Source organism: Glycomyces luteolus, from assembly GCF_027622875.1.
Lineage (GTDB): Bacteria > Actinomycetota > Actinomycetes > Mycobacteriales > Micromonosporaceae > Glycomyces > Glycomyces luteolus.
In genome coordinates this window covers 235,006-337,988 of the sequence record NZ_JAPZVP010000002.1, presented here as the reverse complement: position 1 = coordinate 337,988, position 102,983 = coordinate 235,006, and the positions used below count along the sequence as shown (strand labels likewise).

General features: G+C 68.8%; 104 protein-coding genes and 3 pseudogenes. 50 read left to right on the top strand and 57 right to left on the bottom strand.

All coding sequences use genetic code 11. The annotated features are described in order from the left end of the window. Window positions 1-115: 115 nt before the first annotated feature. From O1R50_RS03545 to O1R50_RS03535, 3 genes are all read right to left on the bottom strand, one after another. A complete protein-coding gene (locus O1R50_RS03545; protein WP_270108486.1) occupies window positions 116-1,066 on the bottom strand; it encodes a PLP-dependent cysteine synthase family protein in 951 nt (316 codons plus the stop codon). A gap of 19 nt (window positions 1,067-1,085) precedes the next feature. Next, on the bottom strand, window positions 1,086-1,364 hold the full coding sequence (locus O1R50_RS03540; protein ID WP_205327806.1) for a MoaD/ThiS family protein: 279 nt from the start codon (window positions 1,362-1,364) through the stop codon (window positions 1,086-1,088). A gap of 104 nt (window positions 1,365-1,468) precedes the next feature. Next, complete coding sequence (locus O1R50_RS03535; protein ID WP_270108485.1) at window positions 1,469-1,951, bottom strand: M67 family metallopeptidase; 483 nt, start codon at window positions 1,949-1,951, stop codon at window positions 1,469-1,471. 189 nt (window positions 1,952-2,140) lie between these two features. Between O1R50_RS03535 and O1R50_RS03530 the strand changes: the two genes are divergently transcribed. The 9 genes from O1R50_RS03530 to O1R50_RS03490 all read left to right on the top strand — a co-directional run bounded on the left by O1R50_RS03530 (window position 2,141) and on the right by O1R50_RS03490 (window position 10,687). Further along, window positions 2,141-3,436, top strand: coding sequence for a nicotinate phosphoribosyltransferase (locus O1R50_RS03530; protein WP_270108484.1), 1,296 nt, complete (start codon window positions 2,141-2,143; stop codon window positions 3,434-3,436). A 99-nt stretch (window positions 3,437-3,535) separates the two neighbouring features. Beyond that, complete coding sequence (locus O1R50_RS03525) at window positions 3,536-4,312, top strand: sporulation protein (protein WP_270108483.1); 777 nt, start codon at window positions 3,536-3,538, stop codon at window positions 4,310-4,312. Between the two features lie 163 nt (window positions 4,313-4,475). Continuing rightward, window positions 4,476-4,994, top strand: a complete 519-nt coding sequence (locus O1R50_RS03520) for an EXLDI protein (RefSeq protein WP_270108482.1) — start codon at window positions 4,476-4,478, stop codon at window positions 4,992-4,994. A gap of 342 nt (window positions 4,995-5,336) precedes the next feature. Beyond that, the gene (locus O1R50_RS03515; RefSeq protein ID WP_270108481.1) at window positions 5,337-6,299 is read left to right on the top strand and encodes an ATP-binding cassette domain-containing protein; all 963 of its coding nucleotides are present in this window, start codon (window positions 5,337-5,339) and stop codon (window positions 6,297-6,299) included. Between the two features lie 41 nt (window positions 6,300-6,340). Further along, window positions 6,341-7,198: an ABC transporter permease gene (locus O1R50_RS03510; RefSeq protein ID WP_270108480.1), complete on the top strand. Its 858-nt coding sequence runs from the start codon at window positions 6,341-6,343 to the stop codon at window positions 7,196-7,198. 75 nt (window positions 7,199-7,273) lie between these two features. Continuing rightward, entirely contained in the window at window positions 7,274-7,501 is a 228-nt protein-coding gene (locus O1R50_RS03505) for a DUF4287 domain-containing protein (protein WP_270108479.1), read from the top strand. Window positions 7,502-7,539: 38 nt separating this feature from the next. Further along, window positions 7,540-8,808, top strand: a complete 1,269-nt coding sequence (locus O1R50_RS03500) for an FAD-dependent oxidoreductase (RefSeq protein ID WP_270108478.1) — start codon at window positions 7,540-7,542, stop codon at window positions 8,806-8,808. Beyond that, window positions 8,805-9,257 (top strand): MarR family winged helix-turn-helix transcriptional regulator, encoded by a 453-nt coding sequence (locus O1R50_RS03495; protein WP_270108477.1) that lies wholly within the window; start codon window positions 8,805-8,807, stop codon window positions 9,255-9,257. The genes O1R50_RS03500 and O1R50_RS03495 overlap by 4 nt, the downstream gene beginning before the upstream one ends. 377 nt (window positions 9,258-9,634) lie before the next feature. Next, window positions 9,635-10,687 (top strand): DUF222 domain-containing protein, encoded by a 1,053-nt coding sequence (locus O1R50_RS03490; protein WP_270108476.1) that lies wholly within the window; start codon window positions 9,635-9,637, stop codon window positions 10,685-10,687. Between the two features lie 123 nt (window positions 10,688-10,810). On the opposite strand, the gene O1R50_RS03485 is transcribed toward O1R50_RS03490, so the two are convergent. From O1R50_RS03485 to O1R50_RS03475, 3 genes are read right to left on the bottom strand one after another with little or no spacing between them, the layout of a single operon-like run. Then, window positions 10,811-11,677 (bottom strand): hypothetical protein, encoded by an 867-nt coding sequence (locus O1R50_RS03485; protein WP_270108475.1) that lies wholly within the window; start codon window positions 11,675-11,677, stop codon window positions 10,811-10,813. A 60-nt stretch (window positions 11,678-11,737) separates the two neighbouring features. Further along, window positions 11,738-12,286 (bottom strand): hypothetical protein, encoded by a 549-nt coding sequence (locus O1R50_RS03480; protein ID WP_270108474.1) that lies wholly within the window; start codon window positions 12,284-12,286, stop codon window positions 11,738-11,740. 47 nt (window positions 12,287-12,333) lie between these two features. Then, window positions 12,334-12,618: a hypothetical protein gene (locus O1R50_RS03475; protein ID WP_270108473.1), complete on the bottom strand. Its 285-nt coding sequence runs from the start codon at window positions 12,616-12,618 to the stop codon at window positions 12,334-12,336. 364 nt (window positions 12,619-12,982) lie between these two features. Between O1R50_RS03475 and O1R50_RS03470 the strand changes: the two genes are divergently transcribed. Further along, the gene (locus O1R50_RS03470; RefSeq protein WP_270108472.1) at window positions 12,983-13,810 is read left to right on the top strand and encodes a tetratricopeptide repeat protein; all 828 of its coding nucleotides are present in this window, start codon (window positions 12,983-12,985) and stop codon (window positions 13,808-13,810) included. Further along, window positions 13,803-14,348, top strand: a complete 546-nt coding sequence (locus O1R50_RS03465) for an NUDIX domain-containing protein (protein ID WP_270108471.1) — start codon at window positions 13,803-13,805, stop codon at window positions 14,346-14,348. The genes O1R50_RS03470 and O1R50_RS03465 overlap by 8 nt, the downstream gene beginning before the upstream one ends. A gap of 79 nt (window positions 14,349-14,427) precedes the next feature. On the opposite strand, the gene O1R50_RS03460 is transcribed toward O1R50_RS03465, so the two are convergent. From O1R50_RS03460 to O1R50_RS03395, 14 genes are all read right to left on the bottom strand, one after another. Continuing rightward, window positions 14,428-14,664 carry a hypothetical protein gene (locus O1R50_RS03460; protein WP_270108470.1) on the bottom strand — a complete coding sequence of 79 codons (237 nt, stop codon included), beginning with the start codon at window positions 14,662-14,664 and terminating at the stop codon, window positions 14,428-14,430. After that, on the bottom strand, window positions 14,661-15,305 hold the full coding sequence (locus O1R50_RS03455) for a TNT domain-containing protein (protein ID WP_270108469.1): 645 nt from the start codon (window positions 15,303-15,305) through the stop codon (window positions 14,661-14,663). Before O1R50_RS03455 ends, O1R50_RS03460 begins: the two co-directional genes overlap by 4 nt. 211 nt (window positions 15,306-15,516) lie before the next feature. Beyond that, window positions 15,517-16,242: a WXG100 family type VII secretion target gene (locus O1R50_RS03450; protein WP_270108468.1), complete on the bottom strand. Its 726-nt coding sequence runs from the start codon at window positions 16,240-16,242 to the stop codon at window positions 15,517-15,519. Further along, complete coding sequence (locus O1R50_RS03445) at window positions 16,242-16,607, bottom strand: hypothetical protein (RefSeq protein ID WP_270108467.1); 366 nt, start codon at window positions 16,605-16,607, stop codon at window positions 16,242-16,244. Before O1R50_RS03445 ends, O1R50_RS03450 begins: the two co-directional genes overlap by 1 nt. Further along, window positions 16,604-17,044 (bottom strand): YbaB/EbfC family nucleoid-associated protein, encoded by a 441-nt coding sequence (locus tag O1R50_RS03440; RefSeq protein WP_270108466.1) that lies wholly within the window; start codon window positions 17,042-17,044, stop codon window positions 16,604-16,606. Before O1R50_RS03440 ends, O1R50_RS03445 begins: the two co-directional genes overlap by 4 nt. A gap of 290 nt (window positions 17,045-17,334) precedes the next feature. Beyond that, window positions 17,335-18,645 carry a hypothetical protein gene (locus tag O1R50_RS03435; protein ID WP_270108465.1) on the bottom strand — a complete coding sequence of 437 codons (1,311 nt, stop codon included), beginning with the start codon at window positions 18,643-18,645 and terminating at the stop codon, window positions 17,335-17,337. 3 nt (window positions 18,646-18,648) lie between these two features. Next, a complete protein-coding gene (locus O1R50_RS03430; protein WP_270108464.1) occupies window positions 18,649-19,428 on the bottom strand; it encodes a hypothetical protein in 780 nt (259 codons plus the stop codon). Window positions 19,429-19,432: 4 nt separating this feature from the next. Further along, window positions 19,433-19,924 carry a hypothetical protein gene (locus tag O1R50_RS03425; protein WP_270108463.1) on the bottom strand — a complete coding sequence of 164 codons (492 nt, stop codon included), beginning with the start codon at window positions 19,922-19,924 and terminating at the stop codon, window positions 19,433-19,435. Between the two features lie 2 nt (window positions 19,925-19,926). Continuing rightward, entirely contained in the window at window positions 19,927-20,241 is a 315-nt protein-coding gene (locus O1R50_RS03420) for a YbaB/EbfC family nucleoid-associated protein (RefSeq protein ID WP_270108462.1), read from the bottom strand. After that, window positions 20,238-20,531, bottom strand: coding sequence for a hypothetical protein (locus O1R50_RS03415; RefSeq protein ID WP_270108461.1), 294 nt, complete (start codon window positions 20,529-20,531; stop codon window positions 20,238-20,240). Before O1R50_RS03415 ends, O1R50_RS03420 begins: the two co-directional genes overlap by 4 nt. A 152-nt stretch (window positions 20,532-20,683) precedes the next feature. After that, window positions 20,684-22,210, bottom strand: a complete 1,527-nt coding sequence (locus tag O1R50_RS03410; RefSeq protein WP_270108460.1) for a hypothetical protein — start codon at window positions 22,208-22,210, stop codon at window positions 20,684-20,686. 167 nt (window positions 22,211-22,377) lie between these two features. After that, window positions 22,378-23,121: a hypothetical protein gene (locus O1R50_RS03405; protein WP_270108459.1), complete on the bottom strand. Its 744-nt coding sequence runs from the start codon at window positions 23,119-23,121 to the stop codon at window positions 22,378-22,380. A 14-nt stretch (window positions 23,122-23,135) separates the two neighbouring features. Further along, a complete protein-coding gene (locus O1R50_RS03400) occupies window positions 23,136-23,480 on the bottom strand; it encodes a hypothetical protein (RefSeq protein WP_270108457.1) in 345 nt (114 codons plus the stop codon). A gap of 90 nt (window positions 23,481-23,570) precedes the next feature. Further along, window positions 23,571-23,915 (bottom strand): hypothetical protein, encoded by a 345-nt coding sequence (locus O1R50_RS03395; RefSeq protein WP_270108456.1) that lies wholly within the window; start codon window positions 23,913-23,915, stop codon window positions 23,571-23,573. Between O1R50_RS03395 and O1R50_RS03390 the strand changes: the two genes are divergently transcribed. The 3 genes from O1R50_RS03390 to O1R50_RS03380 all read left to right on the top strand — a co-directional run bounded on the left by O1R50_RS03390 (window position 23,899) and on the right by O1R50_RS03380 (window position 26,715). Beyond that, on the top strand, window positions 23,899-24,534 hold the full coding sequence (locus O1R50_RS03390) for a hypothetical protein (RefSeq protein WP_270108455.1): 636 nt from the start codon (window positions 23,899-23,901) through the stop codon (window positions 24,532-24,534). The genes O1R50_RS03395 and O1R50_RS03390 overlap by 17 nt on opposite strands. A gap of 371 nt (window positions 24,535-24,905) precedes the next feature. Further along, window positions 24,906-26,087 (top strand): serine hydrolase domain-containing protein, encoded by a 1,182-nt coding sequence (locus O1R50_RS03385; RefSeq protein ID WP_270108454.1) that lies wholly within the window; start codon window positions 24,906-24,908, stop codon window positions 26,085-26,087. Window positions 26,088-26,232: 145 nt separating this feature from the next. Then, window positions 26,233-26,715 carry a hypothetical protein gene (locus O1R50_RS03380; RefSeq protein ID WP_270108453.1) on the top strand — a complete coding sequence of 161 codons (483 nt, stop codon included), beginning with the start codon at window positions 26,233-26,235 and terminating at the stop codon, window positions 26,713-26,715. A gap of 243 nt (window positions 26,716-26,958) precedes the next feature. Here the strand turns inward: O1R50_RS03380 and O1R50_RS03375 are convergent, their stop codons facing one another. Both O1R50_RS03375 and O1R50_RS03370 read right to left on the bottom strand, forming a co-directional pair. Further along, window positions 26,959-27,426, bottom strand: a complete 468-nt coding sequence (locus O1R50_RS03375) for a hypothetical protein (protein ID WP_270108452.1) — start codon at window positions 27,424-27,426, stop codon at window positions 26,959-26,961. Between the two features lie 87 nt (window positions 27,427-27,513). Beyond that, window positions 27,514-28,020 carry a GNAT family N-acetyltransferase gene (locus tag O1R50_RS03370; protein ID WP_270108451.1) on the bottom strand — a complete coding sequence of 169 codons (507 nt, stop codon included), beginning with the start codon at window positions 28,018-28,020 and terminating at the stop codon, window positions 27,514-27,516. 131 nt (window positions 28,021-28,151) lie between these two features. Between O1R50_RS03370 and O1R50_RS03365 the strand changes: the two genes are divergently transcribed. From O1R50_RS03365 to O1R50_RS03355, 3 genes are all read left to right on the top strand, one after another. Then, complete coding sequence (locus tag O1R50_RS03365; RefSeq protein ID WP_270108450.1) at window positions 28,152-28,661, top strand: SigE family RNA polymerase sigma factor; 510 nt, start codon at window positions 28,152-28,154, stop codon at window positions 28,659-28,661. After that, window positions 28,658-30,004 (top strand): hypothetical protein, encoded by a 1,347-nt coding sequence (locus tag O1R50_RS03360; RefSeq protein ID WP_270108449.1) that lies wholly within the window; start codon window positions 28,658-28,660, stop codon window positions 30,002-30,004. Before O1R50_RS03365 ends, O1R50_RS03360 begins: the two co-directional genes overlap by 4 nt. Before the next feature lie 123 nt (window positions 30,005-30,127). Next, on the top strand, window positions 30,128-31,357 hold the full coding sequence (locus tag O1R50_RS03355) for a M20/M25/M40 family metallo-hydrolase (protein WP_270108448.1): 1,230 nt from the start codon (window positions 30,128-30,130) through the stop codon (window positions 31,355-31,357). A 171-nt stretch (window positions 31,358-31,528) separates the two neighbouring features. Here the strand turns inward: O1R50_RS03355 and O1R50_RS03350 are convergent, their stop codons facing one another. The 3 genes from O1R50_RS03350 to O1R50_RS03340 all read right to left on the bottom strand — a co-directional run bounded on the left by O1R50_RS03350 (window position 31,529) and on the right by O1R50_RS03340 (window position 33,673). Beyond that, window positions 31,529-32,452: a phosphotransferase family protein gene (locus tag O1R50_RS03350; RefSeq protein ID WP_270108447.1), complete on the bottom strand. Its 924-nt coding sequence runs from the start codon at window positions 32,450-32,452 to the stop codon at window positions 31,529-31,531. Window positions 32,453-32,619: 167 nt separating this feature from the next. Continuing rightward, window positions 32,620-32,871, bottom strand: a complete 252-nt coding sequence (locus O1R50_RS03345; protein ID WP_270108446.1) for a DUF397 domain-containing protein — start codon at window positions 32,869-32,871, stop codon at window positions 32,620-32,622. Further along, window positions 32,846-33,673 carry a Scr1 family TA system antitoxin-like transcriptional regulator gene (locus tag O1R50_RS03340; protein WP_270108445.1) on the bottom strand — a complete coding sequence of 276 codons (828 nt, stop codon included), beginning with the start codon at window positions 33,671-33,673 and terminating at the stop codon, window positions 32,846-32,848. Before O1R50_RS03340 ends, O1R50_RS03345 begins: the two co-directional genes overlap by 26 nt. Before the next feature lie 285 nt (window positions 33,674-33,958). Between O1R50_RS03340 and O1R50_RS03335 the strand changes: the two genes are divergently transcribed. The 4 genes from O1R50_RS03335 to O1R50_RS03320 all read left to right on the top strand — a co-directional run bounded on the left by O1R50_RS03335 (window position 33,959) and on the right by O1R50_RS03320 (window position 35,995). Beyond that, window positions 33,959-34,276 carry a hypothetical protein gene (locus O1R50_RS03335; protein ID WP_270108444.1) on the top strand — a complete coding sequence of 106 codons (318 nt, stop codon included), beginning with the start codon at window positions 33,959-33,961 and terminating at the stop codon, window positions 34,274-34,276. Next, window positions 34,269-34,604, top strand: a complete 336-nt coding sequence (locus O1R50_RS03330; RefSeq protein WP_270108443.1) for a hypothetical protein — start codon at window positions 34,269-34,271, stop codon at window positions 34,602-34,604. Before O1R50_RS03335 ends, O1R50_RS03330 begins: the two co-directional genes overlap by 8 nt. A 150-nt stretch (window positions 34,605-34,754) precedes the next feature. Continuing rightward, window positions 34,755-35,537, top strand: coding sequence for a hypothetical protein (locus tag O1R50_RS03325; RefSeq protein WP_270108442.1), 783 nt, complete (start codon window positions 34,755-34,757; stop codon window positions 35,535-35,537). Further along, entirely contained in the window at window positions 35,537-35,995 is a 459-nt protein-coding gene (locus tag O1R50_RS03320) for a hypothetical protein (protein ID WP_270108441.1), read from the top strand. The genes O1R50_RS03325 and O1R50_RS03320 overlap by 1 nt, the downstream gene beginning before the upstream one ends. A 53-nt stretch (window positions 35,996-36,048) precedes the next feature. Here O1R50_RS03320 and O1R50_RS03315 read toward each other — a convergent pair whose 3' ends face one another. Then, window positions 36,049-37,182, bottom strand: a complete 1,134-nt coding sequence (locus O1R50_RS03315) for a hypothetical protein (protein ID WP_270108440.1) — start codon at window positions 37,180-37,182, stop codon at window positions 36,049-36,051. 111 nt (window positions 37,183-37,293) lie between these two features. Here O1R50_RS03315 and O1R50_RS03310 point away from each other — a divergent pair, with 111 nt between their 5' ends. From O1R50_RS03310 to O1R50_RS03295, 4 genes are read left to right on the top strand one after another with little or no spacing between them, the layout of a single operon-like run. After that, complete coding sequence (locus O1R50_RS03310; protein ID WP_270108439.1) at window positions 37,294-38,199, top strand: MBL fold metallo-hydrolase; 906 nt, start codon at window positions 37,294-37,296, stop codon at window positions 38,197-38,199. Between the two features lie 15 nt (window positions 38,200-38,214). Next, the gene (locus O1R50_RS03305; protein WP_270108438.1) at window positions 38,215-38,859 is read left to right on the top strand and encodes an HAD family hydrolase; all 645 of its coding nucleotides are present in this window, start codon (window positions 38,215-38,217) and stop codon (window positions 38,857-38,859) included. Next, window positions 38,846-39,757 carry a DUF6891 domain-containing protein gene (locus tag O1R50_RS03300; RefSeq protein ID WP_270108437.1) on the top strand — a complete coding sequence of 304 codons (912 nt, stop codon included), beginning with the start codon at window positions 38,846-38,848 and terminating at the stop codon, window positions 39,755-39,757. The genes O1R50_RS03305 and O1R50_RS03300 overlap by 14 nt, the downstream gene beginning before the upstream one ends. A 41-nt stretch (window positions 39,758-39,798) precedes the next feature. Then, window positions 39,799-41,025 (top strand): hypothetical protein, encoded by a 1,227-nt coding sequence (locus tag O1R50_RS03295; protein ID WP_270108436.1) that lies wholly within the window; start codon window positions 39,799-39,801, stop codon window positions 41,023-41,025. A gap of 48 nt (window positions 41,026-41,073) precedes the next feature. Here the strand turns inward: O1R50_RS03295 and O1R50_RS03290 are convergent, their stop codons facing one another. Together O1R50_RS03290 and O1R50_RS03285 are read right to left on the bottom strand one after the other, a co-directional pair. Next, window positions 41,074-41,928, bottom strand: coding sequence for an NAD-dependent epimerase/dehydratase family protein (locus tag O1R50_RS03290; protein WP_270108435.1), 855 nt, complete (start codon window positions 41,926-41,928; stop codon window positions 41,074-41,076). A 163-nt stretch (window positions 41,929-42,091) separates the two neighbouring features. Continuing rightward, entirely contained in the window at window positions 42,092-42,406 is a 315-nt protein-coding gene (locus tag O1R50_RS03285; RefSeq protein WP_270108434.1) for an ArsR/SmtB family transcription factor, read from the bottom strand. A 62-nt stretch (window positions 42,407-42,468) separates the two neighbouring features. Between O1R50_RS03285 and O1R50_RS03280 the strand changes: the two genes are divergently transcribed. The 3 genes from O1R50_RS03280 to O1R50_RS03270 are packed head-to-tail and all read left to right on the top strand — an operon-like array spanning window position 42,469 to window position 45,689. Beyond that, window positions 42,469-43,539 carry a flavin-containing monooxygenase gene (locus O1R50_RS03280; protein WP_270108433.1) on the top strand — a complete coding sequence of 357 codons (1,071 nt, stop codon included), beginning with the start codon at window positions 42,469-42,471 and terminating at the stop codon, window positions 43,537-43,539. Between the two features lie 10 nt (window positions 43,540-43,549). Next, window positions 43,550-44,800, top strand: coding sequence for an MFS transporter (locus O1R50_RS03275; RefSeq protein WP_270108432.1), 1,251 nt, complete (start codon window positions 43,550-43,552; stop codon window positions 44,798-44,800). Window positions 44,801-44,840: 40 nt separating this feature from the next. After that, window positions 44,841-45,689 (top strand): MBL fold metallo-hydrolase, encoded by an 849-nt coding sequence (locus tag O1R50_RS03270; protein WP_270108431.1) that lies wholly within the window; start codon window positions 44,841-44,843, stop codon window positions 45,687-45,689. 9 nt (window positions 45,690-45,698) lie between these two features. On the opposite strand, the gene O1R50_RS03265 is transcribed toward O1R50_RS03270, so the two are convergent. Beyond that, entirely contained in the window at window positions 45,699-46,586 is an 888-nt protein-coding gene (locus O1R50_RS03265; RefSeq protein ID WP_270108430.1) for a helix-turn-helix transcriptional regulator, read from the bottom strand. A gap of 109 nt (window positions 46,587-46,695) precedes the next feature. Here O1R50_RS03265 and O1R50_RS03260 point away from each other — a divergent pair, with 109 nt between their 5' ends. The 4 genes from O1R50_RS03260 to O1R50_RS03245 all read left to right on the top strand — a co-directional run bounded on the left by O1R50_RS03260 (window position 46,696) and on the right by O1R50_RS03245 (window position 50,949). Then, a complete protein-coding gene (locus O1R50_RS03260) occupies window positions 46,696-48,123 on the top strand; it encodes an MFS transporter (RefSeq protein WP_270108429.1) in 1,428 nt (475 codons plus the stop codon). A gap of 149 nt (window positions 48,124-48,272) precedes the next feature. Further along, the gene (locus O1R50_RS03255; protein ID WP_270108428.1) at window positions 48,273-48,935 is read left to right on the top strand and encodes a nucleoside/nucleotide kinase family protein; all 663 of its coding nucleotides are present in this window, start codon (window positions 48,273-48,275) and stop codon (window positions 48,933-48,935) included. A 285-nt stretch (window positions 48,936-49,220) separates the two neighbouring features. Next, window positions 49,221-49,589, top strand: coding sequence for a PadR family transcriptional regulator (locus O1R50_RS03250; protein WP_270108427.1), 369 nt, complete (start codon window positions 49,221-49,223; stop codon window positions 49,587-49,589). A 1-nt stretch (window position 49,590) separates the two neighbouring features. Continuing rightward, window positions 49,591-50,949 carry a permease prefix domain 1-containing protein gene (locus O1R50_RS03245; RefSeq protein WP_270108426.1) on the top strand — a complete coding sequence of 453 codons (1,359 nt, stop codon included), beginning with the start codon at window positions 49,591-49,593 and terminating at the stop codon, window positions 50,947-50,949. 130 nt (window positions 50,950-51,079) lie between these two features. On the opposite strand, the gene O1R50_RS03240 is transcribed toward O1R50_RS03245, so the two are convergent. The 3 genes and pseudogenes from O1R50_RS03240 to O1R50_RS26230 all read right to left on the bottom strand — a co-directional run. Beyond that, on the bottom strand, window positions 51,080-52,081 hold the full coding sequence (locus tag O1R50_RS03240) for a sugar phosphate isomerase/epimerase family protein (RefSeq protein WP_270108425.1): 1,002 nt from the start codon (window positions 52,079-52,081) through the stop codon (window positions 51,080-51,082). Continuing rightward, window positions 52,074-52,919, bottom strand: a complete 846-nt coding sequence (locus tag O1R50_RS03235) for a sugar phosphate isomerase/epimerase family protein (protein WP_270108424.1) — start codon at window positions 52,917-52,919, stop codon at window positions 52,074-52,076. The genes O1R50_RS03240 and O1R50_RS03235 overlap by 8 nt, the downstream gene beginning before the upstream one ends. Then, a pseudogene (locus tag O1R50_RS26230) lies at window positions 52,916-53,062 on the bottom strand (ABC transporter substrate-binding protein); the annotation flags it as partial. The gene O1R50_RS03235 and the pseudogene O1R50_RS26230, both read right to left, overlap by 4 nt. 74 nt (window positions 53,063-53,136) lie before the next feature. Here O1R50_RS26230 and O1R50_RS03230 point away from each other — a divergent pair. Continuing rightward, window positions 53,137-54,369 (top strand): ROK family transcriptional regulator, encoded by a 1,233-nt coding sequence (locus O1R50_RS03230; protein WP_408612592.1) that lies wholly within the window; start codon window positions 53,137-53,139, stop codon window positions 54,367-54,369. Continuing rightward, window positions 54,366-55,301: an aldo/keto reductase gene (locus O1R50_RS26225; RefSeq protein ID WP_408612591.1), complete on the top strand. Its 936-nt coding sequence runs from the start codon at window positions 54,366-54,368 to the stop codon at window positions 55,299-55,301. Before O1R50_RS03230 ends, O1R50_RS26225 begins: the two co-directional genes overlap by 4 nt. 252 nt (window positions 55,302-55,553) lie before the next feature. On the opposite strand, the pseudogene O1R50_RS03225 reads toward O1R50_RS26225, so the two are convergent. Further along, window positions 55,554-56,447: pseudogene (locus O1R50_RS03225) on the bottom strand (DUF4132 domain-containing protein); the annotation flags it as partial. 2,171 nt (window positions 56,448-58,618) lie between these two features. Next, on the bottom strand, window positions 58,619-59,179 hold the full coding sequence (locus O1R50_RS03220; RefSeq protein WP_270108422.1) for a TetR/AcrR family transcriptional regulator: 561 nt from the start codon (window positions 59,177-59,179) through the stop codon (window positions 58,619-58,621). A gap of 91 nt (window positions 59,180-59,270) precedes the next feature. Here O1R50_RS03220 and O1R50_RS03215 point away from each other — a divergent pair, with 91 nt between their 5' ends. Further along, entirely contained in the window at window positions 59,271-60,113 is an 843-nt protein-coding gene (locus O1R50_RS03215; RefSeq protein ID WP_270108420.1) for an alpha/beta fold hydrolase, read from the top strand. 52 nt (window positions 60,114-60,165) lie between these two features. On the opposite strand, the gene O1R50_RS03210 is transcribed toward O1R50_RS03215, so the two are convergent. Continuing rightward, a complete protein-coding gene (locus tag O1R50_RS03210) occupies window positions 60,166-61,704 on the bottom strand; it encodes an Hsp70 family protein (protein WP_270108419.1) in 1,539 nt (512 codons plus the stop codon). A 177-nt stretch (window positions 61,705-61,881) separates the two neighbouring features. Here O1R50_RS03210 and O1R50_RS03205 point away from each other — a divergent pair, with 177 nt between their 5' ends. Continuing rightward, window positions 61,882-62,646, top strand: coding sequence for an NAD(P)H-dependent oxidoreductase (locus O1R50_RS03205; protein WP_270108418.1), 765 nt, complete (start codon window positions 61,882-61,884; stop codon window positions 62,644-62,646). Here O1R50_RS03205 and O1R50_RS03200 read toward each other — a convergent pair. Continuing rightward, complete coding sequence (locus O1R50_RS03200) at window positions 62,624-63,850, bottom strand: MFS transporter (protein WP_270108417.1); 1,227 nt, start codon at window positions 63,848-63,850, stop codon at window positions 62,624-62,626. The two genes, O1R50_RS03205 and O1R50_RS03200, sit on opposite strands and share 23 nt — an antisense overlap. 99 nt (window positions 63,851-63,949) lie before the next feature. Between O1R50_RS03200 and O1R50_RS03195 the strand changes: the two genes are divergently transcribed. Together O1R50_RS03195 and O1R50_RS03190 are read left to right on the top strand one after the other, a co-directional pair. After that, entirely contained in the window at window positions 63,950-65,035 is a 1,086-nt protein-coding gene (locus O1R50_RS03195; RefSeq protein WP_270108416.1) for a DUF5937 family protein, read from the top strand. A gap of 89 nt (window positions 65,036-65,124) precedes the next feature. Beyond that, window positions 65,125-65,247 carry an endonuclease NucS domain-containing protein gene (locus tag O1R50_RS03190; RefSeq protein WP_270108415.1) on the top strand — a complete coding sequence of 41 codons (123 nt, stop codon included), beginning with the start codon at window positions 65,125-65,127 and terminating at the stop codon, window positions 65,245-65,247. A gap of 352 nt (window positions 65,248-65,599) precedes the next feature. On the opposite strand, the gene O1R50_RS03185 is transcribed toward O1R50_RS03190, so the two are convergent. Both O1R50_RS03185 and O1R50_RS03180 read right to left on the bottom strand, forming a co-directional pair. Next, window positions 65,600-66,247, bottom strand: coding sequence for a hypothetical protein (locus tag O1R50_RS03185; protein ID WP_270108414.1), 648 nt, complete (start codon window positions 66,245-66,247; stop codon window positions 65,600-65,602). A gap of 36 nt (window positions 66,248-66,283) precedes the next feature. Further along, on the bottom strand, window positions 66,284-69,592 hold the full coding sequence (locus O1R50_RS03180; RefSeq protein ID WP_270108413.1) for a DUF4132 domain-containing protein: 3,309 nt from the start codon (window positions 69,590-69,592) through the stop codon (window positions 66,284-66,286). Window positions 69,593-69,707: 115 nt separating this feature from the next. On the opposite strand from O1R50_RS03180, the gene nucS reads away from it, so the two are divergent. Then, window positions 69,708-70,373: an endonuclease NucS gene (gene nucS, locus O1R50_RS03175; protein ID WP_270108412.1), complete on the top strand. Its 666-nt coding sequence runs from the start codon at window positions 69,708-69,710 to the stop codon at window positions 70,371-70,373. A gap of 55 nt (window positions 70,374-70,428) precedes the next feature. Here the strand turns inward: nucS and O1R50_RS03170 are convergent, their stop codons facing one another. Together O1R50_RS03170 and O1R50_RS03165 are read right to left on the bottom strand one after the other, a co-directional pair. Further along, window positions 70,429-70,857 (bottom strand): hypothetical protein, encoded by a 429-nt coding sequence (locus tag O1R50_RS03170; protein WP_270108411.1) that lies wholly within the window; start codon window positions 70,855-70,857, stop codon window positions 70,429-70,431. A gap of 187 nt (window positions 70,858-71,044) precedes the next feature. Further along, window positions 71,045-73,135: an alpha-galactosidase gene (locus tag O1R50_RS03165; protein WP_270108410.1), complete on the bottom strand. Its 2,091-nt coding sequence runs from the start codon at window positions 73,133-73,135 to the stop codon at window positions 71,045-71,047. A gap of 221 nt (window positions 73,136-73,356) precedes the next feature. On the opposite strand from O1R50_RS03165, the gene O1R50_RS03160 reads away from it, so the two are divergent. The 3 genes and pseudogenes from O1R50_RS03160 to O1R50_RS26155 all read left to right on the top strand — a co-directional run. Continuing rightward, window positions 73,357-74,445 carry a mannose-1-phosphate guanylyltransferase gene (locus tag O1R50_RS03160; protein ID WP_270108409.1) on the top strand — a complete coding sequence of 363 codons (1,089 nt, stop codon included), beginning with the start codon at window positions 73,357-73,359 and terminating at the stop codon, window positions 74,443-74,445. 8 nt (window positions 74,446-74,453) lie between these two features. Beyond that, window positions 74,454-74,975 (top strand): hypothetical protein, encoded by a 522-nt coding sequence (locus tag O1R50_RS03155; protein WP_270108408.1) that lies wholly within the window; start codon window positions 74,454-74,456, stop codon window positions 74,973-74,975. A 329-nt stretch (window positions 74,976-75,304) separates the two neighbouring features. Then, a pseudogene (locus tag O1R50_RS26155) lies at window positions 75,305-75,556 on the top strand (WhiB family transcriptional regulator); the annotation flags it as partial. Between the two features lie 447 nt (window positions 75,557-76,003). Here O1R50_RS26155 and O1R50_RS03145 read toward each other — a convergent pair. Further along, window positions 76,004-76,435 (bottom strand): metallopeptidase family protein, encoded by a 432-nt coding sequence (locus tag O1R50_RS03145; RefSeq protein ID WP_270108406.1) that lies wholly within the window; start codon window positions 76,433-76,435, stop codon window positions 76,004-76,006. A 121-nt stretch (window positions 76,436-76,556) separates the two neighbouring features. On the opposite strand from O1R50_RS03145, the gene O1R50_RS03140 reads away from it, so the two are divergent. The 5 genes from O1R50_RS03140 (at window position 76,557) to manA (ending at window position 81,365) form a co-directional block, all read left to right on the top strand. Then, complete coding sequence (locus tag O1R50_RS03140) at window positions 76,557-76,991, top strand: DUF3499 domain-containing protein (RefSeq protein ID WP_270108405.1); 435 nt, start codon at window positions 76,557-76,559, stop codon at window positions 76,989-76,991. Between the two features lie 79 nt (window positions 76,992-77,070). Beyond that, window positions 77,071-78,450 carry a phosphomannomutase/phosphoglucomutase gene (locus O1R50_RS03135; protein WP_270108404.1) on the top strand — a complete coding sequence of 460 codons (1,380 nt, stop codon included), beginning with the start codon at window positions 77,071-77,073 and terminating at the stop codon, window positions 78,448-78,450. 3 nt (window positions 78,451-78,453) lie between these two features. Then, window positions 78,454-78,627, top strand: coding sequence for a Trm112 family protein (locus tag O1R50_RS03130; RefSeq protein WP_205326859.1), 174 nt, complete (start codon window positions 78,454-78,456; stop codon window positions 78,625-78,627). A gap of 243 nt (window positions 78,628-78,870) precedes the next feature. Further along, window positions 78,871-80,064 (top strand): SIS domain-containing protein, encoded by a 1,194-nt coding sequence (locus O1R50_RS03125; protein ID WP_270108403.1) that lies wholly within the window; start codon window positions 78,871-78,873, stop codon window positions 80,062-80,064. A 152-nt stretch (window positions 80,065-80,216) separates the two neighbouring features. Then, entirely contained in the window at window positions 80,217-81,365 is a 1,149-nt protein-coding gene (gene manA, locus O1R50_RS03120; protein WP_270108402.1) for a mannose-6-phosphate isomerase, class I, read from the top strand. Between the two features lie 75 nt (window positions 81,366-81,440). On the opposite strand, the gene O1R50_RS03115 is transcribed toward manA, so the two are convergent. Continuing rightward, window positions 81,441-82,469: a GNAT family N-acetyltransferase gene (locus O1R50_RS03115; RefSeq protein WP_270108401.1), complete on the bottom strand. Its 1,029-nt coding sequence runs from the start codon at window positions 82,467-82,469 to the stop codon at window positions 81,441-81,443. A 339-nt stretch (window positions 82,470-82,808) separates the two neighbouring features. On the opposite strand from O1R50_RS03115, the gene ahcY reads away from it, so the two are divergent. After that, window positions 82,809-84,257 carry an adenosylhomocysteinase gene (gene ahcY / locus O1R50_RS03110; protein WP_270108400.1) on the top strand — a complete coding sequence of 483 codons (1,449 nt, stop codon included), beginning with the start codon at window positions 82,809-82,811 and terminating at the stop codon, window positions 84,255-84,257. A gap of 89 nt (window positions 84,258-84,346) precedes the next feature. On the opposite strand, the gene O1R50_RS03105 is transcribed toward ahcY, so the two are convergent. From O1R50_RS03105 to O1R50_RS03080, 6 genes are all read right to left on the bottom strand, one after another. After that, window positions 84,347-85,222 (bottom strand): hypothetical protein, encoded by an 876-nt coding sequence (locus tag O1R50_RS03105; protein ID WP_270108398.1) that lies wholly within the window; start codon window positions 85,220-85,222, stop codon window positions 84,347-84,349. A gap of 135 nt (window positions 85,223-85,357) precedes the next feature. Continuing rightward, a complete protein-coding gene (locus tag O1R50_RS03100) occupies window positions 85,358-86,251 on the bottom strand; it encodes a serine hydrolase (RefSeq protein WP_270108397.1) in 894 nt (297 codons plus the stop codon). A 241-nt stretch (window positions 86,252-86,492) separates the two neighbouring features. After that, window positions 86,493-87,671, bottom strand: a complete 1,179-nt coding sequence (moeZ, locus tag O1R50_RS03095; RefSeq protein WP_270108396.1) for an adenylyltransferase/sulfurtransferase MoeZ — start codon at window positions 87,669-87,671, stop codon at window positions 86,493-86,495. Between the two features lie 111 nt (window positions 87,672-87,782). After that, a complete protein-coding gene (locus O1R50_RS03090; RefSeq protein WP_270108395.1) occupies window positions 87,783-88,628 on the bottom strand; it encodes a DUF3152 domain-containing protein in 846 nt (281 codons plus the stop codon). A 67-nt stretch (window positions 88,629-88,695) separates the two neighbouring features. After that, a complete protein-coding gene (locus O1R50_RS03085; protein WP_270108394.1) occupies window positions 88,696-89,682 on the bottom strand; it encodes an alpha/beta fold hydrolase in 987 nt (328 codons plus the stop codon). 5 nt (window positions 89,683-89,687) lie between these two features. Beyond that, window positions 89,688-91,655, bottom strand: coding sequence for a hypothetical protein (locus O1R50_RS03080; RefSeq protein ID WP_270108393.1), 1,968 nt, complete (start codon window positions 91,653-91,655; stop codon window positions 89,688-89,690). 177 nt (window positions 91,656-91,832) lie between these two features. On the opposite strand from O1R50_RS03080, the gene O1R50_RS03075 reads away from it, so the two are divergent. Continuing rightward, window positions 91,833-92,459, top strand: a complete 627-nt coding sequence (locus O1R50_RS03075) for a TetR/AcrR family transcriptional regulator (RefSeq protein WP_270108392.1) — start codon at window positions 91,833-91,835, stop codon at window positions 92,457-92,459. A 155-nt stretch (window positions 92,460-92,614) separates the two neighbouring features. Continuing rightward, complete coding sequence (locus O1R50_RS03070) at window positions 92,615-92,842, top strand: DUF3107 domain-containing protein (protein ID WP_205326848.1); 228 nt, start codon at window positions 92,615-92,617, stop codon at window positions 92,840-92,842. Between the two features lie 84 nt (window positions 92,843-92,926). Here O1R50_RS03070 and O1R50_RS03065 read toward each other — a convergent pair whose 3' ends face one another. The 9 genes from O1R50_RS03065 to O1R50_RS03025 form a co-directional block, all read right to left on the bottom strand. Next, complete coding sequence (locus O1R50_RS03065; RefSeq protein WP_270108391.1) at window positions 92,927-94,657, bottom strand: LpqB family beta-propeller domain-containing protein; 1,731 nt, start codon at window positions 94,655-94,657, stop codon at window positions 92,927-92,929. Then, window positions 94,641-96,269, bottom strand: a complete 1,629-nt coding sequence (gene mtrB / locus O1R50_RS03060; protein ID WP_270108389.1) for an MtrAB system histidine kinase MtrB — start codon at window positions 96,267-96,269, stop codon at window positions 94,641-94,643. Before mtrB ends, O1R50_RS03065 begins: the two co-directional genes overlap by 17 nt. Then, complete coding sequence (gene mtrA / locus O1R50_RS03055; RefSeq protein WP_030155693.1) at window positions 96,269-96,958, bottom strand: MtrAB system response regulator MtrA; 690 nt, start codon at window positions 96,956-96,958, stop codon at window positions 96,269-96,271. The genes mtrB and mtrA overlap by 1 nt, the downstream gene beginning before the upstream one ends. 74 nt (window positions 96,959-97,032) lie before the next feature. Further along, window positions 97,033-98,409, bottom strand: a complete 1,377-nt coding sequence (locus tag O1R50_RS03050; RefSeq protein WP_408612584.1) for an NAD(P)/FAD-dependent oxidoreductase — start codon at window positions 98,407-98,409, stop codon at window positions 97,033-97,035. A gap of 20 nt (window positions 98,410-98,429) precedes the next feature. After that, window positions 98,430-99,044 carry a hypothetical protein gene (locus O1R50_RS03045; protein ID WP_270108387.1) on the bottom strand — a complete coding sequence of 205 codons (615 nt, stop codon included), beginning with the start codon at window positions 99,042-99,044 and terminating at the stop codon, window positions 98,430-98,432. A 60-nt stretch (window positions 99,045-99,104) separates the two neighbouring features. Continuing rightward, a complete protein-coding gene (locus tag O1R50_RS03040; protein ID WP_270108386.1) occupies window positions 99,105-100,463 on the bottom strand; it encodes a DUF58 domain-containing protein in 1,359 nt (452 codons plus the stop codon). Next, window positions 100,460-101,455 (bottom strand): AAA family ATPase, encoded by a 996-nt coding sequence (locus O1R50_RS03035; protein WP_270108385.1) that lies wholly within the window; start codon window positions 101,453-101,455, stop codon window positions 100,460-100,462. Before O1R50_RS03035 ends, O1R50_RS03040 begins: the two co-directional genes overlap by 4 nt. Continuing rightward, complete coding sequence (locus O1R50_RS03030; RefSeq protein WP_270108384.1) at window positions 101,455-101,964, bottom strand: hypothetical protein; 510 nt, start codon at window positions 101,962-101,964, stop codon at window positions 101,455-101,457. The genes O1R50_RS03035 and O1R50_RS03030 overlap by 1 nt, the downstream gene beginning before the upstream one ends. Beyond that, the gene (locus O1R50_RS03025) at window positions 101,961-102,686 is read right to left on the bottom strand and encodes a DUF4129 domain-containing protein (RefSeq protein ID WP_270108382.1); all 726 of its coding nucleotides are present in this window, start codon (window positions 102,684-102,686) and stop codon (window positions 101,961-101,963) included. The genes O1R50_RS03030 and O1R50_RS03025 overlap by 4 nt, the downstream gene beginning before the upstream one ends. Between the last annotated feature and the right edge of the window lie 297 nt (window positions 102,687-102,983).

The following is a 102,983-nucleotide window of genomic DNA, read 5'->3' as shown; positions in this document are numbered from 1 at the left end:
CGGGGGGCCGTCACCCCCCCCCCCCCCGCCCCGGGGGGGGGCCCCCGCCCCACCAACGCGGCCGGGCCGCGCTCTCGCGCGGCCCGGCCGTTCGCTGTTCCGTCCGGGCGCGGCCCTACGCCCAGACCTGGCCGTCGAGGGCGTTCGCCGCGTCGTCCAGGCCGTCCGAGTACGCGCCCGTCGACAGGTACTTCCAGCCGCCGTCGGCGACCAGCATCGCGATGTCCGCGGGCCGCCCCGCCTTCGCGGCCTCGCGCGCCAGCGCGAGCCCCGCGTGCAGCACCGCGCCCGTGGAAAGCCCCACGAACAGGCCCTCCTCGCTCAAGATCTCCCGGGTGCGACGCAGCGCGTCCTCGGTGCCGACCGACAACCGCCGGTCGAGGACCTTCTCGTCGTACAGCTCCGGCACGAACCCCTCGTCCAGGTTCCGCAGCCCGTAGACCAGCTCGCCGTACCGCGGCTCGGCCGCCACGATCTGCACGCCCGGCGCCTGCTCGCGCAGGTACCGGCCGACGCCCATGAGCGTCGCCGTCGTCCCGAGCCCGGCCACGAAGTGCGTGATCTCCGGGAGGTCGCGCAGCAGCTCAGGGCCGGTGCCCTCGTAGTGCGCTGCCGCGTTCGCCGGGTTCGCGTACTGGTTGAGCATCACCAGGTCGGGACGCTCGGCGGCCATGAGCCGGGCCTTCGCGACGGCCGCGTTCGAGCCGCCCGCCGCCGGTGAGAACACGATCTCGGCGCCGAACGCGGTCAGCAGCTGCCGCCGCTCCAGCGAGGTGTTCTCGGGCATGACCGCGATGAGCTTGTAGCCCTTGCGGCGCGCCAGCATCGCCACGGCGATGCCGGTGTTGCCCGAGGTCGGTTCGAGGATCGTCGCGCCCGGTTTCAGGAGCCCGTCGTCCTCGGCGGCCTCGATCATCTTGGCGGCCACCCGGTCCTTGACCGAGCCGGTCGGGTTCGCGCCCTCGAGCTTCACCCAGAGCCGGATGTCGGGCGAGGGCGAGAGCCGCGGGAGTCCGACGAGCGGCGTGTCGCCGAGCGTCGCGGTGATGTCCGTGAAGCGTGCCACGGCCAGTCCCTTCTCCGAACTACATGCCGCCCGCGACGGCGGGGAGGATGGTCACCTGGTCGCCGTCGGCGAGCGCCGCGTCGAGGCCGCCGATGAAGCGGACGTCCTCGTCGTTGATGTACACGTTCACGAAGCGGTGCAGGGTGCCCTCGTCGGTCACGACGCGGCCCTTGAGGCCGGCGTGCTGGGCGTCGAGGCTGTCGAACAGCTTCGCGAGGGTGTCGCCCTCGCCCGTGACGAGCTTCTGGCCGCCGGTGTGGGTGCGGAGGATGGTGGGGACGCGGACTTCAACGGACATGATGGATTTCCTTCGATTCTCGGAACAGCCCGGCAGGGGCCGTCGATGTGTCTGACTCGCAGCGGGTACTGCATGACGAACGCCGGGCCGGGCCCGGCGGGAACTCAGGAACAGTCGTAGACCGTCGAGTCGGGGGTGTGCGCGAACTTGTAGCTCTGCACCGCCTCCGGCGCACCGGTCACCTCGATGGGCTCCTCGGTGATCACCTCGTCGGCGATGCGGAACGATCGGACCTCGGCCACGTCCGGGTCCTTGGTCGTCACCAGCACGTAGTGCGCGCCCGGCAGACCCAGCTGCGAGGCGATCCCCGCGTCGGAGCGCGAAGGGTAGGCCTCGGTGTGGGTGTGCGAGTGGTAGGCCACGACGACTTCCTCGTCGTTGTCCCACATCTGGTCGTAGACCTGCTTCCACTCCTCCGAGTCGAACTCGTAGAAGGTGGTGGAGCGGGCAGCGTTGATCATCGGGATGTGCCTCTTCGGCGCTCCCGTGCCCTCGGGGCCCGCGATGAGACCGCACGCCTCGTCGGGGTGGTCAGCCCGGGCGTGCGCGACCATCGCCTCGACCAGTTCATGCGCGATCCGCAACACGCAAGCAAGCGTACACGCGGCGCGAGGAGCCCAGAAGCCCTCGCTCAGAGCGTGAGACATGCCCGGCAAAGCTTGCGTGCCGCCCATTGGCACGGCCGCGACCTGCGCCGGGAGGGAATAAACGGGCGGGTGTGAACACCGCTCGCGCGCGGGGTCCGTTCGTCCGCCAGGTGCATTAGGCTCGCCGGTATGTCCGTCACGTTGCCGCGCACACCCCTGTACACCGACCACTACGAGTACACGATGCTCGAAGCGGCCCTCCGCGACGGCACCGCGGAGCTGCCGTGCGTCTTCGAGGTCTTCGGCCGCCGCCTGCCCACCGGCCGCCGCTACGGCGTCGTCGCCGGGATCGGCCGCCTCTCCGAGGCCATCGAGCGCTTCCGCTTCGAGGACAGCGACCTCGACGACCTCACCTCCCGCGGGGTCATCAAGCAGTCGACGGCCGAATGGCTCGCCGACTACCGCTTCAAAGGCGACATCGACGTCTACGCCGAGGGGGAGCTCTACTTCCCCGGCTCCCCCATCGTCACCGTCTCCGGGACGTTCGCCGAGTGCGTGCTCCTCGAGACGCTGACCCTCTCGATCCTCAACCACGACAGCGCGATCGCCAGCGCCGCCGCCCGCATGGTCACGGCCGCGCGCGGCCGCCCGATCCTGGAGATGGGCTCGCGCCGCACGCATGAGGCCGCCGCGATCGCCGCGTCCCGGGCCGCGTATCTGGCCGGGTTCGTCGCGACCTCCAACCTCGAGGCGGGGCGCCGCTACAAGGTGCCGACCTCGGGCACGAGCGCGCACGCGTTCACGCTGCTCCACAAGTCCGAGATCGAGGCGTTCCAGGCGCAGATCGACGCGTTCGGGACCGACACGACGCTGCTGGTGGACACGTACGACATCACGCAGGGCATCCGCAACGCGATCGAGGCGGCCGGGCCGCGGCTGCGCGCCATCCGCATCGACTCGGGCGATCTCGACGTGATGGCCACTGGCGCTCGGGAGCTCCTCGACGAGCTGGGTGCGCACGACACGAAGATCGTGGTCTCGGGCGACCTCGACGAGTTCTCGATCGCGGCGCTGGCGGCGGCCCCTGTGGACATTTACGGGGCGGGTACGGCGGTCGTGGTGGGCTCGGGTGCGCCGACGGCGCAGCTGGTCTACAAACTGGTCGAAGTGGAGGGTCGCCCGGTAGCGAAGCGCTCGGAGCACAAGGGCACCAACGGGGGTCGCAAGATCGCGGTGCGCCGTCACAAGCCGACGGGCACGGCGACGGAGGAAGTGGTGGTCTCCCAGGGGGAGCCCGAGGCGCAGCCGGGCGACAAGCGGCTTCAGGTGCCGCTGTTCCAGGGCGGCGAGCTCGCGCCGCAGCCGACGTTGGAGGAGTCGCGGGAGCTGCTGCGTCAGCGGCTCATCTCGATCCCTTGGGAGGGGCTGAAACTCTCCCCGGGCGATCCCGCCATCCCGGTGGTGCAGCTGCACGGGGGCGCGTAGCCGCAGGGCTTTCGGGATACGATGCGAATGCCCCTGTCCGCGTTCCCACCCCCCGCGCCTTCGTAGTACCTGCGATCCTCCCCGAAAGGAACCGCCCCAATGGTGTTCAGCAAGCTCAAGGCCATTCTCGGTAGTGGCATCCAAGTCGACACGCTCCTGCATGAGAAGCACGTCGTCCCCGGCGGTGTCCTCAAGGGCGAGGTGCGGATCTCCGGCGCCGAAGTGGATGCCGCGGTGGAGAGCGTCGAGATCGAGTTCACCGCCCTGGTCGAGGACGACAGCAAGGGCGAGGACGCGGCCGGCGTCGTGCACGACTACTTCAAGACCGAGATCTCGGGCAAGTTCGACCTCGCGAAGGGCACTGCCCACCCGATCGCGTTCGAGGTGCAGGTGCCTTGGGAGACGCCGTTCAACAACGTCGAGCAGCGTCCGCTGGTGGGCGGCATGAAGCTCGGGGTCTCGACGCACCTGTCGCTGGACCAGGCGCTGGACAAGGGCGACCTGGACTGGCTGACGGTCGAGGCGCTGCCGGTGCACAAGGCGGTCTGGGAGGCGCTGGAGGCCTTGGGCTTCGCGTTCCAGGAGACCGACTTGGAGCTGGGCACGATCCAGGGTGCGACGGTGCCGTTCTACCAGGAGGTCGAGTTCTGGGCGACCGAGGGCGAGTTCCACGGCCGGGTCCGGGAGCTGGAGGTCGTGTTCGTGGTCGGCGAGGCGAACACGGATGTGGTGTTCGCGGCGGACAACTCGGCGGAGCTGCTGGCTCCGGACTTGAACTCGACGATCCGCTTCTCGCTGCCGACGGCCGAGCCGGGCGATGTGACGGAGACCGTGAAGGCGCAGTTGACCCAGCTGCTGGCCCAGAAGGGCGCGTAAGACCAGCTAGAGGCCTTGGAGGGCGGTTCCGCGATGCGTCGCGGGGCCGCCCTTCGGCGTTGCCGCTGAAGAATTCCGGGCCCGGACTTGCACATGTTCTACGTATACGTATAGTCTCTACGTATACCAAGGACAGCCCCTGGAAGGAGGTTAAGATGCCGTCATGCCCAACAAGACGATCTACGTCGCCGACAAGGACCTGCCCCTCTACACCCGAGCGCAGGAACTCGCGGGAGGCAACCTCTCCAAGGCGATCTCGACGGCGCTCAAGCGCTACGTCGACGCCGAGGAGGGTCGCCTGGAGGGCTACGAGGAGATCACCGTCCCCGTCGGCCCGGGCACCGGCCGCAAGCGGCAGCGCCAGCGCTTCACCGGCGTCAAGCTCGGCGAATGGGTCCGCTCGAACGAGAAGAAGGCGGAGATCTACCGGGTCTACCGCTCGCGTTCGGGCAAGTTCGTGATCCACGTCGAGAAGACGCCCGACTTCGTGCACGAGACGAACGAGACGGGCTGGCGCAAGCTCCTCGGCTTCGGCGAGCAGAGCTACGCCATGAACTACGGGGACGCCACGCTCGAAGTGGTCGAGACGCTCGACGAGCTCAAAGCGAAGATCCCTGAAGAGCTGTACCAGATGGTCGCCGCCACCGCGGAGGCGCCGCCGGTGCAGGACCTCGACATCTAGACCCGCTGCGCCGCAAGCGCACTCGAAGACATCACCAGCGGTCCCGGGCACGTCCCGGTAGTCGGCCGCACCCTCTGCACCGCACACCCGCCGGGGCGGAGCCCTGCCTACTGACAGTCCACATTGTACTGTCACCGTCCCTGAACATCGAGGTGAAACCGTGTTCGACCTTGGAATGGTGCTCACGCTCTACCCACCGCCGCACCGGCTTTCACCGGACCTGTCACCACGTCAGGTCGATGTCAGCGCCATGTCAGCGGCCCCGGCCAAAGTACTCACATGCCCGGCGAGGGAAACCGAACCGGAACCACCGCAGCCCGCGAAGACACGAAACGAGGAACGATGAACACCCAGCAGCCCATCGCCATCGAAGCCCGGAACCTCACCAAGTCCTACGGCGAGAAGTCCGTCCTCGGCGGCATCGACATCTCCGTCCCCGAAGGCACCATCTTCTCCCTGCTCGGCCCCAACGGCGCCGGCAAGACCACCACGGTCAACATCCTCACCACCCTGATCCCCGCCAGCGGCGGCGACGCGTTCATCCACGGCAACCACGTGGTCGGCGACGCCGACGCGGTGCGCAAGAGCATCGGCGTCACCGGCCAGTTCGCGGCCGTCGACGGCCTGCTCACCGGCCGCGAGAACCTTCACCTCATGGGCCGGCTCCACCACCTGGGCAAGGCGGAGACCAAGCGCCGCACCGAGGACCTGCTCGAGCGGTTCGACCTGCTGGACGCCGCCAGGCGCGTCCCGTCGACCTACTCCGGCGGCATGAAGCGCCGCCTCGACATCGCCATGTGCCTCATGGGCGACCCGAAGGTGATCTTCCTGGACGAGCCGACCACCGGCCTCGACCCGGCCGGCCGCCGCGTCGTCTGGTCGATCATCCGCGAGCTCGTCAAGGGCGGCACCACGATCTTCCTCACCACGCAGTACCTCGAGGAGGCCGACGAGCTGGCCGACAAGATCGCGGTCCTCGACGGCGGCAAGATCGTCGCCGAAGGCACGCCCGAGGAGCTCAAGCGGCTCGTCCCCGGCGGCCACGTCAAGCTCCGCCTCCGCCGCGGCGACCAGGTCGAGCAGGCCGTGCGGATCCTCGCCGCCACCGTCTCGGACACGGACCCGCTCGGCGTCCAGGTCGCCTCGGACGGCTCGGTCGACTCGCTGCGCAGGATCCTCGACACCATCGACCGCGAGGGCATCGAGGTCGACGAGCTCACGGTGCACACGCCGGACCTCGACGACGTCTTCCTGACGCTCACCGGCCACACCGCGAACCTCGAAGCCGCGGCCGCCGCCGCGTAACCCACCTGAACCTTTTCGCAACGCCCACAAGGAGAACTCCGATGAGCACCCTCGCCTATTCCGTTTCCGACACCTCCACGATGCTGCGCCGCCAGTTCAAGCACATGCTCCGCTACCCGTCGCTGACCCTCATGCTCGTCGGCATGCCGGTGGTCTTCCTGCTCCTGTTCGTCTACGTCTTCGGCGGGACGATCGGCGACGGCCTCGGCGGCCCGACCGGCGGCCGCGAGGCGTACCTGACCTACCTGACGCCCGGCATGCTCCTGATGGCGATCGTCGCCGCCGTGCAGGGCACCGCGATCAGCGTCGCGATGGACATGACCGAAGGCATCATCGACCGCTTCCGCACCATGTCGATCGCCCGGGTCTCCGTCCTCACCGGACACGTGATCGCCTCGGTCATCCAGTCGTTCCTGTGCATCGCCGTCACGCTCGGCGTCGCCGTGGCGATCGGCTTCCGCCCCGAGACCGATGCGCTCGGCTGGCTCGGCCTCGCCGGTGTGCTGCTGCTGATCTCGTTCGGCCTGACCTGGCTCACCGTCGGACTCGGCATGGCCGCCAAGACGGTCGAAGAGGCGTCGAACACCCCGATGCCGCTGATGCTGCTGCCGTTCTTCGGCTCCGCCTTCGTCCCCACCGACTCGATGCCCACCGTGGTCCAGTACTTCGCCGAGTACCAGCCCTTCACCCCGTTCATCGAGGTCGTCCGGGCGCTCCTGTTCGCCAACGCGGTCGACGGCGTGGACCTGGTCCTGACGATCGCCTGGTCGCTGGCCTTCGCGCTGCTGGGCTACGTGATCTCGAAGAAGAAGTTCAACAACCCCTCCCCGCCCCCCACACCCCCCCCCCCCCCCCCCGGGCGGCCCGCGCCCGCGCCCCGCCCTTCGGGGTTCCCGTGACAGATGCCACCGCGCGATGAATCCTGAAGGGCGCCGTCGTCTACACGGGCGACACCGACCGCAGGAGGAACCGCCATGACCACCCAGCCCAAAGGCCCCGCCGCGTACTTCCCCTCCATCGAGAAGACGTACGGCCGCCCGATCGCGGACTGGCTCGCCGACCTCGCCGCGTGCGGCATCGACGGCCACAAGCCGCAGGTCGAATGGCTCAAGACCGAGCACGGCATGGGCCATGGCCACGCCACCGCCCTGGTCACCTACTACCGCAACCCGGGCAAGTGGCCGGCGTACGAAGGCGCCTAGCACTTGCATGAGATTATCTTAATGAGTAAGATAATCTCATGACGAGGACGAACCTGAACCACACCGGCACCTCCGTGGCGATCGTCGGCGCGGGCCTTTCGGGCCTGTGCCTGGCGCAGTACCTGCGCCGCAATGGCATCGACGCGCAGGTCTACGAGCGCGACGCCGCTCCGTTCGCCCGCCCCCAGGGCTACCGCATCACCGTCGACGCGGACGGCCTCGGCGCGCTCCGCGAGAGCCTCCCGGCGCACCTCTACGACCTCGCCGTGGCCGTCGCGGGCCGCTCCGGCGGGTACTTCCGCTTCACGAACCAGCACCTCCGCGAGGCCTTCAAGCTCACCTTCGAGGAGACCGAGGACGGCGAGCGCCAGATGGACCGCCAGGTCCTGCGTTCGATCCTCCTCGTCGGCCTCGAGGATCGAGTCCACTACGGCCGCAAAGCGGCCGCGATCGAAACCGGTTCGGGTGCCACCCGGCTGCGTTTCGAGGACGGCGCCTCGGTGACCGCCCGGGTCGTGATCGCCGCCGACGGCATCGGCTCCGCGCTGCGTGACCAGATCCTGCCCGGCGGCGGCCCCGCCGACAGCGGCGTCGCCGGGATCTACGGCCGCACTCCCCTGGTGCAGGGCGGCAGCCGCGTCCTCCCGGCCGAACTCGACCGCAGCGGCGTCCTCTCCCTCGGCGGCCGCAGCGGCCGCGCCGTGTTCTTCACCGCCATGGAGTTCTCGCAGGACCCGAAGGCCGCCTTCGCCGAACGCGTCCCGGGCGCGCCGGTCGTCGACGTCGGGGACTACGTCATGTGGGGCGTCGTGATGCCCCAGTCCGACATCCCCGCGGGCACCGCCTGGAACGACGCGCCCGCCCTGCACCGCCTCGCCGAGGCCATCGCCGCCGACTACCACCCGGCCGTCCGCCGCCTCATCAGCGCGGCCGACCCTGAGGCGACCATCCTCAGCCACTTCGCGGTCGGCCGACGCCCCGAACCGTGGGCGATCCCGAACGCCGCCGTGATGGGCGACGCGGTCCACGCCATGCCTCCATTCGGCGCCCACGGCGGCAACACCGCTTTGCGGGACGCGTCGCTGCTCGGCGCTAAGCTGGTGGCCGCGTACGAGACCGGGGGGTCGCCGAGCGCGATCGACGACGCGCTCGCCGCGTACCGCGACGAGATGATCCCCTACGCGTTCAAGGCCGTCGACATGGCCGAGGGCATGATGCGCCGATTGACCGGAAGCAAGGGGGTGCAGAAATGGGTGATGCTCAAGCTGCTGCCGAGCCTGCACCGACCGCTGGTGCCGACGGGGTGAGTCCTCGCGAGGCGGCCGTGGGCGGGTACTTGGCGAGCGGACGGCAGGAGTCGCGGCTGTCGCTGATGTTCCGCACCGCGGTCGCGGCCGAGCTGGGACTCACTGTGACGGACATGGAATGCCTCGACTTCCTGATTGAGAGCGGATCGGCGACCGCAGGGCAGCTGGCCGAGCAGACCGGACTCACTACGGGTGCGATCACGAGCATGATCCGGCGCCTCCAGAACGCGGGCTACCTCCGCGCCGAACGCGACCCGGACGACCGCCGCCGGGTCATCGTGACTCCCGAACCCGAAGCGCTGCAACAGGGAGCGGAGTTGTACGCGCCGTTCGGCGAGCAGGTGGCCGAACTGGTCGGCGCGTACAGCGAGGAGGAGCTCGCCTTCCTGACGAGGCATCAGCAGGCCATGGGCGAGATCTACACGGCCCAGCTCGAGCGGCTGCGGTAGCCACCGTTCGGCGCGGAGGACCGGCTGCCCGGCCTGATCGGTCCGGCGTTCAAGCTGGCAGCGACGAAGCGGTGGTTGGTTGGGCGGGGCTTCTGTTCGGCTGTGGGGTCTGATTCGTGCGCGGTTCAAGCGGGCAGCGACAAAGGGTGTGTGCCATGCGGCAGCCTGGCAGCGCGGAGATAGCGCGGCGGAGGTCCGAGCTTCTCCCGGCTTGTCCTGCGCCCCAGGCGGTCTGGAGGCCTCCGTGAATGTCCCTCATGGAATGTTCACCCCATTGGGTGATGGCGCCAAGCAGCCGACCTGTCACTATTGAACTACGAACACGAAAGCGAAAACCGGCAGGACATTCGAGAACAGGAAGGGAGGCGAAAGGACCCATGAGCCACTGCACCACCACCCCGAACCCCGTCCCTCCCCTGGCCTCCGACCGGCCCTCCCAGGCAGCGGCTATCCGCTCCACCCTCGACGCAGCCGCCGCCGCCATCAACACCCAGCACGCCCAAGTGCTCTCGGCAGTGATCGCGATGAAAGAGCAGGGCCTGCACCGCTCCGAGTTCGGCTTCTCCGCCCTCCGCGACCTCCTGGTCTCCCAGTTCGACTTCACGTTCAACACCGCAGGCGCCATCGCGGCCATCGCCCGCCTTTCAGGGAAGTTCCGTGTGCTCGCTGAGGCGGCGACGACCGGGAAAGCCAGAATCGACCAGGTCGCCTTCGCGGTCCGCCAGCTCGACCAGACCACGGCCATGCGCCACTTCGCCCGCACCCCCTTCAAGAACCCAGTCCCCTCCCCCTTCGACCCCCAGACTCTGTGCACCACCCCCGAAGCGATGGTCACCGAGTACTGCGCGCATGCCACCTTCAAGGACCTGCGCCGCCACCTCGACGAACTGTGGGCCTCCATCGCCGAAGCGACCGAACTGCTCGACGAACTCGGGCAGCAGTCCATGCAGCGCCTCGACCTGACCCCGCAGCACAACGGCATGTGGGCCTTGGAAGGCCAACTCTCGGACGCGACCGGGCGGCTGCTGGAGAAGTACCTCAAGACCGCCTGCCCCCCGCCCCGCCAAGACGAGACCGACACCGACGGCATCCTGCCCCCGCAAGCCAACCGCCACGCCGAAGCCCTGCACCAGCTCCTCGCCGGCTACGGCGCCTCCCCGCAGGCATCGACCCGGCACGGGCACACCGCCACCCTCAACCTGGTGGTGGACATCGAGACGCTGCAGGGCCGCGACACCGGCCGCACCCCGCTCCTGGAAGGCCAGCCGATCAGTCCCGCCCGCGCCCGGCTCCTCGCCTGCGAAGCCGCCATCATCCCCGCCGTCTTCAACTACCGCACCGGCGAAGCAGTCGAACTGGGCCGCGCCGAGCGCCTCCCCAACACCGCCCTCCGCCGCAAACTCGAACTCGAGCAACCCGACGGCCCGTAGGCGACAGTTTCACTAACCGCGTTTCCGCAGGTAAACAACCTTATCATGGGCATTTTGCACTGAATACCGCGGCTGGCACGGGCCTCCCCATGGCTCCGGCACGAAGCCAACAGAGTTCGATGATCAAGTCTTCCGTGAAGCTCGGATGAGATCCAAGGGGACGCCGAGCTCGGCCTCGAGATGTCTGGCCGTTCTTCGGCTGCCTGCTTTGTCGAGCTCGGTGATGGCTTCCTCCACCAGTCCCGAAAGGCGGGCTACCTCACCCCGGAGCTCGGCCAGCCCACTCCGTCGCTCTTGAATCTCTGCGCCACACCAGGTTCGCAGCATCTCCCATTGCGGGGCGTACTCGCGGTCAGTCTCGATGCAGATTTCAGGGTCGATGTATAGGCCTCCTGAGCGCGACGGGTAGCGCTGGCCGTATATGGCTCGGCGTGGCCGGTCCCGTTCTTCTTGGTCGGCGAGATCAAGGAGCTTCTCGGCGTTCGCGCGCGCCAGTGCTTGGGCGGCGACCCTCAGCGCGGGCCAGGGGGCCACGATCTGGCCATCCTCGCTGAACGCCGCCGGATATGACAGGAAATCCTCGCGCTTGAGACCAGTCTCAGCCTCGAAGGTGTCGAGATCATCCGTCCACAGCACCGCTCTGCGGTCGGCTGACCGCCAATCAATGTAGTGAAGGGCCTTGAGGTGATCGAAGATCAGGGTGCACGTCTTGGCCTCGATGGTGTCGACGGCTTCGGCGGACGCGTCTTCGACCGCGTGCCAGCGCCGCTCTGCCTCGAAGAAGCCCGCTCGATCCTCCCAACGTACTTTCAGCCGCGACGGCGGTACCCAGTCCTCGCGCCCCTCATGTTCATCTTCTAGGAACTTGATTTTGAGTCGGGCCGGACGCTTGGTGCCGACCTTCAGCACCTTCACGCACGCCAGCTCGTCGCGTGACCGAGCGCGGTACCCCCAGAGCTCACCGGGTTCGAACTCGACGTTCTGTTGCATTCAGCAATCGTGAACGATGCCTGCGATGATCTCAACCCCCAGACACTTGCTGGTGCGGACTCAGAGTTCGCTGTAGTACTTGGCGGACGCCGAAATGATCCGTGCGATGCGGTCGCCTTCCTTGGCCCAGGCGTGATGCTCGGGTTGGGAGATGAACGCTGGTTCCTCGCGGCCATGTATGAGGACGGTGCCGATACGACGGGGTTCGGTGTCGGCGAAGTCGACGAGGATCGTGTCGGCCACGGTCGCCCAAACGAAGTTGACGCGTTGGTCGTCGATGGTGGCCTGGCCCAGGGGGACGAGGGTCGTGTTCACCGGGCGCGGCTCGATGGCCGCGGAGGCGACGGCCGCGTTCCAAATCGCGTGAACTTCGTCTTTGGCTGCGGCACGGAGCTCGGGCGACCATTCAGCTCGATACAGATGCAGGCGCGGGACGTCGGTATGCAGTTCGACCAGGTACCCGAGCTCGTGGACCGGGGTCGGTTCGATTCGCGTCAACCATGCGGTCGCGCCGAGCACTTCGGCTTCGACGGTGACCTCGATGATTCTGTGCTGCAAGCGGAAGCGCCCGATGGCGATCCTGCCGCGGGCATGTTCAACACCGTCCATAACGAGCTCCTTCGCTTCCAGTCGCCGCGCCGAACGCGTGCCCGGGTTCATGAGCCCGTCCTCCAGCGCCTGGACCAAAGCCCGATGAGGTTCACGAGCAGTGCATCCAGATGCTGTTGGTCGTGCAGATCCTCGTAGCGGGGTTGGGGATCGAGCCGTGCGGCGCCGTCGAGGCGGTAGGCGGCCGCGTATCGGTGGCCGTTGTCGAGGAAGTCGATGGCGACCGCGTCCCCGCGCCCGGGCCAGAGCACGGCTGCCGGGCGCGCAGCGATCGTGACTTCGCCGAGCCGCTGGAACAGGTCCGTGGTGTGTTCCTGGCTGCTTCTCCTCATGAGCTCCCCCTTTCGCATGGTGCGGTGGACGGAAACCCGGAGCCCACCAGTGCTCCCTAGCTACCGGGCTCCGCCCACCGCCGCGCCGTGCACAGCGCGTACGTTCATAGAACCGTGAAAACCCATGGGACACGAGAGCATCGGGTAGGCATCCTGTATGCATCACGGTTGCACCACCGGCCCCCACCTGGGGTAACATCGGGCTCCCTACCAAGCGCGGAGGCGTACACATGGGACGGAAACGCGACGGTCTCGCGCGAAGGCGATCAGCGGTCGGCTACTCGCAAGAACGCCTCGCCCACGAACTCGGCGTTGAAAAGTCAACGGGCGATGGGAAGCGGGGAAGTCCGACCCGCAACCGTGCATGCGACCAGACCTCGCGGCAGCACTGAAGATCACCGAGGAAGCCCTGCAGGACCTGCTCTTCTCCGCCGCAGCGGGGCTCACCGAGATGGCCGGATGGATGGCCCACGACGCCGGCGACGACACCACCGCCGAACAGCACTTCCGCCGCGCTCTCGAACTCGCCTCAGTCAGCGGCGACCATCAACTGACCGCCCACATCTACGCCAGCCTCGCCCACCTGTCACTCAGCCGGGGCGATAGCCGCCGAGCCGCCGCGTACGGACAAGCCGGAGGCAAGACCATCACGAAGTGGCACTCGCACACCGCGATACGAGCCCGACTCCACGCCATGCTCGCCCGCAGCGCCGCCATGGCGGGCAACCGTACCGCCTGCTGGGAACACCTACGCGCCGCAGAGACCCTGGTAGCCGCGTCCGGTGGTATCGGTGAACCACTTTCGCCGTGGACCAGCGACTTCGACCACGGCTCCCTCGCCTCCGAAGCCGCCCGCTGCTTCCGCCAGCTCGGCGACCTCACCGAAGCCGAACGCCAAGCCCGACGCGTCATCGAGCACCGCCCGCCCTCCCGGGCGCGCAGCCGCGCCTTCGGGCAACTCGCCCTCGCCGACATCCATCTCGCCAGACGCGAACCCGAACCAGCCAGCCAACTCGCCACCGCCGTCCTGGCGGCTACGGGACAGCTCTCCTCCGCACTGGTGGCCGGGCAGCTCCACCGCATCGCCGACAAGCTTGCTCGGTTCCATGCAGCGCCCGATGTCGCTGACTTCCTCCAGCAACACCAGAGCGCGCTCGCCCGCACCTTGGAGCCCGGGAGTGCACATGACTGACTCAGCACCGCTGTGGGAACGGGACCCAGCCGCCTGGGAAGCCCACCTCGCCGAAGGCAACGCCACCCAAGCCCGCAAACGTGTCAGCGCCGACGTCCTCATCCGCGACCCCGCAGGCCGCATCCTCCTGGTCAAACCCACCTACAAACCCGGCTGGGACCTCCCCGGCGGCATGTGCGAAGCGAACGAATCCCCCGCCGACGCCGCCCGGCGCGAGATCAACGAAGAGCTCGGTATCGGCATCGAGATCGGCAGGCTCCTGTGCGTGGAATGGGTGCCCCCGCACGGCCCCTGGGACGACCTCCTCGCCTTTATCTTCGACGGCGGCCGGATTTCAACCGATGCCATCATTCACCTTGATGGCAAGGAAGTCGACCAATATTCGTTCTGCACTCTCACCGATGCGCAGCAACGACTCCGACCACGTGCACGCCCTCGACTCGCCTCCTCGCTCCAGGCCGCAGAACGATCACCGACTGCCGCGATCTATCTGCAGAACGGCAAGAACCCCGAACCCGCGCAGGCGTCGGATAGGTAGGGTTGTCTCGCGACTCCGCGTACCGAACCGGCATCGAGGCCGAGATCGCGCTGCAGCGCTTGCCCCGAATTTAAGAGGCTCAGTGAGTAGTTGGGTCGCTCATGATTCTCTCAAAAAATGCGTTGCACGCCTCTTCTTCCGAAGCGAACACTTCTTCATAAGCTCGTTCACCTCGTTGAGCATAGTAGATTGCCCAACCCTCCGGCCTCTCTTCGAGAGTGTATCTTTCCGATGGCAGACCGCCATCAAGCCAGTAAGTAGTCTCATTTACACCTGCTTCTTGAAGCTTATGCGCGAGTTGTTCTTTCTTCATCATTCATCCCTATTCGTTGCCGTTATGATGGAGTTTCCGTCTGCATCCTTCTGAAGAAGTTCGAATGCTCGAGCCGGAAGCTGGTATTGCACTCCCATTCCTTCTGCGCCGAACCAGGGCGCAATAACCGATACCTTTACTCCGGGTAGATCCTCATTCAAAGTGAATGTGGTGTAGTTACTCTGTGCATTTGCCGGTGGCAATGCACGTTGTTCGTATGGCACGCCTACAGGAGAAACATAGTCGCCACCATCAGAACCATACCGGTCGAATGTAGTTCCTTTAGGCAGTGTAACAGTTGCAATTGGGCCGAGGGCTCCCGCTGGATGTGGCCAGTTTATCTGCGATGGATCGCCGCCTTCAATAGGTGGCGTGTCTCGATCTCCTCCTCCCTCATACGATGTCTGACTCCTCAGTTCATTTGTACTCATCCACTCTGCATGTAGCTCACCGATGTTTGAAAGATCCAAAGCCGAGACGACAACATCGGGAACGCCGTTGAGGTTCACCAGTCCGGAAGTCTCCCCGGTACTTGGAGTGGTTGGAAGGTTGCCACTGGGGTCGGAGGGCGCGCTCCCCGGCGTCGTGCCGTGTGGTTGGGCGGTGATGGCCAGCCTGGGTTTGGCTGCCTCGATGGCTTTCATGGTTGAGGCGTGGAGGCTCGTGATGCCCATCGGTGGGGGGCCGCTGCCGCCGATGGGGCGGTTAGAGCCGCTTGGCGGGTCGGCGGAGGTTCCGCCGGGGGTTCTTCGGAAGAGGCCGGTGGCGGCGATGAGGGCGGCGAAAAGGAGTAGTCGGCGCATGAGTGGGGTGGGTCCTGTCCGTCTCGGAGGTCGGGAGGGCTCGGGCTCGGGGTTATTCGGCGAGGAGCGCTTGGAGGCTGGTGAAGCTGGCGACGAGGGCGGAGCCAACGTTGAAGGCGAGGCTGGTGATGGCGAAGATCCGCCCGCCGGCTTCGGCAGCGCAGATCGGGATGCCGATCCCGGCGCTGGCGGCGATGATCGCGAGCCAGATCGGGGTCTTGAAGAAGATCCAGGTCAGCAGCTCGGCGATCAGGTCGCGGACGAGTTCGTAGGCGAGCTGCACGATGGTCGCCGCGCCGTTGGTCGCCGAGGCCATCGCGTCGAACATGAACCCGGTGGCGTCGATCGCGTTGATGTAGGCGGTGTGGAGCATCCGGTAAGACTCGGCGGCCTGGCCTTGCCATTCGGCGGTCGCGTCCTCCATGAGCGTCCACATTTCCCCGGCCATCGCGTGCGACTCGACGGCCATGTTCGTCCAGGTCTCGGCATGCGCCAGCAGGATGTCAGGCTCGCCGGTGAGCTCTTGGAGGAGGTCGCGGATCGGCCCGCACTGCTCCATGAGGAACGAGAGGCCCGAGGACACGAGCGACCCGAAGGGGTCGAATCCCCAGGAGGCGACTTCGAAGCCCGCGCCGACTCCAGCGAGGGTCGCGGCGACCCAGGACTTGGATTCGATGGCGGCCGCGATGTCGGCTCCGGCGTCGGCGGGACCGAAGCCGGACCAGGGCTGGTGCGTCGAGTTGGTGGGGGTGGTGGCGATGAGGCTGTTGTCGGACATCAGAACTCGCCTTCCAAAGCGCTGAGCTCGCTTGCGGCGTCCGCGTCGGCGGCGTCGTATTCGTCGGCGCAGCCGTTGAGGGCCTGGATGTAGCTTTCGAGGACTTCGACGTTGAGCGGAGTGAGCTGAGAGGCCAGATCGTATTTCTCGTCGAGGAGCGGTTCCATCCAGGAGGTCAGCAGCCCGAACGCCCCTTCGGTGGAGGTGGTGGACTGGGCGGCCTGCGCGAGCGCGGCGAACCGATCTCGGAACGCCGCGAGACGATCGGCGTAGGCGCGCAGGGCTTCAGGGTCGACGTCGTAGCCGCCGAACCCGCCCCGGGTGAGGTGGACGCTCTCGTAGGCGTAGGCTCCCTCGTCACTCATGGCCGGGTCTCCTCGTCGTTGTCGAGGCCCAGGCGCCTGTCGATGCCGTCCAGGACTGCTTTGCCAGCTTCGGAGTCCGATCCGATGGTGTCGGCGATGACCTCGCGGGTGCGTTCTGCCAGGAGGGTCTTCGCGGCGTCGACCGCGGCGAGGATCGCCAGGGACGAGTCCGCAGGGTGCAGGGATTGCACTTTTCCCGACAGGCGCAGGTCGATGAGGGCACCTGAGGAGTTGACCGTGGCTTCGGCGACGCCGTTCTCGTCTTGGGCGGTGGCTTGGAGGGCGCCGAGCTGTTCGGCCATCTCCTTGGTCTTGGACGTGGTCTGCTCAAGGCGCGACTGGAGCTCAGCGAGCCGGGCGTGGGCGGCCTCGGCGCTGAACTGGCGCTGCGGATTCGAGGGGTCGCCAAAGGCTGCGAGCGGGGAGGGATCTGACATTGCTATTCCGTTCTGACCGTGGGGCTTCGGTTATGAGGAGACTACTGTGCCGCCGCAAGTTTGGGGGTACATGTCTTGCATGACGAGATGCGAGAGGGTTTGGGAGCATTGCGGGTCGTGCCCGCCCGCGTGAGTTTGCGACGGAGCGGACGGGCACGCGTTCCGGGGAGATGGTGCGGCTTACGCATAGGGGTCTTCGTGCTCGTTCTTGGGCGAAGCGCCCTCGGCTCGCCCATTTGGGCGCGGTGCGCCGGGACCCCGTTCAGCCGCACAAGGATCCCGCGGAGGACTCATCCTTGCGAGACTGCGAGCCGCTCAATGACCTTGGTGAGCAGCTGGCTCTGAGTACCGATGGTCCAGCTAGGGTGCGATCCCACATGCCCAGCAGAGTCCCAGGTGTAGGACCAGATGCGGACCAAGGAGGCGTCGCCGAGTGTAAAGACGACCGCCGACTCCTCGTCGCGAACCGCGCATCGCTGCGCTTCTTCCAGCGCAGCTGCGATCTCGGGCGGCCAGGACGGGTCCATCTCGATTTCGCCGAGGTCGAGCGGAGCACAGTCGGCAAGCCCGTTGAGATAGCCTGAGCCCTCTTGGAGCGCATCGGGTCCCCAAGGCCACGGGGTAACACTCAAACCCGTGGCCAGGCCTTCCATCGTTCTTGGTTGCTCGGGAACGTCATCATTCTGGACTTCGACGGCCCATGATGTCGAACAGTGCAGCTCATCGATGTCCCCTGTTGTCCACCGCGAAGTGTCTGCGCTGACTGGCGGCGAAGGCGCATAGCGGATCCAGTCGACTTCGCCTTCCATGAATCCCGGCAGATCTACTGTGGCAGCATCCGAGCACCAGGCATCGTCGGTTTCATCCGTCCATTTCGATGGGGTGTTCACACTGCCGATCTGCTCTATCAGCTGCGTGTTAGCGGCCCCGGTGGGGTCCAGCTGCGTGGCGTATACCGCCGCCGCCCGGTGTTCGAGGTATGCACGTTCAGACCCCGGCACCGTGCGATCCGCAGCGACGTACTCGGCCTCCGGATCGAGCCGGATCTCGATGTCGATCTCCACTTGCTCGCCGAACCTGGCCAGCAGCACCTTCGACTTGACCGCCTTCGATATCCGAAATTCCGGAAACGTCTCCGGAATGACGCAGAATCCGCCGTTGTCAGAGAGGTATCGCGAGTCGCCGAGGAAACCCCTGTCGAACAGGGCGCACTCGCCGCCGGTCCAGGGGCTGTCGAGTTCCTGGTAAGGACCGAAGTCGGTGTCGAACTCACTGCGGGACACGCGAACCTCGTATGTCCAAGCACCGACCGCCCCGCCCGTTCCCGGTTTGAAGGATGTCGAGCAGCCTCGGCTGGATTCGCTCACCTCGGCCTCGACATCGATGCCATCGAGAAGCTCCACCAGACCATCGGCGCAAGCAAAAGAACCAGGAGCAGTGGAGAACACCGGTGAGTAGGCCCGCAGGTCGATCCGGGCGTCACGCCATGCTGTAAGCGCGGTGGCGATCAGGACCAGTATGATCGCGCCCGCGGCAATGAGCGCCCACCGCTTCCGACTGCGCGACGACGGTGCTGGGCTCGCCCCGGTCGTTCGGCTCACGGTTCAGTTCCCGCCTTCATAGTTCTCGCCACCGGGGATCTCGTCCTCGCTGCGTGCACTCTCCCCGGTGAGCGAGTACGGGTCTGTTGCGGCGAACTGGTGGTCTTCCCAGTCGACGTCATCGTCGTTGTCCGGGCCGCGCGAGTCGCCGGTGTACGCCGTGTCCCCAACTGTGGGAACCCAATCTGGGCCCATCATGTCGGAGTACTGACCGAGGCTGGTGACATGACCTTCAAATTCGTCAGCCGCACGAACCACAGCCTCAAGGAAATACTCCAGCGTCTCGGCGGGATCGGTGATAGCGAAGAATGCCTTGAGCCCGAGCCAGCCCAGCTCCTCCTTGAAGTCACCGAGGTGGTCATCGCAAGCGGCGCGGACACCCGTGAGGAGGCTGTCGATCGAACTGCAATAGTCCTTGGTCGCCGCGGCATGGGCGGCTGCCGTCGTCTGGAGCTCCGCAAGGTACTTCCTCAACCCCGAGCTAGCCCCATCGCCCACATAGGTGCTGAAGGCCGTTGCATCACCGGTCGTCCAAGAGCTCAGCAGGTCCTCGTATGGCGAGCTTGCTCCAAAGACATGGGTGAACGGCGTCCCGGAAGCCCCCAACTGTTCGATGGTCTTGGCGCGTTCTGTGAGGACATTGGTGTCCATCACAGCGAACCATTGAACGATGGCTCCTGGGTACTGATCTTCCTCGTATCCCAGTTCCGACGCCCAGCCGTCGGCTTCGGAGAGGTCGTCTTCGTGCCCGTCCTGGAAGTCCTTCACCACGTTGTCGGCCATAGGGTCACCATTCCCGATCGTTGTAGTCGATCTCGCTGTTCTGTGCCGCGATCTCGGAGGCGGAGGCGTCGTCCGCGTCGCGCCAACTCTGCGCCACCGCTTTCAGATCATCGGCGAGGCGTTCAAGCTCGTCGTAAGCGCGCTCCAGATCCATGACACGGCCGCGAACGCCCATGTTCCACTCCTGGGCCATCGCATGCGCCCACGGAGAGATACCTGAATCCCCAGGAGAGGCACCGAGGTCGACGCCAGGCGGCGGCCCGGCCTCTGCTGACCAGCTGACTTGGCCGAGATCAAGGAGTTCCCCGGCGAACTCGGTGCCGTCTGAGACCGCAGGGATCGTTCCGACCGGAGCTGCGGGATAGTCGCCACCAGCGAGGCCGCCCGACGTCATCGGTTCACCATCAAAGTTCGAGCGGTATTCGCGCAGTACAAGTGCCATATTGGCGCACCAGTCCGCGAAGGCATCGATCTTGTCGGGGTCGACGTCTGCCATGGTCAGCCTCCGTTTCGTCGTGCTGCGGCCAGGTCCCGCATTGCTTCAGCCTTCTGCACCTGAGCCGCAGTGAATGCCGAGTTGTATGCGGTGAGGAACTCCCGCTCGAGCACATCCCGGATGTCGTAACCGGCTGGATGGATCTCGCACGAGCGCAGTTCAAGGTTCGGCCCGATGTCGATGGCTATGGCACCGCTGCCCGACTCGAATCGGAACCCAGGAAAGGCTTCGGCGCGCGCGGCGCGGCTCTCCGCGACCTTCGCTCGGGCGCGGCTTGCCCATGCTCCGATGGCGGCAGCCAGATCAGGGGCGGTCATCGGGCCGCCCTCTGTTCTCTGATGAGCCGGAGGGTGGTGCGCTGCGCGGTCTGTCGCATCTGTTCCAGCAAGGTCGCCGCTTTCTCGGCGATCTCCTGCTCTTGCTCGAAGACCGCTTCCGGCAGGCTGAAACGAGTGAGTCTGCCGGTCAACGACATTGTGGCGGAAACCGTCGGCGGCTGCGTGCTGCCGCGGAACTCGACAGTTTCCAGGTATGTGGCGAGATCAGCGATCTCGTGGGCTGGAGCGGTGTCAGGGTCGGTGACGCTGACGATGCGGGTGGAGGTCATTCTGTCTTCTCTGTTCAGGGGTTTCACAGCGTTCGACTGGGCGCTGCCGATGAGAAGGGTTCCATGCCCGCCCGGCGTGAGTTTGCGACGGAGCCGGGCGGGCACAGCTTGGATGCCGGGGGGTATGGCTGCGCCCCACGAGCAGGTATTCGCTACGCGTAGGGGTCGTTGTCCTCGTCGGGAGCTCGGCCCCACACGTCTTCGTCCTCAGTGAGCCAGGTACCGGTGTTCTGTTCCTCGTCTTCGAGGTTGCCACCAGCGCCGCGGCCGCCCATCATGCCGCCGCCCGCGCCGCGACCGCCGAGGCCCTTCGCGCCGGGTCCACCGGGTCGGGCGCCTGCGCCTCGGCCACCGGTCGCTCCAGCTCCTCGGCCGCCTGCACCGCCGCCCGTCATGCCGCTCATGCCGCCGCCCATGCGGCCGCCGCCGGGGCGGCGTCCGGCTCCGGCGCCTCGGGCTCCGCCGATACCGCCGGCGCCGATCATGCCGCCGCCCGCACCGAGGCCGGTCGCACCGCCGCCGCCGAGACCGGAGCCGCCGCCGAGGCCGCCTCCTGCTCCCGGGGTGAGCGTCGAGGCGCCCAGGCCGCCGCCTCCGGAGGCGAGACCGCCGGAGACGTCGTCGGGGTCGTCGCCCGCGGTGTCCCAGGGGTTGGGCTCGTCCAGGCCGCTGTCGCCGCCCGTGTAGTCGCCGCCAGTGCCGAAATCCGATCCGGAGCCGCCGCTGGGCGAGAGCGGCTGGAGTTCAGCGGGCGGGGTCATGTTCGAACTGCCGCCACTCCCCGAGATGTCGGGCGCGCCGCCGTAGGAGCCGGAGTCGAGCCCGCCTGAGGGGTTGAGGTCGGTGTCGTTGTTGTTGAACGTCGTCTGTTCAGCGGGTTCGTAGTCGGGTTGGATGGACGAGACTTCGGTGCTGGCGTTGTATTGGCGGTCGATGATCTCGCCGTTGACTTCGGCCGCTCGGCCCTGGTAGTCGGCTTGGCCGTCGGTGCCGAGCGCGCTGGCTTCGTTGTCGGCGTCTTCCTGGGCGCGGGTGGTCGCGTTCTCGACCGCCTCGGCCTCGGTCATCCCGGCGGCGATGTTCTCCTCGTAGTACATGTTGTAGTTCTGCTCTTGGTGTTCGCGGACATCGTCGATGACCGAGGGGTCGAACCCGGCCGCTTCGAGCGCGTTCGCGGTCTCGTCGTCGGCGTGGACTTCGCAGGAGGGGAAGAACGGCGGCCGGATGTGGATCTTGTGCGAGCAGCCGGCGGCGTCCTCGAGCCAGAACTTCGGGGCTGGGTAGACGATCGCCTGCTCGCCCTGCTGGGAATAGATCGCATCCGACTTCGTCTTGAGCACCCCGATGATCCCATCGGCATCGGACTCGCCGATATCGGTGATCAGGGTCTTGACGTTGAGGAGGACGGTCGAGACTTCTTCCTCGAACGCGTCGTAGTCCGTACCGGTCCAGTCGTTGGCAAGATCAGCGAGGCCGGTTTCGAGCGCGCTGCCGACCTCTCGGAGCGGGTCGACCAAGTTCTTCCAGCGATCGGCGATGGTGTCCAGGGCGTATTCCCTGGCATCTGCTGGGCGGATAGATTCGACGATCGAGTTAATGTCCTGGTCGTTCGGCAGTAGGACGTCATCGCGTGCCGTGGTCATCGATCCGATCTGCTCAGCCTTGGGCACAGCGGACATGAGGTTGACCCAGGCAGGTTCGGCGGGGTCCTGTTCGTGGTTCGGGCAGTCCCCGTGCCCGCAGGAAGCATTCACCAGTAGCTGCTGGCCGCCTTGGTCAGCGATTGAACCTGCGCTGGTTTCGCCGTAGGGAGTCGCGGTGAACCCGGTTTCCTCGCCTGCCATGGCTACTGCTCGCTTTCGATCTTCGAGAGGATTTCCGCTTGAACCTGCGGCATGTATTCATTCGCGACCCATTCGACCAACGCCGCGTCGGTGAACGGGTAGGCCGCATCCTGGTCGTTGCTCAAACCAGGGTCGGGGGTGTAGTACATCGAGATGTAGAGAATCCAGTCGCCCGAGCGGCCGAACGTATCCACGTAGACATACGGGTCGTGATCACCCGCTTCGTAGAAGCTCTCATCCCAGCTGCCACCGAGCTCGCCAGTGGCGATATTCGACAGTTCGGTGCCCTCGCTAGCCATGCTGTCTTCACGGCGTTTAAGGCGTTCGGCATAGTTCTCGGCGGCGATGTCAGCGCTTTCCCATGGGACCACACCCATCTGCACCGTCGCGCTTCCCGAGTGCTCGCCAGCAAAGCTGCCGGAGCCGACTGTGGCAGCAGGAAGCGTGAAGCTCCCCGAGCAGGTGAGTGCTTCGCCGTCGAGGCCCTCGCCCATGGCGGCGTCGATGAGGCCGTCGCCGCCGATGGCGGTGACGCCGAGGTAGTCCTGGAGCGGTTGCAGGTCGTCGAGGGCCCAGCAGCCCTTCCAGTCCTCCATCACCGCGACCGTTCCAGTCCCGGTCTCCGGCTCGCTGCCTTCACTGGAGTTCGAGCCGCCGGGGCTCTCGCTGCCCGCGCAGCCGGTGAGCAGCAGCGCGACGGCTCCGGCAGCGGCCGTTGCCTGGATCAGGGTCGACTTGCGAATCATGGTGTGGCCCTTCACTATGGCAGCAGCTGCGCGGGTTCGATGTTGTTGTTCACGGTGCTCATGTCGGTGACGGCGAGTTCGTCGGACTCGTCGGAGAGGTCGCCGGAGGTGTTGAGGGTGTCGATGATCCCGATCAGGGCACCGCGAAGCGCCTGGAGGTTGTTCCAGGCGCCTTCGTGGAAGGCGGTGTAGTTCTCGCGGGCAGTGTCGGCGCCGTCCATCGTGCCGAAAGCGGGGAGCCTGCCAAGTTCGTTGCCGTTCTCGAGCTTGGGGATGACCTCGGTTTCGAGGCGTTCGAGCTGCGCTTGGACGATGTCTCGATAGGCGCGCAGAGCGTCCGAATCCAGCTGTCGTGCCACGGGTGGGGTTCCTCCGGGTATGGACAGAATTAGGGAGCGAGGCTTATAGTAATCGCTCGCCACCAATCCGTGTGTCCCAAGGGTTCCGCTTCAGTCACCGGTTCGCTGCGATCGGCGTTCCTCGACGGCGCGGAGGGCGGCGTCCAGGCGCGGGTGCGCTTTGCGGTAGTGGTGCATGGTCTCGGAGCCCAGGTGGAGCTGCTTCGCGGCGGTGAGGATCGGCGTCCCGGATTCGAGCAGTTCGGCGGCCTGGTCGAGCAGCTCAGGGTTCCAGCCGCGGTTTCGGTAACGCTGCGCGGCCTCGCGCATAGCCGCGTCGAGCCCGGGTTGGGTCTTGCGGGCGCGGTCGAGGCGGGACTTGGGCACGCTCAGTGTCGCGGCGGTGGCTTTCACGCTCTGGCCTTCCCCGATGAGGCGGATGGCTTCCTCGATCATGTCGGGGGTCTCGGTACGTCGCCTGGGCCTTTCGGCGGCGGCTTCGAGGGCCGCATCGAGCCCGGGGATGCTCGCCCCGGTAGCGGCGGATCGTCTCGATGACGACGCCGGTCTGCTTGGCGGCCTGGCGGATCGAAGCGCCATCCTCGATCAGGCGGGCGACCTCGTCGAGCCGGGTGAAATCGAACTTGCGCGGGTAGGAGCGTCGCAGCGCTGCGGTGATCGCCTGGTCCAGACGCGGGTGGTCGAGGCGGTAGCGGAAGAGGGTCTCGTAGGAGATTCCCAGCGCCCGCGCGGTCGGGCGAATCTTCCCGCCTTCCTCGATCTTGACCGCGGCCCGGTCGAACAGCTCGGCGTCGAAACTGCGGCGTCGATGGCGCTGGGCCGCCGCTTTCAGGGCGGCCTGCAGCCGGGGATGCTCGGCACCGAAGCGGCGAAGCGTCTGCGGGTTCAGCCCGGTCTGCTTGGCCGCTTCGTTGATGGTCGATCCCTCCTCGAGCAGGCCGGCGGCGTGGTCGAGCACGTCCGTGCCCGGCACCGGAGCGGCGCGGCGCTGGCCGGCTGCGGCCATCGCCGCGTCGAGGCCGGGGTGGTCGGCTCGGGCGCGTTCCAGGGCTGATGGGGTGATGTTGTATCGGGCGCAGGTGGTCTTGATGGGTGTGCCCGCGTCCAGGGACTCGATCACGCGGGCGATCAGGAGCGGGGAGGGCCGGTAGCGCGGCACGATAGGACGGTGTCAACACCAAAGGGGAAAGCCCCCGCACCGGGAATTCACAGAGCCCCGCCTGACCTGCTCAGTCCTCACTGTCGTTGCCCGCCTGAACCGCAACGCAATCGAACGTGCCAACCGCAAGGCGACCGCCCGCTACATCGAGATCTTCATCGACGGCCTAGCCGCCCGAAAGCAGGCTGGAGGTACGGCAGGGGGTACCGCGATTCGTGCAGCCTGTTGCATCGCCGGGAATCGTTGCAGCTCATACAGTTCCGGGCATGAGAAAGCACAAGATCCCCGCCGCGGTCGCGGCCCTCGGCCTCGTCGGCGTCCTCGGTGCGGCGGAGGCCGCCGCGGCTCACCCGAGCCGATCCGAGGCCGGCGACATCGACACGGCGCTCCTCGAAGCGAAGTTCGCCGACTTCGCCGCACTCGCGGGCGGCTCCGTGCTCGCCGAAGTGCGCGACGGCGACGACACCTGGACCGGAGCGGCCGGGTTGCGGAGCCTCGACGAGGGCGCGGACCCCGCCGAGCCGGATGACCGCGTCCGCATCGGCAGCACCACCAAGTCCATGACCGCCGCGATCGTCCTCCAGCTCGCGGGCGAAGGCGAGCTCGACCTCGACGACCCCATCGGCGGCCATCTGCCCGGCCTCCTCCCCTACGAGGAAGATCCGACGATCCGCCAGCTCCTCCAGCACACCAGCGGCGTTCCCGACCTCCTGCCCGCCCTCTACCCGGGCCTCGGCCACGGCGACTTCACCGACCTCTACGCCGGATACCGGACCCATTACGAGCCTGAGGAACTCATCGCCATCGGCACCGAGCAGCCGCTGCAGTTCAAGCCGGGCACGGACTGGGCCTACTCCAACACCGGCTACATGGTCCTCGGCCTGCTCATCGAGGAGCGCACCGGCGACAGCCTCCGGCACGCGTTCGAGGAGCGCATCTTCGAGCCCGCCGGACTCGACGACACGTACTTCCCCCGCGACGACACCTCCGGCATCCGCGGCCCTCATGCGGTCCCGTACGTCACCACCGGCGATCCCGACCGGCCGTACTTCGACACGACCAAGCTGTCCAACACGCAGCTGTGGGCCGGAGGCGGCGTGATCTCCACAGTGGGTGACCTGAATGCGTTCTACGACGCGCTGGCCGACGGCACCCTGCTCGCCCCTGCGCTGTTCGCGGACGCCACCGATTTCATCGGGACCGGCGGCAGCATGGACTACGGGCTCGGCATGTTCGCGCTCAAGCCCGGATGCGCCGAGGACCCCGGCGCGGTCTTCTTCGGCCACGAAGGCGACGGCCTCGGCCACCAGACCCAATCGTTCCACTCCCTCGACGGCGAACGCCGGATCACGCTGGCCTGGAGCATCGACGACAAGGCCGGTTACGGCGACGAGGACGCATTCGACGCCGCCCTGACCGACCTCATGCAGGCCGGACTCTGCGGCTGACTTGCCAAACCATCGTGAAGCGCCGGATTCATTGCCGTCCTGGATGATCCGTGATGAACCGCACAATAGGCAACATCCCGATCGCCATCGGGGGTCTTCGACGACGGGCGCCGTCGGCGCCCGTCGAACGAAGGGAGCCCAGCTCTTGAAAACGATGATGTCCGCCCGAGGCCGCGTCCGATCCGCGCTGCGCGGAGCGCTCTACGCCATGGCCGCCACGGCGGTCGCCGTGTTGGGCCTGCAGTCGCCGAGCATGGCCGACGAGAGCTGGTTCGGCAACTGCTCCGAGGCGTCGGTGAGCTGCCAGACCGGTGTCGCGGTCTCCGGGCCGCAGGGCGAGTGCGTCACGGCCAGCGACTATCGCCACAGCACGGTCGCATGCGTCGTCTACGAAGGCGACTACGTCTATGTCAAGGACGCCAGCGCCGACACGTACGCCGCGATCGCGTCGGTCTGGTCCGACAACACCTCGTCCCTCCGCATGTGCCGCAACAACCTCGGCAGCGGCAAATGGGCCCGGTGCGACTTCGACTGGCCCGAGTCCGGCGGCCATCACGTCGAGGCCGGGTACAAGGAAAGCAGCAGCAGCATGAACACCATGCTGCTCTGGCGTTGGTCCGGCAAGTAGCGCGATGAGGCCCTTGCCGCCAGTGGGCGGTAAGGGCCTCTTACTTGATTCCTGTGCGAACCCGCCGCACCGCGGTCCACTCGGACTGCCGGATACGAGCCCGGTCAGGATCCGCGGGGCGTTCTGCGAACGGCGCGAGCGCTTCGGCCACTGCCTCCGACCGTGGCAGTACATCGATCCTCTGCTCCCCTTTATGGCTCCACTCAGGGCACATCCATCCCTCGGGCTTCTCGGATTCCACCGTCACCTCACCGACCAGCCGGTGGGTGGCCGCCTCGAAGACCTCGAACGATAGTCCACGAGGTATGCGGGCACGACCTGGGAGACTTCGCCGACGCCCCAAGCGTTGTCGGTGTAAGCGCAGTCGGCGACCTTGTCCGCCGCGTCGCCCGCGCCGCAGGCGATGAGCACCGCCTTCTCCGGATTCGAGGACAAGCCCTGTTCGGCCAGCGTGTTGGTCACATCGAGGGCCAGCCAGGTTTCGGTCCACAGCTGTATGGGATGCGGTCCTTCGCGTTCGTATTGCGGAGACTCCCCGAACGTCATCGACGGGTCGACGCAGAACAATTCGAGGTCATCGGCATCCTCCGGCAGCGGAAACGGGTCGAGCATGAACGCCCACGCGATCAGCGCGGCCAGCGCTGCTGCGCCCACGCCGCCGAATCCGATCCGCCGCCGCAGCGGGTACGGCTCGAAGTCGCGATCCGCCAAGGCCCGGCGCCCCAGGCCGGGAGGGGTCCCGCGTTGGCATTGCGGCGCTCAGCGGAGCGACGGACCCCGGCTGGTAGCGGGGACGGTCTAGAGAGTGCGGCGCATGCAGGTGCGGGGCCAGCGGTCGAGGCCGTGGGCGGCTTCCTGGTCGCGGATCTTGCGGAGGCCCGGAGTCAGGCTTGCATCAGGGATCGGTTCGAATCCGCAACGGGCGTAGTAAGGGGCGTTCCAGGCGACTTCGGTGAAGGTCGTGAGCGTCAGCGCCGCAATGCCTTCGGCGGCGGCATGTTCGGCGGCGTGCTCGATGAGGCGGCGACCGATGCCGTGGCGCGCCCACTTGGGGTGCACCGACACCTGCTCGATGTGCAGGGCGTCGTCCACCGGCTCGGCGATGAGGTAGGCGACCGGCTGGCCGTCGTCATCGACCGCGACCCAGGCCAGACCCGAGCGCTGGAAACCTGCCAGCTCGTCCAGGCTGAGCGGTTCATCCTCGGCGATCTCGGACATCCCGATGGGCCGGAAGCATTCGCCGGCGGCGCGTTCGATGTCTTGGCAGCGAGGCAGGTCTGCAATGGAGGCCGGTCGGATGCGCATTGGGTCAGTGTGCCCGATCGGCGCACGTGGAGGATGAGGGCACCGATCGCAAAATCAAAGGCGGACACGCTGCAACCCGCGGCGGTCCCGGTTCCGTAGAAACGGGGACAGAGACGCGACGAAGGGCCCCCATGACTCCACAGCAGGAACGCGAATTCCGCGAGTACGTCCAGGCGCGTCGGTCAGGCCTGCTCCGAACCGCGTACCTCATGTGCGGCGATTGGCACCGGTCCGAAGACGCCGTGCAGAGCTCGATGATCAAGCTCTACGCGGCGTGGTCGAGGACCAATCTGGAAACGGCCGACGCCTACACGCGGCGGATCGTCACCAACACCTTGATCGACGAGTCCCGGCGCGGCTGGTTCCGCCGCGAGCGCTCCTATTCGGAACTGCCCGACGGCATCGCCGACGGGACCGGTCCCGAGGAACGCCTCGCCGCCGTCTCCGCTCTCGCCAAGCTGCCACCCAGGCAGCGGGCCACCCTGGTGCTCCGCTATTGGGAGGACCTGCCGGTCGATGAAACGGCGCGGATCATGCGCTGTTCGGTCGGCACCGTCAAGAGCCAGACCGCGCGGGGGCTGCAGACGCTGCGCGACCTGTATGAGAAGTCGAATCTCGCAGGCCAAGGAGCCGAATCATGAACCCAGACGACATGCGCGGGTTGTTCAACGAAGCGCTCGCCGGAGCCGATCCGGTCCCGGCTTCGAGCACCGACGACATAGTGACCGCCGGGCGGCGCCGGGTGCTGCGCCGACGTGCGGCGATCGGGACCGGCGCGGTTGCGGGGCTCGCGGCGCTCGCCGCGGCCGTGGCGATCCCGATGGGGCTCGCGGGCGGTGCGGCCCCGATCGACACCGCCGGGCCGGGCACCCGGGAAGAGGAGGCAGAGGCCCCGGACGTGAACACGTGCGAGGCCCCCGCCGACCAGAGCGACGAGCAACTGGCCATCGCCGCGATATACGACCAGGCGCTGGAGACGGCGATGACCGCGATCGGCGCGAGCCTCGGCGGCTACTGCGGTGAGGGCGAGCCCGAATACGGCGGCTTCTCTTTCGACGCCGAAGCCGGCGGTTACCGCTACGAAGCGTTCGCGATCTTCTCCGACTCGGGCGAGCACGCGATCCTGCGGGTCGAGGTCTTGGAGCCGAACGAGAACCCGGGCGCGGAGCGCATGGAGGGTCTCGCCGGTTGCGGCGGCGCAGACGTGGAGTGCACCTGGGACGAACCCGAGGATACCGAGCCGCTGCTGCTGGTCGAGGAGACTCGGACGGTGGTCGTGGACGCGGAGGAGAACCCCGAGGGCGATCAGGTTCCGGTGCAGGCCGCCCTGCTCGAGCTCGATGACCGCGTCATCGTCCATGTCGAGCTCGAAGAGGCGCTCAGGACGGGCACGCTCAGCACCACGCCCCAGCAGCTCGCCGACATCGCGCGGGCGATCCCGGTCGGACAGGAGGCCTCGGAGACCGAAGAGGACGGCATCGAGAGCTACACGCTGCCCGACGACGCCGCCCTGGCCGAGGCTCTCGTCGACGGCATCGCGGAGCAGTTCCCCGGCGCCACGGTCCCTCCGGCCACCGAAGTCGAGTTCGCCGGGCAGGAGCAGACCGAGGCTTACGAGGAGGGCTACCGCTACGGCAATGACAACACCCGGATCGCCTACGCCGACGCGACGGTAAACGAACAGCAGGTCAGGTTCTTCCTGCAGGTGACCCCGCTCGAATCCCCCGGTGACGGCGGCGCGTCGCAGGGACCGGCGGAGCACTACGCGAACTGCGACTACTTCGAGTGCGATTACTCCCAGCTGAACGACTCGACCGGCCTGGTGCACCGCACCTCGGTGGACGTCCGCCCGGGCCCGACCTCGATCGAACACCGCGCGGCCGACGGCTGGGTGGTGGGGGTCGGAGCCGAATCGCTTGGTACGACCGAACCCCCTTCGATCGGCTTCGAGGCGCTCGACAAGATCGTGAACGCCATCCGCTGATCGCCTGGAATCCGAACGGGCCCTTGCCGATGGCGAGGGCCCGTGTCCCGGCATCGGGCCATATACGCGCGGGGGGGGGATTTGCAGGTGCGCAGCACGGACGGTTGCGGGCAGGATGTACCGGTGACGAATCTTGACGAGGAACTGATCGAGTTGCGCCGGGAGATCCACCGCCGCCCCGAGCTCGCCGGCGAAGAGCGGCAGACCGCCGGGCTGGTCGCGGACCAGTTGCGCGAGGCCGGGCTCGAAGTGACGACCGGCGTCGGCGGGCACGGCGTCGTCGCAGTGCTCGACGGTGCCGCGGACGGCCCGACCGTGGCGTACCGGGCGGACATGGACGCCGTCGACGCCGAGACGAACGCGCTGGGGATCCCGCATTCGGGCAAGGTGTTCGACGAGGGTTTCGCCTCGCGCGTCCCCGGCGTCGCGCATCTGTGCGGGCACGACCTGCACACCGCGATCGGCGTCGGCATCGCCCGGGCGCTGGCCGAGAAACCCGAGTCGGTCCGCGGGCGGCTGGTGTTCCTCTTCCAGCCCGCCGAGGAGAATCTGCAGGGCGCACGGGCGATGCTGGACACCGGCCTGGTGCAACGGCTGACGCCCAGCGAGTTTTATGCGCTGCACTGCAGTCCGTTCCCCACCGGCACCATCGCAGTGTCTCCGGGCCACGGCCTGCCCGGACTCGACCACATCCGGATCGCGCTGCCAGGCGCCGATGAAACGACTGCTCTCGCCGTCGCGGCCGAGGTCGCGAAGCTCGGCACCGTCGAGTTCCCGCGGAGCATCGCCGAGTACTACGCGCGCTTCAACGCGGTGGTCGATGCCGAGACCGCCGCGTCGGTTCAGGAATTCGTCAGCGTCACCCATTGGATCGAGCAGACGCCCGACGCATCGCCCGTCGCCAACGTCCTGCTGCGGGTATGGCCGCCCGAGCGGCATCCGGAGCTGCGCGAGCAGGTCAAGCAGATCGCGGCGGCCGCGGGCGGACACGTCGAGTTCCCGGGTGATCCGTTCCCGGCCATGGTGAACTCGGTTGGACTCAGCACGGCCGCCGGCCGGTACCTGAGTGCGACGCTGGGGACGGAGTCCGTCGCATGGGCCCGGGCATCCTGGCCGTTCAACGGCGAGGATTTCGCACTGTTCCTCAACGAGGCGCCGGGCGCGATGCTCTACCTCGGCATCGCGGACGCCGAGGCGGGAATCAACGGCGCGCCGCACACCCCCGATTTCGCCGCCGATGAGCGGGCTATCGGCCACGGCGTGCGCGCCATGACAGGCCTGCTCACCCACCGGCTGGCAGCCCTGGCAGCAGCGGATGACCACCTCGGCATCCGTTCCGGAGGCGCCGCATAGCCGGTCCGGGATCGGCTTCTGCCCAAACCGGATCGACGAAACAGCCCGACAACGGCGACTCGATCAGCGCGGATCACGGTACCGACAGACGAAATGTCCGGCGTGCAGCTGGTGCTGGAGAGGAGAGAGCCGACCGCGGCATGCGATTGTGGATCGCTGGCCGACTGCGGATCAGGCGGTCGCGAACCAGGTCGCTGCCATGGCTTCCAGTGTGTCCTCGTGTGGGGCGGGCAGGATGCTGAGGTACCAGAGCAGGTTGCTTTCGACGTGGATCAGGACCTGCGCCAGCAGTGCTGTCGGTGTGAGTTCCTTGCCGTAGGCGGTCATGATCCGGCCGAGGAATCGGGTATCACCGCGAGCGGTGAAGACCCCGACCGCGGCGAACTCGTATGCGGCCCCGCCGATCATTGCCGGCTCGAAATCGAACAGCCCGGTCAGGGTCCAGGTGCGCGGGTCGATGAGCAGGTGCTCGCGCATGACCTCGGTATGCAGCAGGGCGTGTTCATCGCCGTCGCGGAGCGGCTGTGCTGCCAGGAAGTCCGGGATCTGCTCGAGCCAGGCTTCGGGCAGGCCGCGAGCCCGCTGCCGTTCGACTGCCGTGGCGCGCTGCTCGGCGACGAAGGCGTGCCAGTCGGTCGGGCCTATAGACGCGTCGAGCCCGACGATGTCGAGATCGTGCATGGTCGCGAGCATCTGCCCGAGTGTCTCGGCGAGACGGTCGCGGGCCGCCCCGGGGATCTGGGGCCAGGCCGTGGCCAGGCTCTGGCCGGCCAGCTGCGACATCAACACGTACCGCCAGCCTTCGCCGTATTCGCCCTCGGCCAGCAGTTCGGGAGTGGGTACCGGCAGCTTGCCGTGGAGGTGTTCCAGCACCCGGGCCTCGATGGCGGCGCTGCCTGCGCAGACGGTCGGGTAGAGCTTGAGCACCCGCGAGGCACCGACCGCGTACGTTGGCATGCTCCCGGTGCCATAGCGGTCGAGTGACTGCTCTGCGAGACCCATGCGGCGCAGGATGTCGACCGCCCCCGGGCGGATGATCGCCTCGTTCGGCACGACAGCATCCCAGTCTTCGTCGTCGTACACGGCAGGAAGCATGCTCGCGACCCTATTGACAGACAACGGCATGCGCAAGCGATTTGGAACGGGTGCACTGGGAGAAGGCGAGTCTAGGATCCGGAGCGCCAAGTGCCGCAACAGAACCAAGTGGGGCGAGCCCGTTGAACGGACTCGCCCCACGGCCTATCGAGGTCTAAGGACGGGTTTCAGCGGGTGTGGCCAAGGAGGCTCGTCAGGTCGGCCGCTGTGAGGTCGAACACCGGGGAGGCATCGCCGAGCTTGGAGTCGCGGACGTGGAAGCCGCCGCCTTCAGGGCAGGCGGCAAGTTCGACGCAACTGGAGTTGTTGTCGCCACCGCTGCGGGTGCTCTTTCGCCAGGCCCGGCGGAGTTCCACGCAGTTCGAGTCGTTGCCTGGTCCGCTGCGGGTGCTCTTACGCCAAGCCGTTACGTTGGTCATTCAGGTACTCCCTCAGTGGAATCGATTTTGCCCACAGGGCCCGCCAGACTTCATCGTAACGCGCGATTCGGTCCTTCTCCTCGATGCACCAGCTCTCATCAAGGAGCTCCGTGTAGACGAATGGTGGGCTTCCGAACTCCGCACCACCGGGCCGATAGAGGTCGAATGCGCTGGCACCCTCCGGGTATGGACCAGCCAGGATCCGGAGGTCCCAGCCTGCGATCGAGTCGAGTTCGAGCAGGCGATCAACCTGCCCTTGCCGATCGGCCTCCGAGAGAAGCACGAGATCCCGGATCGCTTTCTCTCCGATGAGAAGCCGTACCTTCGGGTTGTCGGTGCGATTGAGCAGACCTTCCTGTCGCCCGCGATTGAACGACCATCCCGAGTTCAACTCTTCCTGGTTGGTCTTCCATGCCAAGGGAAGGAAGTTGAAGTGGTAAGCCTGAGTCTGGGCAATGCCCGGGATGAACACCGGCTCCCACTTGTGGATCTCGCCGTTCGAGAGCTCAGCCATGCGCAGGCACAGGGCGTTGAATCGTCGGTCGGAGCGGAAGTTCTGCTCGTGCTCGTTCTGGGCGATCTGGATCATGTACGCGCGCAACTCATCGTCCATGCCGAGACCGGCGGCGAGCGGCCACATCTGCCCGACATCAGGGCACTTCTCTCCGTGCTCCCACTTGGAGACGGTCTGGTCAGTTCGTTTGACGAACCTTCCGACGGCGGACTGGCTGAGCTTCCTTTCGAGCCGCCGGATTCGGATTTCTCTGCCCGGGAGCCACTTTGCGAGCTTCGATGATGGCACGGTGGGTTGCCTCCTGCCTCAGCGGAATTCATGCTGGCCTCTAATGATGACACTGCGTTGCCACTCGGTACACACCTGTAACAAGCGGCACTCATAAAGCACGCCATGCAAATCCACCCATACAAAAGAGGCCCTAATTACTATGGGCCTGCATCAAGAGACTCTCGACTCACGACAGGAAACGCCTGTTCAGAGGCTTGCGGGTTTCGTAGGTTGGAGGAGTCAGGGCCGGGGCCGAAAGGTCCGGTCTGTCGGAAACCCGACAGAGTCCGAAGTGGAGTTCCTATGAAGACCGCCGAACCTTCCGATCCGCTGCTGCGCGGACGATTCACCGATGGCTACACCGATTTCAGCGTCCGCGCATCGAGCGCCGACATGCCCGACTCGTTCCAGGTCTACGTGTCCGGAAACCATGCCGACCTGGTGCTGATCGTCTCCGGCCTGATCTCCGGCTACAGGCACGCGACCTGGGGCGACGGCTGGCGGGCCTATACGCCCGAGTGGAAGGCCTGGGCGGAGGACACGGCGTTCAAGGTCTTCTCCGGCGGCCGAGTCGAGCCGACCTCGAAACGGGCTGGGAGCGTGAGGTTCTGCGATGGCTAAGACCTCCTCCCCCGCGCAGGAGCCGGAGGGGCGCTACAACCTCCGCTCCGATGGCGAGCCCGGGATCCACGGCCATCTCGGCTGTTTCCGGCGAGGACCGGCGGTGTTCTCGCTGTATGCGATCCCGCCCGACCAGTCCCGCTACCCGAACACTCCGGCCTACTACCTCCTCGATTGCGACGACGGCGCCGGCCCTCACGAGGTCTGCCGGATCGAGGCCGATGCAATGGATGAGCCTTTCTGGAACGGCGCGTGGAAGAACGATCCGTGGTGTCTGTGGCTGCTCAAGCAGGTTCGCGCGCTTATCGCTGCGCCGCAGGACGACTGAAGACTTGATCCTCCCGGCAGGGCCGGTCGACCTGGGTGGGGGTCGACCGGCCCATTTTCCAAATTTTCTTGCAATTGCAGCGACACGCGTGGTTGTGATCACACTCTCACGCCTCCATACTGAAAAGACCCCCTCCCGGAAGGAGCTCCGGTGTCGAGTATCGAAGAAGCTTCAGGGTCAGTCGCCACGAACGCCGATAGCGCGCGCGAACTCGCCGGAAGCATCGCCTCCTCGAAAGTCCTCCTCGATTCATTGGCCGCGCGACTCGACGCCATCGGCGTGGAGACCGCCGCCCAGCGCACCCACGCCGCCGGTGATCGGGCAGAAGAACTCGCGGGCCATGCCAATGCGTTGGCCGATGCACTCGATTCGCTCGGCCAGCAAGTCGAAGCGATCAAGGGTTTACTTGCGAGCGCCATTCGGAGCGGCGCGGGAAAGTCGGATCGGAGCCGCTCACCGAGAACCGCGTCGACGGCAAGCGCCTTCGCCGCGCAGGAGCCGCTGCCGCTCAAAGGCCCCGTCGCCTCGACGCCGCCCACTGGCATCGGCAAGCGGCATTTCTTCGAGCGGATCCGCATGAAGAGCCCGGCCAAGGAGAAGAACACGGTCGTGATGCCCGGCGTCGACACCGATGCCGACATAGCGGCGATCAAGACCGGCCATTCGACGTACCTGCGCGACAACCTCTACGAGGTCAACGACCGCACCTACGGCCTGGAGACGCCGGGGGGCGGGGTCTATCCCGTGCGCGGCAAGGGCTTCGTCGAGCTCGACAAGTTGGAGTACACCGCGCTCAAGGGACTCCTGACGTACGGCGGGAACCGGGCCAAGGCCGAAAGCGACCCGCAGATCGCGCGATTCAGTCATCACATGACAGACAAAACATGGGAAACTGCGCGAAACGTGTTCAATCAGGGACAGGAGCGGGCCTGATGCGCGACTACACGATCGTGTTCATCGAACCGGTGGATCTGGCAGACCTCGCGGCCGCGGCCGCCGACGCGTTCGCGATTCCTCCCGAGCAGATCGAGATCTGGAACGGAAGCGCCTTCGCCGCCACCGCGACCGAGCCGGTCATCGCCCAAGTCGCCATCGGTTCGGGGCCGGGGGCGTACGCGGAGTTCGTCGGGTTCGACAAGTTCGCCGAGCACGCGGACGAGCCCGAGCATCTCGCGGTGGCCGTCGAACTCGCCACGCGTGTGAAGCGCCGGGCGGTGTTCGGGCCGGAGTCGGCGGAGGACTTCCGCTGGACGCTCGTCGCCGCCGACGGGAGCCACGGCAAGGTCGTGCTCGACGGCGACCGGCTCGACGACGGCGCGATCGCGATCGTCGGCGCGGTGGAAACCATCAGCGGCGCTCCCGAACTGCCGCGGGTGCCCGAAGCGCTCTGAGCCGGTTGCCTTGGCGCGGAACGACTGCGGCACTCGGCGCTCGCGTGCGGAGGCTATTTCCCGGCGAGGTAGTCCTGGGCGTTGGCGAGGTACTCCTTGATCTGCTGCTCCCAGGCGTAGACCTCGGACTCGCGGTCGATGACCTTCTCGACGCTCATGCGAGCCCAGGCTTCGTCAGTGCCGTCGCGCAGGCCGGAGTCCTGAGCGCATTCGGCGAAGTCGAGGGCCATCGCGAACTCGTACGCGACGGGGTCGTCGGAGTCCTCGGCCTCCTCGGCGAGCGGCGGGACCTCCTCCTCCATCCCGTCGTAATAGACGCCGCCGCCGTAGATCTGGTCGAGATACGACCCGGTGGGCAGCCAGCCGAAGTCGTCGAACTCCCATTCGCTGTAGCCGCGTTCGCCGATGCAGAGCAGGAAGTCCTCCTCCTGGTCCGCGTAGTCGGAGGAGAGTTCGCCGTATAGCTCGCCGTCGCCGATCCAGGTGAGCGGGCTTTCCGTGTCGGGCCGGCTCCAGTAGTCTTCGCCGTCGATCTCGCGGTGGAGCGGTTCGCCGTAGACGATCTCGATGGTCTGCAGTTCGCAGCCGCCGAAGGGCGGCTGCTCGCCGAGCTCCTCGATGTCGACCGCTTCGGCCTCCTCCGCGGTGTCGGCTCCTTCGAACGCCCCTTGCATGGCCGCGTCGTAGGCGGCGCGTTCCGGACCGACGAAGGCCTCCATCCAGGCCTGCTTGTACTCCTCGTCCATCGCTTTCCACTCCTCGTAGGACGCATCGTCGGCACTGGTATCCCAGCCCTGGTCCTCGGCGGTGAAGGCGAGGAAGTCCATGTCCTCGCGCATGGCAAGGGCCTCATCGGAATCGGAGGCCCAGACCCAGCGGCCGAAGCCGAACTTCTGGGCCTGCTCGACAGTGGGGATGCGCGCGTACGGGGAGTCGAAGCCCTCGAAGCGGTTCGGGATCATGCTGCCGTGGAGGCGGTTCGTGTCGTGGACGGTGAAACCCTCGTCCTGCATGCACATGCTCGCGACGCGAGTCTCTGCCTGCGTCAGCTCCCAGGCCAGCGCTGAGCCGTTCACGATGCTCGCCTCGATCGCGGTGATGTCCGCTTCGGTGACCTCGGTTTCCGGGTCCGAGCATCCGGTGAGCGCGAGGGCTCCGGCGAGGAGGACGACTGCGGAACGGCGCATGGCGGCGACCGCCTTCCGGGTTTGGGGTGCGGTGGGGTCTTTGTGCGGCCACTGTATCGAATCGCACGGGGGTGCGGCGACCGGAGCATAGTGGGCCTTTACTTTGGTGTCATGGCTATCGATGAGCGTCCGGCGGGGGCCGCGGAACCGTCCGGGGACCCGGTGCCGTTCGGTCCGGGCGGGTGCGAGCCCGATCTGGACGTGGACTGGCATGCGGGCTGGCCCTCGGCGAAGCACGATCCGGCTCCGGAGATCCAGTCGCACGCCGTCGATGAGCGCACGATCATCATGCGCCAGAACAAGTCCGTGCACTACGAGGCGCCGTTCATGTTCCTGCTGTTCGGCAATGACGCGGCGCTGCTGATCGACACCGGGGCGACCCCGGAGCCCGCGTACTTCCCTTTGCGCGCGGTCGTGGACGCGCATATCGAGGATTGGCTGGCGCGCCATCCGCGCGAGGGGTACCGGCTGATCGTCGCCCACACGCACGGCCACGGCGACCACAAGGCGGCCGACGGGCAGTTCGCGGACCGTCCCGACACCGTTGTGGTCGGTACCGGTCTCTATGCGGTGCGGGCGTTCTACGGGTTCGACGACTGGCCCGCGACGCCGCGCGAGCTCGACTTGGGCGGCCGGGTGGTCGATGTCGTGCCCGGGCCGGGGCATCACGCGTCGGGGACCGTGTTCTACGACCGGTGGACCCGGATGTTGCTCACCGGGGACACGTTCTATCCGGGCCGCCTGTACGTGCAGGACTGGGACGCGTTCGCGGACACTGTGGACCGACTGGTGGCGTGGTGCGAGGCGCATCCGGTGTCGCGCGTGCTCGGCTGCCATGTCGAGATGTCGGTCCAACCGGGGGTCGACTATCCGCGCGGCTGGACCTACCAGCCGGACGAGGCGGCACTGCCGATGCGGGTGGGGCAGCTGCGGGCGCTGCAGGAGGCCGTGAGCGAGATCGGCGGCGCACCGGGCATCCACAAGTACGACGACTTCCACATCTGGTTCGAGGTCTGACGAGGGGTCCTGGCAGTGAAACAGTTCGTGCTCTTCGACCACGACGGCGTACTGGTGGACACCGAAGCCTGGTACTACAAGGCCGGGGAGCGCGCCCTCGCCGACGTCGGCTTCGCCCTGGACAAGGACCAGTACCTGCGGGACATGACCCGGAGCGCGGGCACATGGGCCCAGGCCAGGGCCGCGGGCATCGACGAGGCGACCATCGACAGGCAGCGGAAGGTTCGCGACGAGTACTACCAGGAGTACCTGCGGACCGAGGACATCGGGATCGAAGGCGTCGTCGAGGCGCTCGCCGAACTGTCGGCCTACGTGCGCATGGCGATCGTGACGACCGCGAAGCGAGTGGACTTCGAGCTCATCCACGAGCACCGCCAGATCAGGAAGTTCATGGAGTTCGTGCTCGCCCGCGAGGACTACGCGCTCGCCAAGCCGCACCCCGAGCCGTACCTGACCGGCCTCGAGCGCCTCGGCGCCTCCAAGGAGGCGACGCTCGTCGTCGAGGACTCCTCCCGAGGCCTGCGATCGGCCGTCGCGGCCGGCATCGACTGCGTCATCGTCCACAACGACTTCACCGCAGGACACGACTTCGCGCAGGCGAGCCATCGCATCGAGAAGTTGATCGAACTGAAGGACATCATTCGCAATGAGCACCCCTGAAGCGCCGCTGCCGATCCGCGGCTACGACGACCTGAACCGGACCTTCTCCCGGCCGAACGCGAGCGCCCTCGCCGAGCGCGTGCGATGCCTGGACGACGGCTCCTCGGAGTGGATCGTCGTGCAGCGCATCCCCGACCAGCCGCACGACACGATCCAGGCCGCGGGCGAGGAGGGCACCGGCCTCGTCGACGTGTCCTTCCGGATCGGCGACGATCCCTGGATGGAGGCGTCGCTCGAAGTGGAGGCCGCGGCGGCGCTGTTCGTGGCGTGGGCGCGGGACGAACCCGGCTGGGACAGCGCGCATCCGTGGGAGCCCGCGGCCTGGTGGGACCCCGAGCCGGTGCCCGCGCCCGCCCCCGAGGCCGCCGCGGAGACCACGGTCCTGGCCGCCAAATACCTCGACGAGGGCTACCTCTCCTTCGACCGGATGGTGCAGGAACTCGAGGAGATGTCCGAGGCGGACCCGCCGATCACCCGGGCCCAGGCCCGCGAGATCCTCGCCCCGATGTGGCGCGAACGCGTTGCGGAGCAGGCGACCTGGGGTGTAACGGACTGCGACCGGCTCACCGAGGCGTTCGCAGAGCTCGACCGGGGCGGCATCGTCGCCCGCGAGCACTTCGCGTGCTGCCAGCGCTGCGGGACGACCGAGATCTGGGACGAGGCCGGCCCCGAGCACCGCGGCTACGTGTTCTTCCATATGCAGGACACCGAGACCGCGGGCGACGGCGTCCTCTACCTCGCCTACGGTTCGCGGTCGAACCTGACCGAGGAGACCGTCGCCGTCGGGCACGAGGTGGTGCAGGTCCTCCAGGCGCACGGGTTCCAGACCAGCTGGGACGGCTCGGAGGCCACGCGGGTGCGGATCACCGACCTCGAATGGCGCAAACGGCTTCAGTAGCCGTCTGCAACTCTCGCGGCGGTTCGCGGCGTCTCCGGCGTATGCGTGAATTCGACCGGCAAGACCTCACTGCCCGTTGGCGGCACCTGGCGGGACTGATCGGCGTCGCGGCGCTGGCCGCCACCGCGGCCTGCACCGAAGCGGGAGGCGGTTCCGACGACGCGACCGATGCGGCGGCGGACGGCGAGACCGTGGACGCGGCAGGCCTGCTCGAGATGGCCAACGAGAACGTGCGGCTCTCGAAGGAACTGGACGCGGCGGAGGACCGCGTGATCGCCGCATGCCTTGAGGAGCAGGGTTTCGACGTGCACGACCAGCGGGAGCTGGGCCAGCACGAGCCGTACGAGCTCAGCTCGCTCGTCGACTACTACCCGACGCAGGAATTCCTTCCGGAGGCGTCGATCGCCGCGGATTGGGGTTTCGGCTGGTGGGCCAATACCGAGGAGATGTTCGAGTCCGACGAGACGCAGGACTACTACGAGGCGGCGTTCCCCGATCCTTTCGCGGACGAGCCCGTGTTCGACAACTCGGCGTTCGAGTCGCTGCCCGATGACGAGCGCCGCGCCTGGAGCGTCGCCTACCAGGGCGAGGAGGCCACGGCGGCGCTCGAGGGCACCGGGGAGCCGTCCGGCGATGGGGGATCCTCGGAGGACGGTTCGCTGGAGTTCGGTGACGGCGATATGCCGGGCGATCCGAAACCGGGCGGCTGCCTGCTGGAGATGATCGAGGCGCTCTACGGGGAGCCGAAGCAGGTCGAGCTCGATTTCGACGGGGGCTACCTCGTCTGGCGGTGGCGGCCGGAGCAACCGGAGGTCGACTACGAGGCGATGGAGGCCGAGTACGCGAACCGCATGGCCGGAGAGCACGGCGTCTTCCTCGACTGCATCGCCGAGGCCGGTTACGCCGGTTGGGAGTTCAACGACACCGGGCGGCTCGTGATGGCCGACTACGCCGCGATGCTGTACACGGGTGCGCCGTTCGACGAGGGCCTGCCGCCGGGCGAGGAGGCGGTCGCGGACACGCACCCGGCCGCTCCCGACCTGCCCGCGGACGTGCCCGCCGACTTTGACGGGAAGCGCGCGTACGAGGTCGAGATGGCGGTGGCGTTCGCCTACTGCGGTGACGAGACGGGGTACCGCGAGACCGCGACGTCCACTTACGACACTGTGGTGGCCGAGCAGTACGCGGCGATCGAGGTCGACACGTACGCCTGGCAGGAGGAGATCCGCGAATACACCGTCAAGGCGCAGGAGCTGATCGCGGGCTGAGCAGCGTTGTCGCTCAAGGGCGGGACTCCGGTCCCGCCCTTGCGACGCCTAGACGTGGTCGCGCCAGGTGTGCTTCGGGTCGTAGCCGAGGATCCTGCGGGCCTTGTCGATCGACAGGAGCGTCTCGTGGCCTTCGACCGGGCGCTTGAGTTCGAGGCCCGGGTAGTGCGCCTGCACGAGTTCCGGTGTGGGCGTGGTCATCACGGTGTCGGGCGAGGCGATCACGAAGACCTCCTTGCCGGTGCCTTCGCGTTCGAGGCCGAGGCGGATGGCCAGCGCGCCGTCGCGGGCGTCGATGTAGGACCAGAGGTTCCAGTTGCGGAGGGTCGGATCGTCGTTGAAGGCCGGGAAGGCGGCGTAGTCCTCGACGTACATGACGTTCGAGAAGCGCAGGCCGGTGGCTTTGAGGCCGGGGTTCCAGCGGCAGAGCTGGTCGACCATGGTCTCTTCGAGGGTCTTGACGAGGGAGTAGGTGGATTCGGGGCGGGGGGCGTACTCCTCGTCGACCGGGAGGTAGGGCGGCGGAGTCTCGAAGGGGAGGCCGAGGACCGTTTCGCTTGAGGCCCAGACGATGTTGTCGATGCCGGCGGTCTTGGCGGCGGCGAAGACGTTGTAGGTGCTGAGCATGTTGTTGTGGAAGATCGCCGAGTTGGGGCGCAGGCCCGGGGCGGGGACGGCGGCGAGGTGGACGACGGCGTCGAGGCTTTCGTAGCGGTCGTCGACGCCGCTGAGGGCGGAGGCGACCTGGCCGTGGTCGGTGAGGTCGATCTGGAGGAACGGCGCGAGGTTGTCGGGCGAAGGGGCGCGGTCGAGGTTGACGACCTCGTAGCCGTGCTCGATCAGATCGCGGACGCACGCGCGTCCGAGTTTGCCGCTGCCGCCGGTCACTGCCACGCGTGTCATCGCGTTCCCCCTTTTGGTCGCGCCCTTCGCGCGCGGGTCGCGCCTTCCGGGCTGGTACGGCCCGAAGTGTAGGACCTGGAGTGGGCTCCAGGGCAACCCGCCTGGTAACGGGCGGTTCGGCGGTGCGCTTGCGACCGTCTCGTCCTTGGCTCCGCCCGCGGAGTCAACAGCAGCCGTCGAGGAAGCCGCGGAGTCGATCGAGCGCGGCACCGATCCGGACCTTGTCCGCGCGGTAGTAGACGGTCTTCGCCTCCCGGCGGCTGGTGAGCAGCCCGCCATCCTTCAGCTGTGCGAGCTGCTGGGAGGCGGTGGACTGTCCGATTTCCAACCGCTCGGCCACCTCCCCCACGCTCAGCTCGGCACCTCCCGCGAACTGGAGCATCAACCGCTGGCGGGCCTCGCTCGCCAGGGCCTTCAGGAACCGCGCGGTCGTCTCGTCGGGGGCGGGCGGAGCAGGGTCGTGAGTCGCAGTCGCCATGGTCCCATCCTAGATACATATCGTCATTTCGTGAAATCGTGGAATGACGATATGATGCGGAGATGGACCTCATCGACACCCTCGTCATCGGCGCCGGTCAGTCCGGCCTCGCCGCCGCATACGCCCTCCGCAAGCACGGCATCAGCCCAGTCGTCCTCGAAGCAGGTGACGCCCCGACCGGTGCATGGCCGAAGTATTACCAATCGCTGACCCTGTTCTCCCCGGCCCGCTACTCCGCCCTGCCCGGGATGCCCTTCCCCGGCGATCCCGACCGCTACCCGCACCGCGACGAAGTCACCGACTACCTTGCGGCGTACGCCGAGCGGCTCGACGCCGACATCCGCACCGACCACTGCGTCCGGGCGCTCGAGCACCATCACGGGATCTTCATCGCGCACCTGGCCGACGGCCGCCGCCTCCACGCCCGCACCGTTGTCGCCGCGACCGGGGGCTTCACCAACCCCCACCGGCCCGCCCTCCCCGGCCTCGACAGATTCACCGGAACGGTCCTCCATGCCGCCGACTATCAGCGGCCCGAGCCCTTCGCCGGGCAGCGGGTCCTGGTCGTCGGCGGTGGCAACTCCGCCGTCCAGATCGCCACCGAACTCGCCGAGGCCGCCCGCGTCACCGTCACCACCCGCGGGAAGCTCCGCTTCGCACCGCAACGACCACTCGGACGGGACCTGCACTTCTGGTACACCGTCACCGGGCTCGACACCGCCCCCGTCGGCCGCCTCCTGACCCACCCGCCGACGGTCCCCGTCCTGGACACCGGCCGCTACCGCACCGCCATCGCCGCCGGGCGACCCGACCACCGGCCCATGTTCACTTCCCTAGGAGCCGACCACGTCAACTGGAGTGATGGCGCCGACGAGCACGTCGACGCCGTCATCCTCGCCACCGGATACCGGCCCGCCCTCGACTACCTCTCCGGGCTCGACGTCCTTGACGATCAAGGCCGCCCGCGCCGCAAAGGCGGTCACGCCAGCACCCTGACGGGCCTGGCGTTCGTCGGACTCGAATGGCAGCGCAGCCTCTCCTCGGCGAGCATCCGAGGCGTCGGCCTCGACGCGGCCCGCATCGCCCGACCGCTGTCCGCCCTCGTGCTGAACACTCGCAAGGAAATCGGATAGACCTGACCCCATGGCCACCCGCACCGCACCCCTCGAGACCGCCAGCGCGCACCCACCCGTGCCGCGCCGTGTCCTCATTGCCCTGTGCACCACCCAGATCACCAGCTGGGGCGTCCTCTTCTACGCCCTCCCAGTCCTGCTTGGCTACATCACCGCCGACACCGGGTGGTCAACGGCCGCCGTCATGGGCGCCTTCTCCGCCGGGCTCGCCGCCTCCGCCCTGGCGGGGATCGCGGTCGGGCACCTGCTCGACCGCCTCGGACCACGCCTCGTGATGACCACGGGCTCGGTACTCGCCGCGGTCGCACTCGCCGGCGTTGCGACCGCGCCGAACCTATGGACGTTCACCACCGCCTGGATCCTCGCCGGCATCGCCCAGGCCGCCGTCCTCTACAAGCCCGCATTCGCAGCCATCACCATCTGGTACGGCCCTAAACGCGTCCAGGCCCTGACCATCCTCACCCTCGCCGGAGGCCTCGCCAGCACGGTCTACGCACCCTTCACCGCGTACCTCGCGAGCCACCTCGACTGGCGCGGCGCCTATCTCGCTCTCGCCGCGATCCTGGCGGCCGTCACGATCCCGGCCCACGCCATCGCCCTCAACCCGCCATGGCCCGCTCCTCTTTCGGACGCGAACGGCGAGGGGACCTCGCCCGTTCCGGACCGGAGAAAGATCATCACCAAACCGACGTTCATCGCCCTCGCCGTCGCGATCGCCTTGGCCGCGTTCGCGATGAGCACCTCGAACCTCTACCTGGTCCCGCTCATGACCGGACGCGGCATGGACACCGCCACTGCCGCCTGGGCCCTCGGCATCTGCGGCGCGGGCCAACTCCTCGGTCGCATCGCCTATGCACCCATCACGATCCGCACCGGCCCGACCATTCGGGCCGTGATCATCCTCGCCATCGGCGCCGCGGCCACTCTGGCCACCGCACTCATCGCGGGGCCCCTCGGCCTGGTGTTCACCGCTGTCATCCTCCTCGGCGCCGCCCGCGGCGCCTTCACCTTGCTCGACGCCACCGCCATCACCGACCGCTGGGGGCCCAGCGGCTACGCCACGCTCCACGGCATCCTCAGTGCCCCCGCCACCATCGCGATCGCCCTCAGCCCCTGGGCTGGTGCGGTCCTCATTGACTGGACCGGCGGTCACCCCCGGATGTTCGCGCTCCTCGCCGCACTCGTGCTCATCGCCGCCGCGATCTGCCTCGGGGAGGGCTTGTTCCGCCGACCCGTCGTGGCACCGAATGCAGGCCGGTAGTGCTGCAGCACCTGCTCGTGTCACGTGGCAAGATCGCGGCATGCCTGTTGCCCCGACTCCTGCGATCCGGATCGGTTCGTCCGAGATCATCGCCCTCGCCGACGGCGCGGGCCCCTTCCCGTTCACGTCCCGGGAAGCGGCTTTCCCGGACGCGACGCCCGCGCAATGGGCGGCGGTCGACCGCTTCGACCCCGGCGCGGTCGACGCCGAGGGCCGCTGGTCGCTCAACTTCCGGGCCTTCGCGATCCGCGGCCCGAAGGGCATCACGCTGGTGGACGCCGGGATCGGCCCGGCCGACGCCCCCGCCACCTGGGCGCCTCTGCCCGGCAAGCTCCCCGAGTCGCTGGCGGCGGCCGGGATCGATCCGGCCGAAGTGGACACCGTGGTGCTCACGCACCTCCACACCGACCACATCGGCTGGGCCGTCGTGGCCGAGGAGGCGGTCACCACCAGCGGCGACGGGCCTAGCACCGGCCTCAGCCCGTTCTTCCCCAACGCCGAGTACCTCATCCAGCAGGCCGAGTTCGACGCCGTCGACATGCTCAACCCGAAACTCCGCGAGACGCTCATCGACCCGCTCAGGGCGTCGGAGCAGCTGCGGCTGCTCGAAGGGGACGCGCCGCTCCGCGCGGGCCGGGTCGTGGCGACGCCGGGGCACACGCCGGGACATCAGAGCGTGGTCGTGGCGGACGGCCGCGAGTCGGTGCTCATCACCGGCGACCTGCTGGTGAACGCGATCCAGCTCCTGTACCCCGACCTCGCGTACGTGTACGAGATCGACCGCGAGACGGCAAGGCGCTCAAGGGAGCAGCTGCTGCGGACCGAAGGGGGCGCCGTGCTGCACGTGGCCTCCTCGCACCTGACGGAGCCGTTCGTGCCGATGCCGTGAGCGCCGCCCTCAACCGGCGAGTCGCCGGAGGCGTTCGAGCTTCTCAGCGGTCTCGTCGTCGGCCGGGCTGAAGACGGTCAAGCGCATGCCCCACCCGGGCTGGGTCCAGAGCCGGTCGGCGTGGAGGCGCACGAGGCCGACGTCGCGGTTGCGGAAGAGCTTGATCTCCTGGACCTTGTCGGCGACGTTGCGCCGATCCCAGATCTCGCGGAACTCGGGCGAGGCCGCGAGCAGCCTGTCGACGAGCTGGCGCCAATGCGTCTCCTCGTAGTGGGCGGTGCCGAACCTCCGGAAGTTCGCGACCATGAGCTCGAGGGTCTCGCGCCGCTCGACCAGGGCGTGCTTCCAGCCGGGGTCCATGAAGGCGAGCCACATGCAGTTGCGGTCGCGCGGCGGCAGCGCGTCGAGGTCGGTGAACAGGCGGCTGAACGTGCGGTTGTACTGCAGGAGGTCGTAGCGGCAGTTCTGGATCGACGCGGGGAACGGCTCGACCTGCCGCAGCACGGCCCGAAGCGACTGCGGCACTTCGACTCCGGTGGGTCTGGGAGCGGGGTCGACGGCACCGGCGAGACCGAACAGGTGGGACCGTTCGGGGGCGTCGAGGCGGAGGGCGCGGGCGATCGCGTCAAGGACCTGCGGCGAGACCGTGATGTCGCGGGCCTGCTCGAGCCAGGTGTACCAGGAGACGCCGACGGAGGCGAGCTGCGCGACCTCCTCGCGGCGCAGGCCGGGCGTGCGGCGCCTGCGGCCGGGCGGGAGGCCGACGACTTCGGGGGTGAGGCGCTCGCGGCGGGAACGCACGAAATCGGCGAGTTCGCGGCGGCGTTCGGCCAGGTGCGGGGGTTCGGCGGGGGTCGCGTCGCCGGCGGCGTCCGCAGTCGGGGTGGTCGCGGTCATGGTTCCCATCCCACCAGGATGCCCCGGTTCGAGTCCGCGAGCCAGGTGGTTCCAGTCCCCGGATAACGACGATCAGATACCGGGTTGGGCGCCGCGCCAAGGTCGGTGCATGACGCAGACCGCCAGCGCGCCGCTTTCGGCGCCGCTCGATGCCCCCGCGCGGGGCGCCGGCCTCTCCGGGGCCGGGCTCTTCACCATCCTCCTCATCGCCTCACTGTCCTCTATGGACGCGTTTATCGTGAACGTGGCGCTGCCGACGATCGGCGCCGACCTCGACGCCGGACCGGCGGCGCTCGAACTCGTCGTGGCCGGGTACGCCACGGCGTACGCCTCGCTGCTGGTCCTCGGCGGGCGGCTCGGCGACGCCTTCGGCCGCAGGCGGCTGATGGTGCTGGGCCTCATCGGGTTCGGCGTCACGTCGCTGCTGTGCGGGCTCGCCCCCACGGGCGGTGCGCTCGTCGCGGCGCGGATGCTGCAGGGCGCCACGGCGGCGCTGTGCCTGCCGCAGGCGATGGCGACCATCCAGGCCACGACCTCCGGGGCCGGCCGGGCCCGCGCCATGGGCATGTTCGGGGCCGTCGTGGGCCTCGCGTTCGCGTTCGGGCAGATCCTCGGCGGGTTCATGGTCGGCGCGGACATCGCCGGAACCGGCTGGCGCTCAGTGTTCTTCATCAACGTCCCGGCCGTGGCGATCGCGGCCGCCCTGCTGCTGCGCACGGTCCCGGAGTCGCGCGCGCCGAAGTCGGCGCCGCTCGACCCGCTCGGCGCGGTCCTGCTAGGCGCGGCGATGGTGCTGCTGCTCGTGCCGCTCACCGAAGGGCGCGCGGCGGGCTGGCCGGCGTGGTCGTGGATCTGCTTGGGGGCGTTCCCGTTCGCCGCGGGCGTGTTCCTCATCATGCAGCGGCGCAAGGAGCGGGCCGGGGCGGTGCCGCTGCTGCCGCCGAGTCTCCTTGCGCTGCCTGGGATGCGGCGAGGGCTGCCGGTGATGATGCTGTCGATGGGAGGGTTCGGCGGGTTCCTGTTCGCCTCGGCGGTCGCGATCCAGCAGGGGCTCGACTACGGGCCGGTCGCGGCGGGGTTCGTGCTGGTGCCGTACGCGCTGGCGTTCTTCGCGGGGTCCGCGTTCGGGCCGAGGTTGGCCCCGCGGCTCGGCGGGCGGGCGGTGACGTGGGGTGTGGTCGTGCAGATCGCCGGACTCGCCACTCTGGTGTGGACAGTCACGTCGACGTGGTCGGGGACGGCGGCGCTCGCGATGGCCCCGGCGCTGCTCGCCGTCGGCTTCGGGCAGGGCCTGCAGTTGCCGACGCTGTTCCGGGTGGTGCTCGCCGAGGTCCCGCCGGAGCGGGCCGGGGTCGGCAGCGGCGTGATGGCCACGTTCCAGCAGATCTCGCTCGCTTCGGGGGTGGCGGTGCTCGGGGCTGTGTTCCTGGCCCTGGCGCCTGAGCTCGGCGTGCAGGCGGCGTACGCGTGGACGATCGCGGCCCAGGGGGCGACGGCCCTGGTGAACGTGGGATTGAGCCTGAGGGTGCGGGCGTAGGACGGGAGGCAGGGTTAGGACCGCGCCAATCTGCGGCTCGCAAGCTTCGCCGAGACCGGTCCCATCAATGTCCGATTCGCCGGGATCACTCCGTTCACGCTCGCGCCCGACCCGCGCCCGCGCGCCAGCGGTCGGATAGGTTCGGGCGCGTGGACATCGCAGACGACCCTCAGCTCTTGTTGGACCGCGCGCAGGACCTCCGCGCGGGCGGCGGGCGGGTACTCATCGGGATCGCGGGCTGCCCAGGCGCGGGCAAGTCGACCGCCGCCGCGTGGCTCGCGCACGCGCTCGACCCCGAGCGGCGGCGGGCGGTGCAGGTGCCGATGGACGGGTTCCACCTCGCGAACGCCGAACTCGTGCGACTCGGCCGCCGCGACCGCAAGGGCGCGATCGACACGTTCGACGGCCACGGGTACCGGGCGCTGCTGGAACGCATTGCGGCGGAACGGGAAGCGACGGTCTACGCGCCGGAGTTCGACCGGCGGATCGGCGAGCCCGTCGCCGGGGCGATCGCGGTGCCGCCCACTGCCGACGTCGTGGTGACCGAGGGGAACTACCTGCTCGACGAGACCGGGCCCTGGCCCTCGGTGCGCGCCGCGCTCACCGAGGTCTGGTACTGCGAGGCGCCCGAGCCGCTGCGCCTGGCGCGGCTGGTCGCGCGCCACGAGCGGTTCGGGAAGTCGCCGGAGCGGGCCCGCGCTTGGGTGGCCGAGGTCGATGAGCGCAACGCCGAACGCATCCGCGCGGTCCGGCGCCGCGCCGATCTCGTGCTCGATTTCGAGAAGCTGCAGATCGGTCGGCCGGAGGTCTGAACCGACCGAAATCCGCCCATATGGGCGGCCCCGGGTACCCACCCGATCCCACCTTCGCCACTACCAGTGAAAAAGACGCCGTCCCGCAGAGGTACGACAAGAATCCGCCCCGAACGCCGTCGCACCGGCGTGCGGCGGCGTGTCGCGTTTCCGGGGGCGGGCGCGCTCACCCGCTGGACGCCGGCGTGGACCCGCCGAGGCACGAGTTGACGGGCCGCGAACCCTAGCGCTACGATGCATAGCACCTCAAGGCATAGAACTACTAGGGTTTAGGAGGCGCCCCTCATGCACATCGCCAAAGACCTCGTCGCCGCCTCGGCGACACCGCTGGTCCTCGGCATCCTCGCCGAGGAGGAGAGCTACGGCTACGCCATCCTCAAAGCGATCGCCGAGCGCTCCGGCGGCCGCCTCGAATGGACCGAAGGCCTGCTCTACCCCCTCCTCCACCGCCTCGAACGGCTCGGTCACGTCGAGGCCAGCTGGCGCACCCCCGAAGGCGGGCGCCGCCGCAAGTACTACGCCATCACCCCCTCGGGCCGAAGGGAACTGGCCGAGCAGCGCAAGCAGTGGGACGCCGTCACCGAAGCGCTGCAAGACATCTGGAAGGCCACGCGGTCGATCGGACCGACCGCGTCGCCCGTGTTGGAGGGGTGAGATGACCGTGGACGACACCGAGCTCGAAACCCAGATCGCCGAATGGCGGACCTACATGCTCCGCCGCCGCGCCGTCAGCGGCGCCGACGTCGACGAACTCGAAGACCACCTCCGCGAGCGCGTCGCCGACCTCACCGCCACGGGCCTGCGCCCCGACGAGGCCTTCCTCATCGCCGTGAAGCGCATGGGCCGCATGGACGAGCTCTCGCGCGAGTTCGCCCGCGAGCACTCCGACCGGCTGTGGAAGCAGCTCGTGCTCACCGACGACGCGCCCGCCGAAGCCGAGCGCCGCCGCGGACTCCTCGTCATGATCGCCTGCGCGGCCCTCGCCGTGCTCGCGGTGAAACTCCCCGCGCTCTTCGGCTTCGGGTTCGACGACAGCGCGGCCTTCTACCTGCGCAACCTGGGCCTGCTCGTCCTCGCGCCGCTCACCGTCTACTTCGCGTGGCGGCGCGGCGTCGACCGCGGCACCGCCGCCGCGCTCATCGGCCTGTTCGCGCTCGGGGCCGTCGCCGCCAACGCCTACCGGCTCGACGACGACTCGCAGTCCATAGTGCTCACCGCGATCCACCTGCCGCTGGCGCTGTGGATCGTCGTCGGCATCGCCTACGCCGCAGGCGATTGGCGCTCGGGCCAGAAGCGCATGGACTTCATCCGCTTCACCGGCGAGTGGTTCATCTACTTCGTGCTCATCTGCCTCGGCGGCGGCGTGCTCACCGGCATCACCGTGGGCACCTTCAGCGCCATCGGGATCGACGCCGAGACGTTCATCAGCGAATGGCTCGTCCCCTGCGGCGGTGCGGCCGCCGTGGTCGTCGCCGCGTGGCTGGTCGAGGCGAAGCAGAGCGTCATCGAGAACATGGCGCCGGTCCTCACCCGCGTCTTCACGCCCCTCTTCGCGGTGACCCTCGCAGCCGTGCTCGTCGCGATCGCCGTGACCACCAACGCGATCGACGTCGAACGCGACATGCTCATCCTGTTCGACCTGCTCCTGGTCGTCGTCCTCGGCCTGGTCCTGTACTCGATCTCAGCCCGCGACCCGGGCGCGCCCGCCGGGTTCTTCGACTGGACGCAGCTCGCGCTCATCGTGAGCGCCCTGCTCATCGACGTGCTCGTGCTCGTCGCGATCACCGGCCGCATCACCGAGTGGGGCTTCACGCCCAACAAGAGCGCGGCGCTCGGCGAGAACCTGATCCTGTTCGTCAACCTCGCCTGGTCGGCCTGGCTGTACTGGTCGATCATCAAGGGCCGCAAGCCGTTCGCGCGGCTCGAGCGCTGGCAGACCGACTACGTGCCGGTGTACGCCGCGTGGGCATGGGTCGTGGTGCTGGCGTTCCCGCCGATCTTCGCCTTCGCGTAGGGAGCCCAAGGGCCGCGGGGGCGCGGGGGGGGGGGGGCGGGCGGGGGGGGGGCCCCGGGGGGGGGGTGGCGCCCCCCGGGCCGGCGGGCCCGCGGCGCGCGCGCCCCGCCCCCGCGGCCCGAAATCGGTCCTATTCGGAGCTGAACGCGGCGTCGAAGGACGCGGCGGGCCGGTCGAAGTTCAGGTCCCGCACGTACGCAAGGGCTTCGGGCGCCCCGCGGAGGCGGTCCATGCCCGCGTCCTCCCACTCGATCGAGATCGGGCCCGCGTAGCCGATCGCGTTGAGCACGCGGAAGCAGTCCTCCCACGGCACGTCGCCGTGGCCGGTGGACACGAAGTCCCAGCCGCGCCGCGGGTCGCCCCAGGGCAGGTGCGAGGAGAGGCGGCCGTTGCGGCCGTCGAAGCGCTTGCGGGTGTCCTTGCAGTCCACGTGGTAGATCCGCTCCCGGAAGTCCCACAGGAACGCCGCCGGGTCGATGTCCTGCCACACCATGTGGCTCGGGTCCCAGTTGAGCCCGAACGCGGTGCGGTGCCCGACCGCTTCGAGGGTGCGGTGCGTCGACCAGTAGTCGTAGGCGATCTCGGAGGGGTGCACCTCGTGCGCGAACCGGACGCCGACCTCGTCGAACACGTCGAGGATCGGGTTCCAGCGGGCCGCGAAGTCGTCGTAGCCCGCCTCGATGACCGCCTCCGAGACCGGCGGGAACATCGCCACGTACTTCCACACGGCCGAGCCGGTGAAGCCGACGACGGTGTCGACGCCGAGTCTCGCGGCGGCCCGCGCGGTCGCCTTCATCTCCTCGGCGGCGCGCCGCCGCACGCCCTCGGGTTCGCCGTCGCCCCACACGCGGGAGGGCACGATCGCCTTGTGGCGGTCGTCGATCGGGTCGTCGCAGACCGCTTGGCCCACCAGGTGGTTGGAGATCGTCCACAATCCCAGCCCGTGCGATTCGAGGATCGCCTTGCGCTCGGCGACGTAGTCGTCGTCCTCGGCGGCCCGCACCACGTCGAGGTGGTCGCCCCAGCAGGCGACCTCGAGCCCGTCGTAGCCCCAGCCCGCGGCGAGTCGGCACACCTCCTCGAACGGCAGGTCGGCCCACTGGCCGGTGAACAGTGTGATCGGTCTAGGCATCCGTGAGACTCCTCAGATAGGTCAGTCCGTCGACGGCGAGGGCGTCTTGGGTCGGCGCGAGCGGCCGCCAGATGGAAGCGGCCGTCGCGATAGTCGCATTGTGCGCGGTGAAGGACTCGATGACAAGGGGGCCGGGATAACCGGCCAGGTCGAGCGCGTGCAGGATCTCACCCCATGGGAGGTGGTCGCTGCCGGGCGAGCCGCGGTCGTTACCGCTCACCTGGACGTGCCCGATCCGGTCCCCGGCGCGGATGATCGCCGCCGGGATGTCGGTCTCCTCGATGTTCATGTGGTAGACGTCGAGGGCCAGCGCGGTGCCCGGAAGACCGTCGAGTGCATCGAGTGCCTGGTCGACGGTGTTGATGAGGCTGGTCTCGTAGCGGTTCAACGGCTCGACGGCGACGGTGACGCCGCGTTCGGCGGCGTAGTCGGCGACCGGGGCGAGGTGCTCGCGCAGGTCGCGGTAGGCGGCCGACCGGTCCTGGACGCGCCAGGTGCGGCCGACGGAGGCGTAGGCCGGTCCGGCGATGACCTTGGAGCCCACCGTGACGGCGGCGTCGACGACGCGGCGCAGGTAGTCCTGGGTCCGGGCGACCACGTCGCGCGGGGCGTCGACGAGCTCGCGGCCCGGGCCCATCACGAGCACCACGGTGGCGCCGAGGCCGAGTCCTTTCAGGATTTCATCGGCGCGCTGCGGGTCCCAGTCGCCGGGGTTCTCGACGGGGAGCTCGATGGCGTCGAAGCCCCAGTCGCGCACGCGCACTGCGAGCCGGGCGAGGGCCTCGTCGTCGAGCGGCGAGGCCCAGACCCAGGTGTTGACGCCGATGCTCCGGGTCAACGGTCGCGCCAGTCGTCGCGGCATCCGGGCAGGTCCTCGCCGCCGGACTCGCCGCAGTGCGGCGAGGGCATGTCGGCGTTGCGTTCGAGGTAGTCGTCCAAGTCGGCCTCCGTGATCGGCTCCTGCGGCAGCACCCATTCTGACAGAGCACAAGCAAAAGTTGTCGGCGTAATGAGAGAGTTACGTCATGTCAGCGTCCGAACCCGTGTGGTTGACTATGGGAGTGACAGATGGTTCGACGGCGCCTGGTTCAACCGTGCCCCGCCGTGGCGCCCCCGGGGCCTCGGCCGGCGCCGGAGCGCTGCTCCGGCTCCTTCGCGACGGCGCCCCGCGGACCCGCTCCGAACTCGCGGCCCTCACCGGACTCGCCCGCTCCACCGTCACCGGCCGCATCGACGCCCTCCTCGCCGCCGGGCTCATCGCCCCCACCGGCGAGACCGCCTCCACCGGCGGCAGGCCCCCGGCCACCTTCGCGTTCAACCCCGCCGCGCGCATCGTCCTCGGCGCCGACCTCGGCGCCGCCCACGCCCGCCTCGCCGTCACCGACCTCGCCGGAAGCGTCCTCGCCGTCACCAGCGCCGACCTCGACATCGCCTTGGGCCCCGAGGCCGTCCTCGACTGGACCGTCGAACACGGCCTCGCGCTCCTCGCCGAGGTCGGCCGCCCCGCCGCCGATCTCCTGGGCGTCGGCATCGGCCTCCCCGGGCCCGTCGAGCACGGCACCGGCCGCGCCGTCAACCCGCCGATCATGCCCGGCTGGGACGGCTTCGACGTCCCCGCCTATGTGCGCGAACGCATCCCGGTGCCCGTCATGGTCGACAACGACGTCAACATCATGGCCCTCGGCGAGCACTTCACCGCCTGGCCCGAGTACGCGCACCTGCTGTTCGTCAAGGCCGCCACCGGCATCGGCTGCGGCATCATCGCGAGCGGCCAGGTCTACAGGGGAGCGCAAGGCGCAGCGGGCGACATGGGGCACATCCGCGTCGCCGGCGCCGACGACGTCCCCTGCCGCTGCGGCAACACCGGCTGCCTCGAAGCCGTCGCCTCCGGCGCGGCCATCGCCAAGCACCTCACCGAGCAGGGGATCCGCGCGGGCGGCTCCCTCGACGTCGTCGAACTCGCCCGCTCCGGCTCCGTCCCCGCCCTCCGCCTCGTCCGCCAGGCCGGACGCGACATCGGCGAAGTCCTCGCCGGGGCCGTCAACTTCTTCAACCCGTCGATCATCGTCATCGGCGGCTCCCTCTCACTCGCCGGCGACCACCTCATCGCGGGCGTCCGCGAGGTCATCTACCAGCGGTCGCTCCCGCTGGCCACCAGGCACCTCCGCATCGCGGCCGCCCGCACCGGCGAGACCAGCGGCGCGATCGGCGCGGGCGCCATGGTCATCGAGCACGCCCTCGACCCCGCCCGACTCGACGCGTCCACCGATTTCAAGACGAACGGATGAACATGCAGCGCAACACTCTCGGCCAGACAGGACTCGAAGTCACGCCCCTGTGCATCGGCACCAGCACGCTCGCCGGGTTCGACTCGGTGTACGGGTATGAAGTGGACGATGAGCGGGCCGTCCAGACGATCCTCGCCGTCTTCGACAGCGAGGTCAACTACCTCGACACCGGCAACAACTACGGTAAGGACGGCCTGTCCGAACGCCGCATCGGCGAGGCCATCCGGCGCCGCGGCGGCCTCCCCGAGGGCTTCATTCTCCAGACCAAAGTAGACGCGGACCCCGAGACCGGCGACTACTCCGGCGACCGCGTGCGCAGGTCCCTCGAAGAGAGCCTCGAACGGCTCGGCGTCGACCACCTGCCGATCCTCGCCCTCCACGACCCCGAGTTCATGAAGCAGGACGGCTTCGCGCCCGGCGGCGCGCTCGAAGCGCTCATCGAGATCCGCGAATCCGGCGTCGCCGACCACCTCGCCGTCGCCTCCGGCGACGTGCAGCTCAGCCAGCGCTACCTCGACACCGGCGAGTTCGACCTCGTCCTCAACCACAACCGGTACACGCTGCTCAACCGCGAGGCCGAAGAACTGTTCACCAAGGCCCGCGCGGGCGGCCTCGGCGTCCTCAACGCGGCCCCCTACGGCGGCGGGATGCTCGCCAAAGGCCCTGCGCAGCAGCCGAAGTACTGCTACGGCGAACGCGACGAGGCCATCGCCGCCGCCGCGTTCGCGATGGGCGAGGCGTGCGCGCGCGCCGGGGTGCCGCTCATCGCGGCCGCCCTGCAGTTCTCGACCCGCTCCCCGCTGACCGACTCCACAGTGGTCGGCATCTCGCGTCCCGAGCGGGCCGCCGAGACCATCGCGCTCCTCGACGTCGAGATCTCCGAGTCCCTCTGGGAAGAGCTCGAGGCGCTGGCCCCGCAGGCCCGAATCTGACGCTGGGGCGGTGCGGAGGAGGCGCGAGACCACGAGCAGGACCTCGGAGACCGCGACCGGGCCGACCGCGTCTCCTTCGGGCAGGACCAGTTCGACGTTCGTGAGCGTCTGCTCGGTGCTGTTGTCGAACCCGTAGCCGGGGTGGACGCCGGGCGTCGAGTCGAGGAACACGTAACCGCCCTCGGGGAACTCCCGGTACAGGCCGTAGCCGCCGCCGCGGGCCATCGGCCCGCCGAACTTCCAGCCGCGGCTGAGCAGCCCGATGAGCGGGCCTCCGCCGGTCGTCGCACCTTCGAACCGCGACACGCGGCCGCTCTTTCGATCCTCTTCGGACAGTTCGAACACCGGGCGGGCGAGCTGATCGAACGGCTGCAGGATCTCGTAGTCGGCGAGCACCGAGGCCCACGCCTCGACCTCGTCGCCCAACGTGAGCGGGTGCGCCAAGCGCACCGTTGCGTCCTCGGGCAGTTCGAACGGCTCGTCCTCGACGTCGGCGAGGGTCCGGTCCTCGGCGAGCCGGAACGCGACGTCCCCGGCCTGCCAGACGAGGCGGCTCGAGAGGTGCCACATCAGCGGGTGGTCGACCAGGTACTCCTGGAACTCGGCGCGAGTCCAGGTGCGGGTCCCCATCGCCCCTTCGAGGCGCTTGACCTGCTCGGCGGCCGTGGTCTTGAGCTCGCGACGAAGCGCCGCGAACCGCTCGTGCGCGGGCTGCGCGAGCTCCGGGTCGTCCTTGGCGTTGGGCTTCGGAGCACTCGCCCGGCGCTTGCCCTTCTCGTCGATCACGTACGGCTTCAGCGCCTCGTCGAACTTGATCGTGAAGGAGCGCGGTCCGTAGTCGAGCACCAGCGACTCGTCGGCCAGCCCGAAGTCCGGCACGAGCCGGTCCTCCAGCTGGTCGAGGGTGAGCTCCAACCGCTCGGCGATCACCTCGATCTGTTCGGTCGCGGTCTGCTTGAGCGCCTTGAACTTCGCCTTCTGGGCGAGGCCGTGGACCGAGCGCAGCGCGGCCTCTGAGCCGACCGCGCCCAGGATCTCCAGGCCCCGGATCGCCTTGCGGTTCTGGCCCTGGCCCGGCCACTCGCGGATGCGCGCGGTCAGACGGCGCACCGCGTCGTCGCCGGCGAACCGCCGCAGCTGGTCCATCGCCCACGCGTCCTTCGAGGGCGAACCGGACGAGAGCCACAGCTCGAACAGGCCCCACGAGAACGCCGTGAGCGACACCGGATCGCACTCGGCTGCGAGCACGTCGACGCCCGCGTACGGCCGCTCGGGGTCGTCCATCGCCAGCGCGGTCATGAGCGTGCGGAGTGCCGCGTCCGGGAGGGCCGCCGAACCGTCGGCGAGGAGGACCTGCGGGAGCATGTCGGGGTCCGCCCATTTGCCCGGCTTGGGGATGCGCGGGAGCTGCGGGTCGAACGGGTCGGCGTCCAGGAGCGCTGCGACCGCCGCGGCCGCTTCGTCGCCGTAGGATGCGGCTGATCCATCCACAATGGATCTGTCGAGGTACCGGAGCGCGTCGGCGGCGGCCTTGCGGAGCTTGGCGTCCTTGCCGACGGCGTCCGGGATGAGGAGCGCGGCGGCGTCGGCGGCGTGCCGGTCGATCCAGGCCCTGGCGGTGGCGCGTTCGTTGCGGGAGCGGGAGAGCCAGCCCGCCGCGATGCGCGCGGCGGCGAGGTTCACGAACGGCATCAGGGCCTCGCGGAACGAGGACTTGCGCTTGAGCAGCGCCATCGTGTGCGCGGTGGCCTCGTCGCCGTAGCGGGCGACGATCGCCTTGAGTGCCGTCGTGTTGAGGGATGCCGAGGTGCCGTCCCATTTCGCGAATGCGGGGCGGGCGTGCTCTTCGGGTGCGAAGGCGATGAAGCCGTTGAAGGCCCAGTCCTTCGGGTCGTCGACGGTGCTCCGACGCCAGCGGGACGCGTCCGCCCAGTAGGCGGCCGAGCCGGCGTCGATCTCGCGCCACTCGTCCTGTTCTCCCGGAGTCCAGCGAAGGTCGTCGGTTCCCGGAGGTGCGAGCTCCAATGCCTGCCGCTTGGAGGCGGGTTTGGCGTACGGAGTCCAAGGGGGCGTGACGAAGGCCTGGGGGACCGTCTCGGCGACGGCATGTCGCCGCTCCACCAGCGAGGTGATGCGCTCGCGTTCGGTCTCGTTCAAGGCGTCGGCCAAGTCGAGGAGGCCGTTCGCGCGGGCGAATCCGCCGAGGCGGACCTTGGTGGCGGGGTGGGTGTTCGGTGCGACGGCGGCGATCGTGCGGAGGGTGCGGACCGGGAACCGGCGGGCGGCCTGCTCGGCCGCGGCGAGCGCGGGCGGGTTCGTGAGGTCGCCGAGGAGGTACGCGATGGCGGCTTCGGAGGGCAGGCGGCCGATGGTGTCGAAGAGGCGTTCGCGCAACTCGACGCTCGGGCGCGGCTCGCCCTCGATCGTGTTCACCAGCACTGGGAACGCGTCGGCGCCGAGCGCGTCGAGGAGCAGGGCGAAGCGTTCGTCCACATTGGCGTGAATGCCGAGCACCCGGGCGCCCGCCCGGGCGGCGTCGGCGGCGTTCGAGGCGATCGCCCAGACCAGGTCGTAGCCGTATTCCCCGTAGCGCGATCCGTGGTGGAGGTCGAGTGCTTCACGGACCCAGTCCACCTGGTCGGGCATGAGCAGTGCGGCGGCGAACTTCCTGGCGTCGGTGGTGCGGTGCGGCTCGACCGCGTCGCGGATCTCCAAGTACTCCGCTTCGGGAAGGGCCGCAAGGAGGGAGCGCAGCGGGCCGAACCGGCGCAGGTGCTCGTTGAGGAGCGCGACCCGGTGCACGTCCGGTACGGAGACGGTCGCGCGGCCTTGCCGGTAGCCGCGGCCCCAGTAGTGCACTTCGTAGCCGGTCATCTCGACCGCCGCCCGGCACGCGAAGGCGAGTCCGTGCATGCCGATCAAGGCGTCCCGGCCGATGTCCTCGATGTCGAGGTACGGACCGGGGGCCACTTTCCCGATGAGGGCGAGGGCGAGGGCGGCGCCGAGCGGGTCGGGCTCGCCCGCGATGCCGGCCCGGATCGGGTCCGGGTAGGCGGGGTCGTCCATGATCTCGAGGAGGTGTGCGAGCAGCTCGGCGTGCTCGGTGAAGAGCGCCTTCAGCCGTTGGGGCGCATCGGGGTCGACCTTGACGGCGCGGGGCGTGCCGTGCCCGCGCCGGTCGAGGAGGTGCGCTCGCCACTCGTCGGGGAAGTCCACGTGGCCCTCGTTGACGGGAGCCGGGATTGAGGGATCAGTTCCATTCACGCTCAAGAGCATAGGAACCGAGTACGACAGCGTCTCTGCGACGGGCCAGGCGCTCAGGTCATAGCGGCGTCGAGCAGCACTTCGGCGGCGGCGCGGGCCTGGGCGGCGGCCTCGGGGGTGCCCGCGATCGCGGCGGTCGTCTGGGCGCCTTCGGCGAGGATCGCGATCTGGGCGGCGAGCGGGTCGGGCGCTCCGGCGTCGCGCACGAGGTCGGCGACGTACCGCTGGAACGCGGCCTTCTGCTCGCGGACGGTGCGGGTCACGTCGGGGTTGCCGTCGTGGAGTTCGCCGTAGGCGTTGATGAACGCGCAGCCGTTGAAGTCCGGCTCGCGGAACCAGCCGTCGAGGAAGTCGAAGACGGCCAGGATCTTCTCGCGCGCGGTGGCGGCGTCCGCGGCCCTGGCCGCGATCCCGGCGTTCCACTGGGCGCGGCGGCGCTCGAGCACGGCCGCGACGAGCGCGTCCTTCGAGGGGAACAGGGCGTAGATGCGCTTGAGCGAGACGCCGGCCGCGGTGCGCACCGCGTCCATGCCCACGGCCTGCACGCCGTGCGCGTAGAAGAGCTGGTCAGCGGCTTCCACGACTTTCGCGCGAGCAGCTGTGTCGTCGATCATAAGAGAACCCCTTGCGATGAGAACGATCGTTCTCTATCGTAGTCTACATCAGCGGAGAACGATCGTTCTCCATCATGAAAGGACCGGAGCCATGGGCACCATCACCGTCGGAACCGAGAACAGCACCCCCGTCGAGCTCTACTACGAGGACCAGGGCAGCGGGCAGCCGGTCGTCCTCATCCACGGCTACCCGCTCAACGGCCACAGCTGGGAGCGGCAGACCCGCGAACTCCTCGACGCCGGGTACCGCGTCATCACCTACGACCGCCGCGGCTTCGGCCAGTCGAGCAAGGTCGGCGCCGGGTACGACTACGACACCTTCGCGGCGGACTTGAACCAGGTCCTCGAGACCCTCGACCTGCGCGACGTCATCCTCGTCGGCTTCTCGATGGGCACCGGCGAACTCGCCCGCTACGTCAAGAACCACGGCCACGACCGCGTCGCCAAGCTCGCCTTCCTCGCCTCGCTCGAGCCGTTCCTGGTCCAGCGCGAGGACAACCCGGAGGGCGTCCCGCAGGAGGTCTTCGACGGCATCGCCGCCACCGCCAAGGCCGACCGGTACGCGTGGTTCACCCAGTTCTACAACGACTTCTACAACCTCGACGAGAACCTGGGCGGCCGCATCAGCCAGGAGGTCGTCACCGCCAACTGGAACACCGCCACGACCTCGGCGCCCGTGGCCGCCTACGCGGTCGTTCCCGCCTGGATCGAGGACTTCCGCGAGGACGTCGCGGCCGTCCGAGCCGCGGGCAAGCCCTCCCTGATCCTCCACGGGGACAAGGACAACATCCTCCCCATCGACGCCACGGGCCGCCGCTTCCACAAGGCGTTCCCCGAGGCCGAGTACGTCGAGATCGCGGGTGCACCGCACGGTCTCCTGTGGACCCACGCTGAGCAGGTGAACGAAGCGCTCCTGAAGTTCGTCCGCTCCTAAGCGGCGCAAGCGGAGCGGCCCTCTCCCGGTCGGGAGGGGGCCGCTCCGCCGTTCAGCAGGAGTCGGTCCCGACGTAGACGTACTGCAGGGCGACCGCCGCATCCTGCTCGGCCCGCGACCCGCCGCTGGGCGTCTGGGCGGTGACCTCGCAGTCGTCGTATGAAGGGCTCTCGGTGTCGCGGCGGTCGCCTTGGGCCGCAACGTTGGTGAAACCGGCCTCGGCGAGCATCCGCCTCGCGTCGGCCACCGTCGCACCAACCACATCGGGCACTTTGGCGGTGGTCGCCGCCTGGTCGGAGGCGGGCGGAGCGAGCGGCGTCGCGCTCGAGACCGGCGTGGAGTCCGAAGGCGAGGGCGAGGTTCCGCTCGGCGACGCCATGACCTCCTCTGCGGACTCTGCCGGCTCGGTCGCGGAAGGCTCGGTCGAGCCGCCGGCGTCCGACGGGGTGAGCTCGGGCCCGGGCTCGGCCTCGCCGATAGTCGTCTCGCCGACGACCTCCGACGTCGGCTCGAGGCCGCTGTCGATCTCGTCGGCGTCGGGTCCGCCGCGGTTGAGGAGCACGACGCCGGCGAACGAGGCGACCGCGAAGACGACCACCATGATCGTCGCCAGCACGTCCGGGCTCGTGCGCAGCCGGGCGAATCCCGCGGGAGCCTCAGCCGGTTCGCCGCTGTCGCTTCGTATCCGGGCGAGTCCGGCGAGCGCCGCGCCCTCGGCGATCACCAGGTCCGGCAGGTCGGTGCGCACCGGATCGACGCCGAGATGATGGCCGAGGACCGCGGCCACCAACGGCATCCGGCTCACCCCGCCGACCAGCAGCACGCCCGCGATCTGGTCGGCCTCGATCGCCGCGTCCCGCATCGCCTCCTCGACGAGGCCGACGGTCCGCAGGATCGCCGGGGTGAGGCACTGGTCGGCGTCCTCCCGGGTCAGGCGCAGGTCGCGGGCGAGGCCCGGCAGGGAGACGGCCACTGAAGGATGGTCGGTCAGGTACTCGCGGGCGCGCCTGACCTCGTCGAGCACCCCGGCGCGCAGCACCGTTTCGGCGGGGTCCCCTGCGCGAGCCCAGAACTCGGGCTCGGCCTGGCGATGGCGGGCCGCCAAGTGCTCGAGCAGGAGCCGGTCGAACTCGCGCCCGCCGATGTCGTCGGCGCTCTTGGCGGCCTGGACCGTGTAGTGGTCGCTCTCGCGGCTCACGACGCCGATGTGGCACGAGCCCGCGCCGATGTTGCAGACCACCAGCGGCGCCTGCGACTCCGCTTCGCCCCCTTGGACTTCGGCGTACTGCCGGGCGGCCGCCTCGGGCTCGGAGACGAGAATGGACGGTTCGAACCCGGCGTTCGCGGCCGCCTCGGCGTGCGCCCGGCGGCGGGTCGAGGTCCAGGTGGCGGGCACGGCGAGCACGACGAGCGCGGTTTCGCCGACGGGAAGGGCGGGCGGGGCCGCGTCATCGGACGCGGTCCCGGAGCGGGCCGCTCCCGGCGGCGCCTCCCCGGCCTCGGTCCGATGATCGATGCGACGGGTCGACACGGTCGTGGTCGAGGACCCGAGGTCGACCCCCACGGCGACTGCTCGGGGCGAGGGTTGCATGCCAATGAGTCTATTGGGTGGAATAGAACCCGTTCAATGGGTGGAGCCGGTCACAATTCCGCATCCTCTTGCGGCCCTGTGGTTCTCTCAATCCTCGGTCTGCCGGACCCGGGAACAACCGTCCGGGGGTCAAGCGGACTCTGGTGGACCCGGCCGATCCCGGTCAGGCTTGGCGGCATGAAAGCACTGATCGTCTACGCGCACCCCGACGCGAACTCGCTGACCGCCGCGCTGAAGGACCTCGCTGTGAGCACCCTCCGCACCGAGGGCCACGACGTCGTCGTCTCCGACCTCTACGCCATGAAATGGCAGTCGGCCGCCGACTTCACCGACTTCGACGGCATCACCGGCCCGGACTTCATGCACGCCTCCGGCACCGCCTTCGAGACCGGCCGCCTCTCCCCCGACATCCGCGCCGAGCAGCAGAAGCTGCTCGACGCCGACCTCGTCCTCCTGCTCTTCCCGCTCTGGTGGTTCACCGTGCCCGCGATCCTCAAAGGATGGATCGACCGCGTCTTCACCTACAACTTCGCCTACGGCGCAGCACTCCCCCGCTACGGCGACGGCCCCCTCGCCGGCAAGCGCGCCATGCTCGCCACCCTCACCGGCGGCCGCGCCGGCCACTACACGCCACGAGGCGTCAACGGCCCCATCGAGGACCTGCTCTTCCCGCTCAACCACGGCCTCCTCCACTTCACCGGCTTCGACGTGCTGCCGCCCTTCGTCGAACACAGCGCCGTCCACCTCAGCGACGACCACTACGGCCAGATCACCGATCGCTTCCGCATGCGCCTCACCACCGCCTTCACCACCGACCCGATCCCCTACCGCTCGGAGACCGGAGGCGACTACACCGCCCTCACCCACCCGGACGGCTCCGAACTCCGCCCCGACCGCGAAACCCCCGGCACCACCGGATTCAATCTCCATCTCGCCCACTGAACCGCGTTCCCCGGTCCTTGTCGGTGGCCACGGCACCTGCGGAGAGCAGCGTCGCGGCGGCGAGACCGCCCCAGAGCGAAGTCGGGCCCAGGGCGGCGAGACCGGTGATGACCGCCGGGGAAACGGCGAGGCCGAAGCCGGTCGAGAGCTGGAAGCGGGCGAGGGCACGTCCGAGGACCGGGGCCGGGGCGAGGGCGGCGACCAGCGCGGTGGCGCTGCCGGCGTAGACGATCTCGCCGAGGGTGCAGACCACGGACACGATGGCGACGGCCGGGGCGGCCCAGCCGTGTCCCAGTGCGCTCGCCGCCAGGAATCCGAGGTAGGACGCGGCGATCACGACGCCGGCGAAGGCCAGCACCGCCCGGCGGGAGAAGCGGGACAACAGCACGGTGACCGGCACTTGGAGAGTGACCACCAGCACGGTGTTGGCCACGAAGACGGCCGACGTCCACATCGGAGACGCATGCAACTGGGTCACTAGGATCAGCGGGAGCGCGATTTCGGGGATGTTGAGGCAGAAGACATAGACGACGTTGGCGGCCAGCAGGGTTCGCATCCGCGGCGCGGGGCCGCCGACATCGTCGCTTGTGGAGTTGTCGGCCGGCTCGGCGCGCAGGCGGACCGACCACGCCAGGGCCGCCGCGGCGAGATAGGCGAGACCGGTGGCGGCTGCCAGCGCCTGCAATGCGGTGGCGCCGCCCGCCAGGCATGCTGCGGCGAGGAGGGCGCCCGCGCCCAGGCCGGCGTTGCGCAGTGCGCGGCCTCCCGCGAGAGCGGCGTCGCGTTCGCGGCCATGTGCGACGGTGGCGACGAGCGCCGCGTGGGCGGCAGGCCAGGCCTGGTTGCCGATACCGAGGAACAGTGCTGCCGCCGCGAACATCCAGGCGTTTCCCAAAGGGGCGGCCAGGAGCAGCGCCACACCCAGCACCCGCACCAGCATCGATGCGGCCACGACCGTGCTTCGCGCGCCGCGGTCCAGCCATCGGCCCACCGCGGGCATGCACGCCAGGCCCAGGACGACCCCTGCGGTCATCGCGATGCCGGTGACCGGCGCGGAAAGCTGCAGCACCGTCACCCCGTAGAGCAGCAGGAACGGTCGGAGCAAACCGGTGCCGAGCGCGTCCACGGCCAGAGCCGCGGCATAGCGGGGACCTCCGGAGGCGCGGATGAGGGTGCGCGGCCGGATCTTGGTGGTGGTTGCCATGGCGTCAACGGTGTGGTCGGCCCCCGCGCAGTCGGCGTCGGTTGACGGACTTCGTCAACCGACGCGGTCGCCGCCCGCCCGGTCGGTGAAGATGAGCGGATGACGTTGAGGATCGACATCAGCAGTGTGCCGTCCGAGCGGCTGCGGTTCGCCGCCTCTCCGCTGGCCGAGCTGACCGCGATGCTGCACGTCCTGGCCGAACCCGCGCATCACCCGCAGCTCGCCGCATGGGCCGGGGACGTCTGGGCAGGACTGCGGCCGGAGCTGGCCGAGCGGCTGCGGGAGGCGGAGTTCCTCTGGCGCTCTTCACGAGCCGGATTCCTGGTCCCCTCCCGTCCTCGACTCACCCTCGCCGAGGAGCTGGACGATGTCGACCGCATCGAGGACGAAACCTATGTGAGCGCCGCACTCACCACCACGTGCGGCAACAACCGGGTCCACTTCGGCGCGCCGTCACCGCTCACCGATGCCGACGCGCGAGACCGCGCCCTCGACCTCGCCCAGGCCCGCGGCGCGCTCCAGGAAGCGTTCGCGGAACGGCTGCTCGCGGACCCCGCGGCCGTGAGGGCGCGGGTCCGGCAGACCCTCGAACAGTGCGCCGAGGCCTTCTTCGACGACGCGTGGGCGAACGCGGCGGTACCACTCGCCACCGATCTCCGCCTGAAGCACCACCTGCTCCAACGCCAGGGAATCGGGGCGGCGCTCGCATCGGTCTCCAGTGCCGTCTCCCTGTCACCGGGAGGCGACCGCATCATCGTCGACAAGCTGCAGGACAAGGCGATCACCGCCAACGGCACCGGAGTCACCTTCCTCCCCAGCGTCTTCGGCCGCCCGCACCTGGTCGTGATCACCGCGCCCGGGTGGCAACCGGTGGTGCAGTACCCCGTGGCCGAGCCGAATCCGTCGGAGCCGGTATCGCTGGAAACCGTCACGCTCCGACTAGAGGCGCTCGCCCATCCGGTACGCCTGCGCCTGCTCCGCACCCTCGCCCGGGGCCCACACACCACCGGCGAACTCGCCCACGCCTGGGAACTCTCGCCCCCCGAAGTCTCCCGGCACCTCGCCCACCTGCGCCGCGCAGGCCTCCTCACCGCCCAGCGACACGGCCGCTACGTCCGCTACACCCTCAACCTCCCCGACCTGACAGCACTGGGCCACGACGTCCTAGAGGCCGTACTCCGGTGAGCGGCCCCCTGAGCGGTAGCAAACCAGCAGCCCATCGGTCCAACCCCGTCATTCCCGCGCGTCGAATCCTCACGGGTAGGGTGCTGGGCATGCGTTTGCTGGTGGCACGGTGCCAGGTCGATCACACGGGGCAGCTCGCAGCCCATCTGCCCATGGCGACCCGGCTGATCATTTGGAAGGCCGACGGGACCGCGGCCGACATTCCGGCCTGAGATGATGCGCGAAGGCGAGGTCTCATACATCGCGTTCAAGATCCAAAGCCCTTCAGGCCCAGACCTGTCGAGATCGAACCCGGTAATCGCCCCAGGGTCACGCTCGGCCAGCCATTGCGCTTCATCGCCGCCGACCTGTTTCCACTTGTCCGACACCACGACCACCTTCAAAACGATTGGACCCGCAAGAAGGCTTCTCCCGCTGAACATGAAGACCCTATCGGCAGGTGCTTCCCCACGCACCTAAATATGCACGCCGACACCTCAGAGGTGAAGCACACGGGCCCGTACGGGACGCCCTTCGACTGAGCGGCCTTCAGCGTTGCAAGGCGGAGTGCCGGGGCGTTGCGGCTCACCGCACACCGCGGTCCGCAAGCCAATCGAGGCGACCCGTGAACCGCAGCGCCACACGCGATTGCGGGGCGTCAAACGCCTCGGCCTCACCCGAGCAGCAGGCGACAAGCACGCCGTCCCCCCGCCACCAGCGGTCGGTGATGCCCCCGACCACCTCGACAGGTTCGAGATCGGTCTCCACACGGGCGTTGGTATAGCGGGTGACCTGTTCGGTGTACGTGAAAGCGTCATGCGCCCAGGAGAGCGATTCGATCCAGCCCTCGATCGTTCGGTGCAGCGGCACCCACTGAGAAGCGGCAATCCCGAACGCCCCGTCGGGACCGATCATGTACCCATATGGCACCGCGGTCCTCGAAGGCCCGACCTCGAACAGCCACTCGCCGGACTCAGAGCACTCAAAGCCGCCGACGTCGAAGTACTTGGGTCCGCCGTCGTAGAACGGACCTGGTGGCAGAACGAGGCCGCCCCAGAGACTCTGGAATTCGACGGCCCGATCGACCGCTTCGGCCGGAATACCGTGACCGAGCCAGGCCTCCCGATATTGGTCCAGTCGCCGGGGCTTCGTCCGCACACCGTGCGAGCAGACGAACCTGCGAGCGCTCGGAGTCAGCCGGCCGAGCACCGCATCGTCAGGTCGAACATCCATCAGCAGAAGGCTCCAGAATCTCTCAGGTCGCTTGCGTTACGTCTGTGGGGTTCGAGCGATCTTGGCGATTGCGGCGAGCGCTTCCGAGAGCAACACAAGGTCGACCGCTTGGTTCGGATCAGACAACGCCAGTTCGACGTGATCCAGCGTGAGGTTCTCGTCCGGGCGGTAGGACGGGTAGAACGACGGCTCGGTCTCCATCGCGATGAAGCCGCCCTCGGGGAACTCGAAGTAGACGCTCCGTCGGCTTCCGCTGGGGTCGGGGTCCCCGTACTGCCAGCCACGTTTGAGAAGTCCCATCAGAGGGCCGCCGTCCACTTCCCGGCCCTCGAATCGACTCAGCCGCCCGGACAGCCGCTCTTCCTCGGTCAGTACAAGCACAGGACGCGCGAGCTGATCGAACGGTTGGAGGATCTCGTAGTCGGCTAGGACCGCGGCCCACTGCTCGACCTCATCGCCCAAGGTGGCCGGGTGTGCGAGTTGGACGACGGCATCTTCAATCAGGACCATCGGCTCGTCTTCGAGATCAGCAAAAGTGCGGTCCTCTGCGAGACGGAACGAGGTCCGTCCTGAAGCAGAGTCGGCCCGCCAGACCAGGCGACTCGTGAGGTGCCTCAGCAGCGGATGGTCGACCATGTAGGTCTGGAACTCATCGCCGGTCCAGGTGCGGCCGTTGACCATCGCGGATTCGAGGCGCCGCACCTGCTCTACCGCGACCTTCTTGAGGTCCTTGCGCATCGCTGTGAATCGCTCATATGCCGGCTGGGCAAGCTCGAGGTCGTCCTTCGCACCGGGCTTCGGCAGGTTGGCGCGACGTTTCCCCGAGTCCTCGACCACGTAGGGCCGCAGCTGCTCGTCGAACTTGACGGTAAAGGAGCGGGGACCGTAATCGAGGATGGGCGGTGTATCCGCATCCAGGCCGAAGTCTGGGACGAGACGGTCGGCGAGCTGTTCGCGATCGAGGCCGAGCCGCTGCGCGATCGCGTCGATCTGATCGGCGGCCGCTTTCTTGAGCGCCTTGAACTTCGTCTCCTCCGCGATCCCCCGCACCGCCCAGAGCGCAGCCTCGGTCCCCGTGGCGCCGAGAACCTCGACGCCTCTGACGGCTTTGGCGCTCTGCCCCTGTCCGGGCCAGTCGCGGATCAGCGTGGCGAGGCGTCGCACCGTGTGCTCATCGGCGAACCTCGCCAACTGCGTCATGGCCCATACGTCCTTGGAGGGGCAGCCCGCGGCCGTCCACAGCTCGTACAAGGCCCACGAGAACGCGGTGAGTGAAGCCGCATCGCATTCGATAACGAGCACGTCGACACCCCCATAAGGCCCCTCGAGTCCATCGATCGCCAGCGCGAGCATCAGCGTCTTGACAGCATCCGCAGGCAACGCGGTAGCACCGCCCGCGAGCAGTACCTGCGGCAGCGAGTGCGGATCAGCCCATGTGCCGATACGCGGAAGGCTGTCGAGTTTCGGGTCGAACGGATCAGGCTCGATAAGCGCGCGAACCGCCTCCGCAGCAGGCTCGCCGTGCTGCTTCGCCTGGGTGTCCAGGACTTCCCGGCTTGGCTGGGCCAGGTACCGCAGCGCTCTGACAGCAGGTCCTCGCAACTTCGCGTCTGCACCGAGCGCGTCCGGGATGAGTAGCGCCGCCGCAGCGTCGGGATGCCGGTCGAGCCAGGCCAATGCGACGGCGCGGTCGCTTTGCGACCGCGTCATGCAGTCGGCTGCAGTCCTGGCCGCCTCGATGTTCACGATGGGAAGCATTGCCGGACGGAAGTCCTTCTTCGACCGGACGTTCTGCATGACACGGTCGATCGCGGCTCCCGAGTGCCGGGCAAGAATCGCCTTCACCGTGGAAACCGAGGCCGAGCGGGCCTGACCATCCCATTGGTCGAGAGCCGATCCGACCAGCTCCTCGGGGGCGTAAGCGAGGAGCTCAGGGAACCACAAGTGATCGGTTCGCGGACCGTCCGGCATCGAACGTTCCCAGAACCCCTGGTGGGCGAGGTAGTTCTCGTCGTCTGGGAGGACCTGGAAGGCCTCCTGTTCGCCTTCGTTCCAGCGCAGTTCATTCAGCGGGGGTGCAGAAAGTCCAGCGAGCGGAGTCGGTGCTGCTTGGTTCACGTAAGCCGCCCACGGCGGCGATGTGAAGCACGCTGGCAGTGTGGCTTTGCCAGCCACCGGAACCCCCGCAGACATTGCCTGGAGCTGCTCGATCTCCTTTCGATCGGCTTCGTCGAGCATCGCGACCGCCTTCTGTATCAATGCATTCGACTGCGAGATTCCAGCGAGCCTGGACTTGGCAGGGCCGGTAGATGCCCCCGACACCGAGGCGATCGCCCGCAGTGTCCGGACCGGGAAGCGCTTCGCCGCTGCACGCGCTGCAGCCATCGGCCGCGCTTCGCCACTGCGTTCGAGAAGGTATTCGATCGCCGGGTCAGAAGGCAGCATGCCGAGGGCGTCGACCATCGCCCGTGCTACCTCGGGACGCTTGACCGACCGGCTATTCAGGGACTTCACCAGGACCGGAAACGCCTCGACACCCAGCGCATCTACGAGGCGGGCTACCGTTCCCACTTCGCACTGATAGGCATCGATCATCGAAGCACCACTGACTTCGAGGTGTTCCCGCCTCGACACGAAGGACCACAGGGCATCCTTGCCGACGTTCAACGGGCCTTTCGACCCATGGAGCAGACAAGCTTCCTCGACCCAAGGTTCCTGGTCAGGAAACAGCATGGCGCTGACGAATCGTTTCGCATCATCCGATCGCATACCACCGATCGAGGCAACCGCCTCGGCATACGCCGAGGAGTCAAGCGCAGCGAGCAACGACCGGATTGGGCTGATCCAGCTGGCGACCCCCCGCGTCCCTGCCAGGCGCTCGATACGCATCGGCCCGATTCGGACCTGCTGCCGAGAGACGATTTGAGGATGCAGCCAGGTAACGCTGGTACTCAACGCTTCTACTGCAGCTTTAACTGCGAAGCCGATTCCGTACTGTGCAATCCAGGCATCCCGGGCAAGCTCCCGGTTATCGCTAGAAGCATCCACCCAATCTAGCAATTTCACTGCCAGCGCGGCTCCGTGTGGGTCCGGTTCTCCAGCGATACCAGCGCGAATGGGCGCTTCGAGGGAGGGGTCAGGGAGCGCACGGAACGCGTACTCGAGATACCGGGCACTCTGTGTGAATCGTTTGTTGAGTTCGGCCGGGGCGTCTTGCTTGATCTCGACCGGCCGAGGCGCTCCACGGCCGGGCCGGTCGAAGGTGTGCTGCTGCCAGGATTTGGGCAGCTCAAGCAGGCTTTCATCGGGAAGTTGGCGAGGGGTCGAGGGGTTCACTCTCTTCATAGGAGTAAGGCTATGAGACAGGTGTGACACTCGTTCGCGACCCTGGACCTGTCACGCCGCACAGACGGATGCGTGGCGCGGTCTGTGCCGCAGCACGGCCGGTAGGGTCTTCTGCATGCGTTTGTTGGTGGCAAGGTGCCAGGTTGATTACACAGGTCGGCTTTCCGCCCATTTGCCCATGGCTACCCGTTTGCTAATATGGAAGGCGGACGGGAGCGTGCTGGTGCACGCCGACGGGGGGTCGTATAAGCCGCTCAACTGGATGACGCCGCCGTGCACGGTCGTCGAGGGGGCCACTGAGTGGACCGTGACCTCGAAGAAGACCGGGGACCAGTTGAAGATCACGATCGAAGAGGTCTTCCACGACTCGAGCCATGAGCTGGGCGTCGACCCGGGGCTGCAGAAGGACGGCGTCGAGGCGCACCTCCAGGAGCTGCTCGCCGCCGACACCGCGCCGCTCGGGAAGGGCTGGTCGCTCGTGCGCCGCGAGTACCCGACCGCGATCGGGCCGGTGGACCTCATGTGCCGCGACTCCGACGGGAAGCATGTCGCGGTCGAGATCAAGCGGCGCGGGGAGATCGACGGCGTCGAGCAGTTGACCCGGTACCTGGAGCTGCTCAACCGCGACCCGCTCCTCGCCCCGGTCGACGGCGTCTTCGCCGCCCAGGCCATCAAGCCCCAGGCCCGGGTCCTGGCCGAGGACCGCGGCATCCGCTGCGTCGTCCTCGACTACGACGATCTGCGCGGCGCGATCGACGAGAGCCAGCCGCGGCTGTTCTGAGACGACGAGTAAGGGCCGCAGCGTGATTGCGCTGCGGCCCTTACTGTTTCAAGGTCTACTCGGTGAGCTCGCCTTGGAGGCGGTCCCACTCGGCCTCGCAGTCCGCCTCGGTCAGGAGGCCTTCGCCGGTCTCGACGCACTCCTTGATCGATTCTTCCTTGATCGTGTCGGCCCCGTCCTTGAGCATGTCGACGATGACGATGTTCCAGACGATCGAGCCGGCGATCGCGAGCACGGCGAGGACCAGGCCGGTGCCGCCGGTGCCCTTGCCCTTGCCGCCGCGCGAGCCGGCCTTGGCGAGGGCGATGATGGCGAAGATCAGCGCGATGACGCCGATGATGATGCTGCCAATGTTGAGGATCGGGATCCAGAAGCCGGCGATCGCGACGATGCCGAGCACGAGCGCGGTGACGCCGAAGCCGTTGCCCTGCTTGACGGGGGCGGACTGCTGCTGCATGGGGGCCGGGGCGGGCTGGTAAGCCACGGGGTAACTCCTATTGATGTCGATCGATCGGTTTGTTCGGGCGGAACAGCGTGGATTCTAAAGCAATGGTGCAAATCGGCAGCGGGTGCACAGCTCGCCCATTCCCGAGATACTGCTCACTTCAACCGTTCGGACCAGGACAATCACATAACGTGTGCGTCCAAATAGCAATTACCCCGAGAAGCCGCTACCCGACTCTGCGCAGTCGCAGAATGGCCGAGTCCCAGTCGGCGTTCGCCCAACGCAGTGGCAGGCCGAGCACGTTCAGTGTCGCTCCCCAGTGGACTTCACCTGTGTCCTCGTCCAACCAGCGCGAGTCCGCCGCGATCCCCTCAGGCCGCAGCGGCGCCACGGGCCGGTTGCAGTGCCAGGGCGTCTTGAACGCCAGCACCGCGATCTGGTCGCCGCGCACGTACTGCACCCCCGTGAGCGGCGACGCTTCCGGGTCGCCGAGCCGGTACTGCACGCCGTGCTGCACGACCGGCCGCAGCCGCTTGTAGTGCGCCACATGCTCGGCGGCCTCCTCCAGCTCGGCCTCCGACCACTCGGTCAGGTTGCCGCCCACCGCGAGCACGCCCGCGCTGGCGACGTGGAAGCGGAACCGCAGCGAAGTGGTGCGCTGGTTGAACCCGCTGGGCTCGTCGGTGATCCAGGTGTCCATGGCGCGCGCCGGATAGGCCTGGCCGAAGCCGTACTGGATGGTGACGCGGTCGCCCGCGTCGGTGTTGTCCGAGGTCCACACCTGGTCGACGTAGCGCAGCATCCCCGGGTCGACGCGGCCGCCGCCGCCCGCGCAGCCCTCGATGCGCACGTTCGGGTGCTTGGCGCGCAGGCGCTTCTTGATGTCGTACACGGCTGCGACGTGCTCGAACCAGGCCCGGTCGGGATCGGCCGAGTCGGGGCGGCCGACCTCGGTCCAGGGCCGGTTGTGGTCCCACTTGACGTAGTCGATGTCGTTGCCGCTCAGCAGTTCGTCGAGTCGGGCATAGGCCCACGCGGCGACTTCGGGGCGCCCGTAGTCCAGGACGAGCTGCTGCCGCAGCTCGGTGCGGTCGCGCCCGACCTGGTGGAGGACCCAGTCGGGGTGGGCGCGGTAGAGGTCCGAGTCGGGGTTGACCATCTCGGGTTCGACCCAGATGCCGAACTTCATCCCGGTCGCGTGCACGGCGTCGATCAGCGGCCCGAGGCCCTTCGGGAACCTGTCGGGGTTGGGCTGCCAGTCGCCGAGGCCGGCGTTGTCGTTCACGCGCTGGCCGAACCAGCCGTCGTCGACAACGAACTGCTCGCAGCCGATGCGCGCGGCGAGCTCCACGAGCGGCAGCTGCTTCTCCTCGGCGACGTCGAAGAACACGGCCTCCCAGGAGTTGAACAGGACCGGCGCGTCCTCCTCGGGGGTGGGCATGACGTGGCGCCGCAGGTGCTCGTGCCAGGCGCGGGAGGCCCCGCCGAAGCCTTCGGCGGTGAACAGCCCGGAGTAGGCGGGGGTCGTCCAGGTCTCGCCCTCGCGGAGGGTCCAGCGCAGGCCCTCGTGCCCCGCGCCGCCGGTGATCGACACGCGCCCTTGGGCGGACCGGCGCAGCAGGACCCGCCACGAGCCCGACCACGCGAGGTTCGCGGAGTAGACGGTGCCGGCGGTCTCGGTGGCGGTGCCGTCGTCGACGGCGACCCAGGGGTTGGCCTGGTGGCTGGTGCCGCCCCGGCGCGAGCCGATCGCGGTCTCGCCCACGGGGAGCGGGACGCGCCGCAGCTGCCATTCGGCGGCCCATTCGCCGCTCAGGTGCGAGAGCCGGTAGTCGCCCCAGTGCGGGAGGGTCCACGCGGCGGAGTCGAAGCGGGACAATTCGACCGGGCGAGCGGCCTCGAGCGAGGCCCAGCGGTCGAGCACACCGGTGTCCCACAGCCGGTAGTGCAGGGTCAGCGCCAGGTCCCGGTCGGTGAACCGGATCGCCAGGTGGTCGCCGTCGACAACGCTTTCTGCAACAGTGTGGTCGGCGTAGTTCCATGCGAAGCCCTTGGCGCCGTCCGGGTGCCGCAGCTGGAGGGACGGCGTCGCGAACTGGGGCCCGAGTTCGCCGAGAAGCTCGGCGCCGGTGTGGCGCCGGTCGTCCCACGAGTACGCCTCGCGCCACTCGACCGCGAGCGAGGCGATGGCCTCGTCCGGTATCGCGGGGCCCCAGTGCAGCTGGCGGGGCAGGCCGCCCTGCAGGCCGACGACGTAGGAAAGGCCGGGCCCGGAGAGATGCCAGGTGAGGGCGGCTTCGTCGAAGCGGATGGACATGCGTTACTCCTCAAGATCACGATCGGCTCCAGTCTGCCCCGGGAATCGCTCGGGATAGAAACCGGTATCACACTCTGGGCGAAGCCTGCGAGCTCTGAATTTGCAGAGTGAGGAGCACCGGAGTTGCCGCGTTTTTCACGCCCGCGCAACCGCCGCGTCACTCCGAAGGGCCCCCGCAGGTGGTGAACGGGCACGTGGGAGCGGCATGCAAGACTATTGGCATGCTTCACGCGGTGGTCCCCGCGGGCGGTTCCGGAACTCGGCTCTGGCCCCTGTCTCGCGCGCAACGACCCAAGTTCCTGCTGCCCCTCACGGGCACTGATTCGTCGTTGCTGCAATCCACGGTCGAGCGCGCCCGGCTGCTGTCCGATCCCGACCACGTCTACGTCGTCACGGGCGCGGCCCATGCCGTCGACGTGGCCCGCCAGCTGCCCGAGGTCCCCGGCGACAACATCCTCGTCGAGCCCTCGCCCCGCGACTCCGCGGCCGCGATCAGCCTCGCCGCGGCCGTCATCGCCGAGCGCGAGCCGACCGCGATCATGGGCTCGTTCGCCGCCGACCACCTCGTGCTCGACGGCGAGGCCTTCGCCAAGACCGTCCAGAAGGCGATGGAGCTGGCTTCGACGGGCCTGCTCATGACCATCGGCATCACCCCCACGGGCCCTGACACCGGTTTCGGCTACCTGCGGCTCGGCCCGCCGGTCGGACCCGGATACCAGCTCGGCGCGTTCGTCGAGAAGCCCGACCAGGTCTCGGCCGTCGAGTACGTCTCGGCCGGGAACTACCTGTGGAACGCCGGCATGTTCGTCTGGCGCGTCGACGCCTACCTCGCCGAGCTCCAGCGCCACCGCCCCGCCCTCCACGACGCGGTGCGGACCCTCGCCGCCGCCTGGGACTCCAACCGCCGCGAAGCCCTGTTCGCGCAGCTGTGGCCGACCCTCGAGAAGATCTCGATCGACTACGCCGTCATGGAACCCGCCGCCGCGGCGGGCAAGGTCGGCGTCGTCCCCGGCGACTTCGAGTGGCACGACGTGGGCGACTACAACACCCTCGGCCAGGTGCTCAAGGCCAACGACAAGGTGGGCAACGTGATCGTCGAGCCGCGCGGCTCCGGCCAGACGCTCCTGACCGAGTCGAAGCGGAACGTGGTCGTCCCGGCCGCCGGGCGGCTCGTGGCCACCGTGGGCGTGGACGATCTCATCATCGTCGACACTCCCGACGCGCTCCTGGTGTGCCCCAGGGACAGGGCCCAGGAGGTCAAGGGCCTGGTCGAGGAACTCAAGCAGGCCAATCGAACCGATCTGGTCTAATTGCGGCCATGAAGCTCGGGTCTCGTCAACGGTCGGTCCTCGCCGGCCTGCTGCTCGCCCTCGCGGTCGTCGTCATCGCGGTCGCCTTGTCCCAGTGGCTGTTCGGGGTCGGTCTCGATCCGCGCGACGACACGATCCGCCGCGCCGCGGGGATCGGCTTCACGGACGAGGCCAGGGGCACGCTCTTCTCGATCCTCCCGGTGGTCCTGCCCGCGCTCGCGGCCTTCCTGGCCCCGGACACCCGACCCGGACGGGTGACAGTCCGCCTTACCCGTCTCGTTTATGTCGCCTACCTCGTTATCGGTGTACTGCTGGCACTGTCGGCAGCCCGGTACGGATTCGACGATGCCAGGCAATTGGCTGAGGAAGGACAGGTCTTCATCGACACGCGCGCCGCCGTGGAGCGACTCCTGCTCGACACGGTGTGGTTGACATTGGCCGGCATCGGCCTCGTCTTCGTGCGATGGAACGGAACTCGCGAGCGATCCTCCACTCCGAAACCTGTCAAGTTAAGTCCCCCACAAGCGTGAGTCTGAGGGGTCCTTCCATCAAACAGTTCACTGTGCGCTATCGTCTGATCTCGAACCGTGACCGAATAGCGATGAGCACTCATCGTCCATAGCGACGAGTAATGGCGGTGCGGCCTCATCCACAGGCCGCCCCGCGGGCACCGGGCTTCTTTAGAAGCACAACCATGTAGGACAGGCAACAGCGGACGACCGGCTCGTCCGCAGCACGGCCGTACGCGTTTTCAGGGGAGGGGACGCGTCCAGCCGGCCATCCGCATCCGGTGCAGCGCAAGTGATTGCAAGGGGGGAGCACCGGTTCTGCCGGTGCGCGAACGAGGAGGCGGACGTATATGGACGGCCGTGACTACTTGGCCGACCTGTTGGGTAACGTTCCGGAGTGGCAGGCTCGCGCATTGTGCGCGCAGACCGATCCGGAGGCGTTCTTCCCCGAAAAAGGGGGATCCACGCGGGATGCGAAACGCATCTGCGCGAGGTGCGAGGTCAAAGAGAACTGTCTGCAGTACGCACTCGACCACGATGAGCGCTTCGGCATCTGGGGCGGGCTATCCGAACGGGAGCGCCGCAAGATCAAGCGCCAGGCGCGCGAAGCGGCACGGCGGCGCACCGAGCGCCTGCCGGTGGTGGTGTGTTTCCCGAGCCCGATGATCAATCCCGCGCTGACTTCGGAGGTCGTCTTCGCGGCAGAGCAGCGCCACGTCGAACCCGTCCTGGTCGGAGGCGGCATCGGCGGCCAGGTGGGCCTGCTGGAGGAGCTGGTCGGCGCCCGCCTGCCCGCTCCGATCGGCGAACTCGTGGAGGAGCCGGTCGCGCAGGAGCGCATTCCGGTCGCCGCGTAGCGAAGTGCATCCCTGCGAGCGAGCGGCGGGGGCGGGACGTCGAAGTCCCGCCCCCGCGCCGACATCAAGGCCAGTGCCGAACTGCCGAACATGAAACGGGATATTCCTGATTTGTCCCGCCGGGGGACCCCTTGATCTAACCCTAAGCCATTGGTACGACACCACATGCTTCGAACAAGAAGCGAACCCGGCTCAGAACTCCAGATCCTCTGGCGGCAGGTTCAGCAGGGACGCGAGCTGCTCGGCGAGCACCGAGCGCACCAGTCCCTCCATCTCGGCCTTGCCCTCGGCCCGCAGCTCGATCGGTCTGCGGTACAGCACAATCCGAGGTGAGGCCGCGACCGTGCCCGGCTGCGCCGGGTACAGCTTCGAGAGCGGCACCCCCCGGTCCTCCACGATGTCGGCGTCGTAGTTCTGGGATTCCGGCGGCACTTCGTCTACGGCGAACTCGATGTGCCGCAGATCGGTGAACTTCGCGCCCAGCGACTCCGCGAGACGGCGCTCGATCTCGACCACCGAATCCATCACCAGCGCGTCGAACTGCTCGACGGGCGTGTGCCGCAGCGGCAGGGCGCGAGGCGCCAGCGGCCCCCGCATCCCCCGTCCGTGTCGATCTCTGCGCATGGGGAAACCATAGCGTTCGCGCCCGACGATTTCGGTCCCCGCGATCGCGATCCGGACAATTCCGCATGGGACCACAGTTCAGCGTCGCTGACTTCGCCACCGCGAGTGGTAGTTTCGTGGTGTGAGGTCGGATCGGCGTTGCTCCCGGAACGGCTGCCGCCAGCCTGCGGTGGCCACTTTGACATATATCTACTCGGATTCGACGGCTGTGGTCGGCCCGCTCTCGACGACGCGGGAACCCCACAGCTATGACCTGTGTGATGCGCATGCCCGGCGCCTCACCGTGCCCCATGGTTGGGAACTGGTCCGCCATCAAGGCGATTACACGGTGCCCATGCCCACCGACGACGACCTGGTCGCACTGGCCAACGCCGTACGGGAAGCCGCCGTGGGCGAAAGGCCCGAGCTCGAGCCGCCCGAAGCGCCCCCGATGGCCGGCGGCCGATACGACGGGACCGATGCGTCTCAGCGCCAAGGGCTCCGCCCCGCCGCGCCCCAGATCGGTGCCAGGCGTCACCTCCGGGTGGTGTCCGGCGACGAGGACCTACAGCGCTAGTCTCGTCACGGGGTGGCCTCTAGCGGTGCTGCCAGACGCTCCCCGACCGGACCCGCAACACCGGAAAGGCGGCATCTGAGTGGCTCCTAAGCTCAGCGATTTCGTGAAGGCCTACGACGTGCGCGGACTTGTCGGTTCGCAGCTCACACCCGAGGTCATGGAGGCCATCGGCGCGGCCGCAGTGGCCGTCACCGGTGAGAGGACCTGGGCGGTCGGGCACGACATGCGCGACTCCGGCCCCGGCTTCGCCGAGGCCTTCGCGCGCGGCGCGACCCGCGCGGGCGCGGACGTCATCGAGGCCGGGCTCTGCTCGACCGACATGATCTACTTCATCGCAGGCCAGCGCAACGTCGCCGGCGCGATGTTCACCGCCAGCCACAACCCCGCCGAATACAACGGCCTGAAGCTGTGCCTGCCCGCGGCCCGCCCGATCGGCCTCGACACCGGTCTGGCCGACATCCGCGACAAGGCGCAGGCGATCCTCGACGGCGAACCGGCACCCGAGGCCGACGCTCCGGGGACGGTCACGAGCGAGGGCTTCCTCGCCTCCTACGCCGCGTACTTGCGCGAACTCGTGGACCTCTCCGCGATCCGCCCGCTCAAGATCGTCGTGGACGCCGGCAACGGCATGGGCGGCCACACCGTCCCGGCCGTCCTCGGAGATGAGATCCTCGCCGGGCTCCCGCTCGAGATCGTGCCGATGTACTTCGAGCTCGACGGCACCTTCCCCAACCACGAGGCGAACCCGCTGGAGCCGGCGAACATCGTCGACCTGCAGGCCCGCGTGAAGGAGGTCGGCGCCGACCTGGGCCTGGCCTTCGACGGCGACGCCGACCGCTGCTTCGTCGTGGACGCCGACGGCGAGCCCGTCACCCCGTCCGCGATCACCGCGCTCATCGCCACCCGCGAACTCGCCAAGCACCCCGGTTCCGCGGTGTGCCACAACCTGATCACCTCGAAGGCCGTCCCCGAGATCATCGCCGAGCACGGCGGCCGCCCGCTGCGCACCCGCGTCGGCCATTCCTATATCAAGTCCGTCATGGGCGATGAGAACGCCGTCTTCGGCGGCGAGCACTCCGCGCACTACTACTTCCGCGACTTCTGGTTCGCCGACACCGGGATGCTCGCCGCGATGCACGTCCTCGCAGCAGTCGGCGAGAGCGACCGCAGCGCCTCGGACCTCGCGAACGAGTTCGTCCGCTACGTGCCCTCCGGCGAGATCAACTCGAAGGTCGACGACCCTCACGCGAAGATCGAAGAGGTCGCCGCGCAGTACGCTGCCCGCCAAGGGGTCGAGACCGACCGCCTCGACGGCCTCACGATCACGCTCGAAGACGGCTCGTGGGCCAACCTGCGCCCGTCCAACACCGAACCGCTGCTGCGCCTCAACGCCGAGGGCCCCGACCAGGCGTCCATGGAGCTGCTGCGGGACGACATCCTCCGCACCGTAAGGAACTAGCCCATGCCCGCCACCGCGCCCAAGCCAGTGCTCCTCGAACTGCTGCGCTGCCCTGAGCCCCATCACGCCCCGCTCTCGTACGACCGCGAGGCGAACGCGCTCACCTGCTCGGAGTGCGCCAAGGTCTTCCGGGTCGAGGACGGCATCCCCGTGATGCTCCTCGACGGCCCGGAATAGCCGCACCGCCCGGCCCCGGGCCGGGCAGGGCACCTCGCGGGCGGGCCGCACTTCGGCAGTGCGGCAACGCCGGCGAACCGCCCGGAGGTCCTCTGGGCGACGCCTGCGAGCCGTAGGCTTGTCCCCTCGGCGACGCCTGCGAGCCGTAGGCTTGTCCCCTCGGCGACGCTTGCGACCCGTAGATTTGAACAGCCCGGCAATGAAGTGAACCGTCGAGGCCGCACGGCCAAGGAGGAGTACAGCATGGGTCTTGAGGACGACGGCCTCGCCGGCATCACCGGCGATCGGCTCCCCGACGAGCGCCGCATCGAAGGCGACCTGAGCGAGTCGATCCGGCCCGGCGGCGCGCTGTGGGCGCTCGCCTCGGCCGGACCGCAGCTCCGCGAGTCGGCGGCGCTCGCCGCCGACGCCGGACTCGGCGCGCTCGCCGAGGAGGGCCGCCCCCGGGCGGTCGTCGTCGCGGGCGTCGGCACCGCCGCGCGCACCGGCGACATCCTCGCCACCGTGGCCGGGCCCCGCTGCCCCGTCCCGATCCTCGGGCACCGCTCGGCCGGCGTCCCCGGCTGGGTGGGCGCGGCCGACGTCGTCATCGCCGTGTCCGCCTCGGGACGCAGCCCGGAGGCGCTCGCCGCCGCCGAGGCGGCCGGACGCCGCGGCGCGCGCCTGGTCGCCATCGGCGCCCCGGACTCGGAGCTGCAGGCCCTCGCCGAGCGCGCCCGCGCCCCGTTCGTGGCCGTGCCCCGGCGCGCCCCGGCGCGCCTCAGCCTGTGGGCGCTTACTGTCCCGGTCCTCATGGCCGCCAGGGAACTCGGGCTCGTGAACCTGGTGGAGGCCGACATCGCCGAGACCGCCAGGCGGCTCGACGAGGACGCCGAGCGCTGCCGCCCCGACGCCGACGCGTACGTCAACCCGGCGAAGGAACTCGCCATGAACCTGGCCGGGTCGATTCCCGTGGTGTGGGGCTCGAGCCCGCTCGCGGGCGTGGCCGCCCGGCGCTTCGGCGACATGCTCGCCGCCAACTCCCGCTACCCGGTGGTCTCCGGCGAGCTCGGCGAGGTCGGGCGCGGCCGCGTCGGCCTCCTCGACGGCGTGTTCGGCTCGCTCGCGGAAGGCCAGACGGACATCTTCGCCGACCCCGAGGACGACGAGCTGACGCGACTGCGGATCGTGCTCATGCGCGACGACGGCCTCGACGGCGACGAGACCGGCCCGAAGCCGGACGTGCGGCGCGCCGACGCCGTCGCCGACCTGGCCTCCCGCCGCGGCATCCGCTGCGACGTGCTCCCCGCCGAGGGCGGATGCGCGCTCGAGCGGCTCGCCTCGCTGATCGCCGTCCCCGACTTCGCGTCGGTGTACCTGGCGCTCGCCCACGGCCTCGACCCGATGCGCGTCCCGGCCGTCTCCGAGATGAAGGACGCCACCCTCGGTTCGGATTAGCTCAACCGCAAGGGCGGCAATGCTTTCAAGGCCGCGGACGGCGTCGTCGTCCGCGGCCTTCGGCGTCCCGCGCTCAGACGGGCCGGGGCCGCGAGCCGCGCGGGCCGAACCGTTAGAGTTGAGGCCTTCAACCCGAACAGTGAGGAGCGGCGGTGCAGGGGCTCTACGGTGTCATCCGCAACTACGCGTGGGGATCGCAAGTCGACATCGCCCAGTTGCAAGGCCGGGAGGTGCCTGCCGACCTCCCCGAAGCCGAGGAATGGCTCGGGGCCCACCACAGCGCCCCATCGACGCTCCACGACGGACGGCCCCTCGACGACGCCATCGCCTCGGCCCCCGCCGAGATGCTCGGCCGGCGCGTCCTCGACCGCTTCGGCCCGAAGCTGCCGTTCCTGCTGAAGCTGCTCGCCGCCGGGAAGCCCCTGTCGCTCCAGGCGCACCCGAACCTGCGCCAGGCCAACTCGGGCCACCAGCGGGAGATGCGCATCGGCATCGACATGGCCTACCGCAACTACGTCGACGACAACCACAAGCCCGAACTCCTGGTGGCGCTCACCGAGTTCCGCGCGATGTGCGGCTTCCGCGACCCGCTCGCGGCCGCCGCGGACATCGAGGCGCTCGGCGTCTCCGAGCTCGAATCGCTGGTCGCCACGCTGCGCGACCCGAAGGCCGGGCTGCGCCGGGCCGTGCCGGACCTGCTCGGCCTCGGCCGCGAGGAGTGCCGCGGCATCATCGACGCCGCCGCGAAAGCGGCCGCCGAACTCGGGACCGCCGATGCGGCGGACCTGGTGAACCTGGCCCGCTCCTACCCCGACGACCCGGGCGTCCTGGTGAGCCTGCTGCTCAACCACATCACGCTGCAGCCCGGCGAGGGCGTGTACATGCCCGCGGGGAACCTGCACGCGTACCTCAAGGGCTTCGGCGTCGAGATCATGGCCGCCAGCGACAACGTGCTGCGCGGCGGCCTCACGAACAAGCGCGTCGACGTGCCGGAACTGCTGCGGGTCTTGGACTTCAACGCGATCGACGAGCCGCGCGCCCTCATCGAGGACGCCGGGCCGGTGCGCTCGTGGCCGGTCCCGATCGAGGACTTCGCGCTGCGCCGGGTCGAGCTCACCGGCGAGCCGGTCCGCATCGACATCGACGGCCCGCGGATCTGCCTGAGCACGGGCGGGAGCGTCACCGTCGCCGACGACCAGGGCGAGGTCGCCCTCTCCCCCGGCCGCGCGGCCTTCTCGGCGGGCGCTGCCGGCCCGATCACGGCGAGCGGCGAGGGCGAGCTGTTCATCGCCAGCGCGTAACGCCCCCAGAGCGAATGACGGCCCCGCACTCGAGTGCGGGGCCGTTTCCCTTGTGCAACGCGGGAACTTCGCGTACTAGGCGAGCTTCTTCTGGACGTCGATGTCGCGGCAGAAGCGGCGGTAGCCGACGGCCTCGTTGATGGCGATCATGTGGCTGTTGACCTCGGCGTTCCAGGTGTGCACGTACCGGAGCCTCGGCCGGTACTCGCGCAGCAGGCGCTGGTTGGCGATCTTGAGGATCGTGCCGAGCCGCTTGCCGCGGTGGGCCGGGTCGACGATCGTGTCGTTCTGGCCCGCATGGAGTTCGCTGCCCGGGTAGACGAGGATGTCGGTCATCCCGGCGACTTCGCCGGACTCGACGTGCCTGACGGCGGCGGCGAGTTGGAGTTCGCCGCGGTCGGCGCGCACGCGCTCCTCGTCGCGGACCCGCTCGACGTCGAAGACGGCCGGTCGGATGTCCAGCTCCTCGCCCATGGGCGGGTCGGTGTACATGCGGGCGCGCATCGCGGCGATGCCCTCGACGATGTCCTCGGGGGCGTGGTTGACCCACTGCACGAGCTCGTACCCGGCGGCCTTGGCCCAGGCGTCGGCGTAGAGCTTCGCGAGGTCGTCGTCGTTCACGGCGAAGAGGTCGTTGCGGCGGTGGATCTCGTTGTCGACGGCGGCGTAGCCGCGGGCCTTGGCGAATTCGCGGCCCGCGTGGTCCATCTCCGGCGCGTCTTCGACGGTTTCGGCGACGCCGGACAGGAGCGTGTCGCGGCCGAGTTCGGCGACGCGCTGCTCGAGGGATTCGAGCATGCGGGAGCCGACGCCGCGGCGGCGGTGGTCGGGGTGGACCTCGAGCTCGAAGCTCGCCAGGTGCTGGTTGTCCTTGAGGAAGAGGACGAGTTCGAAGGCGCCGACGATCACTCCGTCGACGCGGGCCGCGTAGCGCTCGACGTTGACGGCGGACGGATGGAGGAGCAGACGGAGCCGCTGGTGAGCGGGGCTGTAAGGGGCGTCGCCGGGCCGGTCGTGCTCGATGACGACGTTCTGCATGGCGATCCACGCCTCGACGAGGTCGGTGTCGAGGGGATCGATCGGGAGAATCTCAATGTCACTCATGGCCCCCGTACCGTCTCGCATCACGGGATGGGGTGCAAGCGAATAAATGAGGATGCATCGCGTTCAGCGCGCAAAAATGTGCCGGGCGGCCACCCCAGACCGCCCGGCACTCCCCCCGGTTTGGTATTCCCCGGCGTCTCGGTGATGGTTCCGGACCCTGTGGGCCCTCCGCATCTCCGTGACGCTGCGTATCTGCAATATTACCCACAGACTCAGCAGTGTCAAGCCGAAACACGCGTTGCCGGAAAATTTTTTCCGTGGCGCCCGCCTCAGTGCTCCACGCTGCCCCGGCAGTGGCGTTGTTCAGGTCTTCGAGGGGCGGCGCGTAGCATTTCTGCCATGACGAACACGCTGCGTGCCGACGACTACAAGGTCGCCGACCTCAAGCTGGCCGACTTCGGCCGCCACGAGATCCGCCTTGCCGAACACGAGATGCCCGGCCTGATGGCCCTGCGCGAGCGTTACGGCGCGTCCCGCCCGTTGGAGGGTGCCCGCATCACCGGGTCCCTACACATGACGATTCAGACCGCGGTGCTCATCGAGACGCTCACGGCGCTCGGCGCCGAGGTCCGCTGGGCCTCGTGCAACATCTTCTCCACTCAGGACCACGCCGCCGCCGCGATCGCGGTCGGCCCGGAGGGCACCCCGGAAGCGCCGCAGGGCGTCCCGGTGTTCGCCTGGAAGGGCGAGACCCTCGAGGAGTACTGGTGGTGCACCGAGCGCGCCCTCGACTGGGGCGATGAGCAGCCGAACCTGATCCTCGACGACGGCGGCGACGCCACGATGCTCGTGGTCAACGGCGCCAAGTACGAAGCCGACGGGGCCGTGCCGGACCTCGCCACCGCCGAGAGCGAAGAGGAGGGCGTCGTGCTGGCGCTCCTCGCCCGCTCGCTCAAGGAGGACCCGACCCGCTTCTCCCGCAAGGCCGCCGCCGTCAAGGGCGTGACCGAGGAGACCACCACCGGCGTGCACCGGCTCTACGAGCTGGAGCGCGAGGGCCGCCTGCCGTTCCCGGCGATCAACGTGAACGACTCGGTGACCAAGTCGAAGTTCGACAACAAGTACGGCGTGCGTCACTCGCTGGTCGACGGCATCAACCGCGCCACCGACGTGCTCATCGGCGGCAAGGTCGCACTCGTCTGCGGCTACGGCGACGTCGGCAAGGGCTCGGCGGAGTCGCTGCGCGGCCAGGGCGCGCGCGTCCTCGTCACCGAGGTCGACCCGATCTGCGCGCTGCAGGCGGCGATGGACGGCTACGAGGTGCTGACCATCGAGGACGCGGTCGAGTACGCCGACATCTTCATCACCACCACCGGCAACCGCGACATCATCACGATCGACCACATGCGCCGGATGAAGCACCAGGCGATCGTGGGCAACATCGGCCACTTCGACAACGAGATCGACATGGCCGGCCTCGCCGCCGAGCCGGGGATCAAGAAGCTCGAGGTCAAGCCGCAGGTCCACGAGTGGCAGTTCGCGGACGGGCACTCGATCATCGTGCTCAGCGAGGGCCGGCTCCTCAATCTGGGCAACGCGACCGGGCACCCGAGCTTCGTGATGAGCAACAGCTTCACGAACCAGGTGCTCGCCCAGATGGAGCTGCACACCAAGCTCGACCAGTACCCGATCGGCGTCTACACGCTGCCGAAGCACCTCGACGAGGAGGTCGCCCGCCTGCACCTCGACGCGCTCGGCGTCAAGCTGACGACGCTGTCGAAGAAGCAGGCCGACTACATCGGCGTGCCGGTCGAAGGGCCTTACAAGCCGGACCACTACCGGTACTGAGCGAAGCGAAGGGACGGTAGCGGCGGCACAGCCGGTACTAGGCAATGCGGAGCGGCCCGGGCCATTCGGTCCGGGCCGCTTCTGCGTGTCTAGAGCACGGCCTTGTCGATGACCGAGCGGGAGATCTTGGCGATCTCCTTGACGATCGAGACGCCCTTGGACTCGTTGGGGGCCTTGCTGGTCAGGATCGCCATCCGGATCGAGGGGACGCCGGACTTGGTGATGATCCCGCACGAGTTGACGACCCACAGGCCGCCGAGCGAGGAGCGGGAGTCCCAGCCGTTCTTGATCCAGACCTTCTCGCCGGTCTTCAGTGCGGAGCTGACGCCCCAGCGCTGGACGGAGGCGACGCCGCCCATGAGCCAGCGCGCGTGGTCCACCTCGGCCTGGGTGAGCCGGCCCTTGTAGAGCAGCTGGCCCATGATCTTCAGCTGGTCGGTGGCGTTCGTGGTGGTCAGGCCCCAGCGGCAGTCGGAGGAGGCCTTCGTGTACTGCAGGCCGTACCTGATGTGGGCGGCGGAGAGCGCACTGCAGCCGCCGACGTGGTTGTAGACCTTGGTGGCGGAGTCGTTGTTGGACCAGACGATCATCTGCCGCGCGTGCTCCCGGATGTCGGCGGGGATCGCGCTCACCGAGCTGTACTTCTCCAACAGCATCAGGAGGATCTCCATCTTGACGATGGAGGCGGTGTCGTGGATCAGGGTCTTGTTGGCGGTGATGAGGCGGGAACCGCGCGAGACGGCGACCGAGGCGACGGTCTGGGTTCCCGTGGTGCCCAAGTAGGTCTTGATGCGGTTGGCGAGTTCGGTCGAGAGCTCGGCGTCCGTCGGTCCGGCGGCGGAGGCGACAGTCGCGCCGTAGAGGGCGGCTCCTCCGGCGAGGGCGACGGCGGCGGGGATGCCGACGCGCAGGAGGGTGCGGCGGGAGGGCATGGGGGGACGTCGTTCGGGGGCGTGCTGCGTCATTGGGCAAGAGTATGAAACTGACTCAAGTCCCGTGGAGGCCGGTGCCCCCGTTGCCGTCCGGGAGTCCCGGGCGTGCCAGGGGCGCCCGGCCTCGGCCGGACGCCCGTGGACTTCGCTTGCGCCGCAGGGGACCCGCTACTCGGTCTCGATGACGTCGCGGGCGATCTTGGCGATCTCCTCCACGATCGGGATGCCTTCGACGTCGTCGACGGCGCCGCTGGTGAGGACGGCGAGCTTGACGGGGGCGTCGCCGTCGCCGCCGAGGACGCCGATCGAGTTGACGACCCAGAGTCCGTCGAGCTGCGACTCGACGTCCCAGCCGTTCTTGAGCCAGACGGTCTCGCCTTCCGCGGCGGCGGCCGAGATGCCCCAGGCCTGCTCTTCGATCACGGCGCCCATGAGTTCGCGGCCGAGGTCGACCTGCTCCTCGGTGAGGACGCCTTCATAGAGGTTGAGGTCGGTGAGGATGAGCTGGTCCGGGGCGCTGGACCAGCCGACGCCCCAGCGGCCCTGGGCGTCGACGGTGGTGTTCTGGAGGCCGTAGCGCTCGTGGGCGGCTTCGAGGGCCGCGACGCCGCCGAGGTAGTTGTAGAGGGTGGTCGTCGAGTTGTTGTCGGACTCGGTGATCATGAGCCGCAACTGCTCTCGCTGGTCCTCGGGGATCGCGTCGACCGAGCCCCAGTACTGCTGGACCATCGCGAGGATCTCGACTTTGACGATGGAGGCGGTGATGTGGGTCTGCTCGGGGTTGTAGTCGAGGTGCATGTCGCCGCGCTCGATGGCGACGGAGGCTTCGACGGCGGTGCCGGTGCCCGCGAGGTATTCGTCGATCCGGGTCTTGAGGTCGGCTTCGAGGTCCTCGCGGGAGGGGCCGAAGAGCGAGACGATCCCGTTCTCCGAGGCGTTGGCGGCGACCGTGGCTATCGCGCCGCCGCCGACGAGGACGGCCGCGGCGGGCACGCCGATCCGCAGGAGGTTGCGGCGGGTCGGGGTGAGGCGTCGGGAGGCTGGTTCGCTGTTGCGGATCATCCTTGCGAGGGTACGGAACCGGTCAAGCGAGAGTCAATGCCCCATCAAGGGAATTCATTGAACAGCAGGGGTTCGATATCTCATATCCGACCGAGGCAACCAAACCGCACTGCGGAGGGTACGCGGAAGGGGGGGGGGGGGGGGGCGGGCGGGGGGGGGGGGGGGGGTGGTGGGGGGGGGGGGGGGGGGGGGGGGGGGGGGCCCCCCCGCCCCCCCCCCCCCTTCTATGTCGCTGTGCCCCTTAGTAGGTGGGCAGGCTCGGGTCGACCTGGTTGATCCAGCCGAGCACGCCGCCCTGGACGTGGACGGCGTTCTTCAGGCCGGCGGCCTTCGCCGCGGCCAGCGCCTCGGCGGAGCGGACGCCCGCCTTGCAGTAGAACACCGCCTGCCTCTCGGTCGGCAGATCGGCGAGCGCGGCACCGGAGACGATGTCGCCCTTGGGGATCAGCCGGGAGCCGGGGATGCGCACGATCTCGTACTCGGCGGGCTCGCGCACGTCGATGAGGTCGATGTCGCGGCCTTCCTTGATCCACGTCTCGAGCTCGCGCGCGGTGATGGTGGAACCGATGACTGCCTCCGCTGCTTCGTCGGTCACTGAACCGCAGAAGTCTTCATAGTCGATGAGTTCGGTGACGGTGGCGTTCGGGCCGCAGACCGCGCAGTTGGGGTCCTTGCGGACCTTGATCTTGCGGTAGGTCATCTCGAGCGCGTCGTAGACCATGAGCGAGCCCACGAGCGGGTCGCCGATGCCGGTGAGGAGCTTGATGGCCTCGGTGACCTGGATCGAGCCGATCGAGGCGCAGAGGACGCCGAGCACGCCGCCCTCGGCGCAGCTCGGGACCATGCCGGGCGGCGGGGGCTCGGGGTAGAGGCAGCGGTAGCACGGGCCCTGGTCGGCCCAGAAGACCGAGGCCTGGCCGTCGAAGCGGTAGATCGAGCCCCACACGTACGGCTTGCCGAGCAGCACGGCCGCATCGTTGACCATGTAGCGGGTGGCGAAGTTGTCGGTGCCGTCGACGATGAGGTCGTACTGGCCGAAGATCTCGAACACGTTGTCGTTGTCGAGCACCGTGTTGTGGATGACGACGTTGACGTACGGGTTGATCTCGCGGATCGAGGCGGCGGCGGACTCGGCCTTGGGGCGGCCGATGTCGGACTGGCCGTGGATGATCTGGCGCTGCAGGTTCGACTCGTCGACGGTGTCGAACTCGGCGATGCCGATCGTGCCGACCCCGGCCGCGGCCAGATACATCAGGGCGGGGGACCCGAGGCCGCCCGCGCCCACACAGAGCACCTTGGCGTTCTTGAGTCGTTTCTGACCGTCCATGGCGACGTCGGGGATGATGAGGTGGCGCGAATAGCGGCGCACCTCGTCGACCGACAGCTCGGAGGCTGGTTCGACCAGCGGCGGCAAACTCATATTGTCAATAATGCATGTCCACAGGCTGGATATTCCACTGGGAAGCGCGATGTGCGGTTCTTCACCCGCGTGAGACGGATCGTCTCATCATCCGGAACGCCGGGGCGGCGTTCAGCGGTCGATGAAGTCGTCCGGCGGGAGGTCGGGGCCGTTGTAGTCCCCTGCGGGGCCCGAGACGTAGGTCGAGCTGTCGGGGTAGGGCCAGGCGTTGCCGGTGCAGCCCGCGAGCTGGTACGTCTGCTGGGCCATCACCGGGGAGGGCTCGCCCTCGGCGGGGCAGACCTCATGGCCGTGGCCGAGCCGGTGCCCGACCTCGTGGTTCACGGCGTACTGGCGGTAGGTGTCGAGGGTGCCGTCCCAGTGGCCGACGCCGGTGATCCAGCGGGCCGAGTTGATGACGACGTTGTCGCCGTTGCGGCATGAGACCGTCGTGTTCTGGGAGCCGCACAGGTAGGCGCGCTGCTCGGGGCTGGCGAGGAAGACCGTGAAGTCGGCGCCGCCGCCGTGCGGGACCTGCTGGAAGCGCCAGGCTCCGCCGGCGGTCCAGGAGCGGGGGTCGGCGAGGGTCGCGTTCACGAACGCGCCGAACTCGGCGGCGTCGAGTTCGAGCCCGTTCTCGACGGCCACGTCGTACTGGAGGAGGGTCCCGGAGTCGCCCACGACCGCGTCGTCCACGGGTACGGCGTACGTCCAGGTGCCGGTGCCGGAGAAGTACAGCGGCGGCGTGACCTCGGCCGCCACCTCGGGCGACGGCGGGACCGACTGGGGCGAGGCGGGGTCGGCGATGCTGGTCGGAGCGATCCGCTCGTCCTCGTCGAGGGCCTGCGGCTTCTCGGTGCCGCCGATCCCGAACGCGAAGTACAGGCCCGCGCCGGCCATGACGACCAGGATCGCGAAGAACACGAAGCGCCGCCTCCTGCGGAGTCTGCGCTTGCGTTCCAGCCGTCCCTCGGTCACCCCGCGAGTCTAAGACAGACAGAGCGGCGAGGGGCCGACACCGTGGTCTGTGTGGCGCGGTTCTTGTTCACATTACGGACATAGCGCTATCAGTGGGCTCCAGCGCGTCTCGGTATTCGTCGAGCATCGCGGTCATCGCGCGGGCTACGGCCTGCCAGCGCTCCATCATCGCCACGTGCCCGGTCCGGTCGAGGATGAGCAGCCGGGAGTCGGGGATCGCGAGCGCGGTGGGCGGCGCCTGTCGCACATCGATGACTTTATCCTGTTTGCCCCATACTACGAGGGTCGGGCACTCGATGGTCCGGGCGAGCCGCCACAGCGAATGCGTGCCGGGCACGAACGCCTGGAAGAACGAGGCCATGAGGCCACGGTAGGTCTGGATGTACGCGCGCGAGTTCCACGGCACGGCGAGGCGGCGACGGGCCTCGGCGATCGCCTCGCGGCGGCGCTGCGGGTGGATCACCGTGGGGTCCTCCCAGGTGCCGAGGATGATGTCGTCCACGACCTGCTCGGGCGTGCGCGACCTCATGGCCCGCTCGGCGAACCAGGCCATTCGCGGGAGTGCGAGCATCGGCACGAATCGCGACTGGTGCGAGCGGCGCGGGTTCGCGAACGGCATCGCGGGCGAGATGAGCGTCAGCGTGCGCACGAGGTTCGGACGGGTCGCCGCGAGGTAGACCGCGACGGCCCCGCCGAGCGAATGGCCCGCGAGGTGCACCGGGGCGCGGCCGGACTCCATGATCCACGCCGCCACGTCCTGTGCGAGGAGCGGGACCGTGACCCGCGGGGCCGGGGCCGAATGCCCGAACCCGGGCAGGTCGATCGCGTCCGCCGCGAGACGGTCCGAGAGCGCGTCGGCCAGATCGGTCCAGTTCTGCGCGGAGCCGCCGAGTCCGTGGATGAACACGGCGGGCTCGGCGCCGGGCGCGGTCGGCGGGGTGTGCCTGATGAACAGGCGGCGACGGCTGAGCTGATGCTCCACGCCAGGGAACGGCGGGTGCGGGCGGATCGGATTGCGAACCCCGTCCGCCTCAGCCAGTCGCGCCCGTTTCATGGAACCTAGTGTGTCACTTCACCCGCCAGCGCGCCCAAGGTAGCCGAAACCACCGCGCGAGAGCGTTCGGCGGTGACCACCGAGGCGCCCGAGAGGCGGCGCACCGAGCGGCCGTCGAGCCACAGGATGACGACGACGGCGGTCTTCACCGGCCCGGTGGGGACGATCGAGGCGTGCTCGACCTCGACCCGCACGTCGTTCGCGCCCAGGCGCGGGCGCAGGGCCTCGACGGTGGCCGCGGCGGCGGCGTGCTGGATGTGCCAGTCGATCGGCGGCACCGCCACCTTGCCCGTGGACTCCGTGTCGCCGAGCGCGAGGGTCACGCTGACCTCGGCTTCGAGCCCGGCGGACTCGATCTCGACGCGGCGCAGCTCGACCGGGCCGACCTTCGCCAGCTCGACCTCGGCGGACGGGGACTCGACCTGGTCGTGGACCTCCAGCTCGTCGGCGGTCTGCGGGCCGGGCTCGACCGCGCGCTGCTCGGCGACCACGGCCGAGACGACCGCGTGGACCTCGTCGGGGTCGACGCCCTCCTCGAGTTCGAGGCGGAGGCTGGCGTTGCCGTCGGGCGCGGTCACGTGGAAGGCGTCGCGGACGCCGGGGACCTGGCGCACGGCGTCGACGAGGCGCACGGATTCGGGGTCGTTCACGTCTTTCTCTACTGTCGCGGGAGGAGTGGGTTCGGCGAGCGGCGGGCGGTTCGCCGGAGGCGTGCGCAGCGGGGCCTGCTCGGTCACGGGCGGGCTGGGGACCGCCGCGGGCGAGACCTCGGTGACCGGCGGCTGCGGCTGCACGATCGGGAACTGCTCGGTCTGCTGCTCCGCGTTCGAAAGCGAGCGCGGCATCGGGGTGGGCGCGCTCGGCGTCGGCGGCGCGGCCTGGTGCGGGAGTTCGATCGGACCGGTGTGCTGCTGCGGAGCGGGCATCTGGACCGGCGACGGCTGGGTCTGGTCCTGCGGCGCCTCCTGCGCCGGGGACTCCTGCGGGGTGGCGGGCGGCGCGCTGTAATCCTGGGTCGGGCCGGGGGCCGAGCCGTTGGCGCCGGGCGGGGCGTACTCCTGGTTGGCGCCCGGAGGCGCACTGAGCTCACGATTCGCACCCGGCGGGGCGTACTCCTGGTTCATGCCCGGAGCGGCGCCGAACTCCGGGTTCGGGGTCTGCGGCGGCTGGGCGTTGAAGTCCTGGTTCACGGGCTGGCCGAACTGCGGGTTCACAGGCTCGCTCGGCACGGCCTGGCGGGGGGCGCTGTAGAACTGCTGCGCCGCGGCGTTCCGGTCCTGCGCGCTGTACTCCTGGTTCGCAGCGGGCGCGGACCCGTTCGCGCTCGGCGGACCGTAGTCGGCGTTCCCGGCGGGCGAGGGGCTGTACTGCTGGTTCGCGCCGGGCGGCGCGCTGTACTCCTGGTTGCCGCCCGGCTGCCCGAACTCCTGGTTCGGTTGCGGCGGGCCCTGGTTCGGGTGCTGCTGCTGGGCCGCGTAGTCGCCCGGCATCGGCGGGGCGCTGTAGCCCGGGTGCTGCTGCGGGGCACCGAAGTCCTGCTGCGTGCCCTGCTCCTGCGCGGGCGGCGCGCTGTACTCCTGGTTCGCCCCTGGCGGCGGCGCGAACGGCGACTGCTGCTGCTCGCCTTGGAAGTTCTGGGGGGCTTGGGAATGCTGCGGGGCGGGAGGGATCGGTTCGAACTGCTCGCCGGAAGTACGGCGGGTGGCCGGGACCATGGGGCCGGTCTCGGCGATCTCCACCGGCACGTTCGGCACCTGCCCGGTGGGGTCCTCGCTGTAGCGGTGGCGGCGCCCCCGGTCCGGGTCGAACCGGTACTGCTCCGGCGCCTGGCCCATCCCCTGGCGCGCCTCCTCGGCGGGCTCGGGAGCCTCCTCGGCGGGCGGGCCCCAAGACCTGCCGATGCGCCTGCGGGCGGGTCGTTCCTCCCCGCTCGGACGCTGCGGCTCATCCGGTCGGTTCTGGTCATACACCACTAGACAACTCCTTCATATTCCCGCCCTCAAGGTACCGTGGCGTGCCCAGTGACTCGAACCCGCGTTTGTCGCCCCCGTACGCTGGGAGACTGTAATTCAGGTTTCCGTAAACTTCGTTCAGGTCGCAAGAGCGGACCGCTGACGGATGGCCGACATGTGCCGAAGAGAGGTGCCGTGGTGAACAGCGCTGGTGAGGGCCGGGTCCGACTGCCCAGGAGCGAACGCCGGGCGCAGCTGCTGCGAGCCGCCCAGGACGTCTTCGTGTCCAAGGGCTACCACAGCACCTCCATGGACGACATCGCCGAGAACGCCGGGGTCTCCAAACCCGTGCTGTACCAGCACTTCACTTCGAAACTGGAGCTGTACCTGGCACTCCTCGACGGCCGCGCGGCCGAACTCGTCGGCCAGGTGCGGCACGCCCTTGAATCCACTGAGGACAACAAGGAGCGGGTCAACCGCGCCATGCGGGCCTACTTCGAGTTCGTGGACGCCCAGGGCGAGGCGTTCCGCCTCGTCTTCGAATCCGACCAGCGCAACGACCCCGAAGTGGCGGAGCGGGTCCTCAAGATGGAGGCCGACTGCGTGGCGGCCATGGCCGAGACCATCATGAGCGACACGCACGTCGACAAGGCCCGCGCTGAACTGCTCGCGACCGGCCTGCTCGGCATCGCCGAGATCTCCGCGCGGAAGTGGATCGCCTCCGGCCGCGCCATTCCGAAGGACGAGGCCGTGCAGCTCATGAGCACACTGGCCTGGCGCGGCATTTCGCATTTCCCGCGCGAAGGCGAAGCCGAGCACCAGTAGCCGGAGCCCCCTTCGAAGCGTTTCGCGTGAGCCATGCCACGCCCCCGCGCCGCCCCGTTCGCTCTCGGCGCACTCCGCCGCGCCGCTCCGGGGCGGGGCCCGCGAGTAGTCTTGCAACCGTAGCGACGTCACAGTATTTCGATTGAGGAGGTCCCGTGGAGGTCAAGATCGGTGTCCAGTACGCCCCACGCGAACTGGTGTTGGAGAGCAAGCTGTCGCCGAAGGACCTGTCCGAGACGATCGAGCAGGCCGTGACGAACGGCGGCGTCCTCCGTCTCGAAGACGACAAGGGCCGACAGGTGTTCATCCCCGTGGAGAAGATCGCTTACGTCGAGGTCGCCGCGACCAACGTACGGTCGGTTGGCTTCACCGTCGACGCCTGAGCTCGCGAAGGCCAGGCCGCCGACACGCGGCCCGACACCGTTTGCGCGCAATTGAAGGCCCGGAGCGCCCGCTCCGGGCCTTTCCTATTGCTGCAGCACCGTGAACGGCGCCGTGCCGCCCACCGGTTCGTCGCCGTTCCTGACGTCGTCGAGGCTGTTCGTGAAGACCCGGTACAAGGTCGAGTTCGCCACGATGATCACCGGCTCGCCGCGCTCGGCATTCACCCGCGACGGCTCGGCCGGGCTCGCCGCGATCTGCGTGATCGGAGGGAACCCGACAGTGCCCTCCTGCGGAACGGTCCGCGAATTGTCGATCGCGACCCGGAACAGCTGGTCATCGCCCCGCTCCCCCGCCACCCACAGGAAGTTCTCGGAACTCCAGGCCACGTCCGACACGCTCTCGATGTCCAGCCCGATACGCCGCGGAGACCCCACGGTCACGTTCCGGTCCGCGTCCACCTTCAGCGGCGCCACCCAGGCGTTGCCGTCCTCGACGTACGCCAGGCGCCGCCCGTCCGCCGCGAGCGTCATCGCGGTCACCTCCTCCCCGACACCGAGCGCCTGCGCGGTGTCGGTGGACGGGTCGACCAGCGTCGGCACGCCGTCGTCGATCACGAGCACGGCGTCCTGGCTGAGCCACTGCGGATCGGTGAGCGTCCCGCCGAGACCGGCGACCTCGCGCATCGCGGTGGTCGAGGCGCCGGTCTGCAGCACGTCGCCGCTCGAACCGGCCACGACCGCCGCGACGGTCCCCGTACGCCCGACCGCGACCTGCTCGAGCCCGGCGGCCTTGTAACCGACCCAGGGGTGCTCGGCGGAGCGCTGCGTGACCCCCTCCTCGGCCGAGTACTGCCATACCGTGTTGTTCGCGATGAAGTACGCCGTCTCGGGCAGATTCGGCGGGATGGCGTTCCAGTCCCGGAACTCGGCCGCGTCACCCTCGAAACGGATGTCGCCGTCGATCTTGAGCGTGAAGGCCCCTTCGATGCCGAAGCTCCAGACGATCTGCGCGGCGATCGCGTCGGCGGCCTCGTCTTCGATGGCCTCGCTGGGCGAGAGGTCGACCTCGAAGCCGTCCTCGCCGTCGTACCTGCCGCTGCTGTTGAGCGGGATCGCATTGCTCGCCGCGACGCCCGCGAAGTCGGGGGCCGGGCGCTGGAGGATCCAGGTGAAGAGCAGGCGCTGGCGGGTCTCGATGTCGAGCTCGTTGTAGATCCAGTGCAGTTCCGGGACGAGGAGGTCCTCCTGGCCGGCGGCCTGGAAGTAGATGGGCGCCTGCTCGTAGTCCTGGGTGAAGTGGTCGTAGTCGAGGGCCACCTGAACCGGCAGGGTGCTCATCTTCCAGGGCTCTTGGAAGTCCTGTCGCTGCATGGTGAACGTCTCGTCGTACTCGCCCGGGTTCGAGTGCATGCGGACCGAACCGTCATCGGCGTAGGAGCCGACGACCGAGCCGGTCACCGTCACCGTCACCACGTTGAGGTCCTCTGATTCGTTGAGGGACATCGAAAGGGACGCGACGAGGCTGATGCCGGCATCAGGCTCGGAGAACGGCTCCTCGCCGCTCACCGTGAACTCGTTGAGCCGGTCGTCGCGCCCGTCCGGGTCGCCCGAGGCGGCTTTGAGGAAGTTCGCGACGGTGTCAGTGGCGCTCGTGGTGGGGAGGTAGACCGTCGGGTTCGCCCCCGAGGAGGAGTCGAAGTCGGTCGGGGCGTCGCCCACGACCTCCGGTGCCTTGCCGGTGGGGATGCCGCACCCGGCCAGCGCCCAGGCGGCGGCCAGCGCGGTCGCGGCGGCGAGGCTAGTCCTGCGTCGCACGGCGGGCCTCCTTGCTCGGTTCGAGTCGCAGCGGGATCGGCGAGTTGATGACCCGGTTCCCGGCCTGCAGCGGGAGGGTGAGCACGAACAGCGTGCCCTCGCCGGGAGCGCCGGTGGCCTTGAGCGTGCCGGAGTGGAGCTTCGCGTCCTCCAGGCTGATCGCGAGGCCCAGGCCGGTGCCGCCGGTCTTGCGGTTGCGGGAGGGGTCGGCGCGCCAGAACCGGTCGAAGACGCGGTCGGCGTGGCCGGGTTTGAGGCCCACCCCGTGGTCGCGCACGGACACGGCCACGGCCGTGTCGCTCTCGGCGATCCTGATCTCGACCGGACGGCCCTCGGCGTGCTCGATCGCGTTCGACACGAGGTTGCGCAGGATGCGGTGAACGCGGCGCTGATCGACCTCGGCGATGACGCGGCGCTGCGGCTTCTTGATCGTGACCGCGACGCCGCATTCGCCCGCGAGGCGGGACAGGCCCTCCACCACGTCCTCGGCGATGCGGCCGACGTCCACGGCCTCCGTTTCGAGCGAGGCGAACCCGGAGTCGAAGCGGGAGATCTCCAGCAGCTCCTGGAGCAGGTCCTCGAAGCGGTCGATCTCGTGCTGGAGGAGCTCGGTGGAGCGCTTCGTGAGCGGGTCGAACTCGTCGCGGTTGTCGTAGAGCAGGTCGGCGGCCATGCGGATGGTCGCGAGCGGGGTGCGCAGCTCGTGCGAGACGTCGGAGGTGAAGCGCCGCTGCATCATCGACATCTCTTCGAGTCTGCGGATCTGGTTCTGGAGGTTCTCGGCCATGAGGTTGAACGACCCCGCCAGGCGGGCCAGGTCGTCCGAGCCGCGCACCTCCATGCGCTCGTGGAGGAGCCCCGCGGCGAGGCGCTGCGAGGTGCGGGCCGCCTCGCGGACCGGGGTGACGACGAGGCGGGTGACGAGTGCGGCGATGACGCCGAGGAGCAGCACGAGCGCGACCCCGGCGAGGGCCAGGTTGGTGCGCAGGAGCCCGATGGCCTCCTGCTGCGATTCGAGCGGGTAGAACGCGTAGATCTCGTAGTCGATGTTCAGGTCGATGTAGGAGCCGACGATGAGGTAGGGCTGGGGGTCTCCGCCTTCGATGTCGAACTCGGCGTACTGGGTCGCGATCTTGCCTTCGGCGACCGTGGCCTGGAGGTCCGCGCTCGGTTCGGCGCCGCCCGAGGTCGGGTGGGTCGCGGTCACCGCGCCGTCCGCGGTGCGGAGCATGATGTACGGCGCGTAGACCGGGTCCTCGGCGAGCTCGTTCACGATCCGCTGCATGGCCTTGGCGAGCGCTTCGTCAGAGGTGGTCGAGAAGGTGCCGAGCTGCTCGGCGGCGCGCTCGGCGGCGTTCTCGGTCTCCTCGACGGCCGTGTCCTGGCGTTCGTCGAGGAGCCCCGAGGTGACCGAGCCGGCCACGACGAAACTAAAGATGAGGACGAGGATCGTGGAGGCGATCAGGGTGGAGGAGACCACGCGCAGCTGGAGCGACGCCCGGAAGCGGTCGACCAGCGGACGTGAGGCGCGGCCCGCGTAGCGGGCGGCGCCCTGGGCGAGACGCCGCAGCCAAGCCGGCCTCTCGCGAGTCCGGCCCCGATCCGGAGCCACTAGCCCAATCCGGCTTTGTACCCGACGCCGCGCACGGTCTGGATGAGCTGGGGGCGCTCGGGGTCGGGCTCGATCTTGGCCCGCAGGCGCTGCACGTGGACGTTCACGAGGCGCGTGTCGGCCGAGTGCCGGTAGCCCCAGACCTGCTCGAGGAGCACCTGCCTGGTGAAGACCTGGCGCGGCTTGCGGGCCAGGGCCACGAGCAGGTCGAACTCGAGCGGCGTGAGCTTGACTTCGGCGCCGTTGAGGGTGACCTGGTGGGCGGGCACGTCGATCTGGACCTGGAGGCCGGGCTTGCCGATCTCGAGGCGTTCGGGCGTGACGTCGTCGCCGCGGCGCAGGCGGGCGCGGATGCGGGCCACCAGCTCCTTGGGTTTGAAGGGCTTGACGATGTAGTCGTCAGCGCCCGATTCGAGGCCGAGGACGATGTCCACGGTGTCCGACTTCGCGGTGAGCATGACGATCGGCACGCCGGATTCGCCGCGGATCGCCTTGGCGACGTCTATGCCGCTCATGCCCGGGAGCATGAGGTCCAGCAGGACGATGTCGGGTCGGTGCTCCTTGAACGCGGCAAGCGCCTTCTCGCCGTCGGTGACGAACGTGGGGGTGAAGCCTTCGGTCCGGAGGATGATGCCGAGCATCTCCGCCAGGGCCGGATCGTCGTCGACGACGAGTACACGTGCTCTCATGGACACCAGTTTTCCACCTCGCTAAAGGCTGAAGCACCACGGGTCTCTTACCCGTGGTGCTCCAACTGTAACGACTATCCGACGGACTTGGCGGCCCGTGCGGGGTCAGTGCCTGCGGCGATGGCTTCGAACGGCTCGCGGCCGGCCTGGATTTCACCGAGTTGGACCATTTCGCGCTTCGTGAAGAAGCCGACGATCCAGTCCGCGAGGACGCGGCCCTTGCGGCCGGTCCCGGGCACGCGCGACAGGTGGTAGCCGCGGTGCATGAGCCAGGCGAGCAGGCCCTTGGCCTTGAAGCCGTAGGTGTTCGCGACGCCCTTGTACAGGCCGAGACCCGCGACCGAGCCGATGTACTTGTGCTCGTACGGCTTGAGTTCGCGGCCGACGTGCGTGCGGTACACGTTCTCGGCCAGGATCGCGGCCTGGCGGACGGCGTGCTGCGCGGACGGCGTGCACCAGTCCATCGGGAAGTCCGAGGTGTCGGGCACCTGCGTGGAGTCGCCGGCGCCCCAGGCGCCCTCGACGACCTCGCCGACGGTGTGCTTGCCGGCCTCGACGCCGGTGGCGACCTGGAGGCGGGTGTTGCACTCGAGGTGGCCGCGCGGGCCGATCGGCAGGTCCGACTTCTTGAGCATCGGGTGCGGCATGACGCCGGCGGTCCAGATGATCGTGTCGGTGTCGAACTCCTCGCCGTCGGTGAGGATGACGTGGCCGTCGATGCAGGACTTGAGGGTCGTGCCGAGCCGGATGTCGACGCCGCGCTTGGTGAGCTCGCGGGCCGCGTAGGCGCCCATCTCGGGGCCGACCTCGGGGAGGATCTTGTTCGCGTACTCGACGAGGTACCACTTGATCTCGTCGGCGTCGAGCATCGGGTAGTTCTTCACGATGTTCGCCGTGAGGTCCTCGAGCTCGCCGAGGGTCTCCGCGCCGGCGAAGCCGCCGCCGACGGTCACGAACGTGAGGGCCTTGCGGCGCACGTCCGGGTCCTCGGTGGTGGCGGCGATGTCGAAGCGCTGGAGCACGTGGTTGCGCAGCCAGATCGCCTCGCCCATCGACTTGATGCCGATGGCGACGTCAGCCAGGCCCGGGATGGGCAGCGGGCGGGTGACGGAGCCGGGGGCGACGATGACCTCGTCGTACTCGACCTCGCGGGCGGGTCCGACGAACGGCTGCACGACGAGCTTGCGCTCGGCGTGGTTGATCTCGGTGACCGCACCGGTGAGGATGGTGCAGAGCTTGAGGGCCTGTCGGAGCGGCACGACACCGTGACGCGGGGAGATGGAGCCAGCGGCCGCCTCGGGCAGGAACGGCTGGTAGGTCATGTGCTGGTTGGGGTCGATGACCATCAGTTCAACTTGACCGCGCTTGATATCGCTCTTCAAGAGCTTGCTCAAGCGTTCGGCAACGTAGAAACCGACGTGACCGGCACCTATCACGACAATACGTTTCACGGGTTCAATTCTGTCCTTACTCAGGGGTTCTTGTGTAGTGAACGCGCGAGGACGTAGATCACTGTTACCGCTGCCACGATCCCGGCCGCGATGACGAGACCGGCCGCGAGACCGGTGAAATACGCGGTGAACAGGGCCAGAATACCGGCCACGACCACAGTCGATGCAAGGACGATCCCCAGGTGGCGGGCCCAGGTGAGGATGATCTCACCGTCCATTGCGGTAGTTGTTCGGAAGCGCTGCGTCACGGCGGCCGTGGCGTGGGCCGTATACAGCAGGCACGCGATCGCGGTGGCCGTCCACAAGGACGACCCGCCTTCGTTCAGGGCGCCGCTGACGAGCCAGGAGGCGAGCACGAACAGGATCGCGAGGGTCGGCGCGAGCCCGCCGGGGCGCAGGACCGCGGCGAGCGCGAAGAGCGCGGCGGCGCCGACGTAGAACCCGGCCGCGGCCCACTCGAGCGGGACCGCGATCTCGGCGGCGGCGAACAGCGGCAGCGCGATCACCAGCCGCAGCAGGACACCGGCGGGCGCGACGCGGCGGGCCCAGGACACGCTGCCGGCCTTGCCCGCTCTGAGTCGGTCGCGGGCGCCTTCGCTGACGGCCTGGACGAGGCTGCGGCGGATGTCGCTCATCTATGACTCGCAAGCTTCGAGGGGCTCATTCATGACTCGCAAGCTTCGTCAAGGGGGGGCTCATCGGTAGCGCCTCCGGTTCAGTTCGGCGAGCACGTTGTCGAGCGACGCCGAACCCTGCCAGGGCTCGACGGCGACGCCGAGGTCGCGCAGCTCCATCACGGTGTTGGCCCGCGAGAGCCGCCACAGCCGCTCCGCGTACGGCGTCCAATGTGTGCGGTCGGGCGGCGAGACGTGCGGCGGCAGGGTGTCGACGCAGAGCACCGGCCGACCCGCGCGGGCGATCGCGGCGACCAGCGCCAGCGAGCGGTCGGTGAGCAGCGGTGTGAAGACGACGTTCAGGCTGCGCTGCCCGGCGAGCTGGCGGCGCAGCATTTCGGGCGAGGGCGGCAGCGGGTCCGGCGGCATGTCGACCGACGCGAGCCAGCGGAGTGTCGCGGCGGCGTGGCGGCGGCCGGCCCCGGCCCGCATCCGGCGGCCGCGGGCGCCGAACTCGATGCAGGCCACGCGGTCGCCCTGGAGCGCGTAGTGGGAGGCCACGGCCCCTGCCGCGCGCACGGTGAGGTCGGCGATCGAGGCCGCGCCGTCCAGGCCGCCGGAGACGCCGGCCTCGACCTGGAGGTCGAGGACCAGTGTCACGTCCGTGTCGCGTTCCGAGAGCGTGGCGTTGACGTACAGGTCCTGGCTGCGCATCGAAGTGCGCCAGTCGATGCGGCGCAGGCGGTCGCCCGGCTGGTAGAGGCGGACCTCGGCGAGCTCGCCGGAGTCGCCGCCGCGGCGGGAGCGGTGCACGCCCGTGACGCCGTCGGCGAACGGCAGGGACTCGGCCGAGTCGAACCAGTCGGGGACGGGCAGGACCCACACGGTCGCGCCGTGCAGGCGCTGCACCGTGGTCTCGAGGAGGCCGCCGCACGCGATCGAGCGGACGTGGATCGGCCCGAGATGATGGCCGCCCCAGCGGCGGGCCCGCCCGGCGACGATCATGTCGCGCCCGGACCCGGGGGCGAGGCGTTCGGCGAAGTCGCCCTTGCCGGTGTGCAGGTCGATCCAGGGATCGGCGGCCGCGGTGACGAGCGTGGTGATCGGGACCGGCTCGGGGTTGACGACCGTGAGGCTCGCGGCGGCCGTCGCGCCCTCGGCCGTGGTGGCGTCGTCGACCGGGACGAGCCTGGCCTCGGGCGGGCGCGTCGGCCGGTGCTGGAGCAGCATCGCGGTGCCGATGGCGAAGGGCGCGGCGATGAGCACGAGGTCGATGCGGCCGAACGCGACCGAGACGAGCAGGCAGACCGCGACGAGCGCGACGGCCCGCGTCAGGGCCGGCGTGCGGCGCCACGTGATGGGCGGCTCGGACTGCACCCGGCCGACGGGCCGGGCGCTGTCAGTGCGCAGACTCAGCGCGGGATCGCCTGCGAGTGTCATTGCGGCACAGAATAAGTGGGGGCCTGAGCGGTCTGGGGCGCGGCGACGCCCTGGCAGATGTCGGCGACCACGGAAGCCGGGTCGATGCGGCGCATCCAGAGCTCGGGCTTGAGGGTGATGCGGTGGGCGAGGGCAGCGCCCGCGACGCCCTTGACGTCGTCAGGGGTCACGAAGTCGCGTCCAGAAAGGACGGCCAGCGCACGGGACGCGAGCAGCAGCGCGAGCGAACCGCGAGGCGAAGCGCCGACCTGGACCTGGGCGTGGCCGCGGGTCGCGTTGGTGATGGCGACCATGTAGCGGCCGACGGAGTCCTCGACGGTGACGTTCTCGAGGGCCCGCTGCATGCCCACGAGTGTCGCGGCGTCGATCACGGGGTCGAGGTCGACGGACTCGGCGCGCCGGGAGATGCGCCGCTGCAGGACCTCCCACTCCTCGTCAGGGGTCGGGTAGCCGAACGAGACGCGGAGCAGGAACCGGTCGAGCTGCGCCTCGGGAAGCTGGTAGGTGCCCTCGAACTCGACGGGGTTGGAGGTGGCGAGCACGGTGAACGGCTCGGGGAGCAGGTGCGTCTCGCCCTCCACCGACACCTGGCGCTCCTGCATGGCTTCGAGGAGCGCCGACTGCGTCTTCGGGGGCGTCCGGTTGATCTCGTCGGCGAGCAGGAGGTTGGTGTGGACGGGTCCCTTGCGGTAGACGAACTCGCCGCTCTTCTGGTTGTAGAGGAGCGAGCCGGTGACGTCGGCGGGCAGCAGGTCGGGAGTGAACTGCAGGCGCCGGAAGTCGAGGCCGAGGCTCTGGGCGAAGCAGCGCGCGGTGAGCGTCTTGCCTAGGCCCGGAAGGTCTTCGAGCAGGATGTGGCCCCCGGCGAGGATCCCGGCGAGGACCAGTTTCAGCGGCTCGTCCTTGCCGACGATCACCGACTGGACGGATTTGAGGACCGCGCTCGCGTGGTGGGCGACCTGGTCGAGGCTGATGCTCGGGGTGTCTGACATTAGATCTCCTCGATGGCTTGCAGGTATTCGCCGAGCTGCCGAGGGGTCGGGCAGTCGGGCGCGGGCTGGGTGAGGAACAGGAACACGGGGTCGCCGAGCAGCTCCCGGCACTGGTCCGGCTGCTCGGCGAGCGAGAGGCCGCGCCGGAGCCGGAGCCGTTCGGAGGCGACCTCGACGAGCTGCTGCTTCGCGTTCGTGCCTTCGAAGCGGCCGGGTTTGGCCTCGGCGAAGATGAGCCGGTCCTCCCAGCGGTTGACCTCGGTGAAGGGCCGCCAGCTGGGTTCGTTCACGGAGGTGGTGAGGATCGGCGGGGCCTTCTCGGTGTCGGCGCGCATCCCGTTCACGACGGAGTTGGCGAGCAGCGCGGCCAGGGAGAGCAGCACGAGCTGCCAGATCGCGAAGTCGACCCCGCTGACTCGGGCGGCGCCCCAGAACACGACGGCCAGCGCGACGGCGCCGACGGCGGGCCACAGCCGCAGGCGCCCGAACGGGGCGAGGAAGTCCTTCATCGGCCCGCCCTGACGCCGAGCTGCGCTTGGAGCGCGATGAGCGCGTCCCGGGCCTGGTCGCGGTCGGCCTCGACGACCTGGTGCGGCGAGTAGCGGGCGCGGAGGTAGGCCTCGGAGAGGCGGTGCAGCGCGGAGCCGTCGAGTTCGTGGCGGACCAGGAGCTTCCTGACGAGATCCGAAGGCGTGTCGGAGGATTCGCGTTCGATGCCGACGGCTTCGGAGGCCCGTTCGAAGTGCAGCCAGCAGGCCATGATCGCCGCCCGCGGGTCGTCGCCGAGGTCCATCTCGGCGAGGGCGGCGTTGACGGCCTCCTCGACGAGCGTGAAGTCCCGGTGCAGGTACTCGGGTTCGGGTTCGCCGACACCGCTGCTGGGCGGCGCGTCGGCGAGCCAGTCGATGAGCTTGCGCGCGAAGAAGAGCAGCACGAAGCAGAGCGGTACGCCGACGAGCAGGCCGAGGACCGCCCAGGAGACCCAGGACGGGAAGGAGAAGGTGTCGCGGGGCTCGCCGTTCTCCATACCCGTCGGGATCTCCAGCGACGGCTGAAGCTGCGCGGGAGGCGACTCCCGGTCGCCCGTCGACGTCGGAACCTCGGCCTCGTCCCACTGCAGCCCGGCCCCCTGCGCGGCCAACCCGACCACCAGCAGCGCCGCGACCACCACGAGCACGGGCAGCCAACGCCGCATCACCGCGGCTCGCCGCTGCGTATCGGGGTGCGCCATACGGAACCTCAAGGGGGTGCTCATCTTCCGGGAGTTACGCGCCCCACCCTATGCCAACCCCGCTGCAACCGCCTACCACCGTCGCCACTCGGAAAACGACTTCACGACACTGTCTCGCAACCGACAGTGTCGTTCGCATGCACCGGCCTCGACCAGCTCGACAGCTGGGGCGACCGGGCACTCGAGATCGAGCGCGTCGAAGAGCTCTTCGACTAGCGACAACGACCTTTCGGGCGGGGGCGGGCCGGGAGGTCCGGCCCCCCCGGTGTGTGCTTCCGGTGAGTGTTCCGGGGGGGG

Bases quoted from the DNA above. Each gene is read 5' to 3' on its own strand.
- O1R50_RS03475 (WP_270108473.1), bottom strand. From the start codon at position 12,618: ATGAGGAGAAGCAGCCAGGAACACACCACGGACCTGTTCCAGCGGCTC.
- O1R50_RS26225 (WP_408612591.1), top strand. From the start codon at position 54,366: ATGAACATGCAGCGCAACACTCTCGGCCAGACAGGACTCGAAGTCACG.
- O1R50_RS03465 (WP_270108471.1), top strand. From the start codon at position 13,803: ATGACTGACTCAGCACCGCTGTGGGAACGGGACCCAGCCGCCTGGGAA.
- O1R50_RS03155 (WP_270108408.1), top strand. From the start codon at position 74,454: ATGAAGCTCGGGTCTCGTCAACGGTCGGTCCTCGCCGGCCTGCTGCTC.
- O1R50_RS03185 (WP_270108414.1), bottom strand. From the start codon at position 66,247: ATGGATGTTCGACCTGACGATGCGGTGCTCGGCCGGCTGACTCCGAGC.
- O1R50_RS03215 (WP_270108420.1), top strand. From the start codon at position 59,271: ATGGGCACCATCACCGTCGGAACCGAGAACAGCACCCCCGTCGAGCTC.
- mtrA (WP_030155693.1), bottom strand. From the start codon at position 96,958: ATGAGAGCACGTGTACTCGTCGTCGACGACGATCCGGCCCTGGCGGAG.
- O1R50_RS03290 (WP_270108435.1), bottom strand. From the start codon at position 41,928: ATGACACGCGTGGCAGTGACCGGCGGCAGCGGCAAACTCGGACGCGCG.
- O1R50_RS03260 (WP_270108429.1), top strand. From the start codon at position 46,696: ATGACGCAGACCGCCAGCGCGCCGCTTTCGGCGCCGCTCGATGCCCCC.
- O1R50_RS03230 (WP_408612592.1), top strand. From the start codon at position 53,137: ATGGGAGTGACAGATGGTTCGACGGCGCCTGGTTCAACCGTGCCCCGC.
- O1R50_RS03200 (WP_270108417.1), bottom strand. From the start codon at position 63,850: ATGGCAACCACCACCAAGATCCGGCCGCGCACCCTCATCCGCGCCTCC.
- nucS (WP_270108412.1), top strand. From the start codon at position 69,708: ATGCGTTTGTTGGTGGCAAGGTGCCAGGTTGATTACACAGGTCGGCTT.
- O1R50_RS03295 (WP_270108436.1), top strand. From the start codon at position 39,799: ATGCGTGAATTCGACCGGCAAGACCTCACTGCCCGTTGGCGGCACCTG.
- O1R50_RS03530 (WP_270108484.1), top strand. From the start codon at position 2,141: ATGTCCGTCACGTTGCCGCGCACACCCCTGTACACCGACCACTACGAG.
- O1R50_RS03505 (WP_270108479.1), top strand. From the start codon at position 7,274: ATGACCACCCAGCCCAAAGGCCCCGCCGCGTACTTCCCCTCCATCGAG.
- O1R50_RS03210 (WP_270108419.1), bottom strand. From the start codon at position 61,704: ATGCAACCCTCGCCCCGAGCAGTCGCCGTGGGGGTCGACCTCGGGTCC.
- O1R50_RS03190 (WP_270108415.1), top strand. From the start codon at position 65,125: ATGCGTTTGCTGGTGGCACGGTGCCAGGTCGATCACACGGGGCAGCTC.
- O1R50_RS03405 (WP_270108459.1), bottom strand. From the start codon at position 23,121: ATGATTCGCAAGTCGACCCTGATCCAGGCAACGGCCGCTGCCGGAGCC.
- O1R50_RS03485 (WP_270108475.1), bottom strand. From the start codon at position 11,677: ATGCAACAGAACGTCGAGTTCGAACCCGGTGAGCTCTGGGGGTACCGC.
- O1R50_RS03265 (WP_270108430.1), bottom strand. From the start codon at position 46,586: ATGACCGCGACCACCCCGACTGCGGACGCCGCCGGCGACGCGACCCCC.
- O1R50_RS03540 (WP_205327806.1), bottom strand. From the start codon at position 1,364: ATGTCCGTTGAAGTCCGCGTCCCCACCATCCTCCGCACCCACACCGGC.
- O1R50_RS03105 (WP_270108398.1), bottom strand. From the start codon at position 85,222: ATGACGCAGCACGCCCCCGAACGACGTCCCCCCATGCCCTCCCGCCGC.
- O1R50_RS03425 (WP_270108463.1), bottom strand. From the start codon at position 19,924: ATGGCAGACGTCGACCCCGACAAGATCGATGCCTTCGCGGACTGGTGC.
- O1R50_RS03470 (WP_270108472.1), top strand. From the start codon at position 12,983: ATGCGACCAGACCTCGCGGCAGCACTGAAGATCACCGAGGAAGCCCTG.
- O1R50_RS03510 (WP_270108480.1), top strand. From the start codon at position 6,341: ATGAGCACCCTCGCCTATTCCGTTTCCGACACCTCCACGATGCTGCGC.
- O1R50_RS03220 (WP_270108422.1), bottom strand. From the start codon at position 59,179: ATGATCGACGACACAGCTGCTCGCGCGAAAGTCGTGGAAGCCGCTGAC.
- O1R50_RS03525 (WP_270108483.1), top strand. From the start codon at position 3,536: ATGGTGTTCAGCAAGCTCAAGGCCATTCTCGGTAGTGGCATCCAAGTC.
- O1R50_RS03370 (WP_270108451.1), bottom strand. From the start codon at position 28,020: ATGCGCATCCGACCGGCCTCCATTGCAGACCTGCCTCGCTGCCAAGAC.
- O1R50_RS03395 (WP_270108456.1), bottom strand. From the start codon at position 23,915: ATGATCGAGGAAGCCATCCGCCTCATCGGGGAAGGCCAGAGCGTGAAA.
- O1R50_RS03285 (WP_270108434.1), bottom strand. From the start codon at position 42,406: ATGGCGACTGCGACTCACGACCCTGCTCCGCCCGCCCCCGACGAGACG.
- O1R50_RS03280 (WP_270108433.1), top strand. From the start codon at position 42,469: ATGGACCTCATCGACACCCTCGTCATCGGCGCCGGTCAGTCCGGCCTC.
- O1R50_RS03030 (WP_270108384.1), bottom strand. From the start codon at position 101,964: ATGAAGGACTTCCTCGCCCCGTTCGGGCGCCTGCGGCTGTGGCCCGCC.
- O1R50_RS03440 (WP_270108466.1), bottom strand. From the start codon at position 17,044: ATGTCAGATCCCTCCCCGCTCGCAGCCTTTGGCGACCCCTCGAATCCG.
- O1R50_RS03125 (WP_270108403.1), top strand. From the start codon at position 78,871: ATGGGTCTTGAGGACGACGGCCTCGCCGGCATCACCGGCGATCGGCTC.
- O1R50_RS03035 (WP_270108385.1), bottom strand. From the start codon at position 101,455: ATGTCAGACACCCCGAGCATCAGCCTCGACCAGGTCGCCCACCACGCG.
- O1R50_RS03390 (WP_270108455.1), top strand. From the start codon at position 23,899: ATGGCTTCCTCGATCATGTCGGGGGTCTCGGTACGTCGCCTGGGCCTT.
- O1R50_RS03320 (WP_270108441.1), top strand. From the start codon at position 35,537: ATGCGCGACTACACGATCGTGTTCATCGAACCGGTGGATCTGGCAGAC.
- O1R50_RS03315 (WP_270108440.1), bottom strand. From the start codon at position 37,182: ATGCGCCGTTCCGCAGTCGTCCTCCTCGCCGGAGCCCTCGCGCTCACC.
- O1R50_RS03385 (WP_270108454.1), top strand. From the start codon at position 24,906: ATGAGAAAGCACAAGATCCCCGCCGCGGTCGCGGCCCTCGGCCTCGTC.
- O1R50_RS03450 (WP_270108468.1), bottom strand. From the start codon at position 16,242: ATGTCCGACAACAGCCTCATCGCCACCACCCCCACCAACTCGACGCAC.
- O1R50_RS03115 (WP_270108401.1), bottom strand. From the start codon at position 82,469: ATGAGTGACATTGAGATTCTCCCGATCGATCCCCTCGACACCGACCTC.
- O1R50_RS03205 (WP_270108418.1), top strand. From the start codon at position 61,882: ATGAAAGCACTGATCGTCTACGCGCACCCCGACGCGAACTCGCTGACC.
- O1R50_RS03330 (WP_270108443.1), top strand. From the start codon at position 34,269: ATGGCTAAGACCTCCTCCCCCGCGCAGGAGCCGGAGGGGCGCTACAAC.
- O1R50_RS03165 (WP_270108410.1), bottom strand. From the start codon at position 73,135: ATGTCCATCCGCTTCGACGAAGCCGCCCTCACCTGGCATCTCTCCGGG.
- O1R50_RS03270 (WP_270108431.1), top strand. From the start codon at position 44,841: ATGCCTGTTGCCCCGACTCCTGCGATCCGGATCGGTTCGTCCGAGATC.
- O1R50_RS03045 (WP_270108387.1), bottom strand. From the start codon at position 99,044: ATGAGCGACATCCGCCGCAGCCTCGTCCAGGCCGTCAGCGAAGGCGCC.
- O1R50_RS03085 (WP_270108394.1), bottom strand. From the start codon at position 89,682: ATGAAACGGGCGCGACTGGCTGAGGCGGACGGGGTTCGCAATCCGATC.
- O1R50_RS03365 (WP_270108450.1), top strand. From the start codon at position 28,152: ATGACTCCACAGCAGGAACGCGAATTCCGCGAGTACGTCCAGGCGCGT.
- O1R50_RS03250 (WP_270108427.1), top strand. From the start codon at position 49,221: ATGCACATCGCCAAAGACCTCGTCGCCGCCTCGGCGACACCGCTGGTC.
- O1R50_RS03300 (WP_270108437.1), top strand. From the start codon at position 38,846: ATGAGCACCCCTGAAGCGCCGCTGCCGATCCGCGGCTACGACGACCTG.
- O1R50_RS03100 (WP_270108397.1), bottom strand. From the start codon at position 86,251: ATGATCCGCAACAGCGAACCAGCCTCCCGACGCCTCACCCCGACCCGC.
- O1R50_RS03145 (WP_270108406.1), bottom strand. From the start codon at position 76,435: ATGCGCAGAGATCGACACGGACGGGGGATGCGGGGGCCGCTGGCGCCT.
- O1R50_RS03195 (WP_270108416.1), top strand. From the start codon at position 63,950: ATGACGTTGAGGATCGACATCAGCAGTGTGCCGTCCGAGCGGCTGCGG.
- O1R50_RS03360 (WP_270108449.1), top strand. From the start codon at position 28,658: ATGAACCCAGACGACATGCGCGGGTTGTTCAACGAAGCGCTCGCCGGA.
- O1R50_RS03500 (WP_270108478.1), top strand. From the start codon at position 7,540: ATGACGAGGACGAACCTGAACCACACCGGCACCTCCGTGGCGATCGTC.
- O1R50_RS03180 (WP_270108413.1), bottom strand. From the start codon at position 69,592: ATGAAGAGAGTGAACCCCTCGACCCCTCGCCAACTTCCCGATGAAAGC.
- O1R50_RS03130 (WP_205326859.1), top strand. From the start codon at position 78,454: ATGCCCGCCACCGCGCCCAAGCCAGTGCTCCTCGAACTGCTGCGCTGC.
- O1R50_RS03445 (WP_270108467.1), bottom strand. From the start codon at position 16,607: ATGAGTGACGAGGGAGCCTACGCCTACGAGAGCGTCCACCTCACCCGG.
- O1R50_RS03345 (WP_270108446.1), bottom strand. From the start codon at position 32,871: ATGACCAACGTAACGGCTTGGCGTAAGAGCACCCGCAGCGGACCAGGC.
- moeZ (WP_270108396.1), bottom strand. From the start codon at position 87,671: ATGAGTTTGCCGCCGCTGGTCGAACCAGCCTCCGAGCTGTCGGTCGAC.
- O1R50_RS03335 (WP_270108444.1), top strand. From the start codon at position 33,959: ATGAAGACCGCCGAACCTTCCGATCCGCTGCTGCGCGGACGATTCACC.
- O1R50_RS03455 (WP_270108469.1), bottom strand. From the start codon at position 15,305: ATGAAAGCCATCGAGGCAGCCAAACCCAGGCTGGCCATCACCGCCCAA.
- O1R50_RS03490 (WP_270108476.1), top strand. From the start codon at position 9,635: ATGAGCCACTGCACCACCACCCCGAACCCCGTCCCTCCCCTGGCCTCC.
- ahcY (WP_270108400.1), top strand. From the start codon at position 82,809: ATGACGAACACGCTGCGTGCCGACGACTACAAGGTCGCCGACCTCAAG.
- O1R50_RS03415 (WP_270108461.1), bottom strand. From the start codon at position 20,531: ATGACCTCCACCCGCATCGTCAGCGTCACCGACCCTGACACCGCTCCA.
- O1R50_RS03245 (WP_270108426.1), top strand. From the start codon at position 49,591: ATGACCGTGGACGACACCGAGCTCGAAACCCAGATCGCCGAATGGCGG.
- O1R50_RS03520 (WP_270108482.1), top strand. From the start codon at position 4,476: ATGCCCAACAAGACGATCTACGTCGCCGACAAGGACCTGCCCCTCTAC.
- O1R50_RS03460 (WP_270108470.1), bottom strand. From the start codon at position 14,664: ATGATGAAGAAAGAACAACTCGCGCATAAGCTTCAAGAAGCAGGTGTA.
- O1R50_RS03160 (WP_270108409.1), top strand. From the start codon at position 73,357: ATGCTTCACGCGGTGGTCCCCGCGGGCGGTTCCGGAACTCGGCTCTGG.
- O1R50_RS03040 (WP_270108386.1), bottom strand. From the start codon at position 100,463: ATGACACTCGCAGGCGATCCCGCGCTGAGTCTGCGCACTGACAGCGCC.
- O1R50_RS03025 (WP_270108382.1), bottom strand. From the start codon at position 102,686: ATGGCGCACCCCGATACGCAGCGGCGAGCCGCGGTGATGCGGCGTTGG.
- O1R50_RS03420 (WP_270108462.1), bottom strand. From the start codon at position 20,241: ATGACCGCCCCTGATCTGGCTGCCGCCATCGGAGCATGGGCAAGCCGC.
- O1R50_RS03350 (WP_270108447.1), bottom strand. From the start codon at position 32,452: ATGCTTCCTGCCGTGTACGACGACGAAGACTGGGATGCTGTCGTGCCG.
- O1R50_RS03430 (WP_270108464.1), bottom strand. From the start codon at position 19,428: ATGGCCGACAACGTGGTGAAGGACTTCCAGGACGGGCACGAAGACGAC.
- O1R50_RS03240 (WP_270108425.1), bottom strand. From the start codon at position 52,081: ATGCCTAGACCGATCACACTGTTCACCGGCCAGTGGGCCGACCTGCCG.
- O1R50_RS03410 (WP_270108460.1), bottom strand. From the start codon at position 22,210: ATGTCCGCTGTGCCCAAGGCTGAGCAGATCGGATCGATGACCACGGCA.
- O1R50_RS03480 (WP_270108474.1), bottom strand. From the start codon at position 12,286: ATGGACGGTGTTGAACATGCCCGCGGCAGGATCGCCATCGGGCGCTTC.
- O1R50_RS03310 (WP_270108439.1), top strand. From the start codon at position 37,294: ATGGCTATCGATGAGCGTCCGGCGGGGGCCGCGGAACCGTCCGGGGAC.
- O1R50_RS03515 (WP_270108481.1), top strand. From the start codon at position 5,337: ATGAACACCCAGCAGCCCATCGCCATCGAAGCCCGGAACCTCACCAAG.
- O1R50_RS03275 (WP_270108432.1), top strand. From the start codon at position 43,550: ATGGCCACCCGCACCGCACCCCTCGAGACCGCCAGCGCGCACCCACCC.